Origin of the sequence: Treponema denticola, from assembly GCF_024400535.1 — a bacterium.
Taxonomy (GTDB): Bacteria; Spirochaetota; Spirochaetia; order Treponematales; family Treponemataceae; genus Treponema_B; species Treponema_B denticola_C.
Genome location: NZ_CP038800.1, coordinates 1,903,156 through 2,018,498, shown reverse-complemented (window position 1 = coordinate 2,018,498; position 115,343 = coordinate 1,903,156). Strand labels below are relative to the sequence as shown.

109 protein-coding genes, 2 tRNA genes, 4 pseudogenes and 1 riboswitch (2 of these 116 only partly in view) are annotated in these 115,343 nt (G+C 38.1%); of the genes and pseudogenes, 70 read left to right on the top strand and 45 right to left on the bottom strand.

The window, feature by feature from the left end:
- Nucleotides 1-10: the end of a GldG family protein gene (locus tag E4N78_RS09595; RefSeq protein ID WP_255810334.1), read on the top strand. The gene continues 1,478 nt to the left of window position 1, outside the view; 10 of the gene's 1,488 nt are visible here — the last part of the coding sequence; its start codon lies off the left edge, out of view; the stop codon is at nucleotides 8-10.
- Complete coding sequence (locus E4N78_RS09590; protein ID WP_255810333.1) at nucleotides 7-921, top strand: DUF4340 domain-containing protein; 915 nt, start codon at nucleotides 7-9, stop codon at nucleotides 919-921. The genes E4N78_RS09595 and E4N78_RS09590 overlap by 4 nt, the downstream gene beginning before the upstream one ends.
- Here the strand turns inward: E4N78_RS09590 and pyrF are convergent.
- Entirely contained in the window at nucleotides 911-1,813 is a 903-nt protein-coding gene (pyrF, locus tag E4N78_RS09585) for an orotidine-5'-phosphate decarboxylase (RefSeq protein WP_255810332.1), read from the bottom strand. The two genes, E4N78_RS09590 and pyrF, sit on opposite strands and share 11 nt — an antisense overlap.
- Nucleotides 1,814-1,904: 91 nt before the next feature.
- On the opposite strand from pyrF, the gene E4N78_RS09580 reads away from it, so the two are divergent.
- The 12 genes from E4N78_RS09580 to E4N78_RS09525 all read left to right on the top strand — a co-directional run bounded on the left by E4N78_RS09580 (nucleotide 1,905) and on the right by E4N78_RS09525 (nucleotide 19,266).
- Nucleotides 1,905-3,617 carry a DEAD/DEAH box helicase gene (locus E4N78_RS09580; protein WP_255810330.1) on the top strand — a complete coding sequence of 571 codons (1,713 nt, stop codon included), beginning with the start codon at nucleotides 1,905-1,907 and terminating at the stop codon, nucleotides 3,615-3,617.
- A 72-nt stretch (nucleotides 3,618-3,689) separates the two neighbouring features.
- Nucleotides 3,690-4,283, top strand: coding sequence for a carboxypeptidase-like regulatory domain-containing protein (locus E4N78_RS09575; protein WP_255810329.1), 594 nt, complete (start codon nucleotides 3,690-3,692; stop codon nucleotides 4,281-4,283).
- A gap of 23 nt (nucleotides 4,284-4,306) precedes the next feature.
- Nucleotides 4,307-5,356, top strand: coding sequence for a dihydroorotase (locus tag E4N78_RS09570; protein WP_255810328.1), 1,050 nt, complete (start codon nucleotides 4,307-4,309; stop codon nucleotides 5,354-5,356).
- A 108-nt stretch (nucleotides 5,357-5,464) separates the two neighbouring features.
- Nucleotides 5,465-5,671: a BrnA antitoxin family protein gene (locus tag E4N78_RS13860; protein WP_370645038.1), complete on the top strand. Its 207-nt coding sequence runs from the start codon at nucleotides 5,465-5,467 to the stop codon at nucleotides 5,669-5,671.
- Between the two features lie 170 nt (nucleotides 5,672-5,841).
- Nucleotides 5,842-8,463 carry a hypothetical protein gene (locus tag E4N78_RS09560; protein WP_255810327.1) on the top strand — a complete coding sequence of 874 codons (2,622 nt, stop codon included), beginning with the start codon at nucleotides 5,842-5,844 and terminating at the stop codon, nucleotides 8,461-8,463.
- On the top strand, nucleotides 8,463-9,590 hold the full coding sequence (locus E4N78_RS09555) for a glycosyltransferase family 2 protein (protein WP_255810326.1): 1,128 nt from the start codon (nucleotides 8,463-8,465) through the stop codon (nucleotides 9,588-9,590). The genes E4N78_RS09560 and E4N78_RS09555 overlap by 1 nt, the downstream gene beginning before the upstream one ends.
- A 135-nt stretch (nucleotides 9,591-9,725) precedes the next feature.
- Nucleotides 9,726-12,242 carry a hypothetical protein gene (locus tag E4N78_RS09550; protein ID WP_255810325.1) on the top strand — a complete coding sequence of 839 codons (2,517 nt, stop codon included), beginning with the start codon at nucleotides 9,726-9,728 and terminating at the stop codon, nucleotides 12,240-12,242.
- Entirely contained in the window at nucleotides 12,190-13,281 is a 1,092-nt protein-coding gene (locus E4N78_RS09545) for a glycosyltransferase family 2 protein (protein ID WP_255810324.1), read from the top strand. The genes E4N78_RS09550 and E4N78_RS09545 overlap by 53 nt, the downstream gene beginning before the upstream one ends.
- Nucleotides 13,282-13,451: 170 nt before the next feature.
- The gene (locus E4N78_RS09540) at nucleotides 13,452-15,965 is read left to right on the top strand and encodes a hypothetical protein (RefSeq protein WP_255810323.1); all 2,514 of its coding nucleotides are present in this window, start codon (nucleotides 13,452-13,454) and stop codon (nucleotides 15,963-15,965) included.
- Between the two features lie 8 nt (nucleotides 15,966-15,973).
- On the top strand, nucleotides 15,974-16,966 hold the full coding sequence (locus tag E4N78_RS09535; protein ID WP_255810322.1) for a glycosyltransferase family 2 protein: 993 nt from the start codon (nucleotides 15,974-15,976) through the stop codon (nucleotides 16,964-16,966).
- A gap of 54 nt (nucleotides 16,967-17,020) precedes the next feature.
- Entirely contained in the window at nucleotides 17,021-17,827 is an 807-nt protein-coding gene (locus tag E4N78_RS09530) for a hypothetical protein (RefSeq protein WP_255810321.1), read from the top strand.
- 209 nt (nucleotides 17,828-18,036) lie between these two features.
- On the top strand, nucleotides 18,037-19,266 hold the full coding sequence (locus E4N78_RS09525) for an SUMF1/EgtB/PvdO family nonheme iron enzyme (protein WP_255812348.1): 1,230 nt from the start codon (nucleotides 18,037-18,039) through the stop codon (nucleotides 19,264-19,266).
- 283 nt (nucleotides 19,267-19,549) lie between these two features.
- Here the strand turns inward: E4N78_RS09525 and E4N78_RS09520 are convergent, their stop codons facing one another.
- Nucleotides 19,550-19,882 carry a hypothetical protein gene (locus E4N78_RS09520; protein WP_255810320.1) on the bottom strand — a complete coding sequence of 111 codons (333 nt, stop codon included), beginning with the start codon at nucleotides 19,880-19,882 and terminating at the stop codon, nucleotides 19,550-19,552.
- A gap of 396 nt (nucleotides 19,883-20,278) precedes the next feature.
- Here E4N78_RS09520 and E4N78_RS09515 point away from each other — a divergent pair.
- A pseudogene (locus tag E4N78_RS09515) lies at nucleotides 20,279-20,437 on the top strand (BrnT family toxin); the annotation flags it as partial.
- 289 nt (nucleotides 20,438-20,726) lie between these two features.
- Here E4N78_RS09515 and E4N78_RS09510 read toward each other — a convergent pair.
- Nucleotides 20,727-21,479 (bottom strand): Rpn family recombination-promoting nuclease/putative transposase, encoded by a 753-nt coding sequence (locus E4N78_RS09510; protein WP_255810319.1) that lies wholly within the window; start codon nucleotides 21,477-21,479, stop codon nucleotides 20,727-20,729.
- A 283-nt stretch (nucleotides 21,480-21,762) separates the two neighbouring features.
- On the opposite strand from E4N78_RS09510, the pseudogene E4N78_RS13855 reads away from it, so the two are divergent.
- Nucleotides 21,763-22,535 (top strand): annotated as a pseudogene (locus tag E4N78_RS13855) (Rpn family recombination-promoting nuclease/putative transposase).
- A gap of 16 nt (nucleotides 22,536-22,551) precedes the next feature.
- Here E4N78_RS13855 and E4N78_RS09495 read toward each other — a convergent pair.
- Nucleotides 22,552-23,772 carry an exo-beta-N-acetylmuramidase NamZ family protein gene (locus E4N78_RS09495; RefSeq protein WP_255810318.1) on the bottom strand — a complete coding sequence of 407 codons (1,221 nt, stop codon included), beginning with the start codon at nucleotides 23,770-23,772 and terminating at the stop codon, nucleotides 22,552-22,554.
- Nucleotides 23,769-25,748: a penicillin binding protein PBP4B gene (gene pbp4b / locus E4N78_RS09490; protein ID WP_255810317.1), complete on the bottom strand. Its 1,980-nt coding sequence runs from the start codon at nucleotides 25,746-25,748 to the stop codon at nucleotides 23,769-23,771. Before pbp4b ends, E4N78_RS09495 begins: the two co-directional genes overlap by 4 nt.
- Before the next feature lie 97 nt (nucleotides 25,749-25,845).
- Here pbp4b and E4N78_RS09485 point away from each other — a divergent pair, with 97 nt between their 5' ends.
- A complete protein-coding gene (locus tag E4N78_RS09485; RefSeq protein ID WP_255810316.1) occupies nucleotides 25,846-26,394 on the top strand; it encodes a hypothetical protein in 549 nt (182 codons plus the stop codon).
- Nucleotides 26,395-26,410: 16 nt separating this feature from the next.
- On the opposite strand, the gene E4N78_RS09480 is transcribed toward E4N78_RS09485, so the two are convergent.
- The gene (locus E4N78_RS09480) at nucleotides 26,411-27,247 is read right to left on the bottom strand and encodes a substrate-binding periplasmic protein (protein ID WP_255810315.1); all 837 of its coding nucleotides are present in this window, start codon (nucleotides 27,245-27,247) and stop codon (nucleotides 26,411-26,413) included.
- 17 nt (nucleotides 27,248-27,264) lie between these two features.
- Nucleotides 27,265-28,092 carry an ABC transporter substrate-binding protein gene (locus E4N78_RS09475; RefSeq protein ID WP_255810314.1) on the bottom strand — a complete coding sequence of 276 codons (828 nt, stop codon included), beginning with the start codon at nucleotides 28,090-28,092 and terminating at the stop codon, nucleotides 27,265-27,267.
- 136 nt (nucleotides 28,093-28,228) lie between these two features.
- Between E4N78_RS09475 and E4N78_RS09470 the strand changes: the two genes are divergently transcribed.
- Complete coding sequence (locus E4N78_RS09470) at nucleotides 28,229-29,302, top strand: NAD(P)H-dependent glycerol-3-phosphate dehydrogenase (protein ID WP_255810313.1); 1,074 nt, start codon at nucleotides 28,229-28,231, stop codon at nucleotides 29,300-29,302.
- On the top strand, nucleotides 29,302-30,633 hold the full coding sequence (gene ffh / locus E4N78_RS09465; RefSeq protein WP_255810312.1) for a signal recognition particle protein: 1,332 nt from the start codon (nucleotides 29,302-29,304) through the stop codon (nucleotides 30,631-30,633). Before E4N78_RS09470 ends, ffh begins: the two co-directional genes overlap by 1 nt.
- 77 nt (nucleotides 30,634-30,710) lie before the next feature.
- Here ffh and E4N78_RS09460 read toward each other — a convergent pair whose 3' ends face one another.
- Entirely contained in the window at nucleotides 30,711-31,076 is a 366-nt protein-coding gene (locus tag E4N78_RS09460) for a TraR/DksA family transcriptional regulator (protein WP_255810310.1), read from the bottom strand.
- A 109-nt stretch (nucleotides 31,077-31,185) separates the two neighbouring features.
- Here E4N78_RS09460 and infA point away from each other — a divergent pair, with 109 nt between their 5' ends.
- Nucleotides 31,186-31,404, top strand: coding sequence for a translation initiation factor IF-1 (gene infA / locus E4N78_RS09455; RefSeq protein ID WP_002668257.1), 219 nt, complete (start codon nucleotides 31,186-31,188; stop codon nucleotides 31,402-31,404).
- A 4-nt stretch (nucleotides 31,405-31,408) separates the two neighbouring features.
- On the opposite strand, the gene E4N78_RS09450 is transcribed toward infA, so the two are convergent.
- The 3 genes from E4N78_RS09450 to E4N78_RS09440 are packed head-to-tail and all read right to left on the bottom strand — an operon-like array spanning nucleotide 31,409 to nucleotide 33,401.
- A complete protein-coding gene (locus E4N78_RS09450; RefSeq protein ID WP_255810309.1) occupies nucleotides 31,409-31,918 on the bottom strand; it encodes a DnaJ domain-containing protein in 510 nt (169 codons plus the stop codon).
- Nucleotides 31,918-32,613, bottom strand: a complete 696-nt coding sequence (gene pyrH / locus E4N78_RS09445) for a UMP kinase (protein ID WP_255810308.1) — start codon at nucleotides 32,611-32,613, stop codon at nucleotides 31,918-31,920. Before pyrH ends, E4N78_RS09450 begins: the two co-directional genes overlap by 1 nt.
- Before the next feature lie 32 nt (nucleotides 32,614-32,645).
- Nucleotides 32,646-33,401, bottom strand: coding sequence for an RNA methyltransferase (locus E4N78_RS09440; RefSeq protein ID WP_255810307.1), 756 nt, complete (start codon nucleotides 33,399-33,401; stop codon nucleotides 32,646-32,648).
- Nucleotides 33,402-33,684: 283 nt separating this feature from the next.
- On the opposite strand from E4N78_RS09440, the gene E4N78_RS09435 reads away from it, so the two are divergent.
- Nucleotides 33,685-34,236, top strand: a complete 552-nt coding sequence (locus tag E4N78_RS09435; protein WP_255810306.1) for an STAS domain-containing protein — start codon at nucleotides 33,685-33,687, stop codon at nucleotides 34,234-34,236.
- Nucleotides 34,237-34,322: 86 nt separating this feature from the next.
- Here the strand turns inward: E4N78_RS09435 and E4N78_RS09430 are convergent, their stop codons facing one another.
- Nucleotides 34,323-34,691, bottom strand: coding sequence for a GerMN domain-containing protein (locus tag E4N78_RS09430; protein WP_370644906.1), 369 nt, complete (start codon nucleotides 34,689-34,691; stop codon nucleotides 34,323-34,325).
- 123 nt (nucleotides 34,692-34,814) lie between these two features.
- The gene (locus E4N78_RS09425; protein ID WP_255810305.1) at nucleotides 34,815-35,222 is read right to left on the bottom strand and encodes a hypothetical protein; all 408 of its coding nucleotides are present in this window, start codon (nucleotides 35,220-35,222) and stop codon (nucleotides 34,815-34,817) included.
- Between the two features lie 95 nt (nucleotides 35,223-35,317).
- On the opposite strand from E4N78_RS09425, the gene rpsA reads away from it, so the two are divergent.
- Genes rpsA through E4N78_RS09395 form a run of 6 tightly spaced genes read left to right on the top strand, consistent with a single transcriptional unit; the run spans nucleotide 35,318 to nucleotide 45,281 of the window.
- The gene (rpsA, locus tag E4N78_RS09420; protein ID WP_255810304.1) at nucleotides 35,318-37,753 is read left to right on the top strand and encodes a 30S ribosomal protein S1; all 2,436 of its coding nucleotides are present in this window, start codon (nucleotides 35,318-35,320) and stop codon (nucleotides 37,751-37,753) included.
- A gap of 12 nt (nucleotides 37,754-37,765) precedes the next feature.
- Entirely contained in the window at nucleotides 37,766-39,283 is a 1,518-nt protein-coding gene (locus E4N78_RS09415) for a sigma-54-dependent Fis family transcriptional regulator (protein WP_255810303.1), read from the top strand.
- Between the two features lies 1 nt (nucleotide 39,284).
- The gene (locus E4N78_RS09410; RefSeq protein ID WP_255810302.1) at nucleotides 39,285-39,998 is read left to right on the top strand and encodes a tetratricopeptide repeat protein; all 714 of its coding nucleotides are present in this window, start codon (nucleotides 39,285-39,287) and stop codon (nucleotides 39,996-39,998) included.
- Between the two features lie 56 nt (nucleotides 39,999-40,054).
- Nucleotides 40,055-40,738, top strand: coding sequence for a hypothetical protein (locus E4N78_RS09405; protein ID WP_255810301.1), 684 nt, complete (start codon nucleotides 40,055-40,057; stop codon nucleotides 40,736-40,738).
- A 50-nt stretch (nucleotides 40,739-40,788) separates the two neighbouring features.
- Nucleotides 40,789-42,255: an extracellular solute-binding protein gene (locus E4N78_RS09400; RefSeq protein ID WP_255810300.1), complete on the top strand. Its 1,467-nt coding sequence runs from the start codon at nucleotides 40,789-40,791 to the stop codon at nucleotides 42,253-42,255.
- 11 nt (nucleotides 42,256-42,266) lie between these two features.
- Nucleotides 42,267-45,281 (top strand): EAL domain-containing protein, encoded by a 3,015-nt coding sequence (locus E4N78_RS09395; RefSeq protein WP_255810298.1) that lies wholly within the window; start codon nucleotides 42,267-42,269, stop codon nucleotides 45,279-45,281.
- On the opposite strand, the gene rlmN is transcribed toward E4N78_RS09395, so the two are convergent.
- The 9 genes from rlmN to xseB all read right to left on the bottom strand — a co-directional run bounded on the left by rlmN (nucleotide 45,255) and on the right by xseB (nucleotide 54,740).
- Entirely contained in the window at nucleotides 45,255-46,319 is a 1,065-nt protein-coding gene (gene rlmN / locus E4N78_RS09390) for a dual-specificity RNA methyltransferase RlmN (protein ID WP_255810296.1), read from the bottom strand. The two genes, E4N78_RS09395 and rlmN, sit on opposite strands and share 27 nt — an antisense overlap.
- A complete protein-coding gene (locus E4N78_RS09385) occupies nucleotides 46,309-47,517 on the bottom strand; it encodes a tetratricopeptide repeat protein (RefSeq protein ID WP_255810295.1) in 1,209 nt (402 codons plus the stop codon). Before E4N78_RS09385 ends, rlmN begins: the two co-directional genes overlap by 11 nt.
- 42 nt (nucleotides 47,518-47,559) lie before the next feature.
- Nucleotides 47,560-47,862, bottom strand: a complete 303-nt coding sequence (locus E4N78_RS09380) for a hypothetical protein (protein ID WP_255810294.1) — start codon at nucleotides 47,860-47,862, stop codon at nucleotides 47,560-47,562.
- 286 nt (nucleotides 47,863-48,148) lie between these two features.
- Nucleotides 48,149-48,400: a hypothetical protein gene (locus E4N78_RS09375; protein ID WP_255810292.1), complete on the bottom strand. Its 252-nt coding sequence runs from the start codon at nucleotides 48,398-48,400 to the stop codon at nucleotides 48,149-48,151.
- A 112-nt stretch (nucleotides 48,401-48,512) separates the two neighbouring features.
- Nucleotides 48,513-49,598, bottom strand: coding sequence for a DUF8086 family protein (locus E4N78_RS09370; RefSeq protein ID WP_255810291.1), 1,086 nt, complete (start codon nucleotides 49,596-49,598; stop codon nucleotides 48,513-48,515).
- 25 nt (nucleotides 49,599-49,623) lie between these two features.
- Nucleotides 49,624-50,001, bottom strand: coding sequence for a RidA family protein (locus tag E4N78_RS09365; RefSeq protein WP_002668289.1), 378 nt, complete (start codon nucleotides 49,999-50,001; stop codon nucleotides 49,624-49,626).
- Between the two features lie 129 nt (nucleotides 50,002-50,130).
- Complete coding sequence (locus E4N78_RS09360) at nucleotides 50,131-52,605, bottom strand: hypothetical protein (RefSeq protein WP_255810290.1); 2,475 nt, start codon at nucleotides 52,603-52,605, stop codon at nucleotides 50,131-50,133.
- Nucleotides 52,606-52,692: 87 nt separating this feature from the next.
- The gene (gene mutL / locus E4N78_RS09355; RefSeq protein WP_255810289.1) at nucleotides 52,693-54,492 is read right to left on the bottom strand and encodes a DNA mismatch repair endonuclease MutL; all 1,800 of its coding nucleotides are present in this window, start codon (nucleotides 54,490-54,492) and stop codon (nucleotides 52,693-52,695) included.
- 11 nt (nucleotides 54,493-54,503) lie between these two features.
- On the bottom strand, nucleotides 54,504-54,740 hold the full coding sequence (gene xseB, locus E4N78_RS09350) for an exodeoxyribonuclease VII small subunit (RefSeq protein WP_255810288.1): 237 nt from the start codon (nucleotides 54,738-54,740) through the stop codon (nucleotides 54,504-54,506).
- 107 nt (nucleotides 54,741-54,847) lie between these two features.
- On the opposite strand from xseB, the gene E4N78_RS09345 reads away from it, so the two are divergent.
- The 16 genes and pseudogenes from E4N78_RS09345 (at nucleotide 54,848) to E4N78_RS09270 (ending at nucleotide 72,025) form a co-directional block, all read left to right on the top strand.
- Complete coding sequence (locus tag E4N78_RS09345) at nucleotides 54,848-55,474, top strand: hypothetical protein (protein ID WP_255810287.1); 627 nt, start codon at nucleotides 54,848-54,850, stop codon at nucleotides 55,472-55,474.
- The gene (locus E4N78_RS09340; RefSeq protein ID WP_255812344.1) at nucleotides 55,464-57,077 is read left to right on the top strand and encodes an ATP-binding protein; all 1,614 of its coding nucleotides are present in this window, start codon (nucleotides 55,464-55,466) and stop codon (nucleotides 57,075-57,077) included. The genes E4N78_RS09345 and E4N78_RS09340 overlap by 11 nt, the downstream gene beginning before the upstream one ends.
- A 216-nt stretch (nucleotides 57,078-57,293) precedes the next feature.
- A complete protein-coding gene (locus tag E4N78_RS09335; RefSeq protein WP_255810286.1) occupies nucleotides 57,294-59,141 on the top strand; it encodes an ABC transporter ATP-binding protein in 1,848 nt (615 codons plus the stop codon).
- Nucleotides 59,138-60,931, top strand: coding sequence for an ABC transporter ATP-binding protein (locus E4N78_RS09330; protein WP_255810285.1), 1,794 nt, complete (start codon nucleotides 59,138-59,140; stop codon nucleotides 60,929-60,931). The genes E4N78_RS09335 and E4N78_RS09330 overlap by 4 nt, the downstream gene beginning before the upstream one ends.
- Before the next feature lie 56 nt (nucleotides 60,932-60,987).
- A complete protein-coding gene (locus tag E4N78_RS09325; RefSeq protein WP_255810284.1) occupies nucleotides 60,988-61,251 on the top strand; it encodes a FeoA family protein in 264 nt (87 codons plus the stop codon).
- Nucleotides 61,252-61,274: 23 nt separating this feature from the next.
- A complete protein-coding gene (locus tag E4N78_RS09320) occupies nucleotides 61,275-61,499 on the top strand; it encodes a FeoA family protein (RefSeq protein ID WP_002668304.1) in 225 nt (74 codons plus the stop codon).
- 3 nt (nucleotides 61,500-61,502) lie between these two features.
- The gene (gene feoB, locus E4N78_RS09315) at nucleotides 61,503-64,337 is read left to right on the top strand and encodes a ferrous iron transport protein B (RefSeq protein ID WP_255810283.1); all 2,835 of its coding nucleotides are present in this window, start codon (nucleotides 61,503-61,505) and stop codon (nucleotides 64,335-64,337) included.
- A gap of 332 nt (nucleotides 64,338-64,669) precedes the next feature.
- Nucleotides 64,670-65,449 carry an IS110 family transposase gene (locus tag E4N78_RS09310; RefSeq protein ID WP_255810282.1) on the top strand — a complete coding sequence of 260 codons (780 nt, stop codon included), beginning with the start codon at nucleotides 64,670-64,672 and terminating at the stop codon, nucleotides 65,447-65,449.
- Nucleotides 65,400-65,735 (top strand): transposase, encoded by a 336-nt coding sequence (locus E4N78_RS09305; protein WP_255810281.1) that lies wholly within the window; start codon nucleotides 65,400-65,402, stop codon nucleotides 65,733-65,735. The genes E4N78_RS09310 and E4N78_RS09305 overlap by 50 nt, the downstream gene beginning before the upstream one ends.
- Before the next feature lie 76 nt (nucleotides 65,736-65,811).
- Nucleotides 65,812-66,355, top strand: a pseudogene (locus E4N78_RS13850) (hypothetical protein).
- A gap of 9 nt (nucleotides 66,356-66,364) precedes the next feature.
- Nucleotides 66,365-67,378: a DUF4198 domain-containing protein gene (locus E4N78_RS09295; protein ID WP_255810279.1), complete on the top strand. Its 1,014-nt coding sequence runs from the start codon at nucleotides 66,365-66,367 to the stop codon at nucleotides 67,376-67,378.
- A gap of 79 nt (nucleotides 67,379-67,457) precedes the next feature.
- A riboswitch (cobalamin riboswitch) is annotated at nucleotides 67,458-67,660 on the top strand.
- Between the two features lie 320 nt (nucleotides 67,661-67,980).
- Nucleotides 67,981-68,799, top strand: coding sequence for a DUF4198 domain-containing protein (locus E4N78_RS09290; protein WP_255810278.1), 819 nt, complete (start codon nucleotides 67,981-67,983; stop codon nucleotides 68,797-68,799).
- A gap of 10 nt (nucleotides 68,800-68,809) precedes the next feature.
- A complete protein-coding gene (locus E4N78_RS09285; RefSeq protein ID WP_253695292.1) occupies nucleotides 68,810-68,995 on the top strand; it encodes a hypothetical protein in 186 nt (61 codons plus the stop codon).
- A gap of 88 nt (nucleotides 68,996-69,083) precedes the next feature.
- Nucleotides 69,084-70,298, top strand: coding sequence for a ZinT/AdcA family metal-binding protein (locus E4N78_RS09280; RefSeq protein ID WP_255810277.1), 1,215 nt, complete (start codon nucleotides 69,084-69,086; stop codon nucleotides 70,296-70,298).
- A gap of 88 nt (nucleotides 70,299-70,386) precedes the next feature.
- Nucleotides 70,387-71,598 (top strand): ZinT/AdcA family metal-binding protein, encoded by a 1,212-nt coding sequence (locus E4N78_RS09275; RefSeq protein WP_255810276.1) that lies wholly within the window; start codon nucleotides 70,387-70,389, stop codon nucleotides 71,596-71,598.
- 88 nt (nucleotides 71,599-71,686) lie between these two features.
- Nucleotides 71,687-72,025, top strand: a complete 339-nt coding sequence (locus tag E4N78_RS09270; protein WP_255810275.1) for a hypothetical protein — start codon at nucleotides 71,687-71,689, stop codon at nucleotides 72,023-72,025.
- A 37-nt stretch (nucleotides 72,026-72,062) separates the two neighbouring features.
- Here E4N78_RS09270 and sufU read toward each other — a convergent pair whose 3' ends face one another.
- On the bottom strand, nucleotides 72,063-72,506 hold the full coding sequence (sufU, locus tag E4N78_RS09265) for a Fe-S cluster assembly sulfur transfer protein SufU (protein ID WP_255810274.1): 444 nt from the start codon (nucleotides 72,504-72,506) through the stop codon (nucleotides 72,063-72,065).
- Between the two features lie 35 nt (nucleotides 72,507-72,541).
- Nucleotides 72,542-73,744, bottom strand: coding sequence for a SufS family cysteine desulfurase (locus E4N78_RS09260; protein WP_255810273.1), 1,203 nt, complete (start codon nucleotides 73,742-73,744; stop codon nucleotides 72,542-72,544).
- A gap of 142 nt (nucleotides 73,745-73,886) precedes the next feature.
- Here E4N78_RS09260 and E4N78_RS09255 point away from each other — a divergent pair, with 142 nt between their 5' ends.
- On the top strand, nucleotides 73,887-74,150 hold the full coding sequence (locus E4N78_RS09255) for a hypothetical protein (RefSeq protein WP_255810272.1): 264 nt from the start codon (nucleotides 73,887-73,889) through the stop codon (nucleotides 74,148-74,150).
- Nucleotides 74,119-74,475, top strand: coding sequence for a helix-turn-helix domain-containing protein (locus E4N78_RS09250; protein WP_002668322.1), 357 nt, complete (start codon nucleotides 74,119-74,121; stop codon nucleotides 74,473-74,475). The genes E4N78_RS09255 and E4N78_RS09250 overlap by 32 nt, the downstream gene beginning before the upstream one ends.
- Before the next feature lie 222 nt (nucleotides 74,476-74,697).
- Here the strand turns inward: E4N78_RS09250 and E4N78_RS09245 are convergent.
- The 3 genes from E4N78_RS09245 to E4N78_RS09235 form a co-directional block, all read right to left on the bottom strand.
- Nucleotides 74,698-74,771: transfer RNA gene (locus tag E4N78_RS09245), tRNA-Val, on the bottom strand.
- A gap of 97 nt (nucleotides 74,772-74,868) precedes the next feature.
- Nucleotides 74,869-76,353, bottom strand: coding sequence for a peptide ABC transporter substrate-binding protein (locus E4N78_RS09240; protein WP_370645036.1), 1,485 nt, complete (start codon nucleotides 76,351-76,353; stop codon nucleotides 74,869-74,871).
- 158 nt (nucleotides 76,354-76,511) lie between these two features.
- On the bottom strand, nucleotides 76,512-77,915 hold the full coding sequence (locus E4N78_RS09235; protein ID WP_255810270.1) for a TP0584 family protein: 1,404 nt from the start codon (nucleotides 77,913-77,915) through the stop codon (nucleotides 76,512-76,514).
- 109 nt (nucleotides 77,916-78,024) lie between these two features.
- On the opposite strand from E4N78_RS09235, the gene E4N78_RS09230 reads away from it, so the two are divergent.
- From E4N78_RS09230 to E4N78_RS09170, 13 genes and pseudogenes are all read left to right on the top strand, one after another.
- The gene (locus E4N78_RS09230; RefSeq protein ID WP_255810269.1) at nucleotides 78,025-78,306 is read left to right on the top strand and encodes a CRISPR-associated protein Cas2; all 282 of its coding nucleotides are present in this window, start codon (nucleotides 78,025-78,027) and stop codon (nucleotides 78,304-78,306) included.
- 18 nt (nucleotides 78,307-78,324) lie between these two features.
- Nucleotides 78,325-79,447, top strand: a protein-coding gene (prfB, locus tag E4N78_RS09225) for a peptide chain release factor 2 (RefSeq protein WP_255810268.1) whose coding sequence is annotated in 2 segments (ribosomal slippage) — nucleotides 78,325-78,390 and nucleotides 78,392-79,447 — 1,122 coding nt in all. Because the reading frame shifts where the segments join, the coding sequence is not laid out codon by codon here.
- Nucleotides 79,444-79,776 (top strand): response regulator, encoded by a 333-nt coding sequence (locus tag E4N78_RS09220; protein WP_255810267.1) that lies wholly within the window; start codon nucleotides 79,444-79,446, stop codon nucleotides 79,774-79,776. The genes prfB and E4N78_RS09220 overlap by 4 nt, the downstream gene beginning before the upstream one ends.
- Entirely contained in the window at nucleotides 79,767-81,317 is a 1,551-nt protein-coding gene (locus E4N78_RS09215; RefSeq protein WP_255810266.1) for a PEGA domain-containing protein, read from the top strand. The genes E4N78_RS09220 and E4N78_RS09215 overlap by 10 nt, the downstream gene beginning before the upstream one ends.
- A complete protein-coding gene (gene ftsY / locus E4N78_RS09210) occupies nucleotides 81,307-82,185 on the top strand; it encodes a signal recognition particle-docking protein FtsY (protein ID WP_255810265.1) in 879 nt (292 codons plus the stop codon). Before E4N78_RS09215 ends, ftsY begins: the two co-directional genes overlap by 11 nt.
- Complete coding sequence (locus E4N78_RS09205) at nucleotides 82,186-82,881, top strand: hypothetical protein (RefSeq protein ID WP_255810264.1); 696 nt, start codon at nucleotides 82,186-82,188, stop codon at nucleotides 82,879-82,881.
- Between the two features lies 1 nt (nucleotide 82,882).
- Nucleotides 82,883-84,163 carry an ABC transporter permease gene (locus E4N78_RS09200; protein WP_255810263.1) on the top strand — a complete coding sequence of 427 codons (1,281 nt, stop codon included), beginning with the start codon at nucleotides 82,883-82,885 and terminating at the stop codon, nucleotides 84,161-84,163.
- The gene (locus tag E4N78_RS09195) at nucleotides 84,156-84,836 is read left to right on the top strand and encodes an ABC transporter ATP-binding protein (protein ID WP_255810262.1); all 681 of its coding nucleotides are present in this window, start codon (nucleotides 84,156-84,158) and stop codon (nucleotides 84,834-84,836) included. Before E4N78_RS09200 ends, E4N78_RS09195 begins: the two co-directional genes overlap by 8 nt.
- Nucleotides 84,833-86,170, top strand: a complete 1,338-nt coding sequence (locus tag E4N78_RS09190) for an ABC transporter permease (protein WP_255810261.1) — start codon at nucleotides 84,833-84,835, stop codon at nucleotides 86,168-86,170. The genes E4N78_RS09195 and E4N78_RS09190 overlap by 4 nt, the downstream gene beginning before the upstream one ends.
- A complete protein-coding gene (locus E4N78_RS09185) occupies nucleotides 86,167-86,442 on the top strand; it encodes a hypothetical protein (protein ID WP_255810260.1) in 276 nt (91 codons plus the stop codon). The genes E4N78_RS09190 and E4N78_RS09185 overlap by 4 nt, the downstream gene beginning before the upstream one ends.
- 18 nt (nucleotides 86,443-86,460) lie before the next feature.
- Nucleotides 86,461-86,667 (top strand): UvrB/UvrC motif-containing protein, encoded by a 207-nt coding sequence (locus E4N78_RS09180; RefSeq protein WP_255810259.1) that lies wholly within the window; start codon nucleotides 86,461-86,463, stop codon nucleotides 86,665-86,667.
- The gene (locus tag E4N78_RS09175) at nucleotides 86,651-87,724 is read left to right on the top strand and encodes an ATP--guanido phosphotransferase (RefSeq protein ID WP_255810258.1); all 1,074 of its coding nucleotides are present in this window, start codon (nucleotides 86,651-86,653) and stop codon (nucleotides 87,722-87,724) included. The genes E4N78_RS09180 and E4N78_RS09175 overlap by 17 nt, the downstream gene beginning before the upstream one ends.
- 8 nt (nucleotides 87,725-87,732) lie before the next feature.
- Nucleotides 87,733-90,240: pseudogene (locus E4N78_RS09170) on the top strand (ATP-dependent Clp protease ATP-binding subunit).
- Between the two features lie 15 nt (nucleotides 90,241-90,255).
- Here the strand turns inward: E4N78_RS09170 and E4N78_RS09155 are convergent.
- Together E4N78_RS09155 and E4N78_RS09150 are read right to left on the bottom strand one after the other, a co-directional pair.
- Nucleotides 90,256-91,527 (bottom strand): glucose-1-phosphate adenylyltransferase, encoded by a 1,272-nt coding sequence (locus E4N78_RS09155; RefSeq protein WP_255810256.1) that lies wholly within the window; start codon nucleotides 91,525-91,527, stop codon nucleotides 90,256-90,258.
- Nucleotides 91,528-91,617: 90 nt separating this feature from the next.
- Nucleotides 91,618-92,793, bottom strand: a complete 1,176-nt coding sequence (locus tag E4N78_RS09150; protein WP_255810255.1) for a glycosyltransferase — start codon at nucleotides 92,791-92,793, stop codon at nucleotides 91,618-91,620.
- Between the two features lie 94 nt (nucleotides 92,794-92,887).
- Here E4N78_RS09150 and E4N78_RS09145 point away from each other — a divergent pair, with 94 nt between their 5' ends.
- A complete protein-coding gene (locus E4N78_RS09145) occupies nucleotides 92,888-93,892 on the top strand; it encodes an omptin family outer membrane protease (RefSeq protein ID WP_255810254.1) in 1,005 nt (334 codons plus the stop codon).
- Between the two features lie 82 nt (nucleotides 93,893-93,974).
- Here E4N78_RS09145 and E4N78_RS09140 read toward each other — a convergent pair whose 3' ends face one another.
- Together E4N78_RS09140 and E4N78_RS09135 are read right to left on the bottom strand one after the other, a co-directional pair.
- The gene (locus tag E4N78_RS09140) at nucleotides 93,975-94,769 is read right to left on the bottom strand and encodes a septal ring lytic transglycosylase RlpA family protein (protein ID WP_255810253.1); all 795 of its coding nucleotides are present in this window, start codon (nucleotides 94,767-94,769) and stop codon (nucleotides 93,975-93,977) included.
- A gap of 100 nt (nucleotides 94,770-94,869) precedes the next feature.
- A tRNA-Leu gene (locus E4N78_RS09135) sits at nucleotides 94,870-94,953 on the bottom strand.
- Nucleotides 94,954-94,992: 39 nt separating this feature from the next.
- Here E4N78_RS09135 and E4N78_RS09130 point away from each other — a divergent pair.
- Nucleotides 94,993-95,922, top strand: coding sequence for a TatD family hydrolase (locus E4N78_RS09130; protein WP_255810252.1), 930 nt, complete (start codon nucleotides 94,993-94,995; stop codon nucleotides 95,920-95,922).
- Between the two features lie 158 nt (nucleotides 95,923-96,080).
- Here E4N78_RS09130 and E4N78_RS09125 read toward each other — a convergent pair whose 3' ends face one another.
- Nucleotides 96,081-100,187, bottom strand: coding sequence for a FlgD immunoglobulin-like domain containing protein (locus E4N78_RS09125; RefSeq protein ID WP_255810251.1), 4,107 nt, complete (start codon nucleotides 100,185-100,187; stop codon nucleotides 96,081-96,083).
- A gap of 192 nt (nucleotides 100,188-100,379) precedes the next feature.
- Here E4N78_RS09125 and E4N78_RS09120 point away from each other — a divergent pair, with 192 nt between their 5' ends.
- Entirely contained in the window at nucleotides 100,380-101,642 is a 1,263-nt protein-coding gene (locus E4N78_RS09120; RefSeq protein ID WP_255810250.1) for a S41 family peptidase, read from the top strand.
- Between the two features lie 106 nt (nucleotides 101,643-101,748).
- On the opposite strand, the gene E4N78_RS09115 is transcribed toward E4N78_RS09120, so the two are convergent.
- From E4N78_RS09115 to E4N78_RS09055, 13 genes are all read right to left on the bottom strand, one after another.
- Complete coding sequence (locus E4N78_RS09115) at nucleotides 101,749-102,006, bottom strand: helix-turn-helix domain-containing protein (RefSeq protein ID WP_255810249.1); 258 nt, start codon at nucleotides 102,004-102,006, stop codon at nucleotides 101,749-101,751.
- A complete protein-coding gene (locus tag E4N78_RS09110) occupies nucleotides 101,945-102,301 on the bottom strand; it encodes a hypothetical protein (RefSeq protein WP_255810248.1) in 357 nt (118 codons plus the stop codon). Before E4N78_RS09110 ends, E4N78_RS09115 begins: the two co-directional genes overlap by 62 nt.
- A gap of 14 nt (nucleotides 102,302-102,315) precedes the next feature.
- Complete coding sequence (locus tag E4N78_RS09105; RefSeq protein WP_255810247.1) at nucleotides 102,316-102,735, bottom strand: hypothetical protein; 420 nt, start codon at nucleotides 102,733-102,735, stop codon at nucleotides 102,316-102,318.
- A 19-nt stretch (nucleotides 102,736-102,754) separates the two neighbouring features.
- Nucleotides 102,755-103,648, bottom strand: a complete 894-nt coding sequence (locus tag E4N78_RS09100; protein WP_255810246.1) for an AAA family ATPase — start codon at nucleotides 103,646-103,648, stop codon at nucleotides 102,755-102,757.
- On the bottom strand, nucleotides 103,639-105,576 hold the full coding sequence (locus tag E4N78_RS09095) for a Mu transposase C-terminal domain-containing protein (protein WP_255810245.1): 1,938 nt from the start codon (nucleotides 105,574-105,576) through the stop codon (nucleotides 103,639-103,641). Before E4N78_RS09095 ends, E4N78_RS09100 begins: the two co-directional genes overlap by 10 nt.
- A gap of 5 nt (nucleotides 105,577-105,581) precedes the next feature.
- Nucleotides 105,582-106,376 (bottom strand): hypothetical protein, encoded by a 795-nt coding sequence (locus E4N78_RS09090; RefSeq protein ID WP_255810244.1) that lies wholly within the window; start codon nucleotides 106,374-106,376, stop codon nucleotides 105,582-105,584.
- Between the two features lie 111 nt (nucleotides 106,377-106,487).
- Nucleotides 106,488-106,982, bottom strand: coding sequence for a host-nuclease inhibitor Gam family protein (locus tag E4N78_RS09085; protein WP_255810243.1), 495 nt, complete (start codon nucleotides 106,980-106,982; stop codon nucleotides 106,488-106,490).
- A gap of 40 nt (nucleotides 106,983-107,022) precedes the next feature.
- Nucleotides 107,023-107,205, bottom strand: coding sequence for a hypothetical protein (locus E4N78_RS09080; protein ID WP_255810242.1), 183 nt, complete (start codon nucleotides 107,203-107,205; stop codon nucleotides 107,023-107,025).
- A gap of 50 nt (nucleotides 107,206-107,255) precedes the next feature.
- The gene (locus tag E4N78_RS09075; RefSeq protein ID WP_255810241.1) at nucleotides 107,256-107,456 is read right to left on the bottom strand and encodes a hypothetical protein; all 201 of its coding nucleotides are present in this window, start codon (nucleotides 107,454-107,456) and stop codon (nucleotides 107,256-107,258) included.
- Between the two features lie 12 nt (nucleotides 107,457-107,468).
- Nucleotides 107,469-107,702: a hypothetical protein gene (locus E4N78_RS09070; RefSeq protein ID WP_255810240.1), complete on the bottom strand. Its 234-nt coding sequence runs from the start codon at nucleotides 107,700-107,702 to the stop codon at nucleotides 107,469-107,471.
- A gap of 18 nt (nucleotides 107,703-107,720) precedes the next feature.
- Nucleotides 107,721-107,930: a hypothetical protein gene (locus E4N78_RS09065; RefSeq protein ID WP_255805561.1), complete on the bottom strand. Its 210-nt coding sequence runs from the start codon at nucleotides 107,928-107,930 to the stop codon at nucleotides 107,721-107,723.
- Between the two features lie 71 nt (nucleotides 107,931-108,001).
- Nucleotides 108,002-108,529, bottom strand: a complete 528-nt coding sequence (locus E4N78_RS09060) for a hypothetical protein (RefSeq protein WP_255810239.1) — start codon at nucleotides 108,527-108,529, stop codon at nucleotides 108,002-108,004.
- On the bottom strand, nucleotides 108,526-108,942 hold the full coding sequence (locus E4N78_RS09055; RefSeq protein ID WP_147623492.1) for a hypothetical protein: 417 nt from the start codon (nucleotides 108,940-108,942) through the stop codon (nucleotides 108,526-108,528). The genes E4N78_RS09060 and E4N78_RS09055 overlap by 4 nt, the downstream gene beginning before the upstream one ends.
- Before the next feature lie 286 nt (nucleotides 108,943-109,228).
- Between E4N78_RS09055 and E4N78_RS09050 the strand changes: the two genes are divergently transcribed.
- The 9 genes from E4N78_RS09050 to E4N78_RS09010 form a co-directional block, all read left to right on the top strand.
- The gene (locus E4N78_RS09050; RefSeq protein WP_255810238.1) at nucleotides 109,229-110,158 is read left to right on the top strand and encodes a helix-turn-helix domain-containing protein; all 930 of its coding nucleotides are present in this window, start codon (nucleotides 109,229-109,231) and stop codon (nucleotides 110,156-110,158) included.
- Between the two features lie 60 nt (nucleotides 110,159-110,218).
- The gene (locus tag E4N78_RS09045) at nucleotides 110,219-111,199 is read left to right on the top strand and encodes a hypothetical protein (RefSeq protein WP_255810237.1); all 981 of its coding nucleotides are present in this window, start codon (nucleotides 110,219-110,221) and stop codon (nucleotides 111,197-111,199) included.
- Between the two features lie 75 nt (nucleotides 111,200-111,274).
- Nucleotides 111,275-111,991, top strand: a complete 717-nt coding sequence (locus tag E4N78_RS09040; protein WP_255810236.1) for a DUF5131 family protein — start codon at nucleotides 111,275-111,277, stop codon at nucleotides 111,989-111,991.
- A 104-nt stretch (nucleotides 111,992-112,095) separates the two neighbouring features.
- On the top strand, nucleotides 112,096-112,575 hold the full coding sequence (locus E4N78_RS09035; protein WP_016512145.1) for a hypothetical protein: 480 nt from the start codon (nucleotides 112,096-112,098) through the stop codon (nucleotides 112,573-112,575).
- A gap of 38 nt (nucleotides 112,576-112,613) precedes the next feature.
- Nucleotides 112,614-112,868, top strand: coding sequence for a hypothetical protein (locus E4N78_RS09030; protein ID WP_255810235.1), 255 nt, complete (start codon nucleotides 112,614-112,616; stop codon nucleotides 112,866-112,868).
- 162 nt (nucleotides 112,869-113,030) lie between these two features.
- Nucleotides 113,031-113,426: a hypothetical protein gene (locus E4N78_RS09025; RefSeq protein WP_255810234.1), complete on the top strand. Its 396-nt coding sequence runs from the start codon at nucleotides 113,031-113,033 to the stop codon at nucleotides 113,424-113,426.
- A gap of 48 nt (nucleotides 113,427-113,474) precedes the next feature.
- Complete coding sequence (locus E4N78_RS09020) at nucleotides 113,475-113,756, top strand: hypothetical protein (protein WP_255810233.1); 282 nt, start codon at nucleotides 113,475-113,477, stop codon at nucleotides 113,754-113,756.
- Nucleotides 113,749-114,270 (top strand): phage protein Gp27 family protein, encoded by a 522-nt coding sequence (locus E4N78_RS09015; RefSeq protein ID WP_010696314.1) that lies wholly within the window; start codon nucleotides 113,749-113,751, stop codon nucleotides 114,268-114,270. The genes E4N78_RS09020 and E4N78_RS09015 overlap by 8 nt, the downstream gene beginning before the upstream one ends.
- On the top strand, nucleotides 114,267-115,343 hold the 5' portion of the coding sequence (locus E4N78_RS09010) for a terminase large subunit domain-containing protein (RefSeq protein WP_255810232.1). The gene runs 387 nt beyond the window's last position; only the first 1,077 of its 1,464 coding nucleotides appear in the window; the start codon lies at nucleotides 114,267-114,269; the stop codon falls past the right edge of the window. Before E4N78_RS09015 ends, E4N78_RS09010 begins: the two co-directional genes overlap by 4 nt.

The following is a 115,343-nucleotide window of genomic DNA, read 5'->3' as shown; positions in this document are numbered from 1 at the left end:
ATCAAGGTGAAAAGTTTTTTTAAATTAAAAAAATATACTCAAGCTTTGATTTTTGCAAATAGTTTTTTTCTCTTAAGTTTGATTTTTGTAAGTATTCCAAAAAATGAAGCAAATGTTTTTAACACTTCACTTGTATCAAGACAAAATATAGAAAACATAGATGAAATTGTTTTTACTATTCCCGATAATTCCCTTCCTCCGCGTTTTAACGAGTTAAGGCTTATCAAAAAAAAGGATAAGTTTGTTTTGAGTACTCAATCTGGAGAATATAAGGTTCAACCGGCCTTAATAGAAAGGCTCTTTTCCATTTTAAGTACTAAACAAAATTTTAGGTTTGTAAGCGATGATATAAAACAATATATTAATTTTGGATTGGATGAAGATCATGCTGCCCGCCTACAGCTATTGCGTTCCGATAAAACCATAATGGGCGATTTCGTTTTCGGGAAGAACGATACTTTGGGTATCAACCGCTATGTCCGAATAGATGCCCGCACAAAAATTTTTATTATGCCGGATGTCCTAGCTTCTTTTTTAACCGTAAACAATAACTTTTGGCTTGACCTGCAAATTTATAAATACAAATTTGAAAATAACTCAATTCAGCTTATCGAAAAAAACAAACAGCTTATCTCCCGTTCGGATAAACATAAAGAAAAATTCGGCGAGTTGGAAACATTTTTAAAACAATTTTCATGTATAGATATTTTTCCTGCATTTCCGATTACCAATTCGGAAACTCAAGAGCTTAATTTAATTTTAGGTACGGGAGAAAAAATAGAGATTCTTCTTACGCCGATGGAAAGCGGCGATTTTATTTTGTTTGATTCCGCTTCCAATAATTCTTATGTTATAAGCGGATACACAAAACGCCGCATAGATTCCATCTTAAATTCTATTTTTGAAGATTCTAAAAACTGATGCCGTTGATTGCCGTCTCGTTTAGAAGTTTTTCGATATTGTTTATACAAAGCTCCAAATAGTTTTCAGGCACAGGTGATTTTTTCCAAGGATGGGTTAAGGCACTGGAGCTGTTTATTCTTATGAGGGCTAAATCGCAGCCGGAATTTTTAAGAACCTCCATTACCGTTTTAGCATCTCCTCCTTGGGAGCCGACTCCCGGAATCAGCATGGGAACCTCTCCTGCTTGGGCGTAAATACCCGAAATTATTTTTAATTCTTCCATTCCCGTCGCTCCGACAACGGCTCCCGTTCCCGGAAATTCCTTCGCATAAAAAGCAATCTTTTTTGCAACCTCGATATAAAGCTCCGGATTATTTTTACCGTCATAATCGGTTTTAAGATTTTGAAAATCCTTTGCTCCGGGATTGCTGGTTCGGTTTAAAATATAAGCCCCCTTATCCGAATATTTTTCCGAAATAAATGGCAGAATAGAATCGCTTCCCATGTAGGGGCTGACCGTTACCGCATCCGCTTTCCAGCAGTCAAAGGCTTCGATGGCATAGTTAAGACTGGATCGGGCAATATCGCCCCGCTTTGAATCGAGGATTACAGGAATGTCGGGAAAGTGTTTTTCGATTAGGGATAAAATTTCTGCGAGGCTTTCGGAGCCCGAAAAATCCTTTTCCCTGGGCTTATCAAGGGCCGAATAGTAACCTATATTCGGTTTAAAAGCTGCGGGAACCAAATTCTTTTCCTGCATCTTATCTAAAAGCTCTTTAAAAAAGCTTACAAGATTGTCCTTTACCATTCCGGTTTTATTCGGGATAGCTTCAAAAATAGGGTCTAAGCCCATACATGCACAGTTATTCGTTTTTTTTGCTGAAGTTTTTAATAAGTCGATGTAGTTCATATTGGCGGTAAGTTTAGCCTAAAACGGAAGATATGTCAATTATCATTGAGCTATAGATTTTTTTTTGCTTATTTATTATACTTAAGAGATTATGTTAATTACTTTTAAAGAATTGGGACTTGACGATATAGTCCTGCAAGCAGTTGAAGCCAAAGGTTTTGAAGAACCTACTCCTATTCAGGTTTTGGCTATTCCCCGCCTTCTTTCAGGAGAAGCAAATGTTATCGCTAAGGCTCGGACAGGAACGGGAAAGACGGCAGCCTTCGGCCTTCCCCTTGTGCAGGAGCTGCGTTCAAACACCGGAAGGGTGAGAGCCCTTATTTTGGTTCCTACCAGAGAGCTGGCCGTTCAAGTTGCCGGCGAACTTGAATCTTTTAGAATCGAAGAATATCCCCGTATCGCAACCGTTTACGGAGGAGCGGCGATAGGCCCTCAACTTAGAAGCCTAAAAACCGGCGTCGAAATTGTTGTAGGAACTCCCGGCCGCATAATGGATCATCTTGAACGGGGCTCCCTAAAAATCGAAGATATAGAATATTTTATTTTGGATGAAGCCGATGAGATGCTTAACATGGGCTTTATCGAAGACATAGAAAATATCTTTTCAAAGGCAAATCCTGAAGCCCGTGTTTTAATGTTTTCGGCGACGATGCCCAAGCAGATACTGAGCATAGCTTCCGACTTTATGGGCGACTATGAAATTGTCGAAGAAGAACCTCAAGAAGAAAGAGCATCTTTAACGGAACAATTTTTTTGGGTTGTAAGGGAAGGGGATAAAACCGAAGCCCTTGTCCGTCTTATAGATACAAGCCCTAACTTTTACGGCCTCGTATTTTGCCAAACAAAAATCGATGCCGATGATGTTGCAAAGGAACTTGACGAAAGGCACTACGAAGCTGCCGCCCTCCACGGGGATATTCCTCAAAGTCAAAGGGAAAAAATATTGGAACGCTTTAGATCTAAAAAGACCCGCATTCTTGTTGCAACCGATGTTGCCGCAAGGGGTATAGACATCGAGGGTATTTCCCATGTTGTAAACTATGCAATTCCTTATGACGGGCCGACTTATACCCACCGTATAGGAAGAACGGGACGGGCCGGAGCGGCAGGAGTTGCCGTCAGCTTTGTACGCCCGAACGAGGTAAAAAGAATAGAGTACCTGCGCAAACATGCCCGCGGAGAATTAAAAGAAGGCAAAATTCCTTCAATCGAACAAGTCATCGAAATCAAGCGTACCCGTATCTTAAAAGAAACGGCTGCCCAAATCGAAAAACGCATTAGCGAAGAAAAACCCGAACAGGGCTTTGCTGCCTTTGCAAATAAACTTGTAGAATATGGAGATGCCCAAACAGTTCTCTCCTTTATTCTTCAAATGCAATACGGCTCGTTTTTATCGCCTGCTCATTATAAAACAATCAAGCCTGTGCGTTCCGAAGGGAGGGCACGAAAATCGGATGACGATTCTTTGCGTCTTTATATAGGTGTGGGCCGAAAAGACGGTATCACAAAGCGAAAACTTGCCGAAATGCTAAGCCGTCTTCTTTCAATCCCCGAACGGCTTGTAGATGACATAGAGGTTATGGATAAATTTTCTCTCGCTACAATGCCTAAAAATGCTGCAAATGATGCTCTGCGCCTCTGTAAAAAGAAAAGGGGCTTACCTCATATGCATATTGATGTAAAAAGTGAGGCTCCGGCTAATTACGGTTCTATCGGTAAGGGTAAAAGAGGGCAAAAACGGAAAAACGGAACACAAAGGAAAAAAGAAGGTTTGAGCTCCGCCTCAAAATATAAGCGTAAATAGTTTAAATTTTTACTTTTTACTTGACAATATTCTATTTTTTACGGTATAATCTGGGGTACGGGAGTTATTTTTATGAGTGTTATAAAGGGAATTGTGCGGGATAAAAACAAACAGCCTGTCAGTCATGCTAAAGTTGCTCTTTTAACGGAAAGGTTTGAAGTTATCATCAGCGGTGAAGCTGATGAGTCCGGCTGTTTTTGTCTGGAAGCTGATGCTAAAAGGTATCCTTTCTTTATAGCTTCAAAAGGTTTTAATGAAAAATTTCTTGATTTTTGGGGTTATAATATAGATTTAAGGCATGACCTTGAGATAAACCCTATTCTTGGTAAAATAGAAATTTTTAGTTTGATATTTTTTCCTTCTCTAGATGCAGATAAGACTATGATGATTTATTTTAGGCCGATGAGTCTAAAGCTGCTTGTAGGCAAGGAAAAAGTAATTGCGCCTGAGCTCGGCACCGATGATATAACCGTTTCCGTCAACGGGGACTTTTATGAAATTGTTACTATGAGGGTTATAAGTGAAACGGTTAATAAAGGGGTTGAACCTATAAGGGCCTATGCCTTAAAAATAAGTCTGGATGGTATAGAATTTGACGGAAAAAATAAACTCGAAATAAGCATTATAAAAAATGAATGTTGCGGTGAGGCTGTTCTATTTTTCTAAATGTAGGCTTTAAATAAAAGTGTATGATAGATTCCCATGTCCATCTTAGAGACGGCCTTTTATCCGATAAGGAAACTATAGCCCATGCCTTGACCTTAGCCTGCCCCGCAGGTTTTACAGCCTTTTTTGATATGCCGAATACCAATCCTCCTCTTACAAATGCAGACTCTATTTTAGAGCGTTTTGCCCTTGCAGAAAAATCTATAAAGCAGGCCGGCCTTTCTGCCTTTTACGGTATTTACGGCGGTCTTACTTCAGATATTTCTCAAATAGAAAAAATGGTTTTATTCTATAAAGAATACTTTCCTAAAATAGTAGGTTTTAAGATGTTTGCAGGTCATTCCACCGGAAACATGGGTATAGTTGAAAAAGAAGACCAAAGGAAGGTCTATGCCGCTCTTAAAAAATTCGATTACAGGGGTATTCTTGCCGTTCATTGCGAAAAAGAAAACCTTATGAATAATTCGATCTTCGATATTGAAAATCCTATCACTCACAGCCTTGCCCGCCCGCCTGTTGCCGAAACGGAGTCCATAAAGGATCAGATTGAGCTTATGCAAAGCGAGGGTTTTAAGGGACATCTTCATGTCTGTCACATAAGCACAAAAGAGGGAATAAGGCTTGTTGCCGAGGCAAAAAAAAGCGGTATTAATATTTCGTGCGGAGCTACGGCTCATCACGCCCTATTAAACATTGATTCTTATAAAAAGTCCGGTATCTTTGTAAAAATGAACCCTCCCTTGCGTGAAAAAGAGGAGCAAGAAGCCGTTTTTAATGCCCTCATTTCAGGCGGGATTGACTGGATCGAAAGCGACCACGCTCCCCACACATATGAAGATAAGAAAAAAGGCGCTTCCGGTATTCCGGGCTTTGCCGGTTCTCTGATTCTTTTAAAAGAACTGCGCAAGGCCGGCTGCTCCGAAAAAAGACTGGACGAACTTTGCGGTAAGGCCGTAAACCGTATTTTTAAACTTGATTTGCCTTATAAAGTTCCCTCAAACACCGAAATCGATGCATCCCTCCCAAGTTTAAGATCCGGCTACCCCTTCGATGCCTTTGAATTTTTTGTATAGATGATCAGCACGGAAAGCAAATCAGGAGGAAATAAATGAATACTATAGTAACTATGACATTAGATGATTTAAAGAAAACTCCGCTCACCGAAGAAGAAAAAAAAAACTATCCGAAAGGCAAAGTCTATACCTACTGATGACTGCCCCAAACAATCTAAAGAGGAGCTTGCTAAATTCAGGCCATGGTATGAAATACATCAAAAAAGTGAAACTAGTATTAAAATAGATGCTGATGTATTGGAATGGTTTAAATCTCAAGGTAAAGGCTATAAAACAAAAATCAATTCTGTTTTACGCTCTTATGCATTCGGTTAAATTCGAAGTTTTACAATTTTCCCAATTTTTTCTTAATTTTTTAACATAAATTATTGAAATTTTTCTTAATTTTGCTTGGTATTTTAGTTTTTTTGATGTATAATGGAAGAACAAATGATGCAGAATAAACCGATAATAATTTTAATGGTGTCTTTGGAAGGAGGGGTATTATGAAAAAGAAAATCTTATTTGTTTTAGCTTTAGCCGCTGTATTGTCGGCATGTAAGATGAAACTATCCGAAAATACCGGAACGGTAGTTATTGATTTTGGAGGTAATGAAAGGGCTGTCGATTCAAACGGCTTACCCATTATAAAAGATGCTGCAATGAGTTTGGAGATAATTTCTTCCAATGGTTCAGAAAAAAAAGAATTTGCAGCCGGTCAAGAAAAAACATGGAGCGGCTCCTTTCCTATAGGTGAAAAGCTTACCATAAAGGTAAGTCTAAGCACCGCTTCTGCAGAATGGAAAGGCTATGCCGAGCACACCGTTACTTCCGGCACCAATCCCGTCAGCGTTAAACTTAAAAAAAGCGCTGCGGTCTTACACAACCTGCTTTTCGGTACCGATAAGCTGCATGGACAAGATGTACATGTAGGCGGCCCCCATGCTCCATACACACTGACGCTGAAAATAGGTTCAAAGGAAGTAAAGAAAGAACACATTATGTATTATAACTTTTGCCGCGACAATAAGGCGAGAATCTATCTTGCATACAACACCGGTAACCAGTGGGATATTGAACGTTACAAAAGCGAGGGTGATAAGGACGATAAAAGCTTTGACGGTTTCATGGGCGTTTCTCCGCTGATTCTCGCAAGCGACCATGCAACAGGTAAAGTCTACATTGCTGCAGAAATTTCCAGCGGTTCCAGCGGGAATATGAAGCTTTATAGAATAAACGAAGCCGGCGGCTCGCCTATAGAATTGACGGGAGCGTCTCTCGGGCATCTAACCGGCTATGCCGTATATAATAATGTACTCATCGCCTCAGGCTATGGAATGGGAGGTCCGGAATTAAAAATGTACCGCATAACCGAAGATACCGTTTCCGAAATTACGCTTTCCGTTCAGCCCAATTTACGCGAAGATACCAAGATTACATTAGAGGCGTTGGCGGGGTGGTTACATGGGACGATAAACGACCTTTACATGACTAAAGATGCCTTGTACTTGCTTTTTTCCGCTTTTGGCAATCACAGTAGCGACTCTTACTCCTTAGGAGGTATTGTCAAATACTCATATTCGGCTGACGGTACAACCGCTTCGATAAGCACTCCTGTCCGCATCGGTATTGCAAATGAGCATACTTCTGACGGAAACGGTATTTACCCTACCGATGAAAGCAACTTCTACGGCCCCGTAAAGGTAATCGGTTTTGATGAAGAAAACCTCTACATAGCCGATGACGGCATAAAGTTTGAGTTTCAAAAAGGAAAGCCCCGTATTACCGCAAACAAAAACCGCATTGCAAAGCTTAATAAAGGAACCAATGTGTTTACCTTTAATGATGCCCCAAGCGGGATTACTTGGCTGGGCGAAGATCCTGTATGGGCAGGTGTAAGTACAAAGACCCTTGTCTGGAAAAAGAATAGCGTGATATATAGCCTTGCAGTGGGCGGTGTTAGCTATTATCAATTGACTCAACCTGATGGAACTCCTTCACCGGATAATCTTCTTAAACTGAATTCAAGCGGAGCATCTCCAGATCAAATGCTGTACTTTACCGATGTGTTTTGTTTTGACGAAGCCGGCAACCTTTACATAGTGCAAGAGGACGTGTACAACCCCTATATATGCCGTTTTAAGCTAAACGATAACGGCAGCTATGATAGTGTCCCTGAAAGAACCTCTTCACAGGTAGCCTCAGTCGGTCAATCGCCGGTTGCCATTGCCGTTGACATATCGGGAGCTGTAAAAAAATCGGCAGATAAACCGGTAAATGCCTTGTATTGCAGTTATGATAACGGTAATCAATCCTATATCAAACGGCTTACATGGGCGAAGAATGCTGCATTTTCTTCTGCTGCGGATGATGCTAGTTTTGCCGTAGGCGGTACTCTTGAAGGGCCGCAAGATACTACTACCGGTAGCGTTAAAGCAGAAATACGCTTTACCGCGCTTGCAGCCGATAAAAACGGCTTCTATGTGGGGGAAACCTTTAAAGAAAAAGAGACAAATACTAAAAAGCATATCATCAGGGTTAAAAAATATGCACATAATACTACCGGTTATGGCACACCCGAAAGCACTATTGGAGTTGTTCCCGAAACCGTCTACTATAGTGCTACACCAAGCGGTACAGTATTTTCACTTTCTGAAAACATGAATGCCCTTTTCATTCAGGACGGTATTTTGTACGGCGTAACCGCCAAAGAGTTCAAAAATGAATATGATTCCGATAATCACTCTCAAAAGGCATCCATTTCCGGCAAGCTATGGAAGATAGGCAAAACCGATGCCGCGTTTACCACGGATACTTTAAAATGCCTGCACTCCTCAGCGCCTAATCATTTGCCCGGAAGCGATGATGAAAGAAAAGAGGGCGGGAAGTTTGCCCCCTATCGGTTTATTGCAGTCAAGCCTAAAAAACTGGTTATCGCCTCTGACGGTTTCTACGGCTATGTAGAAAACTCCACTCCCCCTAGCAGAAAAATTAAGCAGTACAACTTTATCTGGACATTTGAGCTTAAAGCCGACGGTTCAACCGGCGATTCTGAATCCGATGATAAGGAAAATGATATTTCATTCTCAAAAGAATTAAAGAATCAGTCCGGCTTTCCTTGGGAATAATGGCGCCTCTTATCAGTCTTTCCGTTCCGGTATACGGAACGGAAAGCTCCCTTCCGGCCTTGCTAGACAGTGTTTTAGAGCAAGGCCTATTACTTGGTTCCGTGAATGACAGCCTGATTTTTAATCCAAAAAAAACTTTGAGCTCTTTGCGTCCGCTGAGGTTAAATAAAAAAGATAGAACCTCTTATCAGGCCGGCTGCCCCCTTATCGAAATTCTTATTGTAAACGACGGCAGCCCCGCCGGCGGCTCCCTGCCTAAAATTCTTAAACCCTATAAAAAGAAATTCAAGGCTATAGGCGTTCCCCTTATTCTTTTGGAACACTCTAAAAATCTTGGACTGGTTGAAGCCCGCCGCACTGCCGTACAAGCTGCCTCCGGTACCTACCTCTGCTTTGCGGATTCCGATGACACCCTTCCGCCGAATGCTCTTTTGCATTTGTACAATGGACTGCTTGCTTCAGGTACCGGTTCCCTTGCGGATGCCGCCGATATCATCCACGGTAAGGCGGAGTACAAGACTGACTTTTCCGATGAGGAAGCCCCGCTTTACAAAGAAGCCTCCCTTGCCGAAATGGAAGAAAATATAAAAAAGGTTCATACCGGGCTTTTGGAAGGAGATGAACTTCTAAATCCTTTTTTACTAAAAGGAGAGCTATCAAGTTTTTTATGGGCAAAACTTTTTCGTACCGAGGCGGTTAAGGCTGCTTTTGCAGATATTCCTCACACATTTTGCACGATGGGCGAAGACTTTCTTATTTACTTCTTTATCCTGCTCCATGCCCGCTCCTATTTCGGAATAGAATACACCGTGTATAACTATCATATAGGCACGGGCATAAGCTCCAACCTAGAAATAAAAGACCTCGCCCGCTGGGAACGGGCTTGCACGGCAGCCTCTGTCTTTGCGGTAATCTTTTCCTATCTTGAGAAACACCCTTTTAGTTCCCCAAATGCCGAAAAACTTACTTCTGCTCTGCAAAACCGCTGTAAAATAGCCTTGCTTCAAAACCTCCGCCACTTAAAGCGTGTTATTCCCTCCCTCCGCGATGAAGCCTACGCCATCCTCTGCGATTACTGGGGAGAGGAGTATGTAAACGCTGCGGAAAAAAGCATGAAAAATAAATGATGCAAAATAAATTGCGGCTAAACTCGAAATTTCCCAATTTTTTCTTAATTTTGCTTGGTATTTTAGTTTTTTTGATGTATAATGGATGAACGAAGTATGAATAATGCGAAATAAACCGCGGATAGGAGAAGTATTATGAAAAAGAAAATCTTATTTATTTTAGCTTTAGCCGCTGTTTTGCTGTCGGCATGTAAGATGAAATTATCCGAAAATACCGGAACGGTAATTATTGATTTTGGAAGTAATGAAAGAGCAGTCGATACAAACGGCTTACCCGTTATAAAGGATGCTGCGATAAGCTTGGAAATAATTTCTTCCAATGTTTCAGAAAAAATAGACTTTGCAGCCGGTCAAGAAAAGACATGGAGCGGCTCCTTTCCCGTCGGCGAAAGAATCGGCATAAAAGTTACGATAAGTACCGCTTCTGCAGTGTGGAAGGGCTATGCTGAGCATACAGTTACTTCCGGTACCAATCCCGTCAGCGTTAAGCTTAAAAAAGCCGCCGCCGCACTAAACAGCCTGCTGTTCGGTACTAATAAGCCTTATACAAGCAGTGTAAATGATTACACATTCACGTTGAAAATAGGTTCAAAGGAAGTAAAGAAAGAGCGCATTAACTATCATAACTTTTGCCGCGACAATAAGGGCAGAACCTATCTTGTATACAACACCGGCAACCGGTGGAATATTGAACGTTACACAAGCGAGGGCGGCTATGATAAAACCTTTTCCGTTCCTAACAATACCAGTATAGGAATACTTGCAAGCGACCATGCAACAGGTGCGGTATATGCTCTTGTCAGTAATTCGAGTGCCCCATATCCGAATGTGTGCAGAATAAAGGAAGACGGCAGTTTTGAAGAAATTACCCTTGGAGAGAGTAAATACATAGGAAACATTGCGGTATATAATGATATATTGATTGCATACATTAACAACAGGAAACTTAGCAGCTTTAAGATAAGCGGCAACAAAGCTGAAAAGCTTAAAGACTACGCTTTAAATGATGACCAAAAGATTGAGTTGCAAAATCAGGGTACTTCCACCACTGAACACAGTGAAATAAAAGACCTCTACATGACAGAGAATAGCCTCTATGTGCTTTTTTCTACATATCAAACCTCTTGGAAATACTTTTCCTTAGGCGGTATTGTCAAATATTCTTATAATCCGGCTGACGGCACAATAAGCAATCCTGTCCGTATCGGCATTGCAGATTCCCATACTGCACAAAACGGTATTTACCCTACCGATGAAAGCAACTTCTACGGCCCCGTAAAGGTAATCGGCTTTGATGAAGAAAACCTCTACATAGCCGATGACGGCGTAAAATTTGAGTTTCAAAAAGGAAAGCCCCGTATTACCGCAAACAAAAACCGCATCGCTGCCCTTAAAAAAGAAGACGATACGCTTACCTTTACCGATGCCCCTTCGGGGATTACCTGGATGGGCGAAAATCCTGTATGGACAGGTGTAAGTACAAAGACCATCGTCTGGACAAAGAGTAGCACTGGGCATGGTTTCGACTATTATCAGCTTGATTCATACAATACTGTGCCCGCGACAGGCAATTCGATTGCTGCTTCAGAATCAAGTGACAATCATTTTACCGATGTGTTTTGCTTTGACGAAGCCGGAAACATTTACATAGTAGGATATAGCAGTGGAAACTTCTCTATACACCGCTTTGAGCTGAAAGATGACGGCAGCTATGATAGCAGCGCAACTGTAAGTACTACATTACCAGATAAACCGGTTGCCATTGCCGTTGACATATCGGGAGCTGTAAAAAACTCGGCCGCTCAACCGGTAAACGCCTTGTATTGCAGTTATGATGACAGTGATAAATCATATATCAAACGGCTTACATGGGAGAGGAACGCTCCATTTTTTTCCGTTGTGGCAGACACTAGTTTCGCCGGCAGCAGCAGCGGCACTTTTGGAGGGCCTCAAGATGTTGGCAATAACAAAACACGCTTTACCGCCCTTGCAGCCGATAAAAACGGCTTCTATGTGGGAGAAACCTTTAAAGAAGAAGACCCAACTACTAAAAAGTATGCCATCACGGTTAAAAAATATACACATAATACTACCGGTTATGGCACACCCGAAAGCACTATTGAAGTTGTTCCTGCAACAACTTATAAAAGCTATAGCCCTGGCGCTGACATATTTTCACCTTTTGAAAACCTTACCGATCTCTCCATTCAGGACGGTGTTTTGTACGGCGTAACCGCCAAAGAGTTCAGAAATGACGAGAATGGGGCTGGGGAGCCGCAAAAGGCATCCATTTCCGGCAAGTTATGGAAGATAGGAAAAACCGATACCGCATTTACCGCGGATACTTTAAAACGTCTGCACTCCTCGGAACCCGATCCCTTGCCCGGAAGCGATGCTGAGAGAAAAGAGGGCGGAAAGTTTGCCCCCTACCGTTTTATTGCCGTTATGCCTAAAAAAATGGTTATCGCCTCCGACGGTTTCTACGGCTATGTAGAAAGCCCCACTAGCAGAAAAGCCGACCAGTACAACTTTATCTGGACCTTTGAACTTAAAGCCGACGGTTCAACCGGCGATCCTAACTCTACCGATAAGGGTACGGATGTTTCATTCTCAAAAAGCTTGGACAATGATTCCTATTTTGCTTGGGAATAAGCCTCTTATCAGTCTTTCCGTTCCGGTCTACGGAACGGAAAGCTCCCTTCCTGCGCTGCTGGATAGCGTGTTAGCGCAGGAGCCATTGCCGGCGGATACAAAGGCGGGGGGCTTGCCGGTTGAAGTTATCATCGTAAACGACGGCAGCCCCGCCGGCGGCTCCTTGCCTACAATCCTTAAACCCTATAAAAAGAAATTCAAAGCCGCCGGCATTCCCCTTATTCTCTTAGAACACTCCAAAAATCTCGGACTGGTTGAAGCCCGCCGCACTGCCGTACAAGCCGCCTCCGGCACCTACCTCTGCTTTGCGGATTCCGACGATACCCTTCCGCCGGATGCTCTTTTGCATTTGTACAATGGACTGCTTGCCTCAGGCAATGGTTCCCTTGCGGATGCTGCCGATATCATCCACGGTAGGGCGGAGTGCAAGACCGGCTTTCCCGATGAGGAAGCCCCGCTTTACAAAGAAGCCCCCCTTGCCGAAATGGACGAAAAGATAAAAAAGGTTCATATCGGGCTTTTGGAAGGGGATGAACTTTTAAATCCTTTTTTACTAAAAAGAGAGCTATCAAGTTTTTTATGGGCAAAGCTCTTCCGTACCGAGGCGGTGAAGGCGGCTTTTGCAGATATACCTCACACCTTTTGCACAATGGGAGAAGACCTGCTTATTTACTTTTTTATCCTGCTCCATGCACGCTCCTATTTCGGAATAGAAGACACCGTGTATAGCTATCATATAGGCACGGGCATAAGCTCCAACCAAGAAATAAAAGACCTTGCCCGCTGGGAAAAGGCTTGCACGGCAGCCTCGGTCTTTGCCGTAATCTTTTCGTATCTTGAAGAACACCCCTTGAGCGCCCCCAATGCCGAAAAGCTGACCGCAGCCCTGCAAAACCGCTGTAAAACAGCCTTGCTTCAAAACCTCCGCCACTTAAAGCGTGTTATTCCCTCCCTCCGAGATGAAGCTTACGCCATCCTCTGCAATTACTGGGGCGAGGAGTATGTAAACGCTGCGGAAAAAAGCATGAAAAATAAATGATGCAAAATAAATTGCGGCTAAACTCAAAATTTCCCAATTTTTTCTTAATTTTGCTTGGTATTTTAGTTTTTTTGATGTATAATGAAAGAACGAAGTATGAAATACAATTTGCCGTTTATCATTCGGCATTTCCAACATTTGACCTTCGCCTTTATTATAGGAGGTTTTTTATGAAGAAGACGTTATTTTTTATGTTGATGATACTTGTTTTGATGGTGTCATCCTGTAATTTATTTTTAAAAGAAGAATATGGCGAGCTTATTTTAAGCTTTGACGGAAGCCTTCCCGAAGGAGCCAGAGTCTTGGACTCCTCCAACGGGCTGCCCGATCTTTCGTCTTCGCCTATGAAAATCAATATAATCAGAGAGAATGGCTATACAATAACAAGAGAACTAGGTGCCGAAGAATCTAAGTCTCTGGTTGAACTTATTCCTGTAGGCGAAAAGATAAAGATAATAGTTACTTTAAGCAGTTATCTTGCAGAATGGAAGGGGTATGCCGAGCATACAGTTACGGCAGGACCCAATAAGGTTTATGTAAAGCTGTCTAAAAAGTCGAAAGGTGTTGTCAATCTGTTGTTCTCTATTAAGGGAAAACATCCTTCAGGGAGCAATATCTTATCCTTAAGTACGCAAAACGGTAAAATACTGCTCGATGGAATTATTGTCGGTAAAAAGCCGGTAACGGCACGGGACAAAATCGGCAGAATATATGTACTGTATGAAGATGATTCTTCTACTCATCTTAAACGCTTCGGCGTTGACGGCAATGAGGATGCCGGATTTGAAGCTGCCCTTGCCGCTAAGCTGTCTCCTTTGCTTCCTAATGGGATCAGCGATATTGATAATATAGCGATTGATCAGGACGATAACTATATCTTTTTGTTTAAAGAGAATACCGTCTATTGCTTCAAGGAGAAAGAAGATCATTCGTTTGAATCTTTTGAAAGCGATGACTTCCCGTCTCTGTCGCCACCAGTGCCGAGTTCCAGTGCCGTTGCGGTATATGATGATGTACTGTTTGCTGTGTATAATGATACCTTGTTTGCCTGTAAGTTTGAATTTGAAGATGCGTCCAGTCATTTCGGTGCTAAGCTTTTAAAATTTGAATCGCAGGCAACTAGAAAACCGTTGGCTAAACTTCGCACAGGTAGTGACTTCGGCAATAATCTTACTGAGTGTACCGGACTATTTGCCGACGAGGACGGTGTGTACTGCTTGCTTAAAGAGCAGGAATTGCATCACGGAAAACTATACGCACTTGGTCAGCTCGTATGTTATAAATATTCCGGCAGTACGTTTACCGATAAAACTAAGGTAGGGCTTAATCCTGCTGCTTCAACCGGAGACCCCATCGCCTTTAATGCACAGTATTTTTCCAATCCCGTCGGTTTTATCGGCTACGACGAAGATAATATCTACATTGCGGATGACGGTATTGATATTCAATATGTAAACGAAAATTGGCGGATTATTGGCAATCAAAACCTCATCGCCGCATTCAACCGTAAAACGAACGGCATGTCGTTTTACGATGCGGGTAACGTGACGTGGTTTGCCGAGCATTCCGTATACAAAAAGCCCAATACGAAAATGTTGCTGTGGGAAAAGCAAAGCCCTGCCATGGTTCTTTCCCCCATGAACTATTGGATAAGCACAGACGGAACGGAAGCATTTTCCGCGACGAATAAGCTTTTTGAAGACTCCGTGCAGCCTACCGATGTTTTCTGTTACGACCAGGACGGAAATCTGTATATTTTGTGGAAAGATTCTAATTACAACGTTAGACGCTTTGAGCTGAAAGAAGACGGTTCATATGAGAAGCCGGGTGTAGACTCGGTTTTAACATCCAGTACTGTTTCTGCGATTGCGGTAGATATTTCCAATGGGCAGAACAGTCTGTATTATGCATATAAGAATGGTCATAACGGGCATATACAAAAAAAGAGCTGGTCTTTAGGCGCTCCGTTCAGTACTGCGACACCGATTATGGGGTATGATGTGACGTTTATTGCGTCTGATACTTCCGTTACCGCGCTTGCTGCAAATAAGGACGGGCTGTTTGTCGGCACAAGGACAATGAGCATATCTCCTGCCGGTTATACATTATCGGTAAAGAAATATGACAAGCAGGACGGAGCCGATAAAGGAACGATCGATGTCGGGGCATTCCAACCGACTCCTACCGAACCTAGCGGTCCTACCTATCCCCCGTATACGAAAATTATGAGCGCTATTAACGACTTACAGGTTTTCGACGGTGTGTTGTATGCCGTCACTTCAAAAGAAGAGTACGGTATGAAAAAAACTAGTTTCAATTACAAAGCTGATACCTTTAAAAACAGCGGCAAGCTGTATAAAATCGGCAGTACGAAAGATGGATTCTCCGGCAGTGCCGTCGAATTGGCCAAAAAGGACCCTGTAGGTACGGCAGGGAATGAAGTCGGCTACGGCTTTTATCGCTTTATTGCCGTAAAATACGACGAAGCCGAGCGGATTAGGTTCATCATCGCCTCGGACGGTGCATGGGGTAAAGAGGGACTGGCTAGTCACCCTGATCAGCCTTACTGTAAAAATGCCGACAAGGTATTGGAGTACGATTTGAAAGGCAGTTTACAAGGCGAAGGGAATTCGGGCGGCAGCTTTTCTAAGACGTTACAAGAATCCGGTTTTGAGTGGAACTAAATCGTAGGATGAGTTTTAAAGAACGCTGTGCAGCACGCTTACGGCTTACTGCACAGCATAAGCCGCTCGTCAGCCTCTGTGTTCCCGTGTACGGGACAGAGGGGCTGATCGGGCGGTTTTTAGATAGTATTTTGGTGCAAAAAGATGCGCCGCTTTTTGAAACTATTATTGTAAACGACGGAAGCCCCGGCACAAAAGAACTGCGTAGTATTGTTAAAACATACACAAAGCGGTTTAAGGAGCGGGGGCTGCCGCTCGTGTTTTTGGAACACGGAAAAAATCTCGGTACGCTTGAAGCGCGCCGGACAGCGGTTACTGCGGCATCGGGGAAGTATCTCGCTTTTGCCGACCCCGACGATGAGCTGCCGCCTGCGGCGCTCCGCATCTTGTGCGAAGCCGCCTGTGCCTCCGGTGCGGATATTGTGCACGGCAGCATTGCCGTATTCGGTACGGAGAACGAACCCGAAGCGCGCATTGCGGGCTTTGCACGAAAAGCGGCGCATGTACATCAGGGAACGCTTACCGGTGATGAGATTCTCCGCGGTTTTTTTATCGAGCATCTCTATGCCGGTTTTTTATGCGGCAAGCTTTTTAAAACAGCCCTTGTTCAAAAAGCGTATGGCGAAATTCCGTTTACCTATTGTACGATGGCGGAAGATATGCTTCTCTATTTTTTTATAGCCTTATATGCCGCTAAATACTTAGGCATACCCGATACCGTGTACAAGTACCGTATCAATACAGGCCTTACTTCCCGCCGCCAAATCACCGGTCTTACCGGATGGCAAAAAGTGTGCTCGGCCGCTTCGGTTTTTACCATTATTTTTTCTTATTTGGATGAACACCCTGCTATCGGCAGCGAGATACGCGAAGCAGTACGGGATTTAGGCCGTGCTCACTATGCCGATAACCTCAAGCAGCTGGAAGTCTGCGTAGTTCCTTCGTTACAGGAAGAAGCTCGGGCGATGCTGGCAGAATGGTGGGGAATTCATAATTTATAAATTATGCCGAATTTTGGGTTTGACAATTTTCATTGATGTGCTATAATAGATATTATGGAGAAAGGCCATTGGAAGATAGTTGTGTTGATTCTCATTTTTTTGGGGCTGGTAGGAGCGGGGACACTTGCGATTTATCAAAAACTGAAACTCCCTTTGGGACAGCCTGCTAAAGCACAGGCGGAGCTTTCTAAAATAGAAACTGCCGAGCTTGAAAAGCCTAAACAGGAGAGCGAAAATACGGAACCTAAAAAAGAACTTAAAAAGGAAGAGCCTAAAAGGGCTGTACCTACAAAAACGCCTGGGAAGGAAGCACCTAAAAAAGAGCCTAAAGTATCTGCGGCAAAAGAGAGTGAGGTTTCGGCTAAACCGCCCGAGCCTGAAAAACCTTCAATGGGAATCTCCCTTGCCGATAGGGATAAAAAAACTTTTAACTGGTCATTAGGACTCTTAGCCGAGGCAAATATGAATTCGCCTGACGGTTATGCGATGGGCACGGGGCTTTACACCCTTTTTATGCTTCCTTTAAACCTCAAAATAGGGCACCTATCCTTGGGAGCAAAGGCTCTTTATTCCAATGACTTTAAAAAACATCATATTTTTGATGCCGCTCTCTTATTCCGTTGGAACTTTTATGATTTTTTAAAGATAAAAAAACGGGATTCGGGCTTTTTTATCCAATTGGAAGGCGGTGCCGTTTTCGGCCTAAAAGAAAGTGAGCCTTCAAAACTTTTTATGTATGCCCTCGGTGAAGCCGCATTCGGTTACCGATTTACAATAAACAACTTTTTTATCGAACCCTATCTAAGAGGCGGCTATCCCGTAATCTGGGCAATAGGAATCAGCGGAGGATTTAGAATATGAAAAAAAATTTTGTTTTATTTTTGGCGATACTTTTGGTATCGGTTTCGGCTTGTAAAAATCCGTTTTTTAAGAACATGCTGGATAAAAATTCGGGGAATGCAAGTTCCGTACCTGAAAAACCGCAGCTACCCAATCCTCAGGAACCGGCAGTCCCTGAAAACCCGGAGGTTCCGGAGCCTCAGCTTCCCAAATACACCCTTACCTTCGGCGTGGACGGTGCAAACGGCACGCTTAAAGCTACAGTTGACGGCAGCGAAATCAATTCGGGCAATGAAGTCGAAAAGGGCAAGTCTGTTGTCTTTACCGCAGAGCCGGATGCAGGCTATGAGGTAAAAGAGTGGAAAGTAGACGGCACCGTTATAAGCAACGCGGAGAATTCCTATACCCATACCGTAACAAAAGCGGTTGACGTGAAGGTGAGCTTTGAGAACACGCCGCCCGATGTAGGCTCTTTTGAAGACACAGGCGACGGCTTTGTAAAAATAACCCCTCCTGCAAACGGTATTGAAGGCGTTGCCCCTGACTACGCCTTACCCGAAAATGGACCTCGGTGGAAAGGCGTATTTATTGACGGCCGTAAGGTAAAATTAAGCCCCTACAAGCTAGGCAAGACAGAGGTAACATACGAGTTATGGTATCAAGTGCGTATGTGGGCAGAAAGTCAGGGCTACACCTTTGCAAACAAAGGGCTTGAAGGTTGGGACGGCACAGGCGGCGGAGGTGGTTATCCTAATTATGCAAACATAGGCAAGCCTCCTACAGCAAACAAAAATCATCCTGTAACAATGGTAAGCTGGCGGGACTGTATAGTATGGTGTAATGCGTATACGGAGATGATAAACAGTTCAGCAGATGAATGTGTATACCGAAAGAGTGCAAACGACCCGGCAGTATTAAAGAATGCAAGGGATGGAACGGCTTGCGATGCAGCATATTTTGACAAGAGTAAAAAAGGCTTTAGGCTTCCTACCGAAGCCGAGTGGGAATATGCGGCCCGTTGGCAGGGAAGCGATACAACAAATGCTGAAAAGTACGGCGATGTATGGCTGACCAAACTAAACAGTGCAAGCGGAGCTAAAGCTGACTGGAATAATGCGGATGAGACAAAAGCCGTTGCATGGTATCGTGCTAATTCAGACAATAAAACCCATCCGGTAGGAAAAAAGCGGGCGAATGCACTTGGTTTACACGATATGAGCGGGAATGTCTGGGAATGGTGTTTTGATTGGTGGAATAATAATCCTACAGCAAACGATGCTGCTTATGAGCAAGGCGGTATTGTTACCGATCCTCAAGGTGCCGCGTCTGGCTCTTACCGTGTTCTACGCGGCGGCAGCTGGTACTACGACGCGGACTTCTGCTCTGTAGGCGTACGGTACTACTACAGTCCTGACGGCAGGTACTACAATCTTGGTTTCCGCTTGGCTTGCCGGCCCTAAGTTCACACATTTTGCCGGAGAGGTTGAGCAGCTGAGGGCGCAGCGTAAGCCGCCCGAAGCGGTGAAACCGAACAGGCAAAATGTGTTGTTGGGTGCAGTAAATTTTTGAAAATAAGAATGACCTGCACTGTGTCAGCCGCTTTAGCGGCTCGAAAATTTTTTTTGCTAAAAAACGGTATGGACCTTATAAGGTGCCGCGTCGGGCTCCAGGGGAGGGTAACAACCAACGGAGTTTCGAGGTAAAGAAATCTTTTATCCGAAAAAGTTTCTTTCCTCCCCTAATTTACAGTTTTTCGATTTCAGATTCGGGAAGCCCGGTCATTAACAAAATCTCGGAAATGGGATAACCTCTGTTTTTCATAAGTTTGGCTGTTTCTATGGCTTTGCGGTAAATCCCTTTTTCTATAGCGTCCATTTCAAAAGTCGACATTAACCTATATTCTTGCCTTGCTTGTTCGTTTTGTTTTACTGTTTGTATCATTTCTTCTATCCCCCTTGTAAATTCACTCTTTGCTTTGCCGGTTTTAAGGTATTCTAAAAAATCTTTTAATTCTTTATCTTTAGTGTTTTTAAAGCCTTCTGCATTTATTATAACCTCTAAAAGAGGAAAGGACAACCCCCGTTCCCTTACGGGTTTTTCAAGTCAGAGCGGTGGTTTTATACCTCGAAACTTCGTTGGTTATACCTTCCCCTTTGACCCCATCCCTTTTTACCTTGAAGCTCCGCTGGTTGTACTCGCGCTGCCAAAGGACTTGCAGCCCTTTGGAATCCCGCATTGTTACAAAGTTTCTGGTCAATTCTTTGGTTGAGTTAGGAAACAAAGGTTCTGGGCGAAATTTAAAGGTTGTCTACGCAAAGATATTTATAGTTATTATTTAAAAAAAATAGTAAATTATAAAAAAAATCTCAGCGGCCTTTGCGCCCCCTGCGGTTAAATAATACCCTTACAAAATTACCGAAGTTGTGGTATAATAATAGATAAGGACATAGGCGGTATGATGCAGAACATTCTTCAATAGATGAGCATAGGTACAAAACAATCGGTATGGTAAATAAGGTGTTGACTGTTATCTATACCGAACGTAAAACTGCAATCAGAATTATTTCGGCACGCCTTGCCGAACAGGAGGAAATAGATGAGTACTATAAAAACTTGGAAGAAGGTAATTGACTGAGGATAGAAACAAGGATTTTCCGATGGCTCATACAAAAACAAACTTGAAATAGCAAATCTTATGATGTGTATGAATTATCCGAACACTCGAACGAGTGTATACCCTCCACTCGGACGAGAGGCAGAGTGTTCTGCAGAACCGTCTTTAGACTTACCGCAATCCCTCTGTTTTCAATCTCAGCTAAAGATTAAACTAAAAATTTGATAACAATGCGAGTTCTTAGGGGCGGGAGACCCTAAGCGGAATTTTGGCTGCTAAAGAGGACAGGATGTCCGCCTGTATAATCTACAGTTTTTCGATTTCTTCTTCGGGAAGTCCGGTCATTAACAAAATCTCGGAAATGGGATAACCTCTGTTTTTCATAAGTTTGGCTGTTTCTCTCTTAACCCTATCCTTAATATCCATTTCAAAAGTTGACATTAATCTGTATTCTTGCCTTGCCTGTTCATTTTGTTTTACTGTTTGTATCATTTTTTCTATCCTCCTTGTAAATTCATTATTTGGTTTACCTGTTTTGAGGTATTTTAAAAATTCTTTTAATTCTTTGTCTTCAGTGTCCTTAAAGGCTTCTGCGTTTATTATAACCTTTTTCGTTCCATCTTGTAAAGATATATTTTTATCTTCAAGACAGATATTTTTAAAAGTATAAATAGGCCTATTTTTACCGATGGCATCAAAAGTACAGATAAAAATTATAAAACAATCATTTAAATTGTTATAAGAATTTCCCTTATCCAAGAATGAAATATCAATGGCTGCTTGGTAAAATCTCATTCTTTTAGGTATATTCTTCTCGTTACTTACCTGCATTTCTACATCGTAAAATTTACCGTTTTCTGCTTGTACCAGAACATCAAATCTCACTGACTTTGCCTGTTCATAGTTTTTAATATTATGCTGTACAGAAATATATGCAATTTTCCCTATTGTATCGGATAATATCATTTCAATAAGTCTTTTGCATAAATCCGGATTTTGCATAACTTTACAAAACATAAAATCGTCCGTAAATGTCAAATCTTCAAATTTTTTTATCATTTGTGTTCTCCTAATTTTTTAACATTTCCCCTCCCTATTATATTTATAGTTATTATTTGAAAAAAATAGTAAATTATAAAAAGATTTTTGTAATCGATGCAGTTTTAAAAAATTCCTTTGCGAAGTTGAGTGTAAGCTCAACGCTTTGCGTCCGTTGCGGTTAAATAATCAATAAAATGTAATTCTTTTTTTAAATTTTACTATTTATTGCAAACTCTTCATACAATAATTATGAAAGGGGAAAAGTTTTTCTTCTTTAAAAAATTATTAACGAGGCTTAATTATGAAAAAACTATTTAAAATTACCCTCCGCAACGACTATGCCTTTAAACGAGTTTTTGGAGTGGAGGAAAACAAGGATGTACTACAGGATTTTTTGGAGTGTATATTGGATATTCCGCCTGAAACAATCGCAGGCTTGGAACTTTTGGATAAGGAGTTTCATAAGGATTCGATAAGCGATAAAACCGGAGTCTTAGACGTAAAATTACGCCTAAAGAATAACACGATTATCGACATCGAAATTCAAAACAGGTGGAACAGCGAGTTTGTCCAGCGTACCATTTTTTTAAACTATTGAAAAATTGATATTTATATGGTAATATCTTTAATAAAGGTAATGCTAAAAATTTACAAAATAAGACGGGTTCTTAGGGCAGAGCCCTAAGCGGTTATTTTGAAGATAGGAGGGGTTATAGGGGAGGAAAGAAATCTTTTATCCGAAAAAGTGTCTTTCCTCCCCTAATTGATGATGAGGAGGTATGTAATATGCTGGCACAAGAATCCCCTATAATGGCAAAAGCCAATGCAACGATAGAAATAATGGAAATGAGTCCTAGAGATAAATGGCTATATGATTCCCGTATGAAATATGAACATGACAGGGCATCATGTATAAGCGAAGGTTATCGGCAAGGTCTTGAGCGTGGTCTTGATAAAGGTGCATACCAAAAAGCTCTCGAAACGGCAAAGCTGATGCGTATGCATAATTACCCGATTGCCGAAATTTGTACAATATCGGGTCTTTCCAAAGAAGAAGTAGAAGCGATTAATTAATTGACATCCGTCCTTTTTAATATATCAAATACTTTTCTCTCATCTTTAAAAACTTCTTTTCGTCTTTTTCGATAAATTTAAAGTATTCATCTAAGGAAAGGCTCATCGAGCTTAGCTTGTTTGTTCCGCTTAATAAATTGAGGCCGCAGAGTTCGGCAGGGTAGTTATTTATCTTAAACTTATCGGGATACATTTCCCTTATTGTGTACATCACCGCGATTGCAGCTTTTACGGGCAAGAATTTGTTTTTATCCCTGACGATGATTTGAACCCCCTCGCATATCTCATCCTTATAGACCGAAAGGGCAGGTGTAAAATAGGCGGGCTTAAAAAAGACTCCCTCAAGCTTGAGGGCATTTAGAGCTTCTGCTAAAGCCTCGGCATCTATATAGGGGGCTCCTATGTATTTAAAGGGCATGGTTGTTCCTCTTCCTACCGAAATGTTTACCCCTTCAAAGATACAAAAGCCCGAATAAACTAAGGCTGTATCGGCTGTAGGAATATTGGGCGAGGGCGGAAACCACATTAAATTAAGATCTTCAAAATAATCTTCACGCTTCCAGCCCTGCATAGGGATTATTTTTAAGTTACAGCCTATCTTAAATTCTTTATTGAACATTAAGGCTAATTCTCCCACGGTCATGCCGTGCCTTTGGACAATCGGAAAGTAGCCCGTAAAGGATTTAAACTTCTCTTCCAAAATATTCCCCTCAACGTTTATGCCGTTTATAGGATTGGGCCTGTCAAACACAACAAAGGTTTTTCCGTCACGGGCGCATGCTTCCATTGCATAGGCCATTGTGTAAATATATGTGTAAAACCTTGCCCCTACATCCTGAATGTCGAAGCATAAAACATCTATTTCTTGCAGCATCTCTTTTGTGGGCCGCTTTGTTTTTCCGTAAAGGCTGTAAACGGTAAGGCCTGTTTTTTTATCTACCGTGTTGGAAATACCGGCTCCCTCCCTCGCATTTCCCCTTATTCCGTGTTCCGGAGAAAAAAGAGCTTTAAGATTAGTCTTTTCGTATAAGATTTCGATGCTTGATCTTCCTAAAGAGTCTATGCCTGTTTGATTGGTAATCAATCCTATTCTTTTTCCTTTAAAAAGATTAAAAAATTCGTCTACGCGTTCAATGCCTATCTTAAAATCGGCCTTGTCCGGCTTACCTGCTTTTTTTTCTGCAAAAATCATGAGGGCAAGACTGCAAAACCAAAATAAAAAAAGCATCTTTTTCATTTTGCCGTTCCTTCAGTTTGTTTTTTTGCCAAGTTTTTCTTTGAGTACCTTGATTGAATTTCTGCAAGTATGGCCATAGCTTTTTCACTTTTTAAAAATTGTTTTAGGACTGCCGATTGCTTTGATTGTTCTTTTATGCTTTCCATTATGGCTGTCAAATCCTTGCGGGAACCTTCGTTGTCATAAATTTCAGGAATCATATTTATAAGTTCGTTTCTGCCTACCGCAAGTTCTATAAGCATTTGGTCCAGCATAGCATTATCATAGTTTTTAAATGCGGAATAAATAAGCGTTGTAACGGCTCCATAGTTTTTTGCAAGATAAAAATCGCCCTCATATTTTCCGCGCAAGTTTTTTCCGAAAAGGGCAGGAGTGTTTTTTGCGCTTGTAAAGATTATGATTATTAAATCTTCTTTAGGATCGATTAGAGTCAGTGTCCCCGTCCAGCCTGTGTGTCCTATTGTGTTTGCACTTGCAAGCTGTGAGAAAGCCCAAGCGTAGCTGTTATTGAGTCCCTGCCTTCTCCAACCTAAACCTGCCTGCGAAAAAAAATTCCCCTGACTGGTAAATAAATTTAAAACGCTCGAATCGAATAGTTTGATATTTCCATATCCTCCTCCGTTCAGCATGACCTGAGCCAGTACTGCTATACTTTCGGCATTTGCAAAAAGCCCTGCATGACCGCTTACCTGATCCATTGCATTGTAAGCCTCAGGGTCATGTACCGTCCCGTGAACCGGCATGTATTTTATGTCTTTGAATTTTTCGTCCTTTGTTCTTTTGACGGCCCGTATTTCGGTTGTGGTAATATCCTCTTTTGTAAATCCTTTTTTTAATGGTTCATAGCAAATCGAAGATAGATTTAAGGGCTTATAAAGATTTTCTTCCGTATACTGATCCAAGGGAAGGCCTGTTACTTTTTCTATAATCAAACCTAAGAGCATATAATCTATATCTGAATATAAAACCTCGGTACGCGGAGAATATATTAAGGGAGTGTTGCAAATCAGCTCTAAAACAATTTCTTTATTTTGTCTTTTATCGGTTTTCTTTTTTTGTGTTATTTTTTTGTTCACATAATATTGTGCCCCTGCCGGGAAACCGGCCTGATGCTTTAATAAGTCTTCAACCGTAATTTCACTCTTTCCCTTAAAAAGAGCTTTTTTTTTGTCCTTAAAATCAGGAAAAAAATCTTGTACCTTATCATAGATTGAAATCTTTTCTTCCGATATAAGTTTTTGTAAGGCGAAATTTACCGTATACATTTTGGTGTTACTGGCTAAATCAAAAAGAGTTTCTTTTGTGATAGGCTTTTGGTTTTTTTGCATCAGGGGCTCTCCGAACTCGTCAACGGTGCTGATATAGCCGTAGGCCGAGTTTTTTATCATCCTTCCGTTTTTTACCACTACAAGCTGAATCGAGGGAAATCCGTTTGCTGTTTGAGCCTCCATGATGTCATCTATTATTTGAAATGCCCTATAATTTACATCATTTAATTTTTCTTCTTTTTTGATAATGGAAGGGTAGGGAATTTTTACCGATAAGGTATAGGTTTTCGAAAAGCCCTTATCATCTTTTTCGGCTTCAATATTTGTAATGAGTAAGTTATTGGTGCCGTTTATTACCTCATCTCCGATATAAATTTGAGTATATTTATTTTTACAGATTTTTTTTGTATCTATTTTTTTCCCGTTTAAATATAAAAGAAATTTTTTTACATTTTCAGTATGAAAGTAAAGATAGCCCTGTCCGGTATAAGCCTTAAAAGGAATAAAGTTGTTCGGTAAAATTGAAGGATCATATTTTTCTTCCTCCGGAGGAAAGCTTACCTCCGTTTGAAAGCCGGCAAAACTTTCTTTGTTTTTTTCAGATGTATAAATGTCCGTTTTTGCCGGATCAATTTTTATCTTTGATATTTGTGCCGATCGGCATGATAATATTAGGGCAGCAAATAAAATGCACAAAACCTTTTTCATTTACCTATTCTATCATAAAATGTAAAAATAGAAAAGAAGAAAAATTTCTTATTGCACATAAAATGATTATCGTATATAATAAACTGGGAGGTAATTTATGTCAAAATTTAAAATGCAAAAGGCTAGTGCCGAAATTCTGGATAAATTGATAAAACCTGTTTCATCGATTACCGGTTCTCATAATGAGGGTTTTTTAGTAACTGCAGGATGCGGAACGGAAAAAGGTAAGTGGAATACGATGACTGCCGGCTGGGGATCTATAGGCTTTTTGTGGAATAAACTTACAGCTACAGTTTATATAAGGCCGACCAGATATACTTCCGAATTTGCCGATAAAGAAGATTATATAACTCTTTCTTTTTTTGAAGAAAATGATTCGTGGGCTAGAGATGTGCTGGCTTTTTGCGGTTCGGCTTCCGGCCGTAATGTAGATAAGGCAAGCGAAACCGGCTTAAAGCCTATAATGCTTGAAGATGGTGCTATATCTTTTGAACAGGCTAAGACCGTTCTGGTATGCCGAAAACTCTACCGAAGCAAATTTGATATGGATTTATTTGTTGATCCGCAGATTATTATAGATTCATATCCAAAAAAAGATTTCCATTATATTTACATTTGCGAGATAGTTTCAGTTTATACAAAATAAGGTTCTTTTTATAGGTTTAGCGGCCTACAATGGATATATTTGCATCAAACCATTTTTTGCTTGTTTTTTCTAAAAAATCGCTTTTAGCCATCTCTTCTAAAGTAGATTCGACTGCTTTCATCAGGGCAATGTCTCCTTTTCTAAAGGCTATAATATAATCTTTTGAGGCTATAGCTTCATTAATCACCCTATAGCGCTCTTTCCTCGACTTCATAAGGCTGTTTATAGCTAATAGATCGTGAACTACGCAGTCTACCTCACCTTTATCAAGGGCTGCAACAGCATCTATTGCCTTTTGATATACAACAGTATTTTTAAATACTCCGTAGGTAAATTCGGCTTTTTTAAGGCTTGATTGCATAAAGGATGCAGAAAGAACTCCTATTTTTTTTTCTTTTATGTCTTGGATCGAATAATAAGGTGAATCATCCTTTACTACGAAAATAATAGCCGCTCTTATATATGGTGCTGTAAGGCTATAGGCTTCTGCTCTTTCCTTGCTATAGCCAAAGGCTCCCCATATACAATCAATATCTCCATTGTTAAGAAGCTCTTTTCTTCGAGACCATTTTATGACCTTAAAAACAGGTTTAACCTTTAGCCGTCTGCATAGTTCTTGAGCCAGTTCAATATCATAGCCTTCAACTGATGCTGTAAAAAGGTTTAGAAAGGAAAGAGGCGGATAATCGTCTCTAACCCCTATTATCAATTCCTTTTTTACAAAGACCTTTGCTAGAGAAATATCGTTTTCTTTTTTTCTTACACGCACAGCCTTAGGCCTGCATGCAGAAAGCTCCAATACTGTTAAAAGAAGTATAAAGACAAGTTTAGCATAGTTTAAATTTTTCTTCATAAAGCCATAATTCCTTTTTATTTTCCTAAAATTATCCTATCGGCTCCAAACCATTTTCGTGAAATTTTTTCAAGCGTCCCTTGTTGTTCAAGTTTTAAGAGATTTTTTTCCACTTCGTTTTTTAAGGCTAGACTCCCTTTTTTAAAGGCATATACATAATAGTCCATAGCTAAGGCGTCTCCGAATATTTTATATACATCCGGCTCATTTGCTAAATATTCAATAATTGCCGAAAGATCGGCTACGCCGGCATCAATCCCAAGATTTTTTAAGTCGCCTAAAACTTCCGTGATATTATTATATGTATCTCTAACATAAGCAATTTTAGCCGTCAGTTCAGGATTATTTTTGATTACAGAAATGCCTAGGCTGCCTTTTTGACCTCCTATTTTTTTTCCCTTCAAATCTTCCAGATTTTTTAGTTCTTTTTGTTTTAGAGTTACAAGGACTACAGCATTGCGCAGGTAGGGCTGAGTCATTTCATAATATTTAGTTCTTTCATCCGAATATGAAAAGCCTGATGCTATGCAATCTATATCGCCGTTAGTTATCAACTGAAGTACTTCACCGGTGTTTACGGTCTGAAATTCCGCCTCAATATTCATTACATCTGCAATTTCTTTAAAAACATCAATATCAAAGCCGTCTAATTCTTTTTTGCTATTGTAGAAGCTCATAGGTGGGTTATATGCACTTACTCCTATAACAATTTTTGATTTTACTAAAACCTCAGCTAAAGATATATCTTCTACCGATACATCATAGGTTTCATTTTTTTTGCATGAAAAGGCAAATAAAGTTAAAAAAATAAGTAAAAGTCCGGCTAATTTTGATTTATTACGCATAAGCTCAATATATCATAGTATTTGCAAATTGTAAAGAACGGAAAAGATACTTGTTTTTTAAATTTACGTTTATTGAAACTTTTAATAAAAAATGATAGACTGTATAAACAGGGAACTTAACAAATGGGGGAAATTTGTGAACGATAAGATTGCCGTTATCGGAGCCGGTTCTTGGGGAACGGCTGTAGCCTGTTCGCTTGGAAAAAACGGACACAGGGTTGTGCTTTGGAGCCACACTGCCGGTGTTGCCGATTCGATAAATACGGACCATATAAACGAAAAATATTTGCCTAACCATAAATTGCCTAAAACCGTTTCTGCATCTACGGACATGGAAGCGGTATGCAAAGATGCTGCCTTTATTTTTTTGGCAAGCCCTTCGCTTTATTTAACTTCTACTGTTGAAGAGCTTCTGAAATTCGCTCCTTTTAGCCATGACGATGGGGCAATGCCCTATCCTACAATAGCGGTACTGACTAAGGGCTTTATTCCAGATGAAAACGGAGAACCTAAGTTTATAATAGATGTTTTGGAGGAAATGCTTCCTGACTTTTATAAAAATCACTTGGTTTATGTAGCAGGGCCGAGCCATGGGGAGGAGGTAGCCGAAGGTAAGCTGACAGGTCTTATAGCCGCTTCTCAAAATCCGATGTGCTCTATCCGGTGCCGCGAAATATTAAAATCGAGGAATTTGCTTGTTTATTCCAGCTTGGATATAATAGGGGTACAGGTATGTGCAGCCGCTAAAAACGTTGTAGCCGTAGCCTTCGGTGTTTTAGACGCTTTAACCGTAACCTCCGATATTTTTGGAGACAATACCGAATCCCTCCTTTTGGCTGCCGGCTTAAACGAGATTCAGATAATAGGCCGCGCCATGGGTGCAACTCATCCTGAAACCTTTACATCGATTTCCGGAGTAGGGGACTTGGATGTAACTTGCCGAAGTAAATACGGCAGAAACCGCCGTTTCGGTAATGAAATCATTACAAAGAAGATTCTTCTTTCATTTGAAAATGTGGATGATCTTATTAAAAATATCGATAAAATAGGCTATTTACCCGAAGGTGTAGTTGCCTGTAAATATTTAAATATTCTTGCAGAAAAAAGAAATTTAAAGCTGCCCATATGTTCGGGGCTTTATAAAATCTTAAACAAAGAATTAAAACCTCTTGACTTAATAGAAAACTTACTAAAGGGAGATACAAAGTAATGCTCGAAAATATTACCGAAAAATTCAGCGGGATAATGCGCTCATTGAGCGGCAAGTCCAAAATTACCGAAAAAAATATTGAAGACACAATTGAAGAAATTAAGACGGCTCTTTTGGATGCCGACGTAAACTTGCGTGTTGTACGCCGTTTTATAAATGCTACAGCCGAAGAAGCCAAGGGAGAAAGGGTTCTAAAATCCGTCGATCCCGGGCAGCAGTTTACAAAGATTGTATACGATAAGATGACCTCCTTTTTAGGGGACGAAAAAAAAGCCCTCGATCTAAGGGGGCCTGACACCCAATCGGTAATCCTCTTTTTAGGTCTCCAAGGCTCGGGAAAGACTACCAGTGCCGCAAAATTGGCCTTAAAGCTTAAAAATGAGGGAAAAAAGCCCTTGCTGGTTGCCTGCGACCTTGTCCGCCCTGCCGCCATAGAGCAGCTTTCCGTTTTGGGCGGAAACATCAGCGTGCCCGTTTACAAAGAAGAAACGAAGGATGCGGTAAAGGTCGCAAAAAATGCTCTGGCCTTTGCCAAAAAGAACTTTTATGATACGGTCATAGTCGATACGGCAGGACGTCTCCAAATTGATGAAGACATGATGAAGGAAATCGTCAATATTAAATCTGCCGTAAAACCTATGGAAACCATCCTTGTTGCCGACTCTATGACCGGTCAAAGCGCCGTTGATGTTGCAAAGGAATTTGATGAGCAGGTAGGGCTTTCAGGCTTAATTCTTACAAAATTCGATTCCGACACCCGAGGCGGTGCCGCCCTTTCCTTAAAAACCATAACAGGTAAGCCGATTTTTTACATAGGAACAGGCGAAAAGCTTGAAGACCTTGAACCCTTTTATCCCGACCGCATTGCAAGCCGTATCTTGGGCATGGGCGACATTGTTTCTCTTGTCGAAAAAGCCCAAGCTCTTTATGATGAAGAAGAGGCGGAAAAGCTCCAAAAAAAGATGCAAAGCGAAAGTTTCAGCCTTGCCGATATGCTCATGCAGTTGGAGCAGGCCGAAAAGATGGGGCCATTGGAATCCATGCTTGATATGATTCCCGGGCTTTCAGGCCAAATAGACAAGGATAAGCTGGACCTCTCGCTTTTAAAACGCCAAAAGGCCATAATTCAGTCGATGACATTAAAAGAAAGGGATAATTTCCGCATTATCGGGCCGCCCCGCCGTAAACGCATTGCAAAGGGCTCAGGAACCTCTGTAGGCGATGTAAACAAGCTTTTAAAGCAATTTGAAAAGACCCGTCAAATGATGAGGAAGGTGTCAAAAAACAAGGGACTACAAGCTAAAATGATGTCGGGAGGCTTTTTCGGCTAGGCTTGAGCTGCTTAAAATACAAAGAAGCCTTGAAACTTTCAAGGCTTCTTTTATAAATCATAATACTACCTTTTTGATTAATTTTGAGGGTGCATCTTCTTTTCAGACTTTGTTTGGCAATCGATGCATTTTAATGCATATGGAAGGGCTTTAAGTCTGTCTTCCGGAATTTGCTGATTACAAGTTATACACTTACCGTATTTGCCTTCCCTAATCCTTTCCAGTGCAGAATCTATTTTTTGAAGCTTCTTTAAATTGCTGTCTCCTATAAATTCCATCATATCCCTATCGGTGCTATAGGATGCCAGATCTGCAAAGTCTTTTGGAATGCTGTTTGCCAAGGTTTCTTCATACTCTTTATCATTTCTTTGCAAGGATGTAAGTATGTCTTCCCTTTCTTTTAGCAAATATTCTTTCATTTCATCAATAAACTTCTTTTTCATACACTTCTCCTAGTTGACAATTTTTTTAATAGACTTTAGAATTATACGGCTGAATTAAGAAAAAAGCAAATGCTTTTTTGAAATTTATTCATTTTTTTTTGGAGGTCTTGTGGCTAAGGAAGAAGCAATTGAAGTGGAAGGTATTGTTAAGGAATCTCTTCCAAATACTATGTTTAGGGTTGAGCTAAAAAACGGACATGTTATTTTAGCTCATTTATCGGGAAAGATGCGGAAGCATTATATTAAAATCGTTCCGGGAGATACGGTCAAGGTTGCCCTATCCCCCTATGACTTAACTAGAGGCCGAATTATCTTCAGAGAAAGATAATCTTTTAGGTAAATATTGCTGTATAGCCTTTCCGTATTCGGATGATGCCTTCCGAAACAAGGGATAAGGCTAAAAGTAAGCCTAGAACTCCTAAAAATATAACACTCTTGAAAAGCAGAACCCCTGCTATGGTTAGTATTATGCCTCGTATAAGGATCTTAAAGGCTTCTCTTCGGCTAATCTTTTCTTTTTTCTTGGCATTATCTTTCCGCACTTTTCGCCATTTTTGCCACCATTCTGAAGTAAATATATCTTCTCCAAATGGGTTTTCATTTTGGCTGTATGTTCGGCCCGATGTAAATGTATTTTCCATACCAAGGTCATAGTCTTTTCTCTTTTGAGGATTTGATAATATTGAATAAGCCTCGCTTATCCTTTTAAATTTTTCTTCAGCTATTTTATTTCCAGGATTTTTGTCGGGATGATACCTCATAGCCAGATTTCTATAGGCCTTTTTTATTTCTTCTTCATCTGCAGACTTAGAAATATTCAGTATGTTATAATAATTTTCCATTAGCCGATCACCGTTCCTTTAAAGTCTTTACCGTTGAGAATGTTTTCCAAATTTTCAATATCCTTTCCTGCTGCACATATTACCTTTATTCCGGCTTTTTGAGCTCTTTGGCTTGCTATAGGATCAAAAGGAGTGTTTTTTCCGGGCACCCATTCCGTCCCCACTATTTTTATAAAATCTTCCCAAGAAATTTTATCAATCGGCTTTGCCTCAGGATTTTTTTTAGGATCATCGGTATAAACCTTGGCAATGTTTGAAAGATTTACTACCAGTTGTCCTGAAAACCTCTCTGCAAGTAATACTGCGTCATTATCCGTTGAAAAACCGGGTTTCCAGCCGGCAGCAACTAAGATTTGTCCTCCGAACATATCAACGGCAGTTGGGTCGTAAACTACAGGGTTAGGACAAAGGTCTGAAAAAACGGCTTTTACAAGCTGGGCATTAAGCCTTGTAGCCATTATGCCTATCCAGTCTGCTTCATCATTATTTATATTTTTTTTGCACAAATCGCAGACTGTTCTATAAGAGTTTTGATACTCCCTTGCAGGAGCTCCGCCTCCTATCACCATAATAAGCTTTCGTGATGAGTCTTGAGAAAGCCATCCTCTTACAGCTTTTGAAAATTTATCCAAAAAATCAAAATCCGGTTTATCCGGGGCTACTATAGAGCCTCCTACCGACAAAACAGTTACCATAATATCCCTCCTCAAGGATAATTATCAGTGTATTAACAACTATACATAAAAAAAAGTTTCTTAAAAATTTCAGTTAAATGCATTATATCGAATTCAGAGGCTCCCGCAGATGATAAAAGCTCAATAAAAAAGGTTTCATTTGTTTTTTTTCCTCCTTTTTTAAATAAACCTAGTCCTGAAAGGTATTTGCATATCTGTTCCGAGTTTTCTTGAATCATTTTCATTGAAGCTTTTTTTAAATAAATGTTTTTTTCTATTTGCGGATTATTATTTTCCGCTAGCGTATTACCTTTTTCCGCTATATACATGGAATAACAAAGAATCAGAACTGCATGAGAAAGGTTATAGGAGCCGAAGTCTTCTTCAGCTGGAATATTAACGGAAAAAGAGCATAGGTTAATCTCTTCATCCGTAAGACCGGTGCGCTCATTTCCAAAAACAAGGCCTAATCTGCCTCCGTAAAATCTTTTTAAATCAAGGCAGAGGTCTTCGGGGCTCATGCCAAGATCTTTACGTTTATGGCCTGTACGCCTGCTCGTGCCTATTAAGGTTGAACAATCCGATGCGGCTTCTTTTAAGCCTTCGATGGTAGGAGGGTAAAAATGAGCATTTTTCCACACATGGGAGGCGTGAAGGGCCAGTTTTAAGACTTCCGTTTCATCGTAATCCTCCTTGTTTCCCGTAATCCTTAAATCGCTAAAACCGGTATTTGCCATAACTCTGCATACGGCTCCTATATTTGCACTTGTTTCCGGCCGGCAAAGAATAATCGTTTTTTCAAAATTCATTTTTGTATATTGACGTCATTCAGCTTTTATGTCAAGAGAAATTAAAAAAAAAATCTTTAAAAGATTTGATAAAATAAGCTATAGGGCAATTATATATCATCCGATACTGTAACTGTAAAGAAATATCTTTGTTCTATTATGGTATTATGTGAATTCTTAAAAGTAAAAGCTACAGAAAAATAGATATTTTTCTGTTTTGTATTTGACTTTTTTTTAAATAAAGAGTATAATGCTGGGTGGAGATACTGGATTATTTCTTTATTTTGAAAAAATCGGGAGAATTATGAGTAATAACAGTGTTATAGCCGGCTTTGATGATGAAAAAGATGATAGTTTAAAGATTCGGCTTCAAAGAGTAGATGGACTTGATAAGTGCGTGGTCGTTTTTTTAAACGGCTACATTGATACATATAACTCTGCGTTTTTCCAAAAACGTATAGCAAAGATAATTGACGGCGGATTTATACAGATTGTATTTAACTGTGCCGCTTTAAATTATGTTTCATCTACAGGTATAGGTTCTTTTACAGCCTTTTTAAAAACCGTAAAACCAAGAGGCGGAGATATCGTTTTATTGGATATTCAGCCTAAGGTTTACGAGATATTTCAGCTTTTAGGCTTTTCTCAATTTTTTAATATTAAGGATGCATTGTCCGATGCAGTGGCTTTCTTTCAAAGCTCAAGTACGACGGCAAACTCTCAAGTCTTTCCTAAAATATTTGCCTGCCCTATATGCTCAAAGAAGCTTAAGGCTACTAAGGCCGGCAGATTTAGATGTTCCGAATGTAAGACAATTTTAGCCATCGACAATAATGCTCAAGTATTCTTAGGCTAATACAAGGGCTCAATTAGGTAGAATTGCTGTTTATAAGATTGTGTGTTTATTGCTTTGTTAGGTTTATAAACTGCAATTCTATTGTTTTAGAATGAATTAACGGAAAGAGGTGAGCCTATCCATATACCTTCCGCTCCCAAATATTCTTTCTTTTGTCCCTGAATTAAAAATTGAACCGAATCTACAGTTGAATATTCGCATGCAGTGAATACTATTTGTGATAGTTGCGCTTGATAGGCTTCTATTCCGTACCGGTTAAATTGAAAGTCTTCGCTAAGGTTGATTTCTGCTATATTATTTTTTACTTCAATAGATATTAGTTTTGTGTCCGGCGGAATAAATGTCCTTAATCCTTTTTTTGATTCCTCGTTTGTCGGGCCTGTAAGAAGACTCTGAATTGTATCGGTTAAAGGAGAATCGGTTTTTACAAATTCTCTTATAACGGATTTGCGCACTAGTTTTCCGTCTGTTTCTATCTTTACTAAATATATTTTTGCACTGCGTTTTTCGGCCGGCTTTTGCTCTTTTTTAATATTTTCAGTTTTTTTGGTTTCGGAAGGTTTTACGGCTTGTTGATTTTAATTTTTTTCCTTTCCGCTCTGAGATATATCGGTTTGATCTTTTATAGGCTTGTTCTCTTTTTGTTTAGGTTTAGAACCGGTTTTTCCTTTTTCTGAATTGTTTTTTGCGGTATTCTGATCTTTTATTTCCGTATTGTTATCGGCTTTTTTCTCGATTGGGACTTCTATTGAGGAATCGCCGTTTTCATCTTCTTCTCTTATTTTTTGAATTTCTTTTTGGATTTCACTTATGTCGACCTCGTCGTTTTCTTTTTCGACGGCTTCTTTTTTCTTAAATAAGCTCAAGGCATTGGTCTTTTCTAAGACACGGCCTATATTGTCTTTGTTTATAAAAAAAAGCAAAGCAACCAATAAAATAAAAGCAAGCCAAAAAAAACAGCCTAAAGATGCACTTTTCTTTCCCATAATGCCTAGTATAATAATATATTTTAAAAAAAAATACTATACTTTTTGTAAAAAAGTATATACATAATGTTGAAAAAATTGTATAATGGTAAAATATGATAATAGCGATTGATGGACCTGCCGGCTCTGGTAAAAGTACTCTTGCAAAAATGATTGCAGAACACTTTAATATTACGTTTATGAATACCGGCAGTTTTTATCGGGCATTAGCTCTGGCTGTTTTGCGCTCCTTTGGCGGGGGCAGCGACGGAAACGGAGGACAAATGCCTGACCTTTCGGATGAAAAAAAGTGGGCTTCCTTTGCCGAAAAAACCGAGCTTTTTTATAAAAACGGCTCTATGTTTTTAGGTGAAGAAAATGTTGAACCTTATCTTAGAAGCGATGCAGTGGAAGCTATAGTAGCTCCTCTTTCGGCTATAGTTCCTATAAGGCATATATTAAACGAAAAAATTCGCGAGGAAGCTGCTAGATCAGGGGCTGTCTGTGAGGGCAGGGATATGACTACCGTAGTTTTTCCGAATGCGGATATTAAGTTTTACCTTGATGCTTCAGTAGATGCAAGAGCCAAAAGACGCTTTGAGCAGGGGACAAGCAACCTTTCATTGGAAGAAATAAAAAAAGCGATTTTAGAAAGAGATGAAGTCGATAAAACCAAAAAAGAAGGGAGCTTAAAAGTAGCTCCCGATGCCGTGTACTTAGATACATCGGATTTAACTATAAATGAAGTTTATGCAAAAATGCTGGCAGAGGTGTCGGCAATAATGCCGGCATCAAAGTCGGAAAATATCAATAATAAAGGGTTATCTATGGAAAAGATGGAAGTGGTTAAGGATGTTGAAAAAGACTCCAACGGAAACATCCAAGCACAATTACAAGAGGAGTACTTAAATAATTTTGAGGCTCCAGAGGCGGGGACAATTAAAGAAGGTTATGTTGTTGCTGTAAACAACGGAACCGTTTTTGTCGATGTAGGCGGTAAATCCGAAGGTCATATTTCTTTGGATGAGTTTGATGAAGAACCTAAGATTAATGATAAGGTAAATGTACTTATCGAAAAAACCGAGGGATCGAATGGACATTTGTCCGTATCAAAGATCAAGGCCGATAGGTTTATTCTTCAAAGAGATTTTAAACAGGCTTATGCCGATAGAACACCGATTGAAGGTACTATTGTAAAGCAGGTTAGATCCGGGTATGAAGTTAAACTTGGCGGAGGCCTGACAGCTTTTTTACCTCTCAGCCAAGCTGATGTATCGCGTGTTGAAAAGCCTGAAACTTTGGTAGGTTTAAAGTCAAAATTCTATATAGAAAAACTTAGCTTTAATTCACGCTCTGGAGAGAATATTGTTGTAAACCGCCGTAAGTATATGGAAGAACGGACCGAAAAAGAAAGAAATGCTTTTTTTGAAAATACAAAGATAGGCGACACGGTAAAGGGCTCGGTTAAGAGCTTTACCAGCTTTGGTGCCTTTATCGATTTAGGCGGCTTTGACGGTCTTTTGCATATCAATGATATGAGCTGGGGCCATGTAACGCGTCCTAAGGACTTTGTAAAGAAGGGCGAAGAGATAGAACTTAAGGTAATCCGCCTTGATCCGGAGAACAAGAGAATAAACCTATCATTAAAGCATTTTACTCAGGATCCTTGGCTTCAGTTTGAGGATAAATTCCATGTTGATGACATCGTTACCGGAACTGTTACAAAGACTACCGACTTCGGTGCCTTTATCGAATTGGATGAAGGAATTGAAGGTTTGGCTCATATCAGCGAATTCAGCTGGGTTAAAAAAATTAACAAGCCTGAGGATGTATTAAAGCCCGGAGATAAGGTAACATGTATGATTCTAGGCTATGATATTCAGGCCGGCAGGGTTTCTTTAGGTCTAAAGCAAGTTACCGACAATCCGTGGGATACTATTGAAGAGCGTTACCCCGTAGGAACCCGTTTAACCCGAAAGGTTGTTAAAATTACCAATGCAGGCGCCTTTATTTCTCTTGAAGAAGGTATTGACGGATTTTTACATGCCGACGATATCTCTTGGATTAAGAGGGTAAAACATCCCGGAAGCGAGCTCGAAGTCGGCCAGGAAATCGAAGTTATCGTTATCGAGTGTGATGCCGAGTCAAGAAGAATTAGGTTGGGCATCAAGCAGTTAACTGATGATCCATGGGAAAAATTTGCTTCAACCTATAAAGTAGGTTCCATAGTTGAGGGAGAAGTTTCATCTATTACCGATTTCGGTGTATTTGTAAAAGTGCCCGGAGATATTGAAGGTTTAATTCATAAGCAGAATCTGGTAGAATCAAGAGATGAAACTCCTGAAGAAGCTCTTGCAAAGTATGCTGTAGGCGATAAAATTAAGGCTGTAGTAATTGAAATAAATCCAAGGAATAAAAAGGCTGCTTTTTCTATCAAGGATTTTAAACGAAAACAACAGCAAGAAGAAATTTCGCAATATATGTCGACCGAACAAGAAGATGATGATGCATCTTATACTCTTGGAGATCTTTTAAAGAATAAACCGGAGTAATTTCGTTCGTTTATGAGTGAAGTTGAGAGCATTAAAAGAGATAAGCTTAATACTCTTATAAACACAAGCTTGTTGATTAACTCAAATTATTCCGATTTGAGTATTCTTTTGGAGAAGATTGTAGAGTCGGCAATGCAGGTTGTAGAGGGAGATGCTGCGTCTCTTTTGATGATGGAACCGGATGGCGATAAACTGCGTTTTGAAATTGCAATAGGTCCTAAAGGTATTGAAGCAAAAAAAATTGTAGTCGGTTTAGACGGTATTGCCGGTTGGACTGTAAAGTATAACCGGAGTGTTATCATAAATGATGTTCTAAGCGATCCGCGCTTTGATCCTACAGTACAGAAGGCAACAGGTTATAGGAACCGTAATATGATTGCGGTTCCTATGCGTATAAAGGATGAGTGTATAGGCGTTATTGAAGTTCTAAACAAGACCGGAGGAAAGAATTTTGATTCCGATGACTTAAATGTGCTTGAACTTTTTGCTACTCAGACTGCTATAGCCTATCAAAATGCAAACCATTATAAAAAATCCCGCGAAGAGATTATATGCCTTCAAGATCAGTTGGAGCAGGATAGGGGCTATCATACTTTTATAGCAAAGAGCAATGTAATGATAGAAAAACTTGAGCTTTGCCGTAACATAGCTGCATCCGATGCTTCTGTTCTTATATTGGGGGAAAGCGGGGTAGGAAAGGAGCTTATTGCAGAACAGCTCCACTTGAATTCACGGCGTGTAAGTAAACCCTTTATTAGAGTAAACTGTGCAGCTTTGCCTGAAGGCTTGCTTGAAAGTGAGCTTTTCGGCCATGTAAGAGGTTCTTTTACGGATGCAATTTCCGATAGAAAGGGGCGTTTTGAGCTGGCCGATCAAGGAACTATATTCTTGGATGAAATAGGCGACATACCTCTTGCCTTACAGACAAAACTTTTGAGAGTTTTGCAGGAAATGGCCTTTGAAAAAGTAGGATCAAATAAGACGATAAAAGTAGATACTCGTATTATTGCCGCTACAAACAAGAATATTGAAGATCTTGTTAAACAGGGAAAGTTCAGGTCGGATCTTTATTATAGATTAAATGTTTTACCTATATACATTCCTCCTCTTAGGAATCGAAGGGAAGATATACCGGAGCTCGCTCAGTTTTTTTTAAAAAAATTCGTAAAAGAAGTAAAAAAGCCCTTTTTAGGTTTTTCGCCTGATGCAGAAAGACTTATAAAAGCTTATTCATGGCCGGGAAATATACGGGAACTTGAAAACGCCGTTGAGCGGGCTTGTGTTTTAGGTAAACCGCCTTATATTGAGCAAAAAGATCTACTTTTAAAGCTTGATAACCCCTCCTTTGCGGCTGAGGTAAATTATAAGGACGTGGACTTAAAATCTGCAATAAATGACTTTAAAAAATCCTTTATTGCCGGAGTGCTCAATGAGCAAAAATGGAATCAAACAATTGCAGCTGAAAAACTCGGAATACAGCGTACATATTTATCGAGATTGATAAAAGAGCTTGAAATTAAGGAGATATAAAATGGCTTTAGAAGAAAATAAGGATTTGGCACAAAAGATCAATGATTTTTTGACAGCAAACAGAAAAATAGTACTTGTGCTTTTTGCTTTGGTTATAATAGCAGTAATGGGGGCCATTATTTGGTCTTATACAGTTGAAAATTCAAGAAAGACTTCGGTAACACAGGTCGAGAGAATAATTTATGATCTTGAAGAATTTAAGCAAGAAAATAAAGCCGAAGATACCGGTTCGGATACTGACAAAAAGACTTCAAATGCGGTAAAAGAACTGGAAGACAAATCCATTGAAGAATTAAAACTTCTTGGAGTAAAATATGCTAATTCCTATGCGGGTTTTAGAGCAAATACCGTAATTGCAGAAATATATTTTGAAAGAAAAATGTATGAAGATGCTTTAAAATTTTATGAACTGGCAGCAGATGCTGTAAAAAACTCTTATGTTGAAGGAATTGCATCTTTTAATGCTGCAGCTTGTGCGGATGAGTTAGGTAATAATGAAAAGGCTCTATCTTACTACGAAAGGGTTTCAAAGGTTGAAAATTTTCCGCTAATCCCTAGGGCTCTTTTTAATGTAGGCCGCTTGTATGAAGCTTTGTCCAAAAAAGATGAGGCTATACTTTCATATAATAAGCTTTTGGAAAAATATCCTCAGAACGAATGGGCTCTTCTTGCAAAGTCCCGCATAATTGTTCTTACAGGGAATGATACAAAATAGGACCGGCTGTGGGATAAATTGGAGAAATACCGATTTATCCTAGCATGAGGCTTTCTATGTTTAGGAGAATCATATTATTTGCAGTATTTGCTTGTATTTTTTTGTCCTGCGGTATAGATGATATTGTTTATTTGGAACCTCCTAAGTTAATCCATAGACCTACGGGGCATACTGATGAAAATAAAAAGTATTTTGAATTTGAGACTTCAGATAAAACTAATTTTCAATCAGCTTCCGGTTTTTTTAAAGGTTTTGAAATTTATTACCGTATTTATGAGTCAAAAAGAGATTGTGAAAGCGTAATAAGCAATATGGAAAAATACACCGAAACAAATCCTTCAAACTCTGTAAACTATTTGCTTTCTTCGTATAATTATAGGCTTTTAGCGCATTCCAATCATTCCTACCAAGACCGTCCGCTTATTAATGCTCCTTCTGCTGTTCCGCTTAATAATCGCAGTGTTAAATTCCGTATTGAAAATCTCAATTTTTTTCCGAATGATTTTAATGTGGACGGATCAACAGAGGGTAAGACGCAACGCCAAAACGGTGAAGACTTTAAGGATGCAAAAAAAGGGGACTATGATGTACAATCTTCAGCCGAGCCCTCATCCGATTCGTTTTATGTTGCAGTCTTTGCTGCTGCTTACGGTTTCGATACTAGTTTTAAAACCATTTACAGTGATCTTATTTCCTTAGGTTATGTTGAAATTAAAAAAAATACTTTACTTTCTCCATAATGCTTGTCCTTATATACATGTTATGATAAAATACACTCTACGAGGTTTTTATGAAAATCATAAGATTTGTTGTTATATGTTTACTTATATGCTCATCTACAGGCTGTACAAAAAAAAATATAGCTAAATATGATATAGAAAATGTTTTAAATAAAAATAATCCGGTAACAATAAATATTTGGCACTATTATACTGCATCGCAAAAAGATAAATTTGACGAATTAATCGAAAATTTTAATACTTCTGAAGGAGCCAAATATGGCGTTTATGCACAGGGTATAAGGAGGGCAGGAAATGCAAGCGAAATATCGGCTTTTCTTGCCGATGCTTTGGCTCAAAAACTTGGGGCAGATGATATTCCCGATATTTTTTCCGCTTATCCCGATACAGCTTATGAATTTAATGTGCAAGATCTCTTATTAGACTTATCCGATTTTTTTACGGAAAAAGAAAAAGAAGAATATGTAAAAGGTTTTTTATATTCCTCCGGATTCGGAATAAAAAATGAAATTAAGCTTTTTCCTGTTGCAAAATCTACCGAGATTTTAATTTTAAATGAAACTGCATGGAAACCTTTTACAGAAGCCATGGGTGTTTCTTACAATGATTTGATTACATGGGAGGACTTGGTAAAGACCGCAGAATTATATTATAAGTGGACCGATTCGTTAACGGATGCGCCTAATGACGGTAAGCCTTTTTTTGGACGGGATGCTCTGAGTAACTATATTTTAACCGGAACCTATGAACTCGGTAACAGCATTTTCAATGTTTTAGAAAACGGGGATGTTGATTTTGTCTTCGATAAAAAAGTTCTGCGTACCTGTTGGGATAATTATTATGTTCCATTTGTAAAAGGTTTTTTTACTGCAAAAGGAAGATTTAGGAGTGATGATTTAAAAACCGGAGATATCATTGCCTGCATAACATCAACTTCTTCTGCAATATATTTACCGTCTAAAGTCATAGATGCTTCAGGTAATTTTACTCCGGTTGATTTGCACGTTTTACCCCTTCCGCATTTTAGAAATGCAAAGAATAAAGCTATCGTTCAGCAGGGAGCCGGCATGGCTGTACTTAAAAGTAATTTAAAGCGTGAAACAGCCTCTGTCCTTTTTTTAAAATGGCTTACAAATATGCAAAAATATTCGGAATTTGCAGTTTCTACGGGATACTTGCCTGTAAAGAAAAAAGAGCTTGAGCTTGAAGCTGTTACATCAGCTTTTTGCAGTAACAATATCTGTGTTTTGCCTGTTGTTCAAGATTCTCTTAAAGTCAGTTTAGAAGCAATAAAGTCTATAGATCTTTATTTTCAACCTGCTTTTAAGAATTCGGATAAGGCAAGAAATCTTCTTGCCGATTTATTACAGGAAAAAGCAAAAGAAGATAGGGCTAAGGTTCTTGAAAGCATTAAAGCCGGAAAAAGTTATGAAGAAGCTTTAAATGAATTTCTTAGCGATAATGTTTTTGAAGAATGGTTAAAAAAACTTAAACAAAATTTATATGATTTAAAATAGTTGGAGAAACAATGAAAAAAAATCGAAAGCAGCAAAAATATTCCACCTCAATTTTGTCACGGATTTTAGTTCCTATGATTTTTGTATTTGTTATTCAGGCAGTGGTAATGGTTCTGATGTTTTTAAGCTCGGATATTATTAAAAAATCAAGCGACAATGCCTACGGAGTTTTAAGTGAAAAAGTTTTAAACCGTAAAATTGTTATCGAAAATGAAATGCTTAACAGATGGACAAGAATTGAAGATTTGCATGAAAATGTTTTAAATGTAATTCAAACCGAATTATCCCAAAATAATATTGAACTTGATCAGCTTGCAGATAAACCTAATTTGCAAAACCGTATTCTCGATACCCTCTTGCCTCAGCTGATCTATATTATAAGACGCAACTATGTTACAGGTGCCTTTTTAGTCATTGATGCACCTGCTCCTACAGTAAAAACGGATGAATTTTTTTATCCCGGCTTATATATTAGAAATGATGATCCCTCTTCTTATTCTTCAAGTAACGACGATATTCTTGTATCAAAAGGACCTGCGGAGGTTGTACAAAATCATAATATTGCTTTAGGAGTGGATTGGTCGCCTTTTTTTACTATTTCTCCTAAAAGCAGCGAGCTTGCCTATAGGTATTTTACTGCACCCATCACTGCAGCATTAAAACATCCGAATGAACAGGCTAGAAATTTAGGTTTTTGGAATACCTTGTTTAAACCGGATTCTTTAAGTGATGAGGTTATTACATATTCAATTCCTATAATGGATAAACGAGGAAATATTTACGGAGTTATCGGTATAGATGTGTCTGCAAGGTATGTTCAGTCCTTTTTAAATTTTGATGAGCTGGATATTTCTAAACAGGGAATATATTGTATAGCTATTCATGATCGTAATGACAATAGTCAAACATTTTCGCCTATACTGTTTAATAGTGCTGCAAATAATGTGAAAGTGAATAATATTCCGGTTTTTAAAAATATCAATAAAAAAGATAGAACCCTTGATACGTTTGATGAAGGGCGGGAAGTTACAGAAAAGTATTCTTTGGCTATTGAACCCTTTCATCTGTATCAAAATAACACAATGTATGAAAATCAAGAGTGGGTTTTGATAGGATTGACTCCCGAAAGCAATGTACTTTTATTTTCAATAACCCTAAAGAAAATATTCTGGAAAGCTATTCTTGTTTCAGGCTTTTTGTTTTTATCCGGTTTATATTTATCGAGTAAACAGATTTCCGATATGTTTAAAAAGGTTGTAGTAAAACTGCAAAACAGTGATCCTCGAAAAATAGTAAACATCGAAAAGATGAATATAAGAGAAATTGATACCCTCATTCTTGCTATAGAAAAACTGAGTGCCAGTGTTTTTAATGCGGCTTCGCGTGTATCTACAATTATAGAAAAGCTTCAAGTTCCTATCGGTGTTTTTGAAGAGAATATGTTGATGGGAACGGTATTTTGTAATTCTATTTGGTTTAAATTATTTAACCTTCAAGACCATTCAGGGGATTCCGTTTTAAAGACGGAGGAATTTTATAGTCTGCTTGAGTATTATGAATTTTATATACATGAAAAGGATGATACCAAGACTATCTATGCTATTCCTACAGAAGAACATGGAAAAGTCCGCTGGATAAGATTTGTGCAGATGAAGGAAAATGATAAGGTGCTTGGTATTGCAGTTGATATTACTAAAGAAGTTGAAGACCGTAAAAAGTTTGAGCTTCAAATGAATTATGATGAGCTGACAGGTCTTTATAATAGATATGCTTTTGACAGAAAAGTTGCCGAAATATTAAAAAAACAAGATTTAGGTATATGTGCTCTTGTTATGTGGGACCTTGATAACTTAAAATATCTTAATGATTCTTTCGGTCATGTATATGGCGATATGCATTTAACATCTTTTGGAAAAAAACTTGCAGCTCTTCAGCAAGAATACTGTATTGTGTGCAGGCACTCAGGAGACGAGTTTTATACATTCTTTTATTGTTTTTCGACGTCTGATGAAATAAAGCTTATTTTGACTTCCTTTTGGAAGGAAATACAGGAAACAAGCATAATGCTTCCCAATGGTGAAAATTCAAAGTTACGCGTTTCTGCCGGTTTGGCTTGGTATCCTTACGATGCGGACAATCAAGCCGATTTAGTTAGATATGCCAATTTTGCAGTATATGAGGTAAAACACTCTTTTAAAGGTACTTTACACGAGTTTAATTTGGATGTTTATAAAAAAAATTATATAATGATTCATGGTACTGAAGCTCTTAATCAGATGCTGGAAAGAAATTTGATAGAATATGCTATGCAGCCCATAGTCATTTCCGGTACGGGTGATGTTTACGGATATGAAATGCTGATGCGCTCTTCAGTTCCCGAATTTAAAAATCCTGAGGATGTTTTAAGATTGGCAAAGGCTCAATCTAAGCTTCATAAACTTGAAGAACTTACTTTTTTTGGTGCTATGGAAACTTTTGTAAAAAAGATAGAAAACGGTGAAATATCTAGAGATGCAAAAATATTTTTAAATACCATAAGCTCTCAAGTTCTTTCCGATGCAAAATTTTTGGAATTTGAAGAAAGGTTTAAGCCCTATCTTTCAAATATTGTTTTGGAAATTACGGAGTCGGAACCTCTTAATACAAATTTTTATGAGATAAAAAATGAAAAAATACGCAGTTGGAATGCTATGGTTGCCATAGATGATTTTGGAAGCGGTTATAGTAATGAGTCATCTCTTTTATTTTTATCGCCTAACCTAGTAAAAATCGATATGTCTATAGTAAGGGATGTTCATAAGAGTCTTGATAAGCAAAATGTGTTGGAAAATCTTGTTTCCTATGCAAAAAAGCGTAATATAATAATATTGGCAGAGGGTGTTGAAACGATAGATGAGATAGATGTTCTACTGCGTTTTGGTGTAGACTTGTTCCAAGGTTACTTTTTTGCAAAGCCTTCTTTTGATATTGCTCCCATACCCGAAGAAAAAATACAGGAATTAAATAGAATTTTCTCTATCTATTAGGCTGCTCTGTTTTGCTGCAGCGGAGCCTAACTGACCGCAAGCTCCTCCTATTTTTTGACCTCTTTTTTGCCTTGTACTTATGTTTAGTCCCGCTTTTTTTAGATAGTTTTCAAATACACGGACTTCGGCTTCCGATGGCCTTTTAAAATTCAAACCTTCTACAGGATTCCATGGTATCAAATTTATAAAACATTCAAGGCCTTTTGAAAATTCTATTACTTGTTCAGCTGCTTTTTTATCGGTATTTATCCCCTTCATAAGGGCAAGTTCTAAAGTAACTCTTTTATTTGATTTTGAGTTAAAATATTGTATTGCTTTTTTTAAATCCGCCAGAGGATTGGTTTTATTAACGGGCATAAGTTCGGTTCTCAGCTTTTCATCAGCCGTTGTCAATGAAACGGCCAGTCTTACTTCAGGTCCCTTATCGGCCATCTCATTAATTCCTTTACATATACCTGATGTAGAAATAGTTATGCGCCTTTTAGAAAGATTTCTCCCTTTAGGATGAGAAAGGATGTTTATGGCCTTATCTATTTCGGGTAAATTCAGCATGGGTTCACCCATTCCCATAAAAACTATATTATCTAAGTTTCCTGCTTCTTGTTCTAAATATAAAAATTGTTCTATTATTTCTGAGGCTGATAAGTTTCTTAAGAATCCGATTTGTCCGGTCTTACAAAAAGCACAGTTCATAGGGCAGCCGGCTTGGCATGAAACGCATGCGGTTTTTCTATGTGATTTATCTGTAAGCAAGACCGTTTCGACAACCGCTCCATCGTATAGCTCTATAGCTAATTTTATTGTGCCGTCCGGATCCTTTAATGTTTCTTTTACTTTTGTGGAAAATAAAGAAAATTTTTCGTTAAACTGACGGCGCATATCTAAGGATAGGTTAGTCATATCGCCGAAGTCTTTTGCTCCGCAAGCTATCCAGTGAAAAATCTGGTCAGCCCTGAATTTTTCTTTTAAACCGCAAAAATCCTGCAAATTTTCAGGCAACATACCTGAAAGAGCTACATCGTTTGCTTTATTGGCCATTTTTTGTTAATTCGATCAGCAGGTCTGTAATCGTTTGATTTTTTATTCCCGTCTTCTGAAAATCCATTAAGGTGTCGATGGCTTTTGGTTTTTCTTTTTTTTCTATGTAGCATTGAGCCAGTTCAAGGTATACCCTATAGTTTGTATCTTCAGTATCTTTTAAATGGGTGAGTGTAGTAATCGCCTGATCATATTTTTGCTGTAATTTGCATAATATTGCAAGTCCCAGCATTGCATATGAATCAAAGTCTATATCGAGAGCTTTTTGATAACATTCTTTTGCTTTTTCAAAATTATTCATGTTCCGATAAGCATCTCCGATACGGGTTAAAATTACCTTGTTATTTGGATCCAGCTCCAGTATCTTTTTCCAATATACTATTGAATTATATTGTTGATTTAGACCTCTATAACAGTCTGCAAGCCCGAAAAGACCGTAAAAATTATCCGGAGCACGCTCAAGAGCTCTTTCAAAATAATATACTCCTCTATCAAAGAGCTTCATTTTTCGATAACAGTTTCCTATAGAAGTTAAGATGCGGATATCTACCAATTCACCGCTTGACTCCATCACTTTTTCCCAGTATACGAGGGCTTCACGGTATTTTTTAAAGTCATAATTGAGATGTCCTAGTCCTATCAGAGCGTATGCATTTTTAGGAGAATTTTCCAAGACCTTGAGATAGAGCTTTTCGGCTTTGTCGAAGTCCTTAGTTTTTCGATAAGCATCAGCTACCCGCGTTAGGACAGTTATATTTTTGTCATCAAATTTGAGATACTCTTCCCAGATAGAGATTGCTTTTGAAAACTGATTCATTGATTTATAGCAGTCTGCAAGGCCGAAAAGTGCATAATTATTACTTGGATGATGCTCCAGGCATTGTTTATAGAATTTTATAGCTTCATTGAATTTATTATTTTTACGCTCCGAGTCTCCCAAACCTACCAGCGCATAGTTGTTTTCCGGATCCAATTCCAGTATTTTTTTAAAGACATTTATAGCTTCTTCAATGCTGTTATTTTTTAAAAGAGAGTAAGCTTGTTTTGATAGTTCTGAAATTTCTATTTGGTTTGTATTTTCTGGGGATACGTTTTTTTTCGAAAATACGTCTTGATTTATAAATTCGGGTTCATCCATCTGATTTTTTTCAAAGTCTAGAGATTCTTTGAAGATATCTTCATCTTTTATGTCTGACATTTTTCCTCCATAACTATATTTATTATCATAGTTTACCAAGTTTTAAATTAGCATTTGTATAATGCTTGCCAATTGATCCAGCAGAATACTCTCTTTATAGGTATTATGTGCCAGATGATAAAATTTTAATGCTTTTAGCTTCTCATTTTTATTTGCGTAATAGTCCCCAATCCTTGAAAGACCATCAGAATATCCTGTTGTAATAAAAATTCTTTCTGCTGCATTTATATCATTTTTATTGTAAAGCTCGTTGCCTCTGCGATTTAGCTTAGCTTTTTGCTCTATAGTTAAGGTTTTAAGCGGGTGTTCAGTAGTTTTTATAAAGCCTTCATTAACTTTTTGCAATATTTTTTCCTTTAAATTACTTACAATAAAACCAAAGTTTTTATATTTACTATACGGCTATCTTCATACATTAAGCCGTTCAAATTTTAAATAAACTCGACTAAAAGTTACATTAAATTAAAACAACACATATCGCTTACCTGCTTATATCTAAACCGGAATAAACATGCTTAAGCTATTATAACCTGTGCCATAATTTGACTCAACAACTAATAGAAGAAAAAATACAGCCAAAGAGTAGAATTTAGCTCCTGCTCTTTGGTTTGTATTTAAACTGCTTTTAGTTTTATTCGTCGAAGTCGTCGTAATCTAAGTCGTCGTCCTCATCGTAATCGAAATCTTCATCCTCGAAATCGTCGTCCTCATCAAAATCTTCATCATCAAAGTCATCATCATCAAAGTCTTCGTCGAAATCGTCATCAAAGTCATCATCGAAATCGTCCAAGTCCTCATCAAAATCATCATCGAAGTCATCATCATAAGAATCACTGAAAATTAAGGAAGTTCCTAGTTTTTCAAGTTCAAGATCTTCAATCATAAATAACCCCTCTTATTGTTATTGGTTTATATCTAACATTATAATAGATGAGAGCTTATATTTTTGTCAACTAGATAATATGGAATTTACGCTTTTTTATTTAAATTTTATTTTATTGAATCTTGTGTATAAGTATACCGCTTCTTCCAACCTCAAAAAAAGATTGTTCTTCCCATGCAGAAATTATAGTATCTTTTTCTAGTACAAAGTAGGTATAGACAAAGCCTTCGGGAAGTTTAGGCAGGTTTAGTTCTTTCCATTCCTGTGTTTGAGGCTCAAAACAAAATAATTCACCCGTTTCCAAAAGAACGGCTTTAACCATATTTTCTGTCTTAAATTTACAGATTGAGGCGGTAATTTCAAAGCTGCCTTTGTATGAGTCTTTAGAATTTTGGTAAAAGATTATTTGTTTTGTATTTAAATCCTCCGAAAAGCATTCGGCCTTTATGTTTTTTTGAGTCCGGCTTAAAATTTTCCATATTTCGTCTTTATCGGATAAAACAATGATAGGTGAAGATGCATTTATAAATTCTTCTTGGTTTATTTTGGAATAGTTTCCCTTTAATAGATCCTCAAAAGAAGAAAAGGAAAAATAGTCAAAACTGACATGATTGTTTTTTTCCGTCTTAAAAGCCGCAAACCAGTTTTTGTTGAACTCCAGAGCCGATAACTGCGAAGTATTTTCAAGATTAAATGTTTGAGGATTGATGAGACTTAAAAGCTCTCCGTTTACGCTATTATAGCGTAAGAGGCTTGAAGGGCTTTCATCCTGAAGAATGGAGGAAAAGATGGTATTTGTATATAATCTTATAAGACTTCCGACGTCCGTTCTATAAAAACCGTCCGCTGTTTTTGTATAAAAATCGCTTTTTATTTCTATTATAGGTTCTTCTTCAATGGCAAATGCAGGTAAAATCCCTGCCTTATTTACAAGAAAGAGGGGCGGATCATACATCAGCCCTAGGCCCGACACTCTTAGAGCCTCTGTCCACGGCCTAAAGTCTTGCTCGGGAACTTTTTCGGGAGAATCCGCTTTTTTTAAACATGGAGTTTCCGATTCTTCATCTTGAGTAAAATAATACCAGACCGTGCTTACAGGTTCGGTTTCTGCTTCGGCTTTTTCTGTTGAAGAGGCTGTTTCAGGTTCGGCCTCTTTGTTTGCACAAGCGGCAAATAAGAGAACCGAAGCCAGAAGCACAGGAAAAACCCGTACTTTAAATAAATTATGCAAGGGCAATTACTTCTATTTCGACGAGGGCGTCTTTAGGAAGACGGGCAACCTGTACGGCCGATCTTGAAGGATGGTTTGAAGAGCCGAAGATTTCTGCATATACTTCGTTCATTGCAGCAAAGTTATTCATATCGCTTAAAAAAACGGTGGTTTTGATTACCTTGTCGATGCTTGTTCCGGCTTGTTCTAAAATTGCCTTTACATTAAGCAAGGACTGGCGTGTCTGAGCTTTAATTCCTTCGGGGAAGGCTCCTGTGGCAGGATCCAAGGGGATCTGTCCCGATGTAAATACAAAACCGTTTGCCTTAATTCCCTGAGAATAGGGGCCGATGGCTGAGGGTGCCTTGTTTGTTGCGATAATTTCTTTCATATCTAGTACTCCTAAAAATAAAATTTTATGCGTTTATTTTAATCGTTTAAGGCCTCATAGTCAAGCACGGAATTAGCAGCCTGCTGATGCAAGCTGCATAAGCTAACATAGGCTAACATAGGCTCATACCTATTCCCATTTGAACTGTCCGCTTGTGTAGTTAAGCTCTTTTGAAAATTCTGCATCCGTATCCTTAGATTCGTCGTATTGCCATTGGTCTGGGCCGCTGGTTTTGTTGAAAAACACTAGCTTGTTTAACTGGGTACATTTTTGGGTTTCAGTTTTCTTACCCTTATAGCCGTCGGAGGCTATTACCATCTGATTATCGCTTGTCTTGATAAAGCGGCAGGGGGCGTAGTCCTCCTTCAATTTGTCTATAGTCCCTGAAGGCCATAGATTTGTCAGGGGCGAGGTTTGTATATTACCGCTTAAACTTTCCAGCCTTAATAAGCTTCCTCCTACCGATACCTTTGTTGTATATGGACTATCCAATCTTCCCTTATATTGGGCTGTTAAAATATATAAAGCTCCGTCTTTAATATACATGTCGTTAATAGTTTGTTTGTGATATGTGTTTGGATTTCCGGCACCTGTAGGTGTATTGGATATTATTTCTTTTAATGTATTAATAGTACCTTCATGGTTATATTTTTTTATTTGTATGCTATAGTTATTCTCTGTGTGATTAAGCAGAGCTGCAAAGAGTCCATCCGAATTGGCTGCTAAAGCGGTACAATCGGTTTTTATTGAGTGACTTTGGTGAGGTATATTAACATTATAATTGGTATCATTTTGGGCATCTTTAAAATTATTATAGGTAAATGTCCATTTCGATATTTTGTTTACTGTTGATTCCTTATCATATACAAAATATAGCTTTCCTGTTGTGAGATCGGATGCATCTACAGCCATAGCTTTAGCTGCAACATCCTTCAATAAATTTAGAACAGCCTCATCACCTGAGACTTCATAAGAACCATCATCTTTTAATTTATATCTTTTTACCTTATAAAATTTGGAACTATGTTGATATAGTAAAATATATAAGTTGCCTTTTTCATCATGGCAAAAAATATCTGTAGGTTCACCGTGAGAAGATGTATTATCCATTTGAGAGCCTAATATATTAGGATTGCTGCTATCTACTTGGTAATAATCAAAGCCTGTTCCGTTTTTGGTCCATATTATCATCTTTCCCGGTGAGGGAGGTGTCGGAGGTGTCGGCGGGGCTGCTTCCTGCTTTTCTTCAAACCAAGTATGTTCTGTAGGCTCGAAGCTTAAAGCACCTGAGACTGTGTTAAGGCTTGCAATTCTGTTTTTGTTTTTTTCTACTTCTGCATGTGATGTTCCGGTTTGTAATTTATATCCGTCATCGGCTATGTAGATTGTTTCGTCTTCGAAGCCTATTATTTTTGCTGCACCGTAAAAGTCTGAAGCTTCGTCAATATGGGCAATATTGTCCGTTCCTGAGGCGAGGGATTGCGAAAAGCCTAATTTTCTTGCCGGTGCTAAATTTCCTCCATCGTTGTATGTATATTCTAAAATTCCGCCCAAGGAATAGGCTCCATTGGTTAAATCACTTGAAAATGCAGAAAAAAGCACATAGAGTTTGTTCCTGTTTACAAAAATATCCATGGATTTAAAGTTGCCGGCAGGAATATAACTTGAATTTATTTTAACCAGATTCTTAAATAAATCTAAACTTTGTATTGGGTGCCCCGATATTTCTGTTCCGTTAAAATTATAAGAGTGTAATTTATTGCTGTCATCGATGATAAAGCTAAATTTATCATAAATAGCCATCCGGCTGATCTTATCGCCTGACGGATTTTGAAAATTTGAAGGGATTACTATATTTGTGGTGGTTGTACCGTCAGTTTTGTGAAGCTTATTTTCTGTACTTTGTTTATCCAAAACATAGATATCTCCGGTTGACCTGTCGGAAAATATTTCGGCCTCATCTCCTGTCAGGCTTGATGTGAGCGGGCTATGAGTGTAGGCTGTATCTTCTGCTCCTTCACTTGTAAAGCGTTTTATTTTCCAGTGCGAAGAATCTTTATAAATAAAGTATAGCCTGCCCTTAGAGTCTCGGGCAAAGCCGGGAGTGCCGCTTACCGGCGTCGAAGCATTTATGCCGATATCGGAACCGTTTTCAAATCTGAGTTTATGGCTTACTGAGGCTCCTGAGCTTCCCGCATATCCTATTGAAAATTCTATTTTTTTATTACTCGAAGCTATTTTGTTTAGCTCCAATATGATATTATTCGTGCCTTGAGTAACGGTATGATTTACGGAAGCCTTCCATGAGGCTGAGAGCACCGATAAGCGGGCTTTTATTTTTAGTTTTTCTCCTATAGGAAAGTTTTTAGAAAAAAACTTAGGGGTTCCTGCTTCAAATTTTTTTTCGATTATTCCGCTCCTTTCCCCTATTATTTGCAGATAAAGTTCCGAGGATGCAATTTCGGGAAGGCCGTTGCTTCCTATAGCCCTTGAAGATGATCCTTCAAGATCGATTAAAAGCTCTCCATATTCATCTTGCATAAAAAAATTACAAGAACTAAAACATAAAAAAATAAACAAGACTAAAGACAGTAGTTTTTTCATATACCCTCTATAAAGTTAGAAAATCAATATTTCGTAAAAATTTATAGATTCATTTTACATTAAAATGTAATAAAAAACAAGCCGAAGTTAAGTTCGCTTTATCCGTTTAAAAAGTTCCGTGCGGTCGATTATAAAATAGAGGGGACGTCCGTGGGGGCAGAGCGGTTCCGGGAGGGCGAAGGTTTTAACCGCTATATTGTATGCAGAAACGGGGTCGATTATGTCGCCGTCCTTGCAGGCGGCACGGCAGGCAGATCTTGCAAGGATGTGGTGCATGAGTCCTGAAGGATCCTTACCTGTACCTGCAAGGTCTTCTTTTAAGTCCTTTTCCGTGCCGTGCCATCTTATGGGAACCGCCCTTATAATCCAAAGTCCTTTTTTTTCTTCACTTATATTAAAGCCTGCTTTTTGAAGCTCTTGGAGGTTTAACCTTATAATTTCATCATCTTTTTCGGATTCCGTTTCGATGCGGTAAGGAATTAAAAGCTCCTGCGAGGGGCCGAGGCTTTTTTTTAGGCCTTCAAAAAGAATACGCTCGTGGGCGGCATGTTGGTCTATTATATAGAGAGCATTGTTTTTTTCGACAGCGATAAAGGTGCCGCAAAATTGGCCTAAAAATTTAAAATCGGATTTGGGGAGGTCTTGCGGAGGTGTCTGCACTCCATGAGCAACTTGCGATATTTCCTGAAAAGCTGCCGAGGCTTCAATCTGCCTTATGGGGGAGGCCGGCCAATAGGTTTTTGTGCTGTTCTGCCTATAGTCGGAGGTATTGCTCTGCCGATAGTTTTTTGTGCCGGCCGGATTATAGCTTTGGTTTAAATCGGCGGCTTCATATTCAGTTTTTTCAAAATCAAAGCCTCGCGTATATTCAGGCTGGTAGCTTTCCTTTAAAAGATCGGAAACCGTTTTTTGTTTATAAAAGGAGCTTATGGTTGAGCTTAGGCTGTGATGAATTTCTTTATAGTCTTCAAATTTTGCTTCCCTTTTTGCAGGATGAATATTGAAGTCGACTCTTTCGGGATCTACATTTAAAAACACAAAGGCTGCGGGAAAGCCTCCGTTGGGAAAATAGCCTTCCGATGCATAGCAAAGGGCTTGAACAAGACCGTATTCGTTTATCCGCCTTCCGTTTACAAAGATGTAGATATTCCGCTTGTCGGAGCGGACAACTGCGGGGCTTCCTAAAACTGCTTTAAAAGAAAAGCCGTCTCCTTCTTGGTTTATCTCGTAAAAAAGCTCTTCAGGTTCTTTAAGGCCCATGGCTGCAAGGCATCTTTCTTTTAAGGATGAATGAGCCGGAAGAATTAGCTTATTTATTCCGTCCGCTATATAACGCATTTCTATATTGTAGTGGGGGAGGGCCTTTTCGACAAAGGTCTGACGGCATTGGGCTGCCTCATATTGAGGGCGTTTTAAAAATTTTTTTCGGGCAGGGAAGTTTTCAAAAAGATTTTTAACTTCGACTGTTGTGCCCTTATTTAGGCGTGCAGGAGAAATCTTTCCTAAGGAAAGTTTCCAAGCTGCGGGGCCTTCGCGGGTGGAGGTAATTTCGAGGGAGCTTACCGCCTGCACCGATGAAAGAGCTTCTCCCCTAAAGCCCAAGCTCCGTAAGTGAAGGAGGTCTTCAGCCTCTTCTATTTTGCTTGTGGAATGGGTATGGGTACAAAGTTCCAAATCTTCCCTAGTCATTCCGCAGCCGTCATCGCTTACCCTTATTGCACTTATTCCGCCTTCTTCTATTTCTACTATAATTTGAGAGGCACCCGCATCTATCGAGTTATCCAATAGCTCCCGCACAACAGAGGCCGGCCGCTCGATAACTTCTCCGGCGGCTATTTTGCTTGCGGTTTCTTTTGATAAGAGTTTTACGGGCTTGTATTCTCTCATGCGGGCTTCCTTTAAACGGTTTCCGTTATCGTAAACAGATCGAGTTCCGGTTCTTCTTCAGGCAGTACGGGCTGGTTTAATAAGACTTCAATCTTTCCTTCCATTTTTTCTATATCTTTTTCAAGCCCTTTGGCAAGCTTTATGCCTTCTTCAAAAAGAGAAAGAGCCTTTTCCAAAGGAATATCGGAGGAGCGTATGTCATCGCTTATCTTTTCAAGTTTTTCCAGTCTTTCTTCAAATTTTTTCATAGACAAATACTATCCTTTTTTTTGATGAGGGTCAAGTCTGCTTTATAAAATCGGATTGACTTTTTTTTTAAATGAGATATAATAAGGATGTGAGGAGAGTATAAGATATGAAAAAAAATTATTTCCTTTTTATTTTTATTTTAATGATTCTTTTTGTAGGTTGTTCTACACTTCCTAGGAATTCTTTACATTCTCAAACTATTGCTAAAGAAAAGAGAACAAAGACTCTTGAGTCTGATTTTGATGTCTTATATACGCTAAGCTATAATTTGACTCAAAAAGCTAAGGATGATTTTGTCTCGATTGAACTTGATTCTCTTTTATATAAGGCCCGTCTTGATTTTGATTCTTATACTTCGTTTAAGTCAATCCTTGAATCTTTTTTTAGGATAGTTGAAACTGCAAAAAAAGATAATATAAGAAATGGAGCCGGCTTCTTAGGTTCTACGGAATTATACTGCTTTATACATTCTAAGATAGATGAAACTATGGAGCGCTTTTTGATTATAGGCGGAAAAGAAAATCATTTGGAATTCGGCTTTTTATTAAAAGAAAATCAGGCTTATCTGGTTTTAAATTCGTTTAGCGCTAGGCCCATTAATCCCAAAAATGATTTTATAGTTTCTTTTGAGAGTGTTCCTATAAGTCTTGAAGATGCAAAGCTCTTATATGATTTTATATCGGATGAAGATGCCCTTGAAAAGATTAGAGGAATTGACCATGATGAACTTTAGCCGAAAGCTGCCTATAGGTGTACAAAGTTTTAAGGTATTACGGGATGATAATTATCTCTATGTCGATAAGACCGAATATGTTTATAGATTGGTATCTTCGGGCCGTGTCTATTTTTTAAGCCGTCCGAGGCGTTTTGGAAAAAGTCTTTTTCTTTCTACTCTTGAAGCTTATTTTTTAGGGCAAAAAGAATTGTTTAAGGGGCTTGCCATTGAAAAGCTCGAAGAGTCGGAAAAAGAAAATCGAGAAACCTGGCTGGAATATCCCGTTTTATATTTGGATCTTAATCTTGCAAAATATGAAACAAGGGAAGACCTTGAAAGCGTTTTAAATAATCATCTTTGCAGATGGGAAGAATTATATGATAAGAGCAATTCTGAAAATACTCTGGCAGAGCGTTTTTTCGGCATTATACACCGTGCATACAAAAAAACCGGAAAGCAGTCCGTTATCCTTATAGACGAGTATGATAAGCCCCTTCTTCACACTATGTGGAAGGATGCTGCCTTAAATGAAATCTATAAGACAATTCTTAAAGGTTTTTTCGGAGTTATAAAAACAGCCGACCAAGCAATACGCTTTGCCTTTTTAACCGGAGTTACCAAATTCAGCAAGGTAAGCATTTTCAGCGATTTAAACAATCTAAATGATATAAGTATAAATCCGGAGTATTCAGCTATTTGCGGAATAAGTCAAAAAGAATTAGTAGAAACCTTCCGCCCCGAAATAGAAACCCTAGCCGAAAAAAATGAATTAAGCTATGAAGATTGTGTTTCGGCCTTAAAGAAAAGATATGACGGTTATTGTTTTTCTTATGGAACGGAAATGATGTATAACCCATTCAGTCTGCTCAATGTCTTTTTTTCAAAACAATTTGAAGACTATTGGTTTGCAACAGGCACTCCGACCTTTTTGGTAAATGAATTAAAAAGAGCGGACTACAATATTCCCGACTTGGACGGAAACGTAGAGATGAATTCTGCATTTTTATCCGATTACAGGGCAGGTGTGGACTCGATTATACCCGTATTGTTTCAATCGGGTTACTTGACTATAAAAGGCTATGATAAAGAATATAAGATGTACTTGCTGGGCTTTCCGAATGAGGAAGTGCGTTACGGCTTTTTGTATAATCTTTTACCTGAATATTCGAATATAAATTTTACAGATACCTCTTTTAATGTTGTTCAGTTTACAAGGGATTTAAGAGCGGGAAAGGTAGATGAGTTTATGCAAAGATTAAAGTCGATAATGGCAAGCCTCCCCTACGGTACGGAAAAAAAAGACAGCAATGAAAGCATCGCCTTGAGGGAGCATAATTTTCAAGTTTGCATTTACTTGGTTTTTGCCTTGATGGGACAGTTTGTCGAAGTGGAAACTCCTTCATCTACAGGAAGAACCGATTGCGTTGTAAAAACAGAAAAGGCTGTTTACGTCTTTGAGTTTAAGCTAAAGGAAAGTGCGGAAGATGCCTTAAAACAAATCAAAGAAAAAAACTATACCGAAAGGTACAAGGCTGAAAATAAAAATATAGTTCTTATAGGTGTAAGTTTTGATTCGGAAGAAAAAACCGTAAAAGAGTGGATAAGCGAAACATTGACATGATTTATAGATTTTGATAACATGTATCAAAGATTGTAATTTTTAATAGATATAAAATGAGAGGAAAATAAATTGAATAAATAGACAAAAATAGCCGCCGATTACAGATTTTAAGTTTCTTTTAAAACTAGATAACTTCTAAAAACTTCGGTTTTGAGGAGTGCTGTAATGGTGTGCCTTTTAAGTTGTAAACTTTTTTCTTTTGTCTAGGAGTTCAATATGTTAAAGAATTTTATTAAGTGCATCTGCACTGTTTTTAAATACGGAGCCTTTCCGGCTGTAGTCTTATTTTTTCTTTCGGTTTTTACGGGACTGACCCTTCCTTTTACGGTTTTATATACTCAAAAACTAATCGATTCTATAATTTTATTTTTAAAAGAGTCTGTTGTTTTGTCTTCCGTTTTATGGAATGCCGCTGTTTTAGCCTTCACCATTCTTTTTATGAATCATGTTAATTTTATAAGCAATATAGCCTTTATCTATCTTGAAAAAAAATTGACTTATAATTTATCCGAAGCTATTTTAACCAAGATGCTTAAGATAGAATTTGCATGTTTTGAGGATGCTGCATTACACGATGCATTAAAGGAAATTAGGAGCCGGCCTGCAAAAAAGGTTATAAATCTTTTTAAAGAATGTAGGGCATTCCTTTGTGATAGTATAAAACTTTTTGGAATGGTTTTTATATTTGCAAGGGTTTCTCCTTGGCTGAGTTTGGGCTTTTTGGTTTTTTTAGTTTTGGATTTTATAAACGAATATATTGCAACAAAAAAAATCCAAGCTATCTATGCTTCTCAAGTTTTTGATGAAAGAGAACTTGAAGATTTAAGCTCCCTCCTTTCAAATAAGGATGCCTTACCCGAATTAAAAATATTTTCCGCAATTCCTTTTATCGTAAAAAAATGTAAGGATAAGTATAAGGTTTTATTAAAGGAAAGAATATCGATTACCCTAAAATCTTACCGCTACATGGGGATTGCTTCCGTAATAATGATAGCATGGTTTTCTTTTTTAATCTTTGTTTTGATTAGGTTAATTATAAGAGGACAAGTGTCTGTAGGAATGTTTACAGGTCTTATAGCTTCAATAACGGAAATTTATTATTTGCTTGTATTTATGTCTCAAAGTTTTTGGGGCTTGATTGATGATAATAAGAGTATCGGCTTTTTGTATACATTTATGGACCTTCCCCATGATATTCATTATAACAAGATGCGGCATGGGGAAAAAATTTTAGAACAAAATATTTTAGAACAAAACATTTTTGATAAAAAAAATGCAATCATTTTTGAAAATGTTTCTTTCCATTATCCTAATTCTAAAAAAGAAGTTTTAAAAAATATTTCTTTTAGGATAGAAGCGGGAGCTCACATTGCCTTGGTAGGAAAAAACGGCAGCGGAAAAACAAGTTTGATAAAACTGATTGCAGGACTTTATAAGCCTTCAGCCGGAAATATCTTTATAGGTTCAAAAAACATAAACTCTCTTTCCCGCGATGCTCTTCATAGGGAGTTTAGTGTTGTGTTTCAAGATTATGCAAGCTATCAGATGAGCCTGCGTGAAAATGCAGCACTGGGAAGCATCGAATTTTTAAATGATGATGAACACCTAAAAAAATCCCTTGCCCTTATTTCCGATGATCCTGTTTTTGATGATCTGGATAAGCATCTTGGAAAATTGGAAGAATCGGGAACGGAGCTTTCGGGAGGACAAAACCAAAAACTTGCAATTGCGAGGGCTTGTGCCGCTAAAACTAATTTTATAATTTTTGATGAGCCTACGGCTTCCTTGGATCCTTCAGCCGAAAAAGAAATGTATCAAAATCTTCAAAAAATTATAGGTACTTCCAATAGGGGGCGGGGCTGTATTTTTATCTCGCACCGTCTTGCAAGTGCAAAAATGGCAGACATCATTTTTGTGCTCAATGAAGGAAGAATAATAGAAAAAGGCTCCCATGATGAACTTATAAAAAACGGCGGCCTTTATTCTAAAATGTACAAGGAGCAGGCCTCTTGGTATAAGGATGAGCCTGACACTAAAAAGGTTTTTATGAGAGGAAATTTATGAAAAATAATTATCTATATCGTTCTTTTAAATTTACTTTTGGGGTAAGTCCCGTTTCACATATTTTTGTTTTAATTGAAGAGATTTGGCAGGCTTTGTTTCATTCTATTGCAGCTCTTCTTTTAAGCGGTTTTATTGACACCGTTATAGCTTATTCTCAAAAAAGGGTTGAAGCAAAAAGTCTTTTACTTTATGCTTTGAGTTTTGCCTCCCTTTATGTCTTACAGGAATTATGGGCACTTGTTTATAACGGCACAATGAATATCGGAATGTATGAAAAACCGAATAATTATGCCAATCTTTTAATTGCCGAAAAAGCTTCACGCTTACGCTTAATCGAATTTGAAGATGCAAATATTTTAAATATGTATAAGTATGCTAAGGATAACATAGAAAACGAATATGTGTCTTATCTTGTAATGCGTATGATTTATATTTTTTGCCGATTTATCGAAATAGCTTCTTTAACATTTGTAATAAGCAAATTCGATTGGCGGCTTTTCTTTGTTGCAGGCATTTCGGTTATTCCTTATTTTATTACCCGCCTTATCCGCGGAAAAGAAATGTATAAATATAAATCGATTCAAATTCCTGAGGAGAGAAAATTGGATTATCTTTGGTCTCTTTTTACGGACAAGAGTGCGGGAAAAGAATTACGGATTTCAAGATCCGATGAGTACATAAAAGAAAAATGGCTTAAAAAGAACAAGGAAGTTTTTGATCCCTTTTGGAAGTTAAAGAAAAAAGATGCCTTTTCCGTTTTGTTTTGCGACATGCTTTCTTCTCTCGGATATGGAATTGCCGTTTTTATCTGTCTTTATCTTGCCTTAAATAAAACAATCAGTATCGGAAACTTTGGAGCGGCCATCGGTGCTTTTACTATGATTCAGTTTTGTATGCGGAATCTTTTGGAAGCCTTAGGCTCGATTTCAATGTATGCCGCCCATACAAAACATTTTTTCGATTTTTTGGATTTACCCGAAGAAGCTCCCGCCGAATCTAACGAATCGTCCGCCGAATCTAAAGATTCGGCTTGTAGTTTAAAAAATTGCATCGAATTGAAAAACGTTTCTTTTTCATATCCGAATAAAGATAAAAAAGCCATTGAGGATATAAATTTTTCCATTAGAAAAGGAGAAACAATAGCTCTTATAGGAGAAAACGGTTCGGGTAAGACAACTCTTTCTAAAATTATTTTAGGGCTTTATGAGGCAGACGAAGGTTCCGTTTTTTGGGACGGTACCGATTTAAATTTTCTTGACAAGGATGCTCTTTATAAAAATATTTCTCTTACTCTTCAAAAGCCTGTTCAATATAATTTTAGTTTGAGAGAAAATGTTGCAATTTCAGATTTGAGCAAGATAAACGAAGAGGTAAAAATTATAGAAGCTTTAAAGGAAAACGATGCCGATTATCTTTTAGAAAAGACAGGCGGTTTGGACGGAAGACTGGGGCGTATTTTTAATGGAGCTGAACTTTCAGGTGGAGAATGGCAGAGGCTTGCCCTAAGCCGCTGCCGTTTTAAAAATGCCGATTTTTTAATCCTTGATGAGCCGACCTCGGCCCTCGATCCTATCGAAGAAAGCCTTGTGCTAAAACGCTTTATAAGCCTTATCAAAAACAAAACCGCTGTAATTATCTCGCATAGGGCGGGCCTGTGCAGGCTTGTAGACAGGGTTGCCCTTATGAAAGAGGGCAGGCTCATAGCTTTAGGTACCCATGACGAGCTTTTTTCTTCTTGTGAGGAGTATAGGATGCTTTATTCTGCTCAGGCTGATTTGTACCGAGATTAAAACTGAATTTTTAATTTTTTTTCATTTATGCCTTGATTAAAATAAAAAAATAATGTATGGTCGTTGCAACATTTTGTGAGAGGTTGCTGACATTGGTACCCTTAATTATTTTAAAGGAAGGCGACAAGGCCTCCGTACTTAAATTTGACGGAACGGGGGCCGAATTTTCCCGCCTTCGCAGTTTTGGAATAGATATAAATACGGAAATAACCGTTGTTACTTCTCAGGCCGATAAAAAAGGTCCTATTTTGCTTTTGGTAAACGGTTCAAAATATGCAGTAGATTATAATCTTGCTTCTAAAATTTTGGTGCGTTTATAGTATTGAGGAGATTGGAGATTTAAATGACTCTTGATGAATTGGAACAAGGAAAAAAAGGAATCATAGAAGATCTTGAGATAAGCGGAATGACTTTGCAAAGGCTTATAAGTCTTGGGTTTACCCCCGGAGCTGAACTGTCGGTTGTAAGAAAGGCTCCGCTTTTAGATCCCTTTGATATTTCCATCTGCGGTTCGCTTGTTGCAGTCCGCAAGGATGAAGCTAAAAAAATCATTGTAAAAGAAGTTTAGAATATGAAAAAGGAAAAAATAAATATTGCTTTTGCCGGTCAGCCTAACTCCGGTAAGTCAACCCTATTTAACATGATGACGGGAGCTCATCAGCATGTTGCAAACTATCCGGGTATCACTGTCGAGAAAAAACCGGGAGAGTATTTTGCTCTTGACCAATCGGTTTTTATTACCGACTTGCCCGGGACTTACAGCCTTACTTCCTATTCACCGGAAGAAAGAGTAAGCCGTAATTTTATCCTCCGTGAGAAGCCCGAGCTTTTGGTAAACATTGCCGATGCCTCAAATTTGGAAAGACATCTTTACCTGACATTCCAGCTTTTGGAAATGAACTGTCCTATTGTTATGTACTTAAACAAGATGGATTCTGCAAAAAATGCAGGCTTACAAATCGATGTCGATAAAGTTTCTTCTCTCTTGGGTATTCCGATAATAGCCGGTTCGGCCAAGAAAAAAGAAAAAGTAAACGAATTAAAAGAGCTTATTTCAAAAACGGCTGAAAGCTCCGAACCGCAAAATCCCTTTATGCTTACCTACGGTAAGGATATGGAATCCTATTTGGAAAAAATTGTTGAAAAATTAAAGAATTCTGCAAAGGACGAATTTTTTTCTATTCCATTAAGATGGCTTGCAATCAAGCTTTGCGAAAAGGATTCCGCAGTTATTGAAGAAGAGGGTAAAAATTTTACAAACTTTGATTCCATTTTAACTTTTATAAAAGAAATTGAAGCCGAGCACAAGGAAAAACATAAGCACAGCTTTGAAATAGAAATAGCTCTTGCCCGCTCCGCTGCGGCAAAAAAAATTGTTGAAGCTGCGGTTTCAAGAAAAGAGCTTGAACAAAAAGCCGTCGAGTCCTTAAATATTAAAAGAAAGATTACCGAGGTTATTGCCGCCCTTATTCTTTGTTTTGTAACCTATGAAATTTTGGATTCCCTCTTTTTGCTTTTGCCGATTCCTATCTTTGCAAATAACATTCTACGCTTGATTCTTAGCTTAGCCGGAGCTTTTGCCTTTACTGGAGGAGCTGCTCTTATCTATACTAAAGGCAGTTCAGGCAGTATAAATTCAACCGACAGAATCGACAAAGTGCTTTGCCACAAGGTTTACGGCCTTTTGATTTTGGTTGAGCTTGTTTTAGTCTTTTATTGGATAACGGTAGTTTTGGGTTATAAGATGACCGACAAGGTTTTCCCGATATTTAAATTTGTCAGAGCAATAGTTTCTCAGCTTATTTATCCTGAAGGACTTATAAACGAGGGTCCATTAAGAGGTTTGTTTTTAAGCGGGATAATTGATGGGGCAATAATGATTTTAAACTATGTCCCAATCTTTTTCTGCTTGTTTGCCCTAATTGCTTTTTTGGAAGATGTCGGCTACATGGCCCGCCTTGCCTTTATCATGGATAGGATTTTACGCAAGTTCGGTTTACACGGACAGTCAACCCTTCCTATGATTCTCTCGGGTGTTATAATGGGAGGCTGCGTTGTTCCAGGTGTTATGTCCACAAGGACAATCAGAGATGATAAGTCAAGATTGGTAACGATTCTTATCCTGCCCCTTCTTAACTGTATGGCGAAGATTCCTTTTTATGTTTTAATTACGGGAATATTTTTTACAAGTTACCAATGGATAGTTTTAGGCGGAATTTCCTTTTTTACATTGATAGTTGCCCTGATTGTTGCAAAATATTTCAGCCTCTATGTTGTTCACGGCAAACCTGAACCCTTTGTACTTGAGCTTCCGGCTTATAATATGCCGACCCTTAGAGGTGTTTTAACACGCACCCTTGAACGCTTATGGAGCTTTATAAAAAAAGTTGCAACGACTGTAGTTGCCGTTTCAGTTATAATTTGGGCAGGCGTAAATTTCCCCTCATTGAGCTCGGAAAAAACTGCTCAATATGAAGCAAGAAAAGCTGCTTACATTCAGGACTTTGCAGGAAAATTAAACAATTCCTATTCCCAATATTTTGCTTCCGAAAAGGGATTTATAGAATATCAGCGTTTAACCGAAAAGCTTTATTTGTATGATGCCATAAATTGGTTAGGCGGAGCTAAGGGTATGGAAAAGAATGTAAATAGATTGTTTTTACAAAATCCCGAAATGACAAAAATAGCCTTAAAAGGAAAAATTGAACTCGGCAGTAATATAGGAGCTTTTAAAAATTATTTTGATATGTATTCTTCCGCAAAAAAAGATTTTGATAAGGCATACAATGATGCTCAAGAATTTCAAAAGCCTATTTTAAAGGCTTCATTTTATGCTTATTGGCAAAAGCTGAATCCTTACTTCTTTGCCATTGTCAGAACCGGAAAAGTGAAAATTTCAGGCACAGCTGTAATCGATTCCGAGGCCGCTGCCGCTGCAAAGGCTATACGCCCTGCAAGTGCGGACCTAAAGCTTATCTCCGTACAGCTGCGTAAAGAAACTTTGGAGAACTCCGTTTTGGGATATCTGGGAAAGGCAATGGAACCCGTTACAAAATATGCGGGCTTCGATTGGAAGGTAAATATCGCAATTCTGGGTTCCTTTGCCGCAAAAGAAGCTCTTGTTTCGACCTTGGGTACCATTTACAGTGTTGAGTCTTCAAGCGAGGATTCGGGTAAAGTTTTGGAAGCCCGCATTCAGGATAAGGAAACGGGATTGACCCCATTAGACGGTCTTACCATTATGATTTTGATAGCCCTTTTCCCGCCCTGTATTGCTACCGTTATGGCAACAAAGACCGAGACACAGAGTGTGGGTTGGACGCTATTCAGTGTTATGTATCCAGTGGTCCTGAGCTCGCTGGTTGCCGTCCTAGTTTTCCAGCTGGGAAGATTGTTCGGCTTTTGATTGTAAAAGAAATTTAAGTAAAACTTCTAAAGCTGCGGTTTTTAGAGGTTCACATTTAGAATTATAAATTTTATGGGAGGTATGATAAAATAGTAAACAAACAAACGGTAATGTGATAAACTGAACTAAAAAGAAGTTCAGTGGAAACCAGGCAATAGTTCGTCATGTTTAGTGGAGGCAATGACCTCCGAATGGGAGAATGAAGAGCTTTTGCCGCATCATACAGTAGTCGTTAAAGACTGAATGGGAGATTGGAATATATTACCGAAAAGACTTTCCGCTGAAACACAAAGGGAGGGAGGTCGAAATGACATTTTTTTATTGGCGTGGATTTGCACAAAACACAGTTTACAGTTCATGTAAGAACGGAAGAAAGGTCTGAAACCCTAAATCAGATAAGACAATATAAAACTGATGACAAAGGTTATGCCGACTTTATGACAAGAATAAAAGCTTACAAAGAAATCGGAGCTGTTGTAAAAATTGGAGTTGAATCAACAGGGAACACCCGTTTTTTCAAACACGAGGTAGAAAAAGCCGGAGCAGAAGTTACAGTCATAAATACTTTGAAGTTCAAGGTTATAACTGAATCTGCTAAAAAAACTGATAAGCATGATGCTTGTACAATTTCAGAGTTTCTTTCAAAAGACATGCTACCTGAAAGCTATCTTTGCAGTAAAGAAACTGAAAATATGAGGCGGCTTTTAAAGTCTAGGGAAAGGCTGGTTCGCTCGATAGTAGGTCAAAAGAATGAAGTTCATGCTCTTTTGGTAAGTATGGGGCTAAAAGATGAAAGCAGGAGCCTACAAAGTAAAAAAGGACGCCAGAGAGTTCTGGACGTCCTTGAGTCGAATAACGACAACGTGCTCGAGGCACAATCAGTACAACTGATGTTTGAAATTATAAGGCAAATGGAAGAAAGTGTCAAGATAATAGAAAAACAACTTACAGAATTGACAAAGGATGATCAAATGGTAAATCGTCTTTTGAGTATACGAGGTTGTGGAAAGATAACGGCATGGACTATAAGAGCCTATACTGAGGATATGGGAAGGTTTGCAAGTGCAAAAAAAATATGCAGCCTTTTGCGGACTTGTTCCATGGGTGTCTGATTCTAATGAAAGTATTAGGCATGGAAAAATTACGAAGCGAGGCCCGCAGGAATTAAGAGTGAGCTTTGTACAATTGGTAATGGGTATAAGACGTTGCAAAGATACTGCCTGTTGGCGTTTAATGCAGCGTTATGAATATATGAAAACACATAAGGGCAGCGGAAAGTCAATCATAGCCGCTGCGAGGAAGTTGGCAGAGATTGTATGGGCAATGCTCAGCAATAAAGAAGATTTTGACTGTGAAAAGATGAAAGGAACATACAACCGTATGAATCTTGCAGTTTAATTTTTATCTGCCATCTATTTTAATTTTTTTTTAAGAAAGTCGATTTTGTTTGTTGACTTTTTATGGGAGTTTATAGATGAAAAAAATATTTATCGTATTTGTTTTAATGATGTGTTCTATTATGCTTTTTGCACATTCGCCCCTTTTGACCGTTGAAGATAACGGAGACGGAACTATCTATGTTCAAGGCGGATTTTCAAATGGAGCTTCGGCTGCCGGTGTTAAACTTTATCTTACCGATAAGGCTTCAGGGCAAAAAATCTGGGAAGGAGAATTCCCCGATGTAGGCGAACTTAACCTGCCTATTCCGAATGTTCCGTACACGGTAACCTTTGATGCGGGCCCCGGTCATATTATCGTAAAAAGACGGCCCCGAGCCTGAAGGCGGTTTCGGCAGTCAAGCTGCTTCTTCTGAAGCCGCAGGAGAAAACGAGTCAGCCGGAGATGCTGCTCAGGGTCAAAAACCCGTTGCTGTCTCCGGTTCCGCAGGTTGGATTCCTATGGATACCGTTTCGGCAATGCCTAGCGTAGGTCCTTCGTTTACGGCAATCTTGGCCCTTGTACTTGCCGTAATAAATTCGATACTGATTGTCTTCCTCTTTAAAAACCAAAAAAGGTAGGTGTAAAAAGTGAAAAAGCTATTTTTTTCCCTATTGCTATGCTGGACGGCTTTGGGCCTTTTTGCTCACTTTCAAATTATTTATACTCCGTCTTCAATAATCGAAGCTTCAAATAATAAGGTTGATTTTATAATTTCTTTTACTCATCCCTTTGATTCAGGCCTTACCATGGACATAGGTAAAAATGAAGCAGGCGAAATAAAAGGGTTAAAAGAATTTTATTCAATCCATAAAGAAAGCAAGACCGACTTAATGCCCTTTTTAAAAAAGGGAGAATTTGAATCTGCGGAAAACAAGGCCTTTGCATATACCCTTGAATTTAATAAAGAGGCCGGTTTTAAGGGAGGCGGAGATTGGGTTTTAGTTGCCGTTCCTCATCCTTATTTTGAAGCCGCCGATGACGGATATATTCAGCAGATAGCTAAGGTCTTTATTAACAAGGCCGGACTTTCAACCGATTGGCAGTCAAGGGTTGCCGAAGGCTATCCTGAAATTTTGCCCTTGGTAAAGCCATATGAGATTTGGGAGGGCGGTGTTATCCGTGCCCTTGTTTTGGACTCCGATGGAAAACCTGTGCCTTATGCTCAGGTTGAATTTGAAAACATGAACTACGATGTGGATATGGCAAACAAGAAATTTACCGGAGAACCCAAACTGCAAAAATCGGGTGCCGGAATGATAATGGCGGATAATACAGGCGTTTTCGAGTTTATTCCTCCTTGTCCTGGATATTGGGGCTTTGCTGCTCTTGGGGTAGGGAAGGAAAAGGAATTCGGTGGGAAAGAACTTTCTCAAGATGCAGTTATTTGGTTTGAGGTCAGTAAGATTGAAGATGCGGCCGAACAGGCTGATAGCACAAAACAAGCCGATATATCTTCTTCTGACGGAGAGCCTTCTGAAAGAGCAAAACCCAAGGAAGGATTTTCGCCTGCGGCCCTGATAATAGTAATCTTGCTTTTTGTGGTTATGTTCGCTTGGCCTCCTATCTTTAAAAAGATTTCGGATAAGGCTGAAAATAAGTAGGATAGTAAATAGATAACAAATCCCCATTGGTGTCCCGTTGGGGGCTTGCTTTTTTTTTGGAAATATTTATAATTACCCGAAGGTTATAGACAAATAAGGTTCTTAAATTAATTTTTAAGATTAAAAGGGAAACCGGTGAAAAACCGGCACAGCCCCCGCTACTGTAATTGAGTTTGTTTATCATAATGCCTCTATGTATTGGAAGCATAAGCCACTGTTAATATGGGAAGGCGATAAACTTTAAATCATAAGTCAGGAGACCTGCCTATTTGTATTACGAATCCTTCGGAGGGAAGGAAAGTCGGAAAACTCATTATTGCAACTCTATTTTACTGTCAGTCTTTTCTATAAGCGAAGCTGACGCCTTGCGTTTTTCGTGTTTTCTTTATTTAATCTCCGCTTTATTTTTAATTAAAAGTTTGCTGTTCCGTCTTTGGGGGCTTGCTTTTTTTTTGAGAATAAGATAGATTGTAAGTGTTGATTTACATTTGGATTTGAAAAAAAAGATTTTTCCGTGAGTTTAAAGCAAAACTTTTGGTCCTATCTTTTTTGAACTTAAGATTAAGAGTCTTTAGACTAAAATATTTATAGGAGAGTTTTTTATGAAAAAATTTACAGGAATAGTTTTACTTTTATTCTTGGTAGCTATGGCTTCATTTGCACACTTCCAAATGATTTATACCCCGACTTCAGTAGTTGAAGGCAATTCCGTTGACTTTAAGATTGTTTTTACACATCCTGCAGAAGCAGAACACGCAATGGATATCGGTAAAAACGAAGCCGGAGAAATCAAGGGTTTTGAAAAATTCTTTTCCGTGCACAAGGAAAAGATTCAGGATCTTCTTCCTTCCTTAAAGAAAACAGAGTTTACAACTTTAGAAAATACGGCTTCAGCCTATGACCTTAACCTAAATAAGGATAACGGTTTTAAGGGAGGCGGAGACTGGGCTTTGGTAGCTGTTCCTCATCCTTACTATGAAGGTGCCGAAGATGTCTATATCCAGCAGATTACCAAGGTCTTTATCAATAAGGCAGGTCTTGATACGGACTGGAGTGCAAGATGTGCCGAAGGTTATCCCGAAATCATGCCATTGGTAAAGCCTTACGATGTTTGGGTAGGCGGACTTTTCAGAGGTACTGTTGTAGACTCAAAAGGTAAGCCTGTTCCCAATGCGGAAATTGAAGTTGAATATATCAACTTTGATGTAAACATGAAAAAAAGCAAATTTGAGAAGAAGGCAAAACCAAAAAATGCCGCCGCTACTATTTTAGCCGACGCAAACGGAAACTTCTCCTTTGTTCCTCATAAGGCCGGATACTGGGGCTTTGCTGCCCTCGGTGCAGGTAATGTAAAAGAATTTGCCGGTAAAGAACTTTCACAGGATGCCGTACTTTGGATTGAGGCAGTGCCTGTCAAATAAGGATTGCCTTATGACATTGGGAATGGTTTTGACTATTTCTATAGTTGCAGGCGTGATTCTCTTACTCATCCGTAAATATTACAGGATATTTAAGGGTAAGGCTTCAGCCTGCAGCTGCGGAGAAAAAAATATCAATCCTAAGAGCGGCTGCGGTTGCGGATGCTGCGGCTGTTCTGCGGAAAATAAAAAAGGCTAGTTTCTTTTTACTTTAAGTCAAGAATTGTTTCTTGTTTAAATAAAAAGTTAGCTACATATAACTTATATTAACTTAAAGGAGTTTAATTATGGTTAATAAAAGAATGGGTGCAAAGATTGCACTTATACTGGTTACACTCGCAGTTATTTTTACTGCCTGTAAATCAATGCCTAGCACAATCGGAAGCATGAAAGTTGAAGCAGGCAAAGAACTTGCTGCGTGGAAAGGTGAATGGATTTCTATCGATATCGTAAAAGATGATAGTTCCTTAAATGCCGTATACAAAGAAACAGCGGCTAAGATGCCTTATTATACGGAAGATGGTTTAAAAGCTGCTGTTGCAGATATGTATGCAAGTCCTGTTGTAAGTGCAAAATTTGATGGAACAAATACTGTCATATTTACAATTCAAAAGCGGGATGGAAGTAAATTTGAAATGCCTTGCGAGTATAAGTACATCGGTAAACAAGCAGCTCCTGATCAAGAAGGCCTTTTTTGGGAAGCTTTTGAAGCTGTAACCGATACTAAAGAATTAAGGAGTGTGAAATATCTTATTCTGATTCCGCCGGATAGACATGGAGATGGTATCCTTCACTGGCATGGAAGATTCACCTCATATAGCATCTCATGGATTGTTGGAGGTGATAAATCATGGCCGACATATGTTCCTGCTTCAACAACAAAAGAAACAATGGTAAGCAATTTTGAAAATTCAATTAAGTCTATGACTAAATTCAGCCCTGTTTCTCCCTTTGAATCCTATGCCAAGTACGGCAAATGGATTAATACATTATCTATATTTGAAAATACAAGTAAAGAGGTTGAAGCTGCCTATGCAAAGGTTATAAAAGAATTTGCAGGCAAAAATCCCAAAGGCGGAGATTTTACAAAAGCTGAAATTATTGCCGAATTACAGAAAGGAAATAAATCCGTTAAGGACTATTCCCACATGGAATTTATCGTAAAAGACGGAAAAAATGAACTTGTTTTCTATAAAGGAAATAAAGAGGTCTTTAGATCAAGCTATATCCGAGTTGCTGCAAGTCCTTCAAAACCGTATATGACGATGAAGGCTGAAAGAAAAGATGCCGGTATGTATTCTTTGATTTCATTTGTAGTTGTACATGGTACAGCTCCTATGCAGCATTTTCACTTGTGGTACGGTAATAACGAAAAGGAACTTGAAGAGTTTGAAGGAACTCCCACCTGCTACAGGGCCGCTCTTACAGACGCTGAAATTGCAGCAGCTGTAGAGAAATCTGCAAGAACTCTTTTAGAAAAATTAACAAAGACTAAAAAATAAATTTTATTGGGAACCTATTTTAGGTTCCCAATTTTTATTAAGTTTATCAATATTTGATAATACCTTATTTTGACATAAGGAGGTTACTATGTCTAATAAAAATTTCGGTGCAAAACTTGTATTAGTTTTAATGGTTCTTGCAGTTATTTTTACTGCATGTAAGTCGATGCCTGACACAATCGGAGGCATGAAAATTGAACCCGGTAAAGAACTTGCCGCATGGAAAGGCGAATGGGTTTCGCTGGATTCCGCAAAAAATGATCCTTCTTTAAATCCTGCATACAAAGAAGCAGCAGCCAAAATGGAAAATTATACCGTTGAAGGTTTCAAATTGACCGTTGAAGGAATGTATAAAACATCATTTTCAAAGATAAAATTTGACGGAACAAACACTGTTGTGTTTACCGTAAAAGATGCTGATGGAAAGGAAAAAGAAATTTCTTCCGAGTATGTTTACAAGGGAAAGGTGCCTGTTATAGGTTATGACGGATATTACTGGGAAACTTTTGAAGCCGTAAAAAATGTACGCGGTCTTACTATGGCAAAATATATTATCTGCTTTCCCCCGCATCGAGATTCCGAAGGAGGACTACTCCATTGGCATGTAAGAACAGGCGGATCCAGTATTGACGCATTGGTAAAAGCCGATCCTATGTGGTGGCCTACCTATGTGCCTGCTTCAATGACAAAAGAAGAGCTTGTAAAGAATTTTAAAGATACCATAGGAGCTGTTGCAGGCATGTTCCCAAAATCTCCCTTCGAGCCTTATGCAAAAGAAGGAAAATGGATGAATACCTCTTTAATTTATGACAACACAAGTGCTGAAGTTAATGCCGCTTACGATAAAATCATTAAAGAATTTGCCGGTAAAAATCCTAAGGGCGGAGACTTTACAAAAGCTGAAATTATTGCCGAAATGAAAAAAGTATACGGCACGACAGATCTTTATACTCATATCGAATTTGTTACCGAAGACGGTAAGAACGAATTTGTAGTCTATAAGGACGGAAAAGAAATTCATCGAGCTGCTTATAAGAGAACTGCTGAAAATGCCTCCAAGCCCGGATTGCTTGCTGTGGTAACTGATAAAAAAGATGCAGGAATGTTTAAGACAATTTCTCTTACGGGTGCAGGAGGAAGTCCTTTACACTTCCATTTTTGGTATGGTATGAACGATGCCGATTTTGCTAAAATTAAAGGAAAACCGACTTGTCTTCCTGCTAATCTTTCAAATGAAATGATTGCTAAGCGTGTTGAAAATACTTGCCGCAAAATTTTAAAAGGTATTGTTGAAAAATAATTACATTAAAGATTTTTATATGAGGTATGATAAACAGTTGGGCATAAGTATTGCTCACTGTTTATCTGCCGATAGGAGAGAAAGAAAAATGAAAAAAAGAACAGCTGTTTTTATTTGTTTTTTAGTGTTGGGAGCAGCTCTTTTGTTTGCTCATGCCCCGATATTGCACTGTTATGATAACGGTGACGGAACCTTTACCTGTGAGGGCGGTTTTACCGACGGCTCATCAGCCGCCGGTGTAGAGATTCGAATCGAAAACCCTAAGGAAAAAGATGCAAAAAAGAAAGTTCTATTTACCGGTAAACTCGATAAAAAGGGTGAGATTACAATTAAGTACGCCGATATCAAGGTAAAAGACTTTTTAATTATCTTTGATGCAGGTCCCGGCCATGTGGTAAAAGTAAAATCAAGCGATATCGAAAAATAAGATTTACTTGATTTTTTTTAAAAAAGGGACTTTGTTTTTACACTGTCCCTTTTTTTTCGTTTAAAAGAACATCGGCACTGTGCCAACTTAAAGTTGCACATTTTATACGGGCAGGCATTTCGGCAAAGTATTCCAAGATTTGGGCATCTTCCAATTCTTCCTTTTCTTCCTCCGAAATTTCTTTTCCGCTCATCATCTTAAAAAATATTTCTACCTTGCGTTTTCCTTCTTCGGCTTTTTTCCCTCTTATAAGTTCAATCAGCATATTTGTAGAAGCCGTAGAAATAGCACAGCCCCTTCCTAAAAAGGACGCTTCTTCTATGATTCCATCTTTTTCCCTGATAAGCAGAGTAAGGTCATCACCGCATGAAGGATTATGACCTCTTTCTATCTTTACTCCTTCGCCCGAAAGTTCGCGGCAGTTTTCTTTTTTTCGGGAGTATTCTAAAATCATTTCCTGATAAATTGTATCTATGTCCATTTATGTTCCTTATCGATGTTATTTTTTAAGTTTTTCTAATCCTTTAAAAAAACGCTTTTTACTTTTTTTAAGGCTGTAATCATAAGGTCTATGTCTTCCTTGGTGTTGAAAATAGAAAAACTTGCACGGCAGCAGGAATTTATGTTTAGGTAAGCCATCAGGGGCTGAGTACAATGATGTCCGCTTCGAACCATAACACCGTATTCGTTTAAGATGTAGGAGGTGTCATGCGAGTGCACGTCTTTTACATTAAAGGCTATTATACTCGCCCTCTCCTCAGCATCGGTGCCGTATGTTTCTACAAAGTCAAGTTTTTTTAATTCGGAAAGAGCATAAGAGTCCAATTCTTTTACGGTTTTTTCTATATTGTCATAGCCGATTTTTTCGATATATTCTATTGCATTTTTAAGAGAAACTATGGCAGCTGTATCATGGGTGCCGCCTTCGTATTTATAGGGGGCTTCCTTAAACTCGCTTGATTCTTCTGTAACAAAGTTTATCATATCTCCGCCGTATAAAAATGGAGGCATCTTGTCCAATAGGTCTTTTTTTCCGTAAAGCACCCCGACACCGAAGTCCGAAAAAATCTTGTGTCCCGAAAAAACCAAAAAGTCGCAGTCAAGGGTTGATACGTCCTGCTTGTAGTGAGCAATGGCTTGGGCTGCATCAACCACAACAACGGCTCCGCTCTCATGGCTTAGTTTTATTACCTCTTCTACAGGGTTTATAATTCCTGTAGCATTTACCACGCTTGAGATGGCGACCACCTTTGTTTTGGAAGAAAGTTTAGCCTTAAAGTCATTTATGTCCAAGGTGCCGTTTTTGTTAAGGTAGATAAATTTTACGGCAGCCCCCGTTTGTTTTGCAACAAACTGCCAAGGCACGAGGTTTGCATGATGGTTTGATACTGCCAATAGAATTTCATCTCCGCTTTTAAGCTGTGATAAGCCATAACAATAGGCAACTATATTGAGAGCTTCGGTAGAATTTTTTGTAAAGATAATGCTTTCAATTTTGTCGGCTCCTATAAATTCGGCCGTTTTTTTTCGTGTTTCTTCAACCAAAATAGAAGAAGCTATTGCAAGGGAATGAGAGCCTCGGCCCGCATTTCCGTTTGAGTGTAAAAAATATTCTTTAATGCCTTCTATAACCGATAGAGGCCTCTGTGCCGTTGCCGCCGAATCCAAATAATGAATGTTAGGATTTTGCATAAGCAATGGAAAATCGTTTTTGTACATTTATTTCTATGCTCCTTAAAGCCGCATTTCTCTTTATTTTACATAAAAATAAACCTTTTGTCCAGCAATGGGGAAGGGGGCGAAAAGGAATTAAGATGAGGTAAGGCTTGACAAGTAATCAAAAAATGATTATAATTTACATATGTATAGGGTAATCCAAAAAAAACGGATCACAAAGGCTGTAGCAAAAATGCCGCAAAAAGAACAAGAATTATATGCTCAGCTCATACTTGATTTAAAAGAATCCGGACCTGTACAAACGGCTTGGTCCAATTTTAGTTCTTTAGGTAAAAATAAATATCATTGTCATTTATCATATCATTGGATTGCATGTTGGAAAGAGACGATAAAAGGTATTGAAATGGAGGTCTATTATGCTGGTTCACGTGAAAACGCCCCTTATTAAAATTGAAGGTGACATTCCGCCTGATTTATTAAACTTTGTAAAAACTAAATACAACCATGTTACTGTTGAGTATGATGAAGATGACGAATATGAAGAGGTAACTGAAACAGAATGGTTTAAAAATATTCAAAAAAATATGACACCTCAAAAAACATTAAAGCTTTTAAGAAACCGTGACAATCTTACACAGGCTCAACTCGCTGAAAAACTTTGTATTAATGTACAAAATGTCTCCGGCATGGAAAGGGGTGCCCGTCCTATCAGTATTGCTATGGCAAAAAAACTAGGAGAGGTATTTAACACAAGCTATAAAAAATTCTTATAGTATTTTTTTGGAAATAAATATAACAGCTCCGCAAAATATGAAAATAGCAGTGAAATAGACAATTCCATTTATCAGTTTCTTTAATTGGAATTGTCCGGCCTTGCAGCATGTTTTCTACATATTGAGGATTAGGCGAAACAGTTTACCTAAAAATATGCCAATGATAATTAGTCTTTGTGTGAGATTAAATGAATATAAGTGATTTACTGTTAAAGGAAGGATTGGGCGCTGACGGGATCGAACCGCCGACATTCTGGGTGTAAACCAGACGCTCGTACCAGCTGAGCTAAGCGCCCAATGACATGGATAATATTACAAATCACAAAAAATGTCAATACATATTTTGTAAAAAAATGAAGTTTTTTTGCGGCAGCCTTATCGCTTCTTTTTGAGCTATTTATTTAATTTTACAAGTCCCGGCACGGGCTGAGGCTTGATAAATTTTATAAACTTAAAGGGGTGTATATCTATTGCATTTGAATACCAGCCGCCTATGGAATAAATATCTATAATATTTACGCTTAACCTATAGGATATCGGAATAATCACGCTCTCTCCCAGTAAGAGCTCTTCTGCCTTGCTTAACATTTCGTATCGTTTTTTAAAGTCTTTTTCGGCATGGGATTTGAGGATTATTCTTTCAAATTCCTGATTTTTCCAGTCCGAGTCATTGAGGTTCGAATTCGGCCGGAACATCTCTAAAAAGGCCAGAGGGTCTGCGAAGTCCCCTATCCAAGTGATGGTTCCTAAATCGTAATCATTTGATTTTAGACTGTTATAGTAAGCGTTCAAAGAAATAAGCTTAACTTCGGTTTTTACCCCGATTTTTGACCATGCAGCCGATAAAATTTCGGCTAATTCTTGATAATATGTGCTTTCGGGTATTTTAATTACCACCTTTTTTTGTTCTTCGTTTAAATTAAGCTTATCTATGATTTCTTGGGCTTTTTGCAGGTTATATTCATTTACGCCCTGAATTTTGGGGTAGCCTGCAAGAGGAAAAATCAAAGTTTCCGCCTTTATAGGATAGCCCTTGCGTAATTCCTCATAGGGAACAGCTAAAAGAAGAGCCTTCCTAAAATCTGCATCCTTAATATTCGGAGATGAAGTCTTAAAGAAAAAATAATCGGTTGCAAAAAGAGGGTCGATATTTACACAACGCTGGTCGCCTATTTTAGAAATCACATCGCTTCTTGAAAGCCAATGAATCTTCCCTATATTGAATTTTTCGATAGCTTCTTCCTTGCTTAAATCGAGGAAGAGGTTTATTTGAGGAATTTGAACATTATCCTTATCCCAATAGTGTTCGTTTTTTACCAAAATCAGCTCTTTTTCGGAAAATTTTTTTATCTTATAGGCTCCGCTTGATATGGGTTTAAAACTGTCCTTTAATTTTTCTATTCTTTCTATGTTAGAAAATTTTAAGGCCGCTTCAAGCTGGGAGGCTTCAACGGCTGAAAAGGCATGATGACATAGAATGTTGGGAAGGTGTTCAATTTCGGTATTTGTGGTTACTAAAAGAACTTGTCCGCTTTCGGCTCTTATTCCGACCTGATTTTTATTTTTTAGTTTTCCGTTACGGTAATCGGCAGCTCCGTCTATGCAGTCTAAAAGTGAAGCATATGGATGGTTGCCTGTGGGGTTTAAAAGATTCAGCCATGAATCAACAAAGGTTTGAGCCGTTATGGGTTTTCCGTTTTCAAACTTTGCATCTTTTCTGATTGTAAAACGCCATGTTCTTCCGCCTGAAACACTGTGCTTTTCGGCAAGTGCCGGAACGGGCTGCAATGTATAAGGATCGTATACAAAAAGGCCTTCACAAAGGGCTGTTAAGATTTGGGCTTCTCCCGCATCGAAGGCCGTATGAGGGTGAAGCATCGGTATCCCTGAACTTATGGAAATATTCAGTTCCTTTTTTTGGTCTTCTTGCGAAAAGAGGTAAAAGGACATTAAAAGCAAAAATAATGCTAATAGTTTATTTTTCATATTATCGGTATTATATTGCTTTTTTTATTATTATTCAATCGGATTATCTTTTAGATAACCCCAAGCCTTTTCATTTGGTTTACTTCGTCGCTGAGAGCTTGATATTCGGCTCTGCATTGGTTTGCTTTTATGACTGAGTTTGTAATTGTTGTAATTTCTATCTTAATTCCTCTTATTTTACTTCTAAGTTCCGGTTTTACGTTTTTGTAGAATTCGTCAAGCCCTCCAAGTTGTTTTAGTATTTCATTGCTGTCGCTTATGTATTTTGTAAGGCTGTTAAATAGAAACTCGTCCGGCATTGTTTTTATTTTTTGATTAACTGCCGAATTAGACATTAAAATACTTTGGAATAAGGATATTTTTTGAAGCACTTCTTTTTCAAAAACAGAATAATTGATAGTTTGTTTTTTTGTGTTTTGAGTGATATTATCGGTGATAATGATTGTTATCTGTTTTTCAGGAGGTTCCAGCTTTAGAGCCTGCCTAAAAATTTGTGCTATTTTTTTAAATACCGTATTTTCTGCCTTGTATACCATTTCTTGATTGGACTTTATTTTTTCCAATGCAGCTTTTAAGTGCGGGGCGGAATTTGATAGAATTTTTAAACCGGATATTAAAATAGGCCTGTTATTGACTTTTTGAGGCGAGAAAGAGTCCTGTTTTTCTTTAATTTCCAGTTTAGATAAAATTTCCTGCTGTAAGATACTTGAATCTTCTCCGTAATCTTCCCTTATTATCTCGACTATGAGATCCGTATAAAAGGGCTTTTTTTTCATTTTTATTGAGAATATCTTTTTAATCTCTCTTAAAATATTTGCAGGATTGGAACAATCTGTTTTGCTTACCTTTACTGAGGGCATAATTTCACGCCGAATTAAAAGTTTATATTCTTCTCGGTAAAAAAGTGAAAGGCTTTTAAGCTGTGTATTTATATATACCTCACTTTTCCCCATATGAGCTACCGAATCCCTTAATAGGCTGTTTGATAGCTGATCCGGCCCTTTAAAAAGGTTATTGATTATATCTGCAATCGCTCTTGTGTTTGTATGCGTTGATGTATTTGTAAAATCCGACCAAATGAAAGTACTGTTTAGTTCAAGAAGCAGCGAAATCCTTTTTGGTGTTAAAAACTCGGTATTAAACTGATAATAATTGCTTACAAATTCCAGCATTGTTTCATAGTGTGCCAAACGGGTGCCTATAACGCTTGCCTTTTCCGAATCGGCAAAGTTTTCTTTGCTGGGAATTTCAACTTCAGTCATTTTGCTGTCATATTTATAAGGATCGTCATGAATTACGCGTTTTTTTAAAAGAGTGCTTCTAATTGCATGAAGAGCACTGATTTGGATATTATAATTTTCCTGAACCTTGGGAAGAATTTTAGTGTTGAATTCGTTTCTTTTTGTGTCAAGAACTACCGAAAGTTCCTCAACAAAGTTTTTTCTATTTTCCATACCGTATTTATCGGCATTTTTTCCTTTTTTTTAAGTATATACTAGGTAAAGATTTTTTAATTATCTTAGGGGTTTGACAATTTTTCTCTTTTGTCGTATTCTACTCTCTATGTTTGTTTCAGTTGTTATAGATCCGGGAGGGAAAGAATCGGCTTCTAATCTTGCAGAAGTCCTAACAGCCAACGGCTTTGAAAGGGTTCAGCATTCTTGCTGGGAATCGGTAACAATCAATGATGAAGGCCTTGTTACATTAAAACAGGATATAGATCGTGTTACCGACTACTATGATATAGTCCGCTTATATCAGTATCCGATTCAAGATGTGTTAGCGATAACTACGCTTTATAAGAAAAAGTGGAGGAGGGTACTTGTACGCCCGCCTGCAAAATAGTTGGAGAGTGAAAAATTTATGGAAGACTATCGATCAAAGCTTGAAGATTTAAAAAACGATATTTATGATATTTGGGGGCGTCTTTGACCCTGAGGCTGTTAAATCGAAAATAGCCGAAAAAGAAGCTATAACCCTAGCTCCCGATTTTTGGAATGACAGCAAAAAAGCCGAAAAAATTATGGGAGAAATAAAGGCTCTCAAAAATAGAATTTATCCTTGGGAAGAGCTCATGAGCTCAGTTTCGGATTTGGAAGTCTTAATGGATCTCGCTGAGGAATCGGGGGACGGCCAACTTTCCAATGAAATAGAAGCAAATTATCTTTCTATTGAAGAAAAGTATAATCAGCTAAGTATTTTAAATCTGCTTTCCGGCGAGGTTGACAAAAACGATGCTTATCTTACAGTTCATGCAGGAGCCGGAGGGACGGAGGCCTGTGATTGGGCCAGTATGCTGGTTCGTATGTATTTACGCTGGTGTGAGTCTAAAGGATTTAAAACGGAAACCATCGATTTGATAGAAGCCGAGGGAGGAATTAAATCGGCAACTTTCCAAATTTCAGGAGATTTTGCTTTCGGCCTCTTAAAAAGCGAAACAGGGATTCATAGGCTGGTACGCATAAGTCCCTTTGATTCCAATGGAAGAAGGCATACCTCTTTTACCTCGGTATTTGCTTTTCCTGTTCTTGATGATACGATAGAGGTTGATATACGCCCTGAAGACTTGCGTATAGATACCTACCGAGCCGGAGGGGCAGGCGGTCAGCATGTAAATAAAACCGACTCGGCCGTGCGTATTACCCATATTCCAACCGGAATAGTTGTAGCCTGCCAAACTCAAAGAAGCCAAATCAGCAATAGAGCCACAGCTATGAATGTTCTAAAATCAAGGCTTTATAATTATTATGAAGAACAAAAAGAAAAAGAGAACATGAAGTTTGCAGCCGAAAAAAAAGGTATTTCTTGGGGCAACCAAATCCGTTCCTATGTTTTTCAGCCGTATACAATGGTAAAGGATCACCGTACAAAATGTGAGACAGGAAATATTCAAGCTGTAATGGACGGCGGTATAGACGAATTTATAAACAGTTTTTTAAATACAAAAATCGAGGATATGAGTATTGATGAGGATGATGCTATATGATATGCATTATATGCAAGTCGGAATTTTTAGCATCTCAAATAAAAATGATATGCTGCTCTCATGGAAAAGAGGCTGTTAAGATATTGCCTCAGTCTTCTATTATGGGTACATTTATCGGTACATTAATCAATGAGAATGTAAGGCTTGTTTTTTTTGATACAGGCCTTTTTACGGATACGGCTGTTTTTAGAAAAAAAAGTCCTGATACAAAATTTGTTGCTATTAGTTCTATCGGTTCGGAAAGCTTGGCAGAAAGAGCTCTTATATGCGGTGCTTCTGATTTTTTATTATGTCCGTTCACTGAAAAAGGAGTTATAAGATGTCTATAAGTTCCTATCGGCGGAAAAAAAAGCTTGCTGTTTTTATCTTGCCTTTTTTAAGTCTTTTTTTAAATGCTCAAAACTCTTCCGAAGCTTCTTCCGGCTGGACTCTTGCCGTGGCGGAATTTAAAACTGAAAATCTTCCTTCAACTTATCAAAGTTATAAAACAATAGTTCCTGAATTGTTTTATAACTATATGGATACAGGTGCAAAAAGAATTGTCCCTTTTGAAGAAAAAAAATTACGGGCTGTTATGGATGCTTCCAATAAAAAACTAAAACTTATAAAGGAAAGAGCTAAACTTATACAGGATAAAGATAATCTTTTTTTATCGGTTGAAGATAAAAAAATAAAAGCTGAAAAACAAAAAAAACTTGCGGAAGAAATTTTAAAAAAGGAAAAAAGTATTTATGATGCCGATAATGATATAAGGACGGAAGAAGTCCGTTTTTATAGTTCAGACAGCCCAAAAGATATCATATTATGGAAACATGGAGATACTTTATATAATATGCCTGAAAATTCCGATTTAGGTGAAAATCTAAAAAAAGAGAATATATCTGCTTTGATTTACGGATCCGTGAAAGATATTTCGGGCTACATGGTAATTACCGCTTATTTGGATACAGGTCTTCCCGGAATGCAAATTTATGAATTTTCCGGAGCAGGAAAATATGATGATGTAGAGCAAGTTGTTGAAACTATTTCGAGACAGATATATACTATCATTCAAAACACAAAAAAAGTAAAAATATTTTTTGATGTAAATCCTAAAACTGCGAAGGTTTATATTGATAGTAAATTAATAAGAGATTTTTCAAAACCTATAACTCTCTATGAAGGGTTTTATCAAATAAGTGCTTCTGCAGAAAATTATATCGAAGAATCACGGCAAGTAGAATTAAAGGATAAAGACTCATATACCTTGAAAATAAATTTAAAGCAAACTGAAACTTTAAAAATAGGTTTTAATCTTAAAAGTGCAAATCCCAATATATTTTTTAAATCTCAATATTCCATTAAAATTCCCGGTATTATAAATCTTCCGAAGGTAAAATCCGTTTTAGAATTTGAAGAAAAAGGAGTACATACTTTCGGTTTGTTTGAACCTTCATCAAATATTCTTTCTCCGCAGAATGTTCAGAATATGATTATAAATTTAAATAAAAAGAATATAAAAGATTCTATTGAAAAACAAAGAAAGGTTTTGTATTGGTCTTTAGGTGCCTTGTATATAATTTTACCTATAACAATGATTTCAAATAGTATTGTTGACGATCAAGTTTCTGCGTTTAAGGCAAATAAAATTCCTCAGACGCAGCAAGAGGTAGATAGAATAAATAAGCTGGTTTTGACCCAAAATATTTTTCAAGGGGTAACCATTGCTTTGGGGGTAAATTATTTTATTCAATTGATAATCTATCTTATAAAAGCGGATAGAGCTTTACCAAGAAAAATAAAACCGGACTATGCTTCTCCTGTCTATAAGGAACCTGTGTCTGATAAAGATGTAAGCATAGAAAATAAGGAGAGTAAAAATGAAGAATAAGAGTTTTGCTGCAGGATTAAAAAAAATATTCGGTTTATATAAAGGCCCTGATGAGTCTTTTTTTGAAGAATTAACGGATACTTTAATCGAAGGTGATATTGGACAGAAGACCGCTCTTGAAATTGAAAAGTCTTTAAGGGAAATTTGTAAAAAAGAAAAACTTATTTCCGAAGAAGATGTTTTAAATTCTCTCTATAAAATTTTGTTGCCTTATGTAAAGGTCTGTTCTTTAAATCCGGAAGCCGGAAAGGTATCGATTTATCTTGTCTTGGGTGTTAACGGTGTAGGAAAAACAACATCTATAGGAAAGATGGCTCATTATTATAAACAAAATTCGAATGTCCCTATTATTTTGGCTGCCGGTGATACTTTTAGAGCAGCTGCAATAGAACAGCTGAAATTTCATGGCGAAAAAAACGGCGTTAGGGTAGTAGCACACCAGCACGGAGGAGATCCTGGGGCTGTAATTTTTGATGCAGGGGATGCTATGGCTGCTTCAGGCGGAGGTCTTGTTCTTGCAGATACGGCAGGCCGCCTTCATAATAAAGAAAATCTTGTTAGGGAGCTTCAAAAAATAGACAGGATTGCAAAAACAAAGGCTTCTGAAGGCTGTTATAAAAAGATATTGGTATTGGATGCAACTACCGGCCAAAACGGTTTAAGGCAGGCTGAAGTTTTTCATGAGGCTATAGGTATCGATGCCGTTTTTTTGACAAAATATGATTCTACTGCAAAGGGCGGTGTCGCTATTACAGCCGGAAAAGAGTTTAATCTTCCTATGCTCTTTGTCGGTACGGGAGAAAAATACGAAAATATATCGCCGTTTTTACCAGAAGACTATGTAAAAGAATTTATCGGGAAAATATAAATGAATTGTAAAAAAATTGTCTTGTTGCTGCTTCTTCTTGTTTTTTCTCTTTTTATTTTTGCTGACGGAGTGGAAAATACCGATTCGGATTTATCTGAAAAGCAGAAAACAAAAGAGTCTGAAATAAAACAGGAGCCGGATACATCAAAAGAGTCGGAAGATATACCTGAAGAAAATGATGAAGAAGAAGACGATGGATTTTATTCGATTCAAAATTCAGGACTTACTACCTGTTACGGAGATAGGTGGTTTTTTGAAAAATTGAATGAAGATGGAAAGCCTGTGCTGTCAGTCCTATATGAAAAAGATAAGCTTATTGAAAAAAAACAATATATATATAAAGACGGTTATCAAGAATCTTGTGAGATTTCTTTAGAAGATAGATTTATAAAAATAAAATATAACGAAAAAAAGTTGGAAACGGAAAAAACGGTTTACGATGCTGACGGAAAAACGGAGCTTGAAAAAAACATATATACTTATAATGAAAAAAATCTGCTGGTTGAAGCATTTCAAAAAAAAGATGATGATGAGTTTCTTTCCACATTTGAATACGGACCTAACGATAAAAAACAATCACAGACTGATTATAAAAACGGAAATAAGATTAGCTTTATTGAATATAAAACCGGAAAAAAGATAATTCATTTATTTGAATATGGAAAAGAAGTCGGAGTTTTGGAGGAGGAAATCTAAAATGAAAAAAAATAACTATAGATGGATTCTTTTTGTTTTAAGAAGATTTAATTCTGCTGATACAAAGGGGCGCTCTTCTATATCAACTCTTTTTTCTATTTTGGGGATCGCCTTCGGAGTTATGGTTTTGACTGTGATTTTATCCATTATGAACGGTTTGCAAATGGGATATATTGATACAATTCTGCAGGTAAGCTCCGGACACATAAGGTTATACGGTACGGAAGAAGAATTAAAAAAAGCCGAAAATTTAAAATTGCATGATACTTTCTTTATTTTTCAAGAATACCAATCTTTAATACAGGGTAACTACGGAAGGCAGCATGGTGTTTTGATTCGATCTGTTGAACCCGATATACTGAAAAAAGATAAAGGTCTTGAAAAACAATTAAAAATATATTCAGGCTCTTTTAATATACAAAAAGAAAATTCTATAGTTTTAGGCTATGAACTTGCAAGGCAGATTTCCGTAAAGGTCGGAGACAATATAGATCTCATTGCTGTTTCAGGCTCAAGCGAAACAAGCCTTTTTCCTGAAAATAAAGAACTACTTATAACGGGAATTTTTAAAACCGGGTATTATGAAGTCGATTCTTCATTTGCTTTTATTTCGCTTAAAAACGGAGAAGAAATTTTAGGAAAAGAAAAATATAATTATGGTTTTGTAAAACTTAAAAATCAAAATAATGACGCCTCCTATATAAAGGCTGTCAGCTCTTTTGTTCCCGAGTTAAAATCGGAATCATGGCGTACCTATAACCATGCGTTTTTCGGTGCACTTCAAATTGAAAAAAATATGATGATGCTTTTAGTCTTTTTAATTTTTTTGGTCGTCTCCGTTAATATTTATAATGGAATGAGGCGTTCAATTTATGAGAGGCGTGAAGAAATTTCAGTTTTGGCTTCTTTGGGTGCATATTCAAAACATATCCAAACTCTTTTTATTGCAAATGGATTTACTATCGGCTTTATCGGAGCAACTGCCGGTCTTTTGCTTGGTCTTTTACTTTCCGTTCAGATTAATTCCATTTTCGCTTTGATAGAAAAAATTGCGAACCTTTTTTTGTCGTTCTTTTCTGTATTGGCTCAGACTGCGGATTCTGAAGAATTTTTGGTTTTTAGCCCTGTGTACTTTTATATGGATAATGTTCCGGTTAGAATTTTTTTTAATGAAATTTTATTGATTTTTTTATTTGGCGTATTTTCTGCTTCTGCTGCTTCTATGGCGGCCGCAAAGCGTATTTTAAGATTGAAACCTGCGGAGGTTCTAAGATATGAGTAAAAACATAGTGGTAATTTCCAATCTAAGTAAAACATTTTCTTCCGTAAATGAAAAGCTTGTTATATTGGATAAACTTAATTTTTCCATTGAAGAAACAAAAAAGATTTCCATCATAGGGGAATCCGGTTCAGGAAAAAGCACTTTTTTAAATATTTTGGGAGGGCTTGAGTCTGCTGATTGCGGAGAAATTATGGCCGGCTCTTATCCTGTTCATATGCTTGATGAAAAATCTCTTACCGAATACCGCAGCTCTTTTTTGGGGCTTGTTTTTCAGTTTCACTATTTATTAAAAGATTTTACGGCTCTCGAGAACATAATGCTTCCGGCTCTAATTGCAGGTAAACCTAAAAAAGAAACTAGGGAAAGAGCCTTATCCCTTTTAGAAGATGTAAAATTAGCGGACCGCAAAAATCATTTTCCTTCACAGCTGTCGGGAGGAGAAAGGCAAAGGGTCGCCGTTGCTCGTTCATTGATAAACAGTCCGTCCCTTGTACTTGCTGATGAGCCTACAGGAAATTTGGATCCTTTAAATGCTCAAACGGTACAGAATCTTTTATTTTCAGTAGTCGATAAGCACAAAAAAACATTGGTCCTTGTAACTCACGATTCAAATATAGCATCGATGACGGATCTATGCTATAAACTTCATGATGGAAAATTGGAGGCGGTATGAAAAATACTGTCTTCATTAATATGGCCTTCCGTTTTTTAGGTATAGGTTCAGGCAGGTCTGTTTCAAATGCCCGCAAGAGCTTATTAGGGGCGGTGCTGGGCATAGGTATAAGTATAGTTCCTTTAATTGTCGTTTTGGTGGTTTCAGATGGGATGATTGAAGGTATAACTTCCAGAACAATTGAACTGGGAACAGGTCACCTTCAAGTAATGAATATGAGGCTGTCATCTGGACTTAAATATGCCGAAAATGAAAAAGATATCCGCTACTTTATTCTTAATGATATTCAAAACGATTTTGTAGAAAATGCTTGGATAGAAAGACAGGGCAATGGGCTTGTAATAGGGAAAAACGGAAGAAGCGGGGGAACCATCCGTGCTGTGGAACCGGAATTTTTTTCTGAAAATACCAAAGCCCTTAATTTGATAAAAATAATAGACGGAGTTTTGGAGTTTGAAAGTAATAAGTCTGCAATTTTAGGCTCAAAAATTGCAGAAAAGCTTAATCTTAAAGTAGGGGATTTATGCAGGATTGTTACTCTTAATAAAAATGAAAAAGGAAAAACGGTTCCTAAAATTACTTCTTTTAAGATATCGGCTATTATTTCTTCAGGTTATCAAGAGCTGGATGCCCTATGGGTTTTTATTCCTTTAGAGGAAGGTTTAAAAATCATGGATCAAAACTCTTCCCTTACATCCATAGTTATTTCAACTAAAAATCCTTTTGATGATTTAAAGATGAGCGAATTTCAAGAACTTTTAAGCTCATTTTTACCCGAAAGTTTTTCGGTATATACATGGTTTGATTTAAATAGGCCTTCATTTACATCATTTAAGACTACAAAAAATATATTGATGTTTATAATGTTTTTGATAGTTTTGGTAGCATCTGCAAACATATCTTCTGCTATAGTTATGCTTGTGATGGAAAGAAGGAGGGAAATTGCTATTCTTAAAGCTGCCGGAGCTCATCCGGCTTCTATCAGCATGGCTTTTTTGCTTGCAGGCCTTTTAACCAGTCTGGGCGGAGTAATCTTAGGGATGCCTTTGGGTGTTTTAACAGCCGTGCATATAAATACAATCTTTGCCTTTACGGAAAAACTATTAAACTATTTTCAAAATTTTTTCTATAAAGTATTTTATAATGGGCAAAATCCCCTTGAAATTCACATCTTAGATCCTGCCTATTATTTGGAGTATATTCCGATAAAATTAAATTTTTATGATCTTTACATAATAGCTATTTCTATGTTAATATTATCTGTAGTAGTATGTCTTATTCCTGCTGTTAGAGCCGGAAGGGAAAAACCTATAGAAATTATGAGGAAGCTATGATTTGCGATATTTGTAAATTAAATGAAGCTGCGGTTTCTGTGGAACAAGTTGCAGATGGAGTGACCAAGAATATTTATCTTTGCCGGAGTTGTTCTCAGCGGTTAGGATTCGGAACATTTTCGGAAAATATAGATATTTCTATAACCAAACTTTTTAATAGGAGTAATCTTGATAATAATGAAATAAAAGCATCTGCCCGGTGTCCGCATTGCGGAAAAATATTAAAGGATATAGAGTTGAAGCATAAAATCGGATGCGAAAATTGCTTTTAATTTTTTAAAGACGAAATTATGAGAATATTGAGTCAAAAAAAAGAAAATTTGCAGTATTCCGGTTCAGTACCCGATATACCTCCTGCATCTTTTACAGAAAAGCAGAGTGCTGCAGAGCTGAGGCAAAAATTGATACAGGCTGTTGAGATAGAAGATTACGAGACGGCGGCGGCCCTAAGGGATGAACTTAAAGCCTTGGAGAAAAATCATGGTTCCAAATTTTGATGGGTGGTATACAAGTAAGGGGCCTGAGGCTGATATAGCCTTGTATAGCCGCTGCGATATATCACGAAATATTTCGGGATTTTTCTTCCCTAGAGCGATTAGTACAGAAGACTCAGGCAAGGTAGTATCTCTTGTTTTCTCTTTTTTTAATTCTTTGGAAGATGCCGGTTATTTTAAAAAATTACAGCTTAGAGCTGTCGATCCTCTTTCAATTAAACTGCTTGAAGAGCGAGGAGTTTTGCTGCCTGAAATGCCTGAGAAAGCGGAAAAAGCTCTTGTGGTGCATGAAAACGGTTCTCTTTACATAGGTTTAAACCTTGACGATCATATAAATATAACCTCTTTTACTTCAGGAATGGATCCTCAGGCTGTATATGCGATAGCTTCCGGCCTAGAGTCAAAAATGCAAAAACAACTTTTTTTTTCGGCCGATAAAGATGCCGGTTTTTTAACTTCAGACATCATGAAAATCGGTTCAGGTATGAAATTTTCAGTTCTATGCTCTTTACCGGGTATGCTTTATTCAAATTCTCTTGCTTCGGTTTTAGAATCAACAAAAAAGAATAATCTTAATTTTGCAGGTTATTATTCACCGAATTCAAAAAATTCTATAGGAGCTCTTTTTTTAATTTCTACTGCAATTTCTGCCGGAGATAATGAAAACATACAGACTTCAGATTTTATTTCGGGAATAAATAAGGTAATTGAGATGGAAAGACAGGCTCAAAAAAGGTTTTTTAATGAAAACAGTTTAAAAGTTGAAGATATGCTTAGAAGATCTATTGCATTATCTCAAAGCGCAAAGCTTATGGATTTTAAAGAAGCAGCTGATATTATATTTAAAATAAAGTTCGGTTTAAATTTGGGCTTAATAAAGGGAATTACTCATCAAGAATGTAATTCCATGCTTTTTAAATCGCAGATGGGACATTTGGCTTTTTTGCTGCTTAACAACAATATGATATTTGATGATAAATCTTTAAATGATTATTCAATAGAAGAATATCGAGCCCATATAATTCAAGAAGTTTGTTCAAATGTCCGAATTATAATGTGAGGTAGTATATGTGTCAAGGATTTTCGCAAGATGCACATAAGCTGCTGACTTTCTTCGGTCAGCAGGAAGCAAGACGGGTTAATGCAGATCTTTTTCAGCCTGAGCATCTTTTGGCAGCATTAATTAGAAATAAAGTAGGAAAAGGCTATATAATCCTTCAAAGATTGAATGTAGATATTTTAAATCTTCAGCTTCTGATAGAGCAAAATATTCCTATACGGACAGGGGAAAGAATCTTAGGCGAGATTCCCCCTTCTCGAAGAATTAAAACTTTAGTGGATATTGCAACAATAGAAGCAAGAAGTATGAGATTAGGTTTTGTAGGGACCGAGCATATCCTACTTGGTATTGTCAGAGAAGAAAATTCTATAGCTTCCGATTTTTTTATGCGCTATAATATTTCGACGGAGGATATAAGGAATGCAGCTTTAAAGCTCATAGAACAAACCGAAAGAAATTCTGCAATTAGAGGGGGTAAGTCTTCCGAAAATATAAAATCAAAGAATTCGGTTCTTTTGGAATTCGGCTGTAATCTTACGGAAACAGTAAGAGCCGGAAGTCTTGATCCCGTAATAGGGAGGGAAAAAGAAATAAGGCGTGTTATTCAAATTCTATCCCGCAGAAGAAAAAACAATCCAGTACTGGTAGGAGAGCCTGGTATAGGTAAAACCTCCATTGTTGAAGGTCTGGCCTTTGCCATAATAAACGAGGCTGTTCCTCATAATTTATTAAATAAAACTATTGTTTCTTTGGATCTGGGCTCCGTAATTGCAGGTACAAAATACCGCGGTCAATTTGAAGAAAGATTAAAACAGGTTATCAATGAAATAAAAGAGAATAAAAACATCATTTTATTTATAGATGAAATTCATACCCTGATAGGTACGGGCGGTTCTCAAGGAGCTATGGATGCTGCAAATATTTTAAAACCTGCTCTTTCCAGAGGCGAAATTCAGTGTATTGGAGCTACAACCATAGACGAGTATAGAAGGTTTTTTAAAAATGATTTGGCGCTGGAGCGGCGCTTTCAAATGGTTTCAATAAAGGAGCCTAGTCCTCAGGAAACTTTTGATATACTTTGCGGTATTAAACATAAATATGAAGAACATCATAATGTAATATACGAGCCTGAAGTTATAACAAAAATAATAGACTACTCAAAAAGATATATTACAGACAGATTTTTTCCGGACAAGGCGATTGATGTTTTGGATGAAGCCGGTGCAATGAAAAAAATTATAATTGATAAAAAACCGAGCGAGCTTTTTGAAATAGAAGAAAAAATCAACTCTTTGTTGGCAGAAAAATCGGAATTGGTTGAGATGCAAAACTATGAAAAGGCTGCCTTGATTAGGGATGAAGTATTGGATTTAAAAAATGATCTATACCATATTAAAAATAGGTGGGTAAACGATTATCAAAATCCTATTTCTTATGTCAATGAAAAAGATATAACCGAAGTCGTTTCAATGATGACGGATATTCCCGTAAACAGTCTAAGTCAAGATGAAGTTGAAAGAATGCTGCATATTGAAGATGAGTTAAAAAAATCTGTCATAGGTCAGGATGAATCTGTTTCGACACTCGCAAATGCTATAAGAAGATCCCGAGCCGGTATTTCTTCGCCTGATAAACCTATAGGTTCATTTTAATTTTTAGGTCCTACAGGTGTAGGTAAAACTCTTCTTGCAAAAACCTTAGCCGAATTTTTATTCGGTACAAAGGAAGCCTTAGTCCGTGTAGATATGAGTGATTATATGGAAAAACATAATGCAGCCAAACTTATAGGAGCTCCTCCCGGATATATCGGTTTTGATTCCGGCGGATTTTTGACCGAGAAGATAAGGCGTAATCCGTATTCTGTTTTACTTTTGGATGAAATAGAAAAAGCTCATCCCGATGTATTTAATATTCTTCTACAAATTTTAGAAGAAGGAGAGCTTAGAGATAGCCGCGGTTATCTTGTGAATTTTAAAAATACCGTTATAATTATGACAAGCAATGCCGGATCTAAATCTATAATAAAGGAGCAGCAGCTGGGCTTTAACCTTACAGGAGACGGAGTTATGGCTTATTCTGAAATAAGAGCAAGTGCCCTTAACGAAATAAAAAAATTCCTGTCTCCCGAATTTGTCAATAGAATTGATGAGATGATTGTTTTTAGGCCATTGGATAAAGATGATATTAAAAGAATATTAAAGCTTGAACTTAAAAAATTTGAAGATAGAATCGCTAAGCAGGATCTATTTATAGAGCTTTCAAAGGAAGCTGAAGATTTCTTTGTAGATAAGGGATATGAGCCGGCCTATGGTGCCCGCCCAATGAGAAGGCTTCTTCAAAACAAGATAGAGGATGCTTTATCCCTTAAAATAATAAGCGGAGAATTTTCAAAGGGTAAAACTGCCTTTGTTGACTTTTCGGAAGAAACCGATGATATAAAGATAAGCATTAAAGAAAATAACGATTATGAGAACAGCTACAGCACATCGGTTAGATTAGAAGCTGAATCCAACTGATGTGCCTTGAAAGTTTTATATTGATGTATTATCCGGGATTATAGAATTCTTTACTATAACATATATTCCATCTATTACATGATAAAAACCATAGTCTCCATCAGGCGGAGTTTGATCCATTCCTATGGACACATTGTTGCCTATCCGTACATTTTTGTCTATTATCGCAGAACGGATACGGCAATGATTTCCTATACCCAAGCTGGGGCTGCCTTCTTTTAATCGAGCCTCTTTTTCTTCATGAGTTTCATAATAGTCCGCACCCATACAGATTGAATCTTCTACAAAGCTGCCTGTCTCTATGATTGACCTGACCCCTATTACGGAATGATTTATCGTGGAATTCGTTATAACACAGCCTTCGCTACACATAGATCTGCTTAAGTGTGCATAGTTTATCTTTGAGGGCGGCAGATTTCTGTTATGAGTGTATATTGGCCTTTCAGCATCATAAAAGTCGAACTTAGGTTTTATTTCCGTCAAGTCAAGGGTTGCATCATAAAAAGATTTGATTGTTCCTATGTCTGACCAATATCCGTTATGAGGAAAGGCGGAAACCTTATAGTTTTTTATAGCTTCAGGAATAACTTCTTTTCCGAAATCGGTATGATCGCTGTCTAAACATTTGTCCATAACCTTTGCACTAAAAATATAGATACCCATCGATGCCAGATATTGTTTATTCGGATCATCCGGTTTGATAAGGGATTTTTCAGGAATTTTCCAATCATCTATGTTTTTGTCGGGACCGGGTTTTTCCATAAATTCGGTAATAACCGAGTTTGAATCCACCTTCATGATACCGAAACCTGAAGCGTCTTCCCGTGTTACGGGAGTACAGGCTACGGTAATATCTGAGCCCGACTCCTTGTGGAATTCTAAAACCTTTTTTAGGTCCATACGGTAGAGCTGATCGCCTGCAAGGATTAGATAGTGAGAGGGATTTTGATGTCTAAAATGATGAAGGTTTTTTCTGATAGAGTCGGCTGTGCCTTCATACCAGCCCGTATTGTCGAAAGTTTGCTCAGCTGCAAGAATCTCTACAAATCCGTTTGAAAATGTATCAAAAGTGTAGGCTTTTGCAATATGAATATGCAAGGAAGCTGAGTTAAATTGTGTTACAATATAAATGTTCCTAAAACCGGAATTTATACAATTCGAAAGAGGTATATCGATAATTCGATGCTTACCTCCAAAAGGTACAGCCGGTTTAGATCGATGCATTGTAAGCGGATAAAGCCGTGTTCCTTTTCCGCCTCCTAATATTATGGAAAGAACTTTTGCCATAGGCGTCCTCCTCTCTAATATTATATAATGCTTTTTCAAATTTTACCAGATTGATTTATTAATTCTTTATAGATTCTTTATAGATTCTTTCTATATATTCTCACTAATTGCTTGCTTATAAATATCCAAAATTTTTGTTGTCATCGCTTTATAATCTCCTGTTATAACATGCTTTGTTATTTGCTCTTTAAGGCCTTGTTCTTTTGGAAGGTTATGATTTTTTTCGTATACCTTATGTAAAATTTGAATTAGTTCATCAAGGTTGCGGAAGGCAAAGCCTGTTGAACCTTCTATATATTGGTCTTCATTTGTTTTATCATATGAGTGTATTATAGGCAAGCCGCATGCAATTGCTTCAAGGGCCGAAACAGAATGATTTTCGGAAAGAGATGTCATCAGATAAGCATCACAAAGATGATAGTAATATTTTATTAACTCATGAGATATTTTTCCTGTAAATATGACTGACTCTGTAATTTCAAGTTCTTTTGCCTGTAGTTCAAGTTCACTCTTTGCAGGGCCGTCTCCGATTATAAATAATCTACTCCTTGGAATCTCTTTAATAATTTTCTTCCAATATTCAAGCATCAATGAAAGATTTTTTTCTGCTGCTATGCGTCCGCAAAAGCAGATGTTGAAGTCAGTAGGTTTAATATTATAATCCCCTCTTAGTATTTGCATCAAATTATCATCAAGAGACTCTTCTGAAAATTCACTTGTTATACATGTATTTGATATCTTGTATATTGGCGTCGATACTTTACACATTTTTAAGAAATTTTCCATTTTTGTGGATGCACAAATAACGGCTTTTGCAGCACTTGTGTATTTTAGAATACCCCAATTTACAGCTTTTTTTATGGTTTTTAGATTTTTCAATATTCCGAAGTAGTGGAGATAGTCATAATACATTGTATGTATAGTGTAGACAATGGGAATACCTAATTTTCTACCTGCATATAAAGCAAATATTCCTTGACTGTATTCGTTGTGAATATGTATAATATCCGGTTTCCATTCTTTTAAAAGTTTTAATCTTGTTTTACTATATGGGTATGAAATTGAATAATCATACATATTTTTAAGTCTTATAGCTGGGCTATAAAGAATATTGTTTTTAATACAGTGCCTCTTTACATTAAAATCAGGCTTAACTATCAAAACTTCATGACCCGCTTCTATAAGCCCTTTCCGTAAAGTTTCAATATGGTATACTACACCATTGACTTCGGGAACATAGCACTCCGTTACAATTGCAATTCTCATTTTTTTGAGTATAACATATAAAAAAATTAAAAACAAGCTATTGATATATTAAATGATGTTAACCTTGACATAAATTAAAATATAGCATAGATTTATGATAAAGATGAAGATTATCAGTTATAAATGTTTTATTTTTTTTTATTTTTTTCTTTTTGTAAGCGCTCATGCTATTTCATCCGAAGAAGGGAAAACTTTATTTAGTTTTTCTGTTTCTCCGTCTCTTATAGCCGGTTCGGGATTTGAGTATGTTTTTAACACTGACTCACATATTAACAGCAAGCTTGATTGGCCTCTTTTGCCTGGCGGAGGCCTTACTGCCGGTACCGAATTTAAGCTTAAAAGCGGATTTTACTTCTCTTTTGTTTCTTCATTTATAATACCTGCTTATTCGGGCAGGATGTTTGACTATGATTATGAAAATAATTATGTTCCCGATATGCTTACTCGTTTTTCAGAGCACGAGGCTTATGTTAAAAAAGGCTTAGATTTAAATTTAAATATCGGTTTTATGAAGCTTCTTGTTATGTATAAAACATCTTCGGACATAAAAATCTATTGTTCTCCATCTATAGGAATAAGGTATATTTTAAATTCATGGGATGCTGTGGGCGGTTACACCAAGTATCCCCCTAAGACAAATCCGCCAAGTTCTGTTTTACCTGATACTCCTATAGTTCCCTTTGCAGGACTCGGAATAAGTTATAAACAAAACTTTATTTTACCCTGTATAGGATTTTTATTTAGATTTGAATTCCAAAGATATTGGAAGATTAATTTATCTACTCAGTTTTGCCCGAGTGTTATCGGGTTTGCAGAGGATTTACACTATAGAAGAGAGCATGGAGGCTTAAAATTTTTAGATGTATTTAAAAAGAAAAATCTATCTTTTTATTTATATCTTTCAGCGGAAAAAAGACTTTCAAAGTATTTTCCTTTTTTTTCTTCCGTTGACTACACCTCGATTACGGCTTATAACGGAAAAACCTTTGTTTATTTTTTAGAATCCGGTTTATTAAAGGATGTGTCTGACACAGGGGATGCAGGGTCTTCCTTGCATTATACCCGCATCAATTTAGGCTTTATATTTCATATAAAATAGTTTTTCCTAATATTTTTTAATAAAAAACCCGAGCTCCCCTTTATGGAAGTTCGGGCAAAACTATTTTAGGAGGTTCTATGTGTTACCAACTTTCTTGGCGAAGTATATAATCGTTAAAAGAGTTTGACTCAAGTACTTTTTTTACTTTTTCAAGCTCATGAGGTCTAATACCGTATAAAACAACCCTTGTAGTTGTTTCCGTTTTTTCATAGGCGGGTTCAAAGCCTATCTTTCTTAATTTGATTACAAGCCTTAGAGCATTTTCTTCACGCTTAAATGAACCCAGCTGAATTCTCCATAAAACGCCTTCTGTTTCCGAGGCCTTGGCAGGCATGTATACAAGGCTTTTATTTGTTGTATCGGATTCCGTGTAGTTTGGAGATTGTGCAGCCGTTTCTTCTATTTTGGCCAAATCCCTTTCTCTGCTGCTTGTTTCTTCCGTTTTTATGGGAGCCTTTTCCTGATTGACAGGTTTTTCTGAAGTTTCTGTAACCGTAAAAACTCCCATATTGTTAGGATCTACCTTCCTTAGGCTTACCCTTACAACCCCATTAGACAGCATATCCAAGGCGATTGCGGCAGCCTTTGAAACATCTATTTCGCGGTTACCTATAAAGGGGCCTCTATCGTTGATTCTTACGATGACCTTTTTTCCGTTCTCCAAGTTGGTAACTTCAACAAGGGTACCGAAAGGAAGGGTTTTATGAGCCGCCGTATAAGCATTCATATCGAATATTTCTCCGTTTGCGGTAGGTCTTCCGTTAAAGGCTTCCCCGTAGTACGAAGCATAAGTTTCATCGCTTATAATTTCTCCCTGTGCAGTTAAAAAATGCATAAAGGATAAGGACAAAATTAACATAAGGATTGCTTTTTTCATTTAATTCCTCCCGAATTAAAATCTTATATATTCAATATCGGAATAAAAAAAAAGAAGATTAGAAAAAAAAGCCTTAAACCGGTTAAGTTTAAGGCTTTTGTGCTGAAGACGGGAATTGAACCCGTACGGCATTACTGCCAAGGGATTTTAAGTCCCTAGTGTCTACCTATTCCACCACTTCAGCAGATGTGGTATACTATCATAAATTTTAAAGGTGGTCAAGATGTTTTCCGATTCTCATGCACATTTTTTTATGATTTTTAAACGAAATGAAGGCGATGCTTCATTTTTACATACAATGATGGAACGCAAATTCAGGTTTGCCATGGATATAGGTACTCAACCGGGAGATTTAAAAGAAAGACAAAAATTTATTTCGGAGGTTTTTGAAGGTAAAATACAAGGGCAAGAGACCGTTCATTTGCCTGAGCATTTTCCCGATTTTATGCATTTTGCGGCGGGCCTTTGGCCCCATGCCGAAAGCATTGCTGAGCCTGAAAAGGCTCTTGCAGCCTTAAAAATCGATATCGATACTCTTTTTTTACAAAAAACCGAAGCGGAAACGACTAATTCGGGTAAGCCCTTTTATTGCGGCCTTGGAGAATGCGGGCTTGACCGTTATTGGAACGGTCCTGCTGCCGAAAAAAGAGGAGGGGATTTAAATTCCGAAGAAAAAGGCACAAGCGATATAGAAGGGGAGGAGTTTCTTTTTAAGGAGCAGTTAAAAATCGCAAAGGAAAAAAATCTTTCCGTAATCGTTCATTCAAGGGATGCTTACGAAGATACCCTAAAATGTATTGATGAGGTAAGCCATCACAAGGGGATAATTCACTGCTATTCCTACGGGCTTAAAGAGGCATATTCCTTTTTGGAAAGGGGCTGGTATATTTCCTTTCCCGGAAACATAACCTATGCTAAAAAGCAGGCCGATAAGGATAGGATTGCAGAGCTTGTAAGGGCGATTCCTGCCGATAAGCTCTTGCTTGAAACGGATGCCCCGTATTTAGCCCCTGTTCCTTTTAGGGGAAAAATAAATACTCCTCTTTTAATAGAATACACCTATGCTGCAGTTTCCGAGATCTTAGGTAAATCTATGGAAGCTTTGGCGGAACAGATTTATCAAAACTGCTGTTCTTGTTTTTCGGTAAAGTAGGATAGGGCATCTCTAAAAACTCGGTTAGTTTTTAGAGGTCCCGTATAGTTTAAAAAAAGGTTCTTTACAGTAAAAAGGCTGTCCGCCCTTATGGGAACCCCTTGTGTGGATCCCGTATGGGGAACAGCCTTTTGTTTTACTTAAAAAGTCTTAAGTTTTTACTGCTTAATCAAAATAAATTCTACTCGGCGGTTTTTCCACCAGTTGTCCCTGTCGTTAAAGGAGGCAACGGGCTTGGAGCTTCCCATTCCAACCGAAGAAAGACGGGAGCTTCTGACTCCTTCCTTTATAAGAAATTGGCGGACAGCCTCCGCCCTTTGTTTTGATAAGGGGAGGAGATCCGCTTTTTCTTCTTTTTCGGTACCTGTCGTAGTATTAGCGTGTCCTTCAACCTGAACCTGATATTCGGGGAATTTATTGAGGATAACGGCAATACGCTTTAAGATATTATTGTTCTTATCGACGATGGGTTGGTCTAGTCCATTAAAGTCGGCTGCATTTCCTCTAAAAATAATCGAAGGTACGGCTATTTTAAGTTTATCCCCGTCCCTGATAACAAGGATATCTACCGGAATGTAGCCCCTGTAAACCGAGGTAAGGCCTACCTTATCGGTTACCGTAAAGGTAAAAGGATAATCAGTTGCAGACTGTACCGTTTCTCCTGAAAGAGAGCGTCCGTCCCAGATGAGTTCATTAGTTATTTTTTCCTTTCCGCCGGTTTTCCAAAAGAGTTTGCCTCCGTTTTCTTCCGGTTCGGTAATTTCAAACTTCCAGTTTTCGATGCCGGCCTTTGAATCGGCTTTTAGGCTTATGTAGAGGTCATCATCGGTTCCGTCATTATCGGGGCTGAAATATTTAGGCTTTGTGCTGACCCCGATCTTAGGCGCCTGAGTTGAAAGGATAAAGTCTTCCGTAAAGGCTGTTACAATATCGCCTTTTTTGTATTCTATGTACATAGTTGCCAGATATCTGCCGTCGGGAGCCTTTGAGTTTCCGCTCTTGCCGTCCCATATAAGTTTTTTAGGCAGATTTTTGTCTTTTTTGGAAGTCCATTCGGCAAAAACCTTACCGCTTTCCACATCCGAAATCTGAATATTCCAGTTGTCTATTTCGGCATCAATGTTTGTAAGTACCGAAATATTTTGAACATCCTTTATTCCGTTACCTGTAGGAGAAAATACCTTGTGTTCGGCGGTTATATAGCCCTTGGCTTGACGGCGGTCTACGATGATACCTTCAAGTTTTTGGATTGTCTTGTTTCCTGCCTCATCTTCAGCTTCGACGACATAGGTATACTTTTCATCGGGGGCCTTATTACCCTTATCGTCATCTGCTGTCCAGATAAACTTATCGGCCTTGTTCTTCCATTTTAGGGTTTTTACCGTTTTATTTTTGGAATCGACAAAGCGTCCCACCCATTCTTTTTCGGAAGAAGATATTTGATCTATGGGAAGGTTGGGCTTGTTGTTTCCTTCAACAGGAGAAAAGGCCAGATAGGGAGCGGAAATTTGAATTTCAGGATAAACGGTGTCTATCGTTATCGATGAAATAACGGATTTTGCCTTATTTTTGTTTGCGAGTTCTACTTCAAATTCGGCAGAGTATATTCCGTCAGGAACGCCGTCAGGAGCCGTTCCATTTTTTTCTGAAGAGGAAATTTTATCAAGTTCTCCATTCCAAGTTATTTTCTTTGGAGGAGTATTGCCCTTGTAGGCCTTAACAAGTTTTCCCTTTGAGTCCTCAATGTTAAGAGTAAATGAGCTGACAGCCGTTTTTGATTTTACTACAGGATAGAATTCCATGCTGTCCTTTACCCTGTCATTATTGGGAGAAAAGGCCGTATAATTTGATTGGAGAATTATATCCGCTTTTTCGGTATTGAGCTCTACAAGTATGGGATTGGAGATGGCTTCGTTTTGAGCCTCATCAATTCCCCTTAATACATAGATGTACTTACCGTCTTCGGCAAAGCTTCCGTCTGACTTTCTTCCATTCCATTCAAATTGAGGCGGCAGTTTGTCCCCAAGGCTGCTTGTAAAAATAGGCGTACCGGTGATTGTATTTCCGCTTGAGGCCTTATAGATTTCAGCCGTCCATCTGCCGGGTTTTTCTTCCTTGTGGGTAAAGATAATGCTGTCCAGTTCTCCGTCGCCGTCGGGAGAAAATAGTTTTTGGTTTGTACTTGCTTCAGCCTTGGGCGGTGTAATGTCCAAGGTAAAAGAGGGCGTTTGAGTTGAAGGCTTATGCCCGTTTATATATCTTGCGGAAATAAAGGCCTTGTATGTACCCTCAGGCAAGAGCTTTCCTGCTTCGTCCTTTCCGTCAAAACTTTTGGTTTCTATCTTTGAGGGGCTTCCCGTATATGTTTTTACGGTTGCACCTGTTTGATTTTTTACTTCAATCTTCCATTCTTCAAGCCCCTTGGTAATCGGAATAGAAGGAATAAAGCTTATCTTATTGTTTGAGCTGCTTACCGGCGAAAAGGCGTTTTTATCGATATTTATGTTGATCGAGGGCTTGTATGTATCTACAATGATGTTTGAAAGGCTTGATACGGTTTTATTTTTTGCCCTGTCGATAGACTCGATTTTATAGCTGTAAACTCCGTCGGGCACAAAAACACCTGAATCATCTTTTCCGTCCCAGCTTAAAGGAGAAAGTTCATTATTTTTAACCTCTATTTTTTTTACGACCTTGCCTTGGGCATCGCTTATGCTTGCCGTCCAAAGGTCTTCATTTGAACCCGTGTTGTCGAAAACAAAGACGTCTTTGTTTCCGTCCCCGTCAGGACTGAAGATGAGGGCTTCTTGGTTTTGAGGTTTATTAAATGTAAGAGCGGGAGGAGTTTTATCCACATAGGCTGTGTAAACTTGAGATTCCGATTTATTTTTGTTGTCGTCTTCGGCTCTTATTACAAAGCCATATTTTCCGTCGGGGGCTATTTCTCCCGAATCGGTGCGTCCGTCCCAGCGGAGGGTATCGGGCACTTCAACTCCTTCTTTGGATTTTCCTAAGAGTTTAAAAAATGAAACTGCGTCTTTCATTTCGCGTAAAGGGGTTTTGTTCGAAATTGTGCGTACAGTGTTTCCTTTTTCATCCTTTATTTCGCAGCTCCAAGCCGTTATATATCTTTTGTCGGTAATTTTTAAGGGGATTTCCATTGCATCGTTTTCTCCGTCATTATTGGGAGAAAAGTACAGTGTGCCGTTTTCGGGCATTTCCGCTTGGATTTTAGGCCCTTCGGTGTCCTTTACCCCGAAGTGAACATTTACGCCTCCGCCGAATGCCCAAATTCCGTTATGAAATGGTTTTGCTGCAAACTCGGGGCGGATTTCGTTTTCTTCCCAGCCGTTTTTCTTTAAAAAGGAATCGTTTGATCCTTTAGATTTAATCTTTATATTTACTCCTATGTTAAAGGAGGGAATAAATGTTTGTTTTTTATAAATTGCTTCGACTGTGTTGATGACAAAGCCCGTTTTAAAGGATATCATATCGGCCATGAGCATGTGAAGTCCCGTATTAAAAATAAGATTTTGGAAAAAGGGGGCCGAAAGGTCTGCATGCATTCCGAGTTGGAAGCCGTCAATATCTACCAATGTTGAAGCAAAGCCTACCCTTGGAGTGATTATTGCAGGGCTGCCGCTTGAAGAACCTCCCTTTATGCCTGTTGTATTTGGGTTATAGGTTTTGCCTAGTCCCGTTATCGAAACGCCCAGCTTGAAGTTTTTTAAAAATCCGAGGTCTCCGAACATATAAAGAGCTCCGATATCGAGCCCGAGTCCCCAGTCCTTTCCGATGTCGGCATAGGCTCCGGCTCCTACTAAAAGTTTATCGGTTAAATCCTTTGAATATGAAAAGCGTAAGCCTCCCATCGTTCCAAGTTTTAAAGAATTAAATTCGGCATTTAAAAAGTGAAGGCTTCCTGCAAGGTTTCCCCATCTAAATGGGTAGAGGACTCCTGCATTGACTGCATGACCGAAGCCTTTTTCTTCGCTAAGGCCTGCAATTAAAAAATAGGAAACGTCGAGAATAGGCCTTTGTTCGGCCCCGCCTAAAGCCGGATTTACGGCAAGGCTGCCCGGTACCGTATCTCCGAAAGGCCCTCCCGTAACAGAAGCCTGTCCTCCGGCAACCGAGGGGGATTGCAGAGCGGGCTTTTCTTCCCCTCCGGGAAGCGGATCATAGGCAAAAACCGCCGATCCTATCGTAAAAAAGCATAAAACAAAAAAAACTTTCGCTTTTAAACCGAATTTAAAAAAAATCATGTTGAGCTCCTTTAAAAGCAAATATAACTGCTTAGTAAAACACCTGTGCAGGTAAAGTGTTACTTAAATTAGCTTTTGGGTAACTTTATATGTATCGGCAAAAAACAATAGAGCTATCGAGTAGAAGCTTAAAATCATTAATTTTTTTAAGATGATCTTGACAAATAAAAATATGTAACTCATAATGGACTTATGAAAAAGAAAAGGTTAATAATCTACATTCTACAATTTGCTTTTATTTTTGCTTTCTTTACTACAACTGTTTTTATGTCAAAAAAGAAAGACGGGTCGTTGCGGTTTGTTTCTTTTCAAAAAATGAGGGCTGATTACGAGTTCTTTTGGAATTTTATTTATGAGGGCTATCCTTTTACAGAGGTCTGCGAAAGACAGGGGGCCGATTTAAAAAAAATAAAAAATGAAGGATATATAGAACTAAGAAATATTAAAAATCAAAAAGAATATTATACTTTTTACGATAAATTATGTAAGAAGATAACATCAGATAAAAAAACGGGACACTTGTTTCCAATCCACTATAAAGATTATTCGGATAGTTTAAGCAGTCAGGGCTCGTATGATGTTTTAAATGATAAGAATAAAATTATAGATAAATTTTATATGGAATGGCAGAAAAGGGATGGGAAGATTTATCATAAAAATAAATCATATGCTGAAAAGAAAATAATTTTAGAAAATAAAATTGCTTATATTAAAATACATTCTTTTTCTACATTTACATATGAACAGCAAAAATTATACGAAGATGAAATTAACAATTTTTTAATGGAAACAGCAGGTTATGAGCATATTATAATAGATATTACCTCCAATCGAGGCGGTTCTATCGATAATTGTAAGCTTATAATCGGCCCAAATCTTACCGATAATAAACAGGTTGTTTTTTACGGTTTATACAATGAAAATAAATATACAAAGCCGTATTTGGATCATATATTCAAAAAAATCAATATAGAAAAAATAAATATAAATGATATACCTAATATTGAAAATTCCAATACTATTAAAAACGATAAAGCCTATATGCGAAGAGACTCTATTTCATGGCAGTATTTGAATGGGTATAAGCCTTGTAAAATTAAAAAATTTTGGCTTTTGATAGGAAAACTATCTTATTCTGCTTCAGATCGGCTTGCCTATATGTGCAAACAAAGCGGTTTTGCAACATTGATAGGTGAAAATACCGGAGGGGCCGGAGTAAATGCTTATTGGCCTATGCATATTTTTTTGCCTAATAGCGGTTTATTGATCTTATTTGATTTTACCTATGGACTTAATTCTGAAGGTTACTGTGCAGACGAATTCGGTAACTTTCCCGATATCTATAATCAGCCCGGTAAGGATGCACTTGAAACTTGTTTAGAGGAAATCAAAAGATTGGAAGAAAATATAAATAATGTTGAGTTATATAGGAATATCAATTCTAAAAAAAATTGAGTGGGAATTATAATCAATTTTGACTATTTTTGATGTGGTTTTTAGCGGGTTTTGGTGGGTTTTAACGGTTTTTTAAGGGGCTTTTGGCCTTTTTTTTTATTTGATTTTACATCAAAGGAATATCTGCCAAAGAGTGGGTGTTGATGTAGTTTATAAGGTCTTTTTTAAGGACTTCATGGTCGGAATTAACCGGAAGAAGTCCGCCTGAAATCATGCGTTGGATTGTAGGTTCAGAAACATTACAAACAAAGGCTGCTTCTTTTGGGCTTAGGATGGGCGGGCAGTTTGGGAGAATGTCGATTTTAACCTGCATTAATTCCGGGAAGGCTTCGATTTCTTCTAATGATTTCTTGTAAATATTCATTTAAATCCTCCTGTAAGGTGTCATCGTGATCATCTAAAATAAAGCCGGCAAGGTCATACCATGGGATACGGTATACACCTAAAAATAAGACGGCATCAAGACGGAATTGGTGGAGAATTGTCTGAAGCTCATCTCGGGAACAATGCAGTATTGCACATGTTTCTTTTAGAGAATAGAAATACTTGCCGGCAATTCGGGCATTTTGAATTAAACCCTTGACGGCCGCTTCTCTTTCCTGCGGGGTAAGAGCGGTTCTATATTCTCTTAAATTTTCAAACAATTCTCCTTTAGCCATATCCGTTTTCCTGTCTAATATTTCTTTTCGATAATGCTTAAAAATCCCATAACACGGCGAAGCTCTCTCATGCTGCAATCTTCCAAGCCGGATTTACCCATTTTCCTTAAATAACCTTGTAAGCGGTTTTTACTGTGATTACCGAGAACGGCATCTGCTTTAGCTCTTACAGCATTCAGGAAGCGTTGAGATTGCGGTGTAAAATTTTGAGAACTGCCTAAGGGTGATTTTCCTTGAGCTATAAGAATTTTATTTAAGGCATCTATTACGGATTTAAACTGTTTTATGTTTTCAATCTTAGAAGCTGAATCTACTCCGGCATGGTCTAAAAGAATACCGATGTATTGTTCATCCGTAATTTTAGTCTTATTCTTTTGTAGATGAATAAGAGCCAACATCTTATTTCTGCTTGCTTTGTTTATTGATGTATTCATTTTTCTACTCCTTTAATTTTTAACCTAACCTATTTATCATCTCTTCGGTGATGGTAGAAAGCCCCGAAGCATTGGCTATGTTGACCAAGGCTCTTGCTTCGTTTGCAACCGTACGAAAACCACCTCGGGCTCTTTTTGATAAGAGGTTTGCAGTTTTAAGATCAAGTGTTAGTCCTGCGGCCGAGCGATAATAAGCTGCAATGTCAATTTCCTTTATTGGGTCAAAGACTACAATAGGATGACGCACTCGCGAGCGAAGACGAGGAACCTGATCGATTTTACTTTTTAAAGCCTCTTCTCCCACAAAGAGAAAGGGAAGATTACAGCGTTCGTTTATTCCTCGTAAAGTTTCAAGATGTTTGACAGGGCATTTATCGGCTTCATCAATGATTATAAGATGCCTCTGATAAAGGCAGGATTGCTCTAAAACAGTGATACACTTACTCATTGAATGAGGACGGGTATTAGCCACTTCATAGCAGATGTCGCGCAGAAGCTGGGTAATGGAAGAGCCGTCAATGTAAAGGATGTAGACAGCGTTTGAGTTTTCGGAAACAAACCATTTTGAGGTAAAGGTTTTTCCTCTCTCAGCTGTTCCTATGACCATACCTAGACTTGAAGAAAGAGAACCTTCAGGATCAGCTAAGCGTGAAGCAAGGTTTTTGTAAGCTGAAACAGAAGGAGTCATAACAACTGCTTCAAAGTCAAGGCTGATACCCATTTTTTCTTCTTCGATGTTTTCTGTATTATAGCCTGCTTCTTTAAGAAGGCTTAAGATTTCGCTTTCCTTTTCTTTCCAATTAGGATAATCTTTTGAAGCGATACGCGAAACAGTGGAGCGGTTAAGCCCTGTAATGCGTGCAGCATCTCCGTGGGATAGATTGTTAAAGTTTAAAACTTCTTTTAGTGCCATTTTGTTTTCTCCTTTCGGGCTTCAAGCCCAAGATTGATTTTTGTTTCAAAAAAGAGCCTTTCATCTTCACTCATATTTTTTTCATATTTGAGTTTAAAAGCTTGATCGGCTTCACTTAAAACAGCCCCGTCCATAACCGCATCAAGAATTGCATCGAAGCGGTCGCGCTCTGATGAGTAAACGCTTCGGCGGTTTTGAGAGGCGTTAATAACAATGGTAAGACGCTCCGCTACAGCTTGGGCAAAATCAGAATCGGTCAGCTCAGGATCCGGTAAAAACTTTGCTTTATTTTCGTTTGAGATTTTCTTTCCTTGTTCAAGATTTTTATAACGGCTTGAGGTGATTACCTTTCCGAAGCCCTTAATTGCTTTTGAATAGCTTTCCGAAACGGCTCGAATGTTAGCGTTCTTTTCTGCGATTGCAGCGGCAACGGCTTTTTCATCAAAGAAATCGATACGCTTTTCAGGCGTTAAAAAGATAGCTTCTCCGGTTACAGGATGAATGGCGTAAACTCCGGAAGAAGGATCATCGGGATCGAAGCGGACTTCGATTCTTTGACCTTGAAGCCCTGCAAGATTATTGCGGTTTTGACTTACCATTTCGGAAGTAAGGTTAGGCCCTACATAGTTAATACCCGATATTGTAATGCGGTTATTTCTGACTATGCGGTGGTCGGGCTCCATAAACAAGGCTTTGATATCTTCAAGTTTAATACGGCTAGGCTCCCAGCCTTCTTTTTCAATTGCTTTCATCATTTCATCACGCGGAGAATGTTTGAGTGAAGAATGGAGACGCTGCTCGTATGTTTCAAGGGCTAGGTTAGCTTGTTCAACAAATTCTTCATAGTGCAAAAGATAGCCGTTAGCTTCCTGCCAATTAAGACGGCGGGTCGCCTCTTCATCTTCTGCGGCCGAAGCTTTGATATTCCGGACATATCCCGGAAGGAAGCGGTCTAATAACAATTGTTCAAAAGTTGAGAAGAACCTTTCAATCGGTTTTGTCTTTGCGTTTTTAACCCGGGCAAAGATACGCCTATTCTTCTTGTGCCAGATCTCACAAGTGTCAGCCATAGCGATGACAGATCCGGATTCATCTTCTAAAGCATAGTGTCCGTCTTCTGTTTTGAATAGCTCGGCCTCATCGGTGAACTCCATTCCAAAAGTCTGCAAGGCTTCGACAAGCCAGTCAATTTTTTTAGCTGTTTCGGGCTTTCCGTTATCGTTGTAAGTAGAACCGAATTTACCGAAGCGGATAAGCCCTTGCCGTAAGGCTCTTGCAACAGTACGGAAGTTATAAGGGCCTGCTTCAAAAGAAACACCATAAGGAAGGCGGGTACGCATATCAAGCCATGCGTAACATTCGGGCCTAAACTTTTTTCCTTTTGAATCTACTACCCAAAAATTGAAACGGTGCTGGTCGCCGACGACAACCTCAAAAGGTTTCAATGTCGATAAATCACGGGCAATGTAAAAGAGGTTATCAAGGGCTCGTCTGCCGCCTTGAGTGTAGTCAATCAAAAGGGTGCTTAAAGTTTTTAAGTGCTTGTATGCCGAAGGCTCGGAGCCGACAGCCCAGCCTTTTTCTAAAGCGACCTTACAGGTTTGATTGTAAGCATTGCGAACCGTGCAATAACCGACATCTCTTTGAACTGCAAGGTAAAAAGCTTTTAAAAAGGAAAGAGCTTCATTGTCCCAAGCAAAGACCGATCTTCCCTGTTTGGGTTTTTCGACCGGGAGATAACCGTTTTCTCTTATCTCTTTTATGTATCGGCGGACTGTGGATACGGAAAGGCCGAACCTGTCTGAAAGCTCTTCCTCTGCCATTCTTACAGTAAGCCCCGGACGGCGGGTTTGCCATGCTTCAAAGACAGCGACTTTTTCGCGGTGTTTTTTATTGCCTTGAAAAACCGCTTGCGTTAAGCTTGCCATTATTTTTACTCCTCTACATTGGCTTCAGCATTTTGAATATCAAGCTCTGCATAGTAGTTGACTATGTCCTTTAGCTTAACGGACAAATTGTAAGCTGCCGTCAAGCGCTCATTCATTGAGTCAAAGGAATGAAGATAAGAATCGATTGAATCAAAAACTTTAAGCTGCATGGCATTTTGAGCCGGAGTTTTAAGACTGAATTTTTTTAAGTCTTCACCATGGTTCATTATTTCGGCAAAGAAGTCTCTTCGAGGTTCAACCTTTAGTTTGTTATCACGCCACAGGTTTGCAACTTCCTTAGCTCTCTTTACTGCAAGACGGGCGTTTAATTCCCTGTCATCAGCATTTGTCCAGCCTTCGTCTCTCTTGCCTGTTTTTAAGAATTTTGCAATTCGAGCTTCTCGGGCATCGGCTTCTTCCTTTTGCCTTTCTGCATTGACGGCCTTCATTTCTTCAGGGGTCATAAGATAGGCTTCTCCTGTTTCAGAGAGAGCAGACGGGATAAAAACTTTAAGCCAATCGTTTGCGATTCTTTTTGAAATACCGATAGCCTCGCAATAATCGGCCCAAGTAAATTCGAGGTAGTTATCGGCAAGAGGGTCTTTTCGTTGTCCTATTTGTCCGTTTAAGTTTTCTCGTGCAAGATATAGCTCTTGAGCTATTTCAAGGGTGAGAGTTTTCCATTTTTCAACTTTGGGCTTTATTTTGGCAACGGATTTTTCAAAGTTCCATTTGAAGATTTTTCCTTTTAGTTCGATTTCTTTTGAAGCGTTGTTCGGTGCTATTTTGTTTTTTGGCATTTTAAAAGGTTTCTCCTTTTTGTTAAGATAGATTTGTTTTCCCATTTTTAAACAAAGCAGGGAAATTGACCACAGTGAATTATTATTGTACACTGTGGTCTTGAGCCGATTTTAGGCAGCCCCTTTAGGAGTTGCTTTTATGCAAACTTCTGAGGCTTTAACATAAAATGATTCTTTTCCGGGAATTCGGCTGGCACCAAATTTGGAAAGGTCATCATCGCTAAAACCTTTAAGGGCTGCTTTAACCGGCTCTTTTTTTACTTTTACGCAATTTGCAAAACCGGCTTTTTCAAGAAGATCTGCCGTTTCTTTTGAAACTTCGATACTGTCAGGATTTTGACGGTAGCCGATTGTTCCATTTGTAAAGTCGGCAGACTTTTTACCGTCAAGATAAAGCTCTTCACGGTGAGAGTCGGAATAGTTTTTAAGCTGCTGGACGAGGGCTTCACGCTCTTCAATAAGCGGACGGGAAGTTTCCTCGGCCTTAACTTTGGCTTGATTGATAATTTCCAAGGCATTATTATCGGCATCGGAAATTCCGACATCCAGTTCCGCTATTCGTGCGAGAACCTCATTGATTTGCGAAACATTTTTAATCGATTTCATTTATTGACCTCCTAAATGTTCGATTCTTTTGTTTTACACATCAGGCTTCATTACCTGAGATGTAAAAGTTTTCGTTTAACACCTGCCTTGTTTCAAAGACAAGAGATTTGATTTCCATGCAGCTTTTGTGTGAGTCTTCTTTACAAAGACCTTCGTTTGCTGCGGTTTCGATTTGTGCGAGTTTTTCCTGTAAAAGCTCGTACGCTTCATTTGTGGTTTTCATTTTTTCCCTCCCTGTATATATTTAGCAATTTATTTCTCCTTTTATTTTTTTTATTCCTCAATCAATGATACTATTTGTGCAGGGGATAGGCCTTGTTTGTTTAGGGTTAAGATTGCAACAGCGGCGGCCCGTTCTTTGCCCGAATAGGTCATTGACATAACGGCGTGTTGGATTTGCCCGTGAGAAAGTGCAAGGTATTCACTGCCTTCCATGTAAGGCGGTTGTTTGCCGTTTAAAAAGATTGAACTCATTGTCTTGCTCCTTTATTTCATTAGCTTGTTTAAAAATTTGATTAAAAAATTGCAGTCCTCTATTGCCTGCTTTTTACTATAGAGAACAGCATTTTTACGCCAGCTGTTTATTATTGAAAGAGCCTTTTCTTTGTCTGCCCTGATTAGGTCAATGGTACAAGGTTCTTTTTTACCTGAAGCTTTGCGTTCTTCTTTTTGAGCAATTGCCTGTTGTAAGCCGGTTAAGCGTTCGGTTAGTTGACTCATATTTCTACTCCTTATTTATTAAAACGGAATATCCATCGGATCGTCCGTTTTACCGTCAAAAAATTCTTTGACTTGGGTTTTTGCAATTTCGGTTAATTTAGCCTTTACACAAGAAGCTGTTTCCCCTGCTTCAAGCGAGGCTTCAAGTGTGATTCCATAACGCTTGTTTTCATAATTTCCGAATGTCCTTAATTCCGAATAGGTTATTCCTACTGTTTCAATTTTCATTTTGTTTCTCCTTGTACTAAAGTTGGATTTTGTGATACAATGCGTTCATGGACAAAAACTATGCCTACTTCCTATGCCGAGACAGGTTGGTCTGGTTTCTTAAAAGAATTTGCGCTTTCCGTAAAAAAAGATATTCTGAACGGCTCATTAACATCCATAGCAGAAAAATTTTTGAGTTTCTTAATAGGATTGATGATGCCGATGTGGAAGGTGCCGTCGGTTCTCTTTTTTTTGAACTCGACCATATGGAGCCTTGTGTTATCAGATTTGAATGGACGAAACCTTTCGATAATTTGCTCAAAACCGTTTTCAGCTTGGCAAATGCAAGTTTGGCTCGCAAAAACATTCGGTAACACATCCGCTAAGAGTCTTTTAGCGGCATATTCATCCCATAAACGAGCGATGTCAACCTTTATCAAACCCTTATCTTCAAATTCCATAACCTCGGCATACAAACAATAAAAATCAAGCTTTAGATATTCAATGTCATGTTCGCCAATAGCTGAAGCCAAAGCCCTTACTTGTTGTTCGCCGATGATTTTATAAAAAATATCGTTTTGCTTTTTAAGCGAATCTTTAAAAGTTACTCTTCTTCTCATCTACCCCTCCTTATTGCCTGTACGGCTTCACGCATGGGTGCGAGCTCTTCACGCATTTTGGCTTTGCGGTTTTCGATTTCTTTGAGTTTGAGAGTCAAGACATTTTTATACTCATCAATATCTTTTTGAGTTGGGCGGAATGCCGGATTGGAAACAAAGAGCCGTGCCTCGATTACCAAGTCGTTCCAACTGGGCTTTCCGAGGATTCGGGCAATCTCTGCCTCGACCTTTCGAGAACGGCGGCGGCCATAAACTACATTTTGTACAGTTTGACTTGAAACAGCTAAACATTTAGCTATATCAACAAGCTTATAGTTGTTAATACTAAGTTGATATTTTATATGATGTGCTTCTTGTTGATTTGGTCGTAATCTCAATTTGGTAATTATAAAATCAGGTTTTACAGTTTTCACTTTATATCGCCTCCTTTGTCATAAAGACGATATGCCGTTGAAATAACAAGGTATTTAATATCTTGTTAAAGTAGTCATTTTTTGTTATAATCATAAATAGCCTCCTAATTGGTGGTTTTTCATAAGGAGTACGTTCGCCCGCCAAGATGAAGCGTACTCCTTTTTTTATATTTATCGTAAAGCTGATAAAACAGCTTGTCGATATACTATTATTATCGGATTTTCGATAAATTGTCAATAGCTTTTGTCGAAATTTAGATAAAATATGTATTTTTTTTGAGGTTTTATGAATAATAATAACGATATTTCGTTAAGGATAAAGCACATTCGAGAACAAGCAGGTGAAACTCTATCTGAATTCTCACGAAAGGTTGGAATACCGAGATCAACTTTGGTAGGATATGAAAATCAGTCTACAATCCCAGCAAGCATATTACATATAATATCTTGTAAGTACAATATTTCAGAAGAATGGCTTCTATCTGGTATTGGAGAAATAAACAAGCTACAAAAACAGCCTTTTGCTGAACCCTCACAGGGCATAGCAACAGGCTACAAAAACAGCCTAAAACAATCCGTATCTAACAGTTTTGAATCCCTCGCCCTTGAAAGCACAGCCCCAAGATTTGCGGAACTGGAAGAAAAGATAGGGGAAAAACTAAACAACTTACAAGCCCAGATAGACGAGCTAAAGGGAGCTGTCGAAAAGAAACAGATTGAAGAGGCGGACGATAAGAGATACCGATATACGCCTGATCCAAAGTTGAGGCCTTATTCAGATTTGTATGTTGCCGAATCGCAATCAAGCTACGGCTTAAAAAAAGAGTCTTTGGAGCCTGAAGAAACTGAGGACTTACCGCTTGCCGAAAACCTGGCAGCGGGAATCCCGATCGAAGCCTTTGATTCAGGCGAAACCTATCCCGTACCTAAAAGGTTTTTAAAGCGAGGCAAAAAGTATTGTGTTGCAAAGATAAAAGGAACAAGTATGACAGAAGCGGGAATAGTTGACGGCTCATTCGTGCTTTTAGAATATACTGACGCGGCCTTATCGGGTGAAATTATGGTTGTTAAGTACGGGGAGCAGACCACGCTTAAAAGACTTTCCCAAAAAGAGGACGGCTCATGGGAGCTTTTATATGAAGACGGAAGCGGAGCGGTAATCCCGCTCAAGGATGGGGACTGGGAAGTCAAGGGACATTATGTGAGGGTGGTGTGAGGAGAGAGATGAGTTTATCTATTACCAAAAGAAGGACATTACAGAAAGGAGTAAGATACAATGGAAAAGAAAATAATATCTAATGAAGAAGATTTTTTAGATTACTTAAAGAAAGGGCTTAAAGATGTAAACGAATTAGAAGTAGTTGAAATAAGCCATTCAATGCTGACACTGAATTTAAAAATAAAAGGAGATGACTACAATAGTTCTATAACTCCTCCTGTAATGAGGGCTATCCTTGACATACAGGAAGCGATATATCGCATTTATAGAGATTTTTCAGGAGAAAGCAAATTACCAAATAGTAAAAAACTGGACTTAGATATTGTAGTAAAAGTTAAAAAAGGCTCTTCAGATTTATTTATTTCTTTTGTAGAGCAATTTGATATTATCAAGGAGATGGTAAGCAATATGTCAGGAAGTCAATCGTTAGCATGTTTTGTAGTAGCAGCATCTTTATTTGCCATATACAAAATATCTAGTAAGCATTATGATTATTTAGGAAAAAAGAATAAGGCAGATATTGAATTACAAAAAAACAAACTGGAAGCAGATATAAAAAAAGAAGAGAATGAAATAAGACAAGCGGAAATTGAAAAAGATAGGAATCTTTTCGTTGTTTTTTCAAAAATTCTTTCTGATAGCGATAACGTAAAAGAAAATCTGTTAAAGAAGCTTGAACCAATAACAGACAACAATATATTAAAAGTTGACAATATCGAAATATCAAAAAAAAATATAATAGAAAGGCTTCAATCAGCACCCGAAGAAGAAGACAATGAAGAGACGAAAACCATAGAAGGAGAGTTTATTGTAAGAACAATGTTTAATAACTTTGAAAAACTCAAAGGGAAAATGGATATAGAGAATATAGAAACACAGGAGAGAATATACAATGTAGAACTTCAGCCTAGGTCTTTCTATGATAATTCAAGTAAAGTTTTACAGCAAAGCAAAAACAAAACACCTGTAAAACTTCAGTTAATAGTTACAATGAAGAATAAAGAAATCATAAGGGCTGTTTTGGATAAAACTCTTTAATCGACGCGCCCCGCCCCTAAAAAGGCGGGGTTTTGTTTTCGTATGATAATGTTTCTAATATAAGGAGTATTATCAATGGACAGCACAAAAATTGAATGGACGGATTCTACATGGAATCCTGCAACAGGATGTACAAAGATTTCGGAAGGATGCCGACACTGTTATGCCGAGAAAATGGCCGGAAGATTAAAATGTATGGGAAGTGCCAAATATTCTAACGGCTTTAAATTAACACTTCATCCTGACACTTTAGAAGAACCCTACAAGTGGAAAAAGCCTAGAATGGTGTTTGTGAACTCCATGAGTGATATGTTCCATGAAGACATCCCGCTTGAGTACATAAAAAGAGTTTTTAAAGTTATGAACGAAAACCCGCAACATGTTTTTCAGGTACTGACAAAGAGAGCAGAGCTTCTTGAAAAATATGCTAAAGAGCTTGTTTGGTCAAGTAATATTTGGATGGGCGTTACGGTAGAACATCAGAATGTTATGTACAGAATAGATTTACTTTCAAAAGTTCCGGCTAGTATAAAATTTCTTTCATGTGAACCTCTTTTAAGCCCTCTTTATAATATGAACCTATCGGCTATTGACTGGGTTATTGTCGGGGGCGAATCAGGAAGCGGCGCCAGACCTATGGAAAAAAAATGGGTTGAGGATATAAAAGAACAATGCGAGAAAAATAACACAGCGTTCTTCTTTAAGCAATGGGGAGGAATTAATAAGAAAAAAAATGGAAGAGAGCTTTATGGTCAAACATACTCTGAAATGCCTAGCTTAATTTCTGCATAAACTTTTTCTTGAAGATAATAAATAAACATTAAAACCCACCCCGCCCCTAAAAAGGCGGGGTTTTCTTTTTTTGTGGTACCATCTTTTTTATAAGGGAGAAAAAAATGATAGATACCATATTAAAACAAAATTCAAAAGGCATGTATAAAGATATAAGAGAAGTCGGATGTTTTTTTGTAAGCTGTTTGACAATAGCTCAAATGAAAGAAGGCAAAACTCTTACCGTTGAGCAATACAACAGTCTATGGGATGAAGCCCACAAAGCGGGCTACATGTATGAAAGGCGTGTCTTGGTAAGCGACAAGATTATCAACCTTGCTTTTAAAGCTCTAGGCTCTTCTAAAAAGGCTTTTGAAGTCGGTACCGATCAGGCTGACTTTTACGATTGGGTAAAAAGTCATCCCGATTACAAGAAGGTTGATGCCTGTATAGAAAAGATAGAGCAAGAAGAAGGAGCAGCCTATCCCTATCATTTTAGGGTTGTAAATAAAGAAGGGGAACTTCTTTTTGATCCTTATTCTCCGCAAGTTAAAAAGGGAGGAAGCGAGCGTATTATTTGGTACAGAATTATAGACAAGGCTTAAAAAATAAGATTTAAAATAATTTGCAAGGGAAAATTTTTATGAAGAAAAAGAAAAAAGCAAAAGATCAATCAAGGCGGGCTATTATAGCTGCTTCGATTTGGGTTTTTATTCACAGCATTATAAAGGCATTATTACCGATGTTGGGATTCGGGGAGTATGGGCTTTCGATGAAAGAAATTGTAGAATCGGGGGCATTTATCATAATCGGCTGGGCTCCGGTTTACGGCTCAATTTGGCTTGATAAGGTGTTCGGGCGGAAAGAAGAAAAAGAAAGCGAAGAGGAGTTTCGATAAACAGCTCGGCAGAAATTCTGCCTCACTGTTTATCTTCGAGTTTTGTGCTTTGCACAAAACATCGTATTATTGAATGCCGTTTCTCACAAATGTTGCGAAACGGCTTAAAAAGTCAAATCGAAAATTGATATTTTCTCGTTGACTTTTTATTGGAGAATGAATGTGGAGAAAAAATTTAAGCGTTATTTTATTTTTTGTATTGTTTTCGCAAGTTTGTTTATTGCCGGGTTTTTCCTTGGAATTAACGGACGAGGAGACGGAAGCGATCTTGAAAGAAACGGAATTGATCCGGGGCGAATTGAATGCACTCAAGATAAACTTAACGATGTTGGAAAAAGTATCGAGCTGGCAGAAGGAAAGATTAGTGAAGCTGGAAGAGAAATTAAAGAAAGCCTTGCAGTCGCTGGAGATGTCGGAAACGGATTTGATACAATCAAAAAAGGAATTAGAACTTGTAAAAACGGAATTACAAACATTGAAAGAAGACATAATCGAATTGAACGAATTATACTTAAAGCAAAGGCGAAAAAAGATAATTTGGATGACAACGGCGATTAGCCTCGGTTTGGCATTTACCGGTTTTATAATTTACAAAGAGGTAAAAAGATGAACGATATTTCGGCAATTGCACAAGTAGTGGGATTTTTAGTTCAAGCTGTGGGGCTTATAACCGTTGCTGTTAGAACCGGCTCTTGGAAAGGAAACTTAGAAAACCGTGTTGATGCTTTGGAAAAACAGGCATCACAAACGGTACAGGAGCTTTCTGCCGTTGATAAAAGGGTTGACGGTATCGAAAAAGAGTTATTAAAAATAATGGTCGGGGTTCAAAAAGATATCGAGTATATCAAAAAGACAATCGACAAAGGAAAGGTACCGCCCAATGCCTAGAAAAAGCAATGTGGAGATGGAAGGTGTCTTAGAGCGAGCCGTCAAACTTCACGAAGAAGAAAACATGACGATAAAAGAAATCGCAGAGCTTTTAAAAGCTGAAGGCTTTATAGTTTCGGCTTCAGGAGTTCAAAGGGCTTTAAGAGCTAAAAAGTTAAGCGAAAAAGAATTTCAAAAAAAACTTAAAGACACCGAAATCTTTATCGAGGCGACAAAAAATACTCCCGGGCTTCAAATGGCAAAGGCCGGAACCGATATGGCAATGGCTATGCTTTTAACCGAGCTTCAGGGGATGGAAAACCTAGGAACGCTTACTGACGGTGAGATCATTGACAAGTTAGCCCGAATAGTAAAGGCTCAAAAAGATATAGCAAAGCTTACCCTCGATTACGAAAAAGGATATAAGCAGGGGCTTTTTAAGGCAAAGGAAGAAATCGAAAAGGCTGTAAAGGCAGGGGGCATTTCGGATGAAACAGCTGCCGGTATAAAAAAGGAATTGGGGCTTGAAGTATGAAAAAGGATATAAACTTAAAAGAAGTTTTATTACCCTATCAGATAAAATGGCTTAACGATAAAAGCAGTTTAAGGCTTTGGGAAAAGTCGAGACGAATAGGAGCGAGCTTTACCCTTTCTCTTGAAGCGGTCTTAAACGGAATGACCGCCGACGGAAAAAACACTTATTATCTATCTTATAACAAAGACATGACACGGCAATTTATAAAGGATTCCGCTTATTGGTGTTCCCGCTTACAGGTAACGGCCGAGCTGTATGAAGAGGTTATCGTAACTGAAGAAAGAAAAGACATAACCGTTTTTAGAATAAAGCTTTCAAGCGGTAAAGAAATAGCAGCCCTTCCAAGTGTCGAGTATGCCCTACGGTCGAAACAGGGAGATGTCATCCTTGATGAGGCAGCCTTCGTAGAAGACTTTGAAGGAATTAAAAAGGCCGCCTTAGCTCTTTTAATTTGGGGAGGAAGCTTCAGCATCCTTTCAACCCATAACGGAGACGATAATCCTTTTAATCTTTTTATAAAAAAAATAAAACGGGGAGAAGAAAAAGACTGGAGTCTTCACCATACTACTTTTGACAAAGCTGTAAAAGAAGGGCTTTATAAAAAAATTTGTGAAAGCCAAAAAATAGAATGGAGTAAGGAAAAGGAAAAAAGCTTTGTTGAAAGAGTTTACAGTATTTATAAAGACAATGCAGATGAAGAGCTTAGGTGTATTCCTGTAAGGTCGGGAACAAGGTACTTTCCCCGCTTGCTTTTAGACACTTGTCTTGATGAGACGATACCGATTGCAAGAAAGGTATTTGACGATAATTTTTTAAATGAAAGAAAACATAAAAAAGAAAGAGAAGTTTTAAAGTTTTTTAAAAACGAAATTTTGGATACTATCAGTATGATAGAAGGGGCAGCCTTTTTCGGATTCGACTTCGGCCGATCGGGGGATTTATCGGTTATCTGGTTACTTGAAAAATGCGGGGAAGAATTACTTACCCGTATCATAATAGAACTTAGAAACTGGCCCTTTGATGAGCAATACCAATTATTGGCTTTAATATTGGATAACTTAAAAAGTCTTAAA

Coding starts and splice junctions, on each gene's coding strand:
- pyrF (WP_255810332.1), bottom strand. CDS start 1,813: ATGAACTACATCGACTTATTAAAAACTTCAGCAAAAAAAACGAATAAC.
- E4N78_RS09580 (WP_255810330.1), top strand. CDS start 1,905: ATGTTAATTACTTTTAAAGAATTGGGACTTGACGATATAGTCCTGCAA.
- E4N78_RS09575 (WP_255810329.1), top strand. CDS start 3,690: ATGAGTGTTATAAAGGGAATTGTGCGGGATAAAAACAAACAGCCTGTC.
- E4N78_RS09570 (WP_255810328.1), top strand. CDS start 4,307: ATGATAGATTCCCATGTCCATCTTAGAGACGGCCTTTTATCCGATAAG.
- E4N78_RS09560 (WP_255810327.1), top strand. CDS start 5,842: ATGAAAAAGAAAATCTTATTTGTTTTAGCTTTAGCCGCTGTATTGTCG.
- E4N78_RS09555 (WP_255810326.1), top strand. CDS start 8,463: ATGGCGCCTCTTATCAGTCTTTCCGTTCCGGTATACGGAACGGAAAGC.
- E4N78_RS09550 (WP_255810325.1), top strand. CDS start 9,726: ATGAAAAAGAAAATCTTATTTATTTTAGCTTTAGCCGCTGTTTTGCTG.
- E4N78_RS09545 (WP_255810324.1), top strand. CDS start 12,190: ATGTTTCATTCTCAAAAAGCTTGGACAATGATTCCTATTTTGCTTGGG.
- E4N78_RS09540 (WP_255810323.1), top strand. CDS start 13,452: ATGAAGAAGACGTTATTTTTTATGTTGATGATACTTGTTTTGATGGTG.
- E4N78_RS09535 (WP_255810322.1), top strand. CDS start 15,974: ATGAGTTTTAAAGAACGCTGTGCAGCACGCTTACGGCTTACTGCACAG.
- E4N78_RS09530 (WP_255810321.1), top strand. CDS start 17,021: ATGGAGAAAGGCCATTGGAAGATAGTTGTGTTGATTCTCATTTTTTTG.
- E4N78_RS09510 (WP_255810319.1), bottom strand. CDS start 21,479: ATGATAAAAAAATTTGAAGATTTGACATTTACGGACGATTTTATGTTT.
- E4N78_RS09495 (WP_255810318.1), bottom strand. CDS start 23,772: ATGAAAAAGATGCTTTTTTTATTTTGGTTTTGCAGTCTTGCCCTCATG.
- pbp4b (WP_255810317.1), bottom strand. CDS start 25,748: ATGAAAAAGGTTTTGTGCATTTTATTTGCTGCCCTAATATTATCATGC.
- E4N78_RS09485 (WP_255810316.1), top strand. CDS start 25,846: ATGTCAAAATTTAAAATGCAAAAGGCTAGTGCCGAAATTCTGGATAAA.
- E4N78_RS09480 (WP_255810315.1), bottom strand. CDS start 27,247: ATGAAGAAAAATTTAAACTATGCTAAACTTGTCTTTATACTTCTTTTA.
- E4N78_RS09475 (WP_255810314.1), bottom strand. CDS start 28,092: ATGCGTAATAAATCAAAATTAGCCGGACTTTTACTTATTTTTTTAACT.
- ffh (WP_255810312.1), top strand. CDS start 29,302: ATGCTCGAAAATATTACCGAAAAATTCAGCGGGATAATGCGCTCATTG.
- E4N78_RS09460 (WP_255810310.1), bottom strand. CDS start 31,076: ATGAAAAAGAAGTTTATTGATGAAATGAAAGAATATTTGCTAAAAGAA.
- E4N78_RS09450 (WP_255810309.1), bottom strand. CDS start 31,918: ATGGAAAATTATTATAACATACTGAATATTTCTAAGTCTGCAGATGAA.
- pyrH (WP_255810308.1), bottom strand. CDS start 32,613: ATGGTAACTGTTTTGTCGGTAGGAGGCTCTATAGTAGCCCCGGATAAA.
- E4N78_RS09440 (WP_255810307.1), bottom strand. CDS start 33,401: ATGAATTTTGAAAAAACGATTATTCTTTGCCGGCCGGAAACAAGTGCA.
- E4N78_RS09435 (WP_255810306.1), top strand. CDS start 33,685: ATGAGTAATAACAGTGTTATAGCCGGCTTTGATGATGAAAAAGATGAT.
- E4N78_RS09425 (WP_255810305.1), bottom strand. CDS start 35,222: ATGGGAAAGAAAAGTGCATCTTTAGGCTGTTTTTTTTGGCTTGCTTTT.
- rpsA (WP_255810304.1), top strand. CDS start 35,318: ATGATAATAGCGATTGATGGACCTGCCGGCTCTGGTAAAAGTACTCTT.
- E4N78_RS09415 (WP_255810303.1), top strand. CDS start 37,766: ATGAGTGAAGTTGAGAGCATTAAAAGAGATAAGCTTAATACTCTTATA.
- E4N78_RS09410 (WP_255810302.1), top strand. CDS start 39,285: ATGGCTTTAGAAGAAAATAAGGATTTGGCACAAAAGATCAATGATTTT.
- E4N78_RS09405 (WP_255810301.1), top strand. CDS start 40,055: ATGTTTAGGAGAATCATATTATTTGCAGTATTTGCTTGTATTTTTTTG.
- E4N78_RS09400 (WP_255810300.1), top strand. CDS start 40,789: ATGAAAATCATAAGATTTGTTGTTATATGTTTACTTATATGCTCATCT.
- E4N78_RS09395 (WP_255810298.1), top strand. CDS start 42,267: ATGAAAAAAAATCGAAAGCAGCAAAAATATTCCACCTCAATTTTGTCA.
- rlmN (WP_255810296.1), bottom strand. CDS start 46,319: ATGGCCAATAAAGCAAACGATGTAGCTCTTTCAGGTATGTTGCCTGAA.
- E4N78_RS09385 (WP_255810295.1), bottom strand. CDS start 47,517: ATGTCAGACATAAAAGATGAAGATATCTTCAAAGAATCTCTAGACTTT.
- E4N78_RS09375 (WP_255810292.1), bottom strand. CDS start 48,400: ATGATTGAAGATCTTGAACTTGAAAAACTAGGAACTTCCTTAATTTTC.
- E4N78_RS09365 (WP_002668289.1), bottom strand. CDS start 50,001: ATGAAAGAAATTATCGCAACAAACAAGGCACCCTCAGCCATCGGCCCC.
- E4N78_RS09360 (WP_255810290.1), bottom strand. CDS start 52,605: ATGAAAAAACTACTGTCTTTAGTCTTGTTTATTTTTTTATGTTTTAGT.
- mutL (WP_255810289.1), bottom strand. CDS start 54,492: ATGAGAGAATACAAGCCCGTAAAACTCTTATCAAAAGAAACCGCAAGC.
- xseB (WP_255810288.1), bottom strand. CDS start 54,740: ATGAAAAAATTTGAAGAAAGACTGGAAAAACTTGAAAAGATAAGCGAT.
- E4N78_RS09345 (WP_255810287.1), top strand. CDS start 54,848: ATGAAAAAAAATTATTTCCTTTTTATTTTTATTTTAATGATTCTTTTT.
- E4N78_RS09340 (WP_255812344.1), top strand. CDS start 55,464: ATGAACTTTAGCCGAAAGCTGCCTATAGGTGTACAAAGTTTTAAGGTA.
- E4N78_RS09335 (WP_255810286.1), top strand. CDS start 57,294: ATGTTAAAGAATTTTATTAAGTGCATCTGCACTGTTTTTAAATACGGA.
- E4N78_RS09330 (WP_255810285.1), top strand. CDS start 59,138: ATGAAAAATAATTATCTATATCGTTCTTTTAAATTTACTTTTGGGGTA.
- E4N78_RS09325 (WP_255810284.1), top strand. CDS start 60,988: ATGGTCGTTGCAACATTTTGTGAGAGGTTGCTGACATTGGTACCCTTA.
- E4N78_RS09320 (WP_002668304.1), top strand. CDS start 61,275: ATGACTCTTGATGAATTGGAACAAGGAAAAAAAGGAATCATAGAAGAT.
- feoB (WP_255810283.1), top strand. CDS start 61,503: ATGAAAAAGGAAAAAATAAATATTGCTTTTGCCGGTCAGCCTAACTCC.
- E4N78_RS09290 (WP_255810278.1), top strand. CDS start 67,981: ATGAAAAAATTTACAGGAATAGTTTTACTTTTATTCTTGGTAGCTATG.
- E4N78_RS09285 (WP_253695292.1), top strand. CDS start 68,810: ATGACATTGGGAATGGTTTTGACTATTTCTATAGTTGCAGGCGTGATT.
- E4N78_RS09280 (WP_255810277.1), top strand. CDS start 69,084: ATGGTTAATAAAAGAATGGGTGCAAAGATTGCACTTATACTGGTTACA.
- E4N78_RS09275 (WP_255810276.1), top strand. CDS start 70,387: ATGTCTAATAAAAATTTCGGTGCAAAACTTGTATTAGTTTTAATGGTT.
- E4N78_RS09270 (WP_255810275.1), top strand. CDS start 71,687: ATGAAAAAAAGAACAGCTGTTTTTATTTGTTTTTTAGTGTTGGGAGCA.
- sufU (WP_255810274.1), bottom strand. CDS start 72,506: ATGGACATAGATACAATTTATCAGGAAATGATTTTAGAATACTCCCGA.
- E4N78_RS09260 (WP_255810273.1), bottom strand. CDS start 73,744: ATGTACAAAAACGATTTTCCATTGCTTATGCAAAATCCTAACATTCAT.
- E4N78_RS09255 (WP_255810272.1), top strand. CDS start 73,887: ATGTATAGGGTAATCCAAAAAAAACGGATCACAAAGGCTGTAGCAAAA.
- E4N78_RS09250 (WP_002668322.1), top strand. CDS start 74,119: ATGCTGGTTCACGTGAAAACGCCCCTTATTAAAATTGAAGGTGACATT.
- E4N78_RS09240 (WP_370645036.1), bottom strand. CDS start 76,353: ATGCTTCACCCTCATACGGCCTTCGATGCGGGAGAAGCCCAAATCTTA.
- E4N78_RS09235 (WP_255810270.1), bottom strand. CDS start 77,915: ATGGAAAATAGAAAAAACTTTGTTGAGGAACTTTCGGTAGTTCTTGAC.
- E4N78_RS09230 (WP_255810269.1), top strand. CDS start 78,025: ATGTTTGTTTCAGTTGTTATAGATCCGGGAGGGAAAGAATCGGCTTCT.
- E4N78_RS09220 (WP_255810267.1), top strand. CDS start 79,444: ATGATATGCATTATATGCAAGTCGGAATTTTTAGCATCTCAAATAAAA.
- E4N78_RS09215 (WP_255810266.1), top strand. CDS start 79,767: ATGTCTATAAGTTCCTATCGGCGGAAAAAAAAGCTTGCTGTTTTTATC.
- ftsY (WP_255810265.1), top strand. CDS start 81,307: ATGAAGAATAAGAGTTTTGCTGCAGGATTAAAAAAAATATTCGGTTTA.
- E4N78_RS09205 (WP_255810264.1), top strand. CDS start 82,186: ATGAATTGTAAAAAAATTGTCTTGTTGCTGCTTCTTCTTGTTTTTTCT.
- E4N78_RS09200 (WP_255810263.1), top strand. CDS start 82,883: ATGAAAAAAAATAACTATAGATGGATTCTTTTTGTTTTAAGAAGATTT.
- E4N78_RS09195 (WP_255810262.1), top strand. CDS start 84,156: ATGAGTAAAAACATAGTGGTAATTTCCAATCTAAGTAAAACATTTTCT.
- E4N78_RS09190 (WP_255810261.1), top strand. CDS start 84,833: ATGAAAAATACTGTCTTCATTAATATGGCCTTCCGTTTTTTAGGTATA.
- E4N78_RS09185 (WP_255810260.1), top strand. CDS start 86,167: ATGATTTGCGATATTTGTAAATTAAATGAAGCTGCGGTTTCTGTGGAA.
- E4N78_RS09180 (WP_255810259.1), top strand. CDS start 86,461: ATGAGAATATTGAGTCAAAAAAAAGAAAATTTGCAGTATTCCGGTTCA.
- E4N78_RS09175 (WP_255810258.1), top strand. CDS start 86,651: ATGGTTCCAAATTTTGATGGGTGGTATACAAGTAAGGGGCCTGAGGCT.
- E4N78_RS09155 (WP_255810256.1), bottom strand. CDS start 91,527: ATGGCAAAAGTTCTTTCCATAATATTAGGAGGCGGAAAAGGAACACGG.
- E4N78_RS09150 (WP_255810255.1), bottom strand. CDS start 92,793: ATGAGAATTGCAATTGTAACGGAGTGCTATGTTCCCGAAGTCAATGGT.
- E4N78_RS09145 (WP_255810254.1), top strand. CDS start 92,888: ATGATAAAGATGAAGATTATCAGTTATAAATGTTTTATTTTTTTTTAT.
- E4N78_RS09140 (WP_255810253.1), bottom strand. CDS start 94,769: ATGAAAAAAGCAATCCTTATGTTAATTTTGTCCTTATCCTTTATGCAT.
- E4N78_RS09130 (WP_255810252.1), top strand. CDS start 94,993: ATGTTTTCCGATTCTCATGCACATTTTTTTATGATTTTTAAACGAAAT.
- E4N78_RS09125 (WP_255810251.1), bottom strand. CDS start 100,187: ATGATTTTTTTTAAATTCGGTTTAAAAGCGAAAGTTTTTTTTGTTTTA.
- E4N78_RS09120 (WP_255810250.1), top strand. CDS start 100,380: ATGAAAAAGAAAAGGTTAATAATCTACATTCTACAATTTGCTTTTATT.
- E4N78_RS09115 (WP_255810249.1), bottom strand. CDS start 102,006: ATGAATATTTACAAGAAATCATTAGAAGAAATCGAAGCCTTCCCGGAA.
- E4N78_RS09110 (WP_255810248.1), bottom strand. CDS start 102,301: ATGGCTAAAGGAGAATTGTTTGAAAATTTAAGAGAATATAGAACCGCT.
- E4N78_RS09105 (WP_255810247.1), bottom strand. CDS start 102,735: ATGAATACATCAATAAACAAAGCAAGCAGAAATAAGATGTTGGCTCTT.
- E4N78_RS09100 (WP_255810246.1), bottom strand. CDS start 103,648: ATGGCACTAAAAGAAGTTTTAAACTTTAACAATCTATCCCACGGAGAT.
- E4N78_RS09095 (WP_255810245.1), bottom strand. CDS start 105,576: ATGGCAAGCTTAACGCAAGCGGTTTTTCAAGGCAATAAAAAACACCGC.
- E4N78_RS09090 (WP_255810244.1), bottom strand. CDS start 106,376: ATGCCAAAAAACAAAATAGCACCGAACAACGCTTCAAAAGAAATCGAA.
- E4N78_RS09085 (WP_255810243.1), bottom strand. CDS start 106,982: ATGAAATCGATTAAAAATGTTTCGCAAATCAATGAGGTTCTCGCACGA.
- E4N78_RS09080 (WP_255810242.1), bottom strand. CDS start 107,205: ATGAAAACCACAAATGAAGCGTACGAGCTTTTACAGGAAAAACTCGCA.
- E4N78_RS09075 (WP_255810241.1), bottom strand. CDS start 107,456: ATGAGTTCAATCTTTTTAAACGGCAAACAACCGCCTTACATGGAAGGC.
- E4N78_RS09070 (WP_255810240.1), bottom strand. CDS start 107,702: ATGAGTCAACTAACCGAACGCTTAACCGGCTTACAACAGGCAATTGCT.
- E4N78_RS09065 (WP_255805561.1), bottom strand. CDS start 107,930: ATGAAAATTGAAACAGTAGGAATAACCTATTCGGAATTAAGGACATTC.
- E4N78_RS09060 (WP_255810239.1), bottom strand. CDS start 108,529: ATGAGAAGAAGAGTAACTTTTAAAGATTCGCTTAAAAAGCAAAACGAT.
- E4N78_RS09050 (WP_255810238.1), top strand. CDS start 109,229: ATGAATAATAATAACGATATTTCGTTAAGGATAAAGCACATTCGAGAA.
- E4N78_RS09045 (WP_255810237.1), top strand. CDS start 110,219: ATGGAAAAGAAAATAATATCTAATGAAGAAGATTTTTTAGATTACTTA.
- E4N78_RS09040 (WP_255810236.1), top strand. CDS start 111,275: ATGGACAGCACAAAAATTGAATGGACGGATTCTACATGGAATCCTGCA.
- E4N78_RS09035 (WP_016512145.1), top strand. CDS start 112,096: ATGATAGATACCATATTAAAACAAAATTCAAAAGGCATGTATAAAGAT.
- E4N78_RS09030 (WP_255810235.1), top strand. CDS start 112,614: ATGAAGAAAAAGAAAAAAGCAAAAGATCAATCAAGGCGGGCTATTATA.
- E4N78_RS09020 (WP_255810233.1), top strand. CDS start 113,475: ATGAACGATATTTCGGCAATTGCACAAGTAGTGGGATTTTTAGTTCAA.
- E4N78_RS09015 (WP_010696314.1), top strand. CDS start 113,749: ATGCCTAGAAAAAGCAATGTGGAGATGGAAGGTGTCTTAGAGCGAGCC.